The sequence below is a fragment of the Hyphomonas sp. UBA4505 genome (assembly GCF_002388685.1).
Classification (GTDB): domain Bacteria; phylum Pseudomonadota; class Alphaproteobacteria; order Caulobacterales; family Hyphomonadaceae; genus Hyphomonas.
On record NZ_DGMZ01000012.1, the window covers coordinates 834735 to 949012 of the forward strand.

116 protein-coding genes, 2 tRNA genes and 1 pseudogene (2 of these 119 cut by a window edge) are annotated in these 114278 nt (G+C 56.4%); 51 read left to right on the top strand and 68 right to left on the bottom strand.

From position 1 onward, the window contains the following. From B3527_RS13110 to B3527_RS13125, 4 genes are all read right to left on the bottom strand, one after another. Positions 1-179: the start of a cob(I)yrinic acid a,c-diamide adenosyltransferase gene (locus B3527_RS13110; RefSeq protein WP_206991574.1), read on the bottom strand. The gene continues 394 nt to the left of window position 1, outside the view; only the first 179 of its 573 coding nucleotides appear in the window; its start codon is at positions 177-179; the stop codon falls past the left edge of the window. 10 nt (positions 180-189) lie between these two features. After that, entirely contained in the window at positions 190-402 is a 213-nt protein-coding gene (locus B3527_RS13115; RefSeq protein WP_034814710.1) for a twin transmembrane helix small protein, read from the bottom strand. A gap of 79 nt (positions 403-481) precedes the next feature. After that, positions 482-790: a cell division protein ZapA gene (locus B3527_RS13120; protein ID WP_034814708.1), complete on the bottom strand. Its 309-nt coding sequence runs from the start codon at positions 788-790 to the stop codon at positions 482-484. Beyond that, on the bottom strand, positions 783-1064 hold the full coding sequence (locus B3527_RS13125; RefSeq protein WP_034814705.1) for a DUF4164 family protein: 282 nt from the start codon (positions 1062-1064) through the stop codon (positions 783-785). The genes B3527_RS13120 and B3527_RS13125 overlap by 8 nt, the downstream gene beginning before the upstream one ends. A gap of 101 nt (positions 1065-1165) precedes the next feature. On the opposite strand from B3527_RS13125, the gene tkt reads away from it, so the two are divergent. Next, positions 1166-3142, top strand: coding sequence for a transketolase (gene tkt / locus B3527_RS13130; RefSeq protein ID WP_290480165.1), 1977 nt, complete (start codon positions 1166-1168; stop codon positions 3140-3142). Here tkt and B3527_RS13135 read toward each other — a convergent pair. Both B3527_RS13135 and B3527_RS13140 read right to left on the bottom strand, forming a co-directional pair. After that, on the bottom strand, positions 3139-3576 hold the full coding sequence (locus tag B3527_RS13135) for a hypothetical protein (protein WP_290480166.1): 438 nt from the start codon (positions 3574-3576) through the stop codon (positions 3139-3141). The two genes, tkt and B3527_RS13135, sit on opposite strands and share 4 nt — an antisense overlap. A gap of 5 nt (positions 3577-3581) precedes the next feature. Beyond that, the gene (locus B3527_RS13140; protein WP_290480167.1) at positions 3582-4055 is read right to left on the bottom strand and encodes an MmcB family DNA repair protein; all 474 of its coding nucleotides are present in this window, start codon (positions 4053-4055) and stop codon (positions 3582-3584) included. Positions 4056-4256: 201 nt separating this feature from the next. Here B3527_RS13140 and B3527_RS13145 point away from each other — a divergent pair, with 201 nt between their 5' ends. Then, entirely contained in the window at positions 4257-5144 is an 888-nt protein-coding gene (locus B3527_RS13145; protein ID WP_034814695.1) for an RNA polymerase factor sigma-32, read from the top strand. On the opposite strand, the gene B3527_RS13150 is transcribed toward B3527_RS13145, so the two are convergent. Then, positions 5141-5908, bottom strand: coding sequence for a thermonuclease family protein (locus tag B3527_RS13150; protein WP_290480168.1), 768 nt, complete (start codon positions 5906-5908; stop codon positions 5141-5143). The two genes, B3527_RS13145 and B3527_RS13150, sit on opposite strands and share 4 nt — an antisense overlap. A gap of 93 nt (positions 5909-6001) precedes the next feature. On the opposite strand from B3527_RS13150, the gene B3527_RS13155 reads away from it, so the two are divergent. Both B3527_RS13155 and B3527_RS13160 read left to right on the top strand, forming a co-directional pair. Further along, a tRNA-Arg gene (locus B3527_RS13155) sits at positions 6002-6078 on the top strand. Between the two features lie 267 nt (positions 6079-6345). Next, positions 6346-7419, top strand: coding sequence for a GGDEF domain-containing protein (locus tag B3527_RS13160; protein ID WP_206991591.1), 1074 nt, complete (start codon positions 6346-6348; stop codon positions 7417-7419). Positions 7420-7442: 23 nt separating this feature from the next. On the opposite strand, the gene B3527_RS13165 is transcribed toward B3527_RS13160, so the two are convergent. The 8 genes from B3527_RS13165 to B3527_RS13200 are packed head-to-tail and all read right to left on the bottom strand — an operon-like array spanning position 7443 to position 13046. Next, the gene (locus tag B3527_RS13165; protein ID WP_206991592.1) at positions 7443-7778 is read right to left on the bottom strand and encodes a hypothetical protein; all 336 of its coding nucleotides are present in this window, start codon (positions 7776-7778) and stop codon (positions 7443-7445) included. Beyond that, positions 7775-8860 carry an EscU/YscU/HrcU family type III secretion system export apparatus switch protein gene (locus B3527_RS13170; protein WP_206991593.1) on the bottom strand — a complete coding sequence of 362 codons (1086 nt, stop codon included), beginning with the start codon at positions 8858-8860 and terminating at the stop codon, positions 7775-7777. The genes B3527_RS13165 and B3527_RS13170 overlap by 4 nt, the downstream gene beginning before the upstream one ends. Before the next feature lie 8 nt (positions 8861-8868). Next, entirely contained in the window at positions 8869-9570 is a 702-nt protein-coding gene (locus B3527_RS13175; protein ID WP_290480169.1) for a flagellar biosynthetic protein FliR, read from the bottom strand. Positions 9571-9623: 53 nt separating this feature from the next. Further along, positions 9624-11702, bottom strand: coding sequence for a flagellar biosynthesis protein FlhA (locus B3527_RS13180; protein ID WP_290480170.1), 2079 nt, complete (start codon positions 11700-11702; stop codon positions 9624-9626). Between the two features lie 7 nt (positions 11703-11709). Beyond that, positions 11710-11973, bottom strand: coding sequence for a flagellar biosynthetic protein FliQ (locus tag B3527_RS13185; protein ID WP_034814684.1), 264 nt, complete (start codon positions 11971-11973; stop codon positions 11710-11712). A gap of 15 nt (positions 11974-11988) precedes the next feature. Next, positions 11989-12285 carry a flagellar hook-basal body complex protein FliE gene (locus B3527_RS13190; protein WP_206991595.1) on the bottom strand — a complete coding sequence of 99 codons (297 nt, stop codon included), beginning with the start codon at positions 12283-12285 and terminating at the stop codon, positions 11989-11991. An 11-nt stretch (positions 12286-12296) separates the two neighbouring features. Beyond that, entirely contained in the window at positions 12297-12680 is a 384-nt protein-coding gene (locus B3527_RS13195; RefSeq protein ID WP_206991596.1) for a flagellar basal body rod C-terminal domain-containing protein, read from the bottom strand. A 3-nt stretch (positions 12681-12683) separates the two neighbouring features. Continuing rightward, a complete protein-coding gene (locus B3527_RS13200) occupies positions 12684-13046 on the bottom strand; it encodes a flagellar biosynthesis protein FlgB (protein ID WP_242517420.1) in 363 nt (120 codons plus the stop codon). An 82-nt stretch (positions 13047-13128) separates the two neighbouring features. Between B3527_RS13200 and B3527_RS13205 the strand changes: the two genes are divergently transcribed. After that, a complete protein-coding gene (locus B3527_RS13205) occupies positions 13129-14451 on the top strand; it encodes a FliI/YscN family ATPase (RefSeq protein WP_290480171.1) in 1323 nt (440 codons plus the stop codon). Here the strand turns inward: B3527_RS13205 and B3527_RS13210 are convergent. The 6 genes from B3527_RS13210 to B3527_RS13235 form a co-directional block, all read right to left on the bottom strand. Continuing rightward, entirely contained in the window at positions 14448-15290 is an 843-nt protein-coding gene (locus B3527_RS13210) for a DUF1217 domain-containing protein (protein ID WP_290480172.1), read from the bottom strand. The genes B3527_RS13205 and B3527_RS13210 overlap by 4 nt on opposite strands. A 1-nt stretch (position 15291) precedes the next feature. Further along, positions 15292-15726 (bottom strand): flagellar biosynthesis repressor FlbT, encoded by a 435-nt coding sequence (locus B3527_RS13215; RefSeq protein WP_290480173.1) that lies wholly within the window; start codon positions 15724-15726, stop codon positions 15292-15294. Continuing rightward, the gene (locus B3527_RS13220) at positions 15726-16115 is read right to left on the bottom strand and encodes a flagellar biosynthesis regulator FlaF (protein WP_290480174.1); all 390 of its coding nucleotides are present in this window, start codon (positions 16113-16115) and stop codon (positions 15726-15728) included. Before B3527_RS13220 ends, B3527_RS13215 begins: the two co-directional genes overlap by 1 nt. A gap of 63 nt (positions 16116-16178) precedes the next feature. Then, on the bottom strand, positions 16179-17426 hold the full coding sequence (locus tag B3527_RS13225) for a flagellin (protein WP_290480175.1): 1248 nt from the start codon (positions 17424-17426) through the stop codon (positions 16179-16181). Between the two features lie 145 nt (positions 17427-17571). Beyond that, entirely contained in the window at positions 17572-17955 is a 384-nt protein-coding gene (locus B3527_RS13230) for a hypothetical protein (RefSeq protein ID WP_290480176.1), read from the bottom strand. Next, entirely contained in the window at positions 17948-18268 is a 321-nt protein-coding gene (locus tag B3527_RS13235) for a hypothetical protein (RefSeq protein WP_290480177.1), read from the bottom strand. Before B3527_RS13235 ends, B3527_RS13230 begins: the two co-directional genes overlap by 8 nt. A gap of 111 nt (positions 18269-18379) precedes the next feature. Here B3527_RS13235 and B3527_RS13240 point away from each other — a divergent pair, with 111 nt between their 5' ends. Together B3527_RS13240 and B3527_RS13245 are read left to right on the top strand one after the other, a co-directional pair. After that, positions 18380-19837, top strand: coding sequence for a flagellar hook-length control protein FliK (locus B3527_RS13240; RefSeq protein WP_290488694.1), 1458 nt, complete (start codon positions 18380-18382; stop codon positions 19835-19837). Positions 19838-19849: 12 nt separating this feature from the next. Beyond that, positions 19850-20518: a flagellar hook assembly protein FlgD gene (locus B3527_RS13245; protein ID WP_290480179.1), complete on the top strand. Its 669-nt coding sequence runs from the start codon at positions 19850-19852 to the stop codon at positions 20516-20518. Positions 20519-20562: 44 nt separating this feature from the next. Here B3527_RS13245 and B3527_RS13250 read toward each other — a convergent pair whose 3' ends face one another. The 8 genes from B3527_RS13250 to B3527_RS13285 are packed head-to-tail and all read right to left on the bottom strand — an operon-like array spanning position 20563 to position 27340. Next, positions 20563-21114, bottom strand: a complete 552-nt coding sequence (locus tag B3527_RS13250) for a flagellar basal body-associated FliL family protein (protein ID WP_290480180.1) — start codon at positions 21112-21114, stop codon at positions 20563-20565. A 9-nt stretch (positions 21115-21123) separates the two neighbouring features. Next, positions 21124-21834, bottom strand: coding sequence for a flagellar basal body L-ring protein FlgH (locus B3527_RS13255; RefSeq protein WP_034814660.1), 711 nt, complete (start codon positions 21832-21834; stop codon positions 21124-21126). Next, positions 21831-22238: a flagellar basal body P-ring formation chaperone FlgA gene (gene flgA, locus B3527_RS13260; RefSeq protein WP_051607784.1), complete on the bottom strand. Its 408-nt coding sequence runs from the start codon at positions 22236-22238 to the stop codon at positions 21831-21833. Before flgA ends, B3527_RS13255 begins: the two co-directional genes overlap by 4 nt. Positions 22239-22242: 4 nt before the next feature. Next, a complete protein-coding gene (gene flgG, locus B3527_RS13265; protein WP_034814657.1) occupies positions 22243-23028 on the bottom strand; it encodes a flagellar basal-body rod protein FlgG in 786 nt (261 codons plus the stop codon). A gap of 28 nt (positions 23029-23056) precedes the next feature. Continuing rightward, on the bottom strand, positions 23057-23770 hold the full coding sequence (locus tag B3527_RS13270) for a flagellar hook-basal body complex protein (RefSeq protein ID WP_290480181.1): 714 nt from the start codon (positions 23768-23770) through the stop codon (positions 23057-23059). Continuing rightward, positions 23770-25515 (bottom strand): hypothetical protein, encoded by a 1746-nt coding sequence (locus B3527_RS13275; protein ID WP_206991606.1) that lies wholly within the window; start codon positions 25513-25515, stop codon positions 23770-23772. The genes B3527_RS13270 and B3527_RS13275 overlap by 1 nt, the downstream gene beginning before the upstream one ends. Then, positions 25515-26381, bottom strand: a complete 867-nt coding sequence (gene motA / locus B3527_RS13280; protein ID WP_206991607.1) for a flagellar motor stator protein MotA — start codon at positions 26379-26381, stop codon at positions 25515-25517. The genes B3527_RS13275 and motA overlap by 1 nt, the downstream gene beginning before the upstream one ends. Before the next feature lie 41 nt (positions 26382-26422). After that, positions 26423-27340, bottom strand: coding sequence for a FliM/FliN family flagellar motor switch protein (locus B3527_RS13285; protein WP_290480182.1), 918 nt, complete (start codon positions 27338-27340; stop codon positions 26423-26425). Between the two features lie 168 nt (positions 27341-27508). Here B3527_RS13285 and B3527_RS13290 point away from each other — a divergent pair, with 168 nt between their 5' ends. The 5 genes from B3527_RS13290 to B3527_RS13310 are packed head-to-tail and all read left to right on the top strand — an operon-like array spanning position 27509 to position 33293. Then, positions 27509-28363 carry a flagellar motor protein MotB gene (locus tag B3527_RS13290; protein WP_206991609.1) on the top strand — a complete coding sequence of 285 codons (855 nt, stop codon included), beginning with the start codon at positions 27509-27511 and terminating at the stop codon, positions 28361-28363. 45 nt (positions 28364-28408) lie between these two features. Then, on the top strand, positions 28409-29719 hold the full coding sequence (locus B3527_RS13295; protein ID WP_034814647.1) for a flagellar hook protein FlgE: 1311 nt from the start codon (positions 28409-28411) through the stop codon (positions 29717-29719). 28 nt (positions 29720-29747) lie between these two features. Beyond that, on the top strand, positions 29748-31196 hold the full coding sequence (gene flgK, locus B3527_RS13300) for a flagellar hook-associated protein FlgK (protein ID WP_290480183.1): 1449 nt from the start codon (positions 29748-29750) through the stop codon (positions 31194-31196). 1 nt (position 31197) lies between these two features. Continuing rightward, the gene (locus tag B3527_RS13305) at positions 31198-32178 is read left to right on the top strand and encodes a flagellin (RefSeq protein WP_290480184.1); all 981 of its coding nucleotides are present in this window, start codon (positions 31198-31200) and stop codon (positions 32176-32178) included. 2 nt (positions 32179-32180) lie between these two features. Then, a complete protein-coding gene (locus B3527_RS13310; RefSeq protein WP_242517422.1) occupies positions 32181-33293 on the top strand; it encodes a flagellar basal body P-ring protein FlgI in 1113 nt (370 codons plus the stop codon). A 42-nt stretch (positions 33294-33335) separates the two neighbouring features. Here the strand turns inward: B3527_RS13310 and B3527_RS13315 are convergent, their stop codons facing one another. Genes B3527_RS13315 through fliF form a run of 5 tightly spaced genes read right to left on the bottom strand, consistent with a single transcriptional unit; the run spans position 33336 to position 37616 of the window. Further along, entirely contained in the window at positions 33336-34454 is a 1119-nt protein-coding gene (locus tag B3527_RS13315; protein ID WP_206991612.1) for a FliG C-terminal domain-containing protein, read from the bottom strand. Continuing rightward, positions 34451-35233, bottom strand: coding sequence for a flagellar type III secretion system pore protein FliP (gene fliP / locus B3527_RS13320; RefSeq protein ID WP_206991613.1), 783 nt, complete (start codon positions 35231-35233; stop codon positions 34451-34453). The genes B3527_RS13315 and fliP overlap by 4 nt, the downstream gene beginning before the upstream one ends. Continuing rightward, a complete protein-coding gene (locus B3527_RS13325) occupies positions 35217-35540 on the bottom strand; it encodes a FliM/FliN family flagellar motor switch protein (protein ID WP_206991614.1) in 324 nt (107 codons plus the stop codon). The genes fliP and B3527_RS13325 overlap by 17 nt, the downstream gene beginning before the upstream one ends. Beyond that, positions 35540-36103 (bottom strand): hypothetical protein, encoded by a 564-nt coding sequence (locus tag B3527_RS13330; RefSeq protein ID WP_206991615.1) that lies wholly within the window; start codon positions 36101-36103, stop codon positions 35540-35542. Before B3527_RS13330 ends, B3527_RS13325 begins: the two co-directional genes overlap by 1 nt. Then, positions 36096-37616: a flagellar basal-body MS-ring/collar protein FliF gene (gene fliF / locus B3527_RS13335; protein WP_206991616.1), complete on the bottom strand. Its 1521-nt coding sequence runs from the start codon at positions 37614-37616 to the stop codon at positions 36096-36098. The genes B3527_RS13330 and fliF overlap by 8 nt, the downstream gene beginning before the upstream one ends. Positions 37617-37731: 115 nt before the next feature. Here fliF and B3527_RS13340 point away from each other — a divergent pair, with 115 nt between their 5' ends. The 3 genes from B3527_RS13340 to B3527_RS13350 are packed head-to-tail and all read left to right on the top strand — an operon-like array spanning position 37732 to position 39353. Next, complete coding sequence (locus tag B3527_RS13340) at positions 37732-38244, top strand: flagellar basal body-associated FliL family protein (protein ID WP_206991617.1); 513 nt, start codon at positions 37732-37734, stop codon at positions 38242-38244. 1 nt (position 38245) lies between these two features. Beyond that, positions 38246-38764: a hypothetical protein gene (locus B3527_RS13345; RefSeq protein ID WP_290480185.1), complete on the top strand. Its 519-nt coding sequence runs from the start codon at positions 38246-38248 to the stop codon at positions 38762-38764. Then, positions 38748-39353 carry a MotE family protein gene (locus B3527_RS13350; protein WP_051607780.1) on the top strand — a complete coding sequence of 202 codons (606 nt, stop codon included), beginning with the start codon at positions 38748-38750 and terminating at the stop codon, positions 39351-39353. Before B3527_RS13345 ends, B3527_RS13350 begins: the two co-directional genes overlap by 17 nt. A 25-nt stretch (positions 39354-39378) precedes the next feature. Here the strand turns inward: B3527_RS13350 and B3527_RS13355 are convergent, their stop codons facing one another. Beyond that, on the bottom strand, positions 39379-40149 hold the full coding sequence (locus B3527_RS13355; RefSeq protein WP_290480186.1) for a response regulator: 771 nt from the start codon (positions 40147-40149) through the stop codon (positions 39379-39381). A 512-nt stretch (positions 40150-40661) separates the two neighbouring features. On the opposite strand from B3527_RS13355, the gene B3527_RS13360 reads away from it, so the two are divergent. The 3 genes from B3527_RS13360 to B3527_RS13370 all read left to right on the top strand — a co-directional run bounded on the left by B3527_RS13360 (position 40662) and on the right by B3527_RS13370 (position 48560). Next, positions 40662-43787 (top strand): PAS domain S-box protein, encoded by a 3126-nt coding sequence (locus B3527_RS13360; RefSeq protein WP_290480187.1) that lies wholly within the window; start codon positions 40662-40664, stop codon positions 43785-43787. A gap of 222 nt (positions 43788-44009) precedes the next feature. Beyond that, the gene (locus tag B3527_RS13365) at positions 44010-46787 is read left to right on the top strand and encodes a TonB-dependent receptor (protein WP_290480188.1); all 2778 of its coding nucleotides are present in this window, start codon (positions 44010-44012) and stop codon (positions 46785-46787) included. 150 nt (positions 46788-46937) lie between these two features. Beyond that, positions 46938-48560, top strand: a complete 1623-nt coding sequence (locus B3527_RS13370) for a family 43 glycosylhydrolase (RefSeq protein WP_290480189.1) — start codon at positions 46938-46940, stop codon at positions 48558-48560. Here the strand turns inward: B3527_RS13370 and B3527_RS13375 are convergent. Then, entirely contained in the window at positions 48557-49366 is an 810-nt protein-coding gene (locus B3527_RS13375; protein WP_206991623.1) for a 2-keto-4-pentenoate hydratase, read from the bottom strand. The genes B3527_RS13370 and B3527_RS13375 overlap by 4 nt on opposite strands. Positions 49367-49514: 148 nt before the next feature. Here B3527_RS13375 and B3527_RS13380 point away from each other — a divergent pair, with 148 nt between their 5' ends. The 10 genes from B3527_RS13380 (at position 49515) to B3527_RS13425 (ending at position 59734) form a co-directional block, all read left to right on the top strand. Further along, on the top strand, positions 49515-50900 hold the full coding sequence (locus B3527_RS13380; protein WP_290480190.1) for a pectate lyase family protein: 1386 nt from the start codon (positions 49515-49517) through the stop codon (positions 50898-50900). A 50-nt stretch (positions 50901-50950) separates the two neighbouring features. After that, positions 50951-52000 carry a LacI family DNA-binding transcriptional regulator gene (locus B3527_RS13385; RefSeq protein WP_290480191.1) on the top strand — a complete coding sequence of 350 codons (1050 nt, stop codon included), beginning with the start codon at positions 50951-50953 and terminating at the stop codon, positions 51998-52000. Between the two features lie 188 nt (positions 52001-52188). Then, positions 52189-52830 (top strand): RpiB/LacA/LacB family sugar-phosphate isomerase, encoded by a 642-nt coding sequence (locus tag B3527_RS13390; protein WP_206991625.1) that lies wholly within the window; start codon positions 52189-52191, stop codon positions 52828-52830. Positions 52831-52877: 47 nt separating this feature from the next. Beyond that, a complete protein-coding gene (gene kduD, locus B3527_RS13395; protein ID WP_206991626.1) occupies positions 52878-53639 on the top strand; it encodes a 2-dehydro-3-deoxy-D-gluconate 5-dehydrogenase KduD in 762 nt (253 codons plus the stop codon). A 23-nt stretch (positions 53640-53662) separates the two neighbouring features. Further along, the gene (locus tag B3527_RS13400; protein WP_290480192.1) at positions 53663-54661 is read left to right on the top strand and encodes a sugar kinase; all 999 of its coding nucleotides are present in this window, start codon (positions 53663-53665) and stop codon (positions 54659-54661) included. Between the two features lie 33 nt (positions 54662-54694). Next, complete coding sequence (locus B3527_RS13405; RefSeq protein WP_290480193.1) at positions 54695-56278, top strand: carboxylesterase/lipase family protein; 1584 nt, start codon at positions 54695-54697, stop codon at positions 56276-56278. 3 nt (positions 56279-56281) lie between these two features. Then, the gene (locus tag B3527_RS13410; RefSeq protein WP_290480194.1) at positions 56282-56794 is read left to right on the top strand and encodes a hypothetical protein; all 513 of its coding nucleotides are present in this window, start codon (positions 56282-56284) and stop codon (positions 56792-56794) included. A gap of 161 nt (positions 56795-56955) precedes the next feature. Continuing rightward, the gene (locus B3527_RS13415; RefSeq protein WP_414651599.1) at positions 56956-57960 is read left to right on the top strand and encodes a TRAP transporter substrate-binding protein; all 1005 of its coding nucleotides are present in this window, start codon (positions 56956-56958) and stop codon (positions 57958-57960) included. Further along, positions 57957-58466, top strand: coding sequence for a TRAP transporter small permease (locus B3527_RS13420; RefSeq protein WP_290480196.1), 510 nt, complete (start codon positions 57957-57959; stop codon positions 58464-58466). Before B3527_RS13415 ends, B3527_RS13420 begins: the two co-directional genes overlap by 4 nt. Then, entirely contained in the window at positions 58457-59734 is a 1278-nt protein-coding gene (locus B3527_RS13425; RefSeq protein ID WP_290480197.1) for a TRAP transporter large permease, read from the top strand. Before B3527_RS13420 ends, B3527_RS13425 begins: the two co-directional genes overlap by 10 nt. A gap of 156 nt (positions 59735-59890) precedes the next feature. Here B3527_RS13425 and B3527_RS13430 read toward each other — a convergent pair whose 3' ends face one another. Next, positions 59891-60892 carry a LacI family DNA-binding transcriptional regulator gene (locus tag B3527_RS13430; RefSeq protein ID WP_290480198.1) on the bottom strand — a complete coding sequence of 334 codons (1002 nt, stop codon included), beginning with the start codon at positions 60890-60892 and terminating at the stop codon, positions 59891-59893. Positions 60893-61137: 245 nt separating this feature from the next. On the opposite strand from B3527_RS13430, the gene B3527_RS13435 reads away from it, so the two are divergent. Together B3527_RS13435 and B3527_RS13440 are read left to right on the top strand one after the other, a co-directional pair. Then, positions 61138-63093 carry a sodium:solute symporter family protein gene (locus tag B3527_RS13435; RefSeq protein WP_290480199.1) on the top strand — a complete coding sequence of 652 codons (1956 nt, stop codon included), beginning with the start codon at positions 61138-61140 and terminating at the stop codon, positions 63091-63093. Continuing rightward, positions 63090-65498: a glycoside hydrolase family 3 protein gene (locus tag B3527_RS13440; RefSeq protein ID WP_290480200.1), complete on the top strand. Its 2409-nt coding sequence runs from the start codon at positions 63090-63092 to the stop codon at positions 65496-65498. Before B3527_RS13435 ends, B3527_RS13440 begins: the two co-directional genes overlap by 4 nt. 7 nt (positions 65499-65505) lie before the next feature. Here the strand turns inward: B3527_RS13440 and B3527_RS13445 are convergent, their stop codons facing one another. Both B3527_RS13445 and B3527_RS13450 read right to left on the bottom strand, forming a co-directional pair. Then, positions 65506-66660: an AI-2E family transporter gene (locus B3527_RS13445; protein ID WP_290480201.1), complete on the bottom strand. Its 1155-nt coding sequence runs from the start codon at positions 66658-66660 to the stop codon at positions 65506-65508. 138 nt (positions 66661-66798) lie between these two features. Continuing rightward, complete coding sequence (locus B3527_RS13450; protein WP_034814608.1) at positions 66799-66972, bottom strand: DUF1328 domain-containing protein; 174 nt, start codon at positions 66970-66972, stop codon at positions 66799-66801. A gap of 163 nt (positions 66973-67135) precedes the next feature. Between B3527_RS13450 and B3527_RS13455 the strand changes: the two genes are divergently transcribed. Next, complete coding sequence (locus B3527_RS13455) at positions 67136-67297, top strand: entericidin A/B family lipoprotein (RefSeq protein WP_290480202.1); 162 nt, start codon at positions 67136-67138, stop codon at positions 67295-67297. A gap of 434 nt (positions 67298-67731) precedes the next feature. Here B3527_RS13455 and B3527_RS13460 read toward each other — a convergent pair whose 3' ends face one another. The 3 genes from B3527_RS13460 to B3527_RS13470 are packed head-to-tail and all read right to left on the bottom strand — an operon-like array spanning position 67732 to position 70232. Beyond that, positions 67732-69363: a sensor histidine kinase gene (locus tag B3527_RS13460; protein WP_290488453.1), complete on the bottom strand. Its 1632-nt coding sequence runs from the start codon at positions 69361-69363 to the stop codon at positions 67732-67734. Positions 69364-69412: 49 nt separating this feature from the next. Next, the gene (locus B3527_RS13465; RefSeq protein WP_206991638.1) at positions 69413-70009 is read right to left on the bottom strand and encodes a sigma-70 family RNA polymerase sigma factor; all 597 of its coding nucleotides are present in this window, start codon (positions 70007-70009) and stop codon (positions 69413-69415) included. Positions 70010-70019: 10 nt separating this feature from the next. Next, positions 70020-70232, bottom strand: coding sequence for a NepR family anti-sigma factor (locus B3527_RS13470; protein ID WP_290480204.1), 213 nt, complete (start codon positions 70230-70232; stop codon positions 70020-70022). 142 nt (positions 70233-70374) lie between these two features. Here B3527_RS13470 and B3527_RS13475 point away from each other — a divergent pair, with 142 nt between their 5' ends. Then, on the top strand, positions 70375-71169 hold the full coding sequence (locus tag B3527_RS13475) for a response regulator (RefSeq protein WP_206993295.1): 795 nt from the start codon (positions 70375-70377) through the stop codon (positions 71167-71169). Between the two features lie 79 nt (positions 71170-71248). Here the strand turns inward: B3527_RS13475 and B3527_RS13480 are convergent, their stop codons facing one another. Next, a complete protein-coding gene (locus B3527_RS13480; RefSeq protein ID WP_290480206.1) occupies positions 71249-71413 on the bottom strand; it encodes a hypothetical protein in 165 nt (54 codons plus the stop codon). Positions 71414-71450: 37 nt separating this feature from the next. Further along, on the bottom strand, positions 71451-72266 hold the full coding sequence (locus tag B3527_RS13485) for a Crp/Fnr family transcriptional regulator (protein WP_290480427.1): 816 nt from the start codon (positions 72264-72266) through the stop codon (positions 71451-71453). A gap of 116 nt (positions 72267-72382) precedes the next feature. On the opposite strand from B3527_RS13485, the gene B3527_RS13490 reads away from it, so the two are divergent. From B3527_RS13490 to B3527_RS13500, 3 genes are read left to right on the top strand one after another with little or no spacing between them, the layout of a single operon-like run. Further along, a complete protein-coding gene (locus B3527_RS13490; protein ID WP_290480207.1) occupies positions 72383-72682 on the top strand; it encodes a DUF883 family protein in 300 nt (99 codons plus the stop codon). A 3-nt stretch (positions 72683-72685) separates the two neighbouring features. Further along, a complete protein-coding gene (locus B3527_RS13495; RefSeq protein WP_290480208.1) occupies positions 72686-73084 on the top strand; it encodes a hypothetical protein in 399 nt (132 codons plus the stop codon). Between the two features lie 47 nt (positions 73085-73131). Then, positions 73132-73779 carry a hypothetical protein gene (locus B3527_RS13500; protein WP_290480209.1) on the top strand — a complete coding sequence of 216 codons (648 nt, stop codon included), beginning with the start codon at positions 73132-73134 and terminating at the stop codon, positions 73777-73779. A gap of 6 nt (positions 73780-73785) precedes the next feature. On the opposite strand, the gene B3527_RS13505 is transcribed toward B3527_RS13500, so the two are convergent. The 6 genes from B3527_RS13505 to B3527_RS13525 all read right to left on the bottom strand — a co-directional run bounded on the left by B3527_RS13505 (position 73786) and on the right by B3527_RS13525 (position 78323). Further along, complete coding sequence (locus B3527_RS13505) at positions 73786-74391, bottom strand: RNA polymerase sigma factor (RefSeq protein WP_206991644.1); 606 nt, start codon at positions 74389-74391, stop codon at positions 73786-73788. Positions 74392-74404: 13 nt separating this feature from the next. Further along, positions 74405-74599: a NepR family anti-sigma factor gene (locus tag B3527_RS16945; RefSeq protein ID WP_366008685.1), complete on the bottom strand. Its 195-nt coding sequence runs from the start codon at positions 74597-74599 to the stop codon at positions 74405-74407. Positions 74600-74802: 203 nt separating this feature from the next. Next, positions 74803-75681, bottom strand: coding sequence for a 3-hydroxybutyryl-CoA dehydrogenase (locus B3527_RS13510; RefSeq protein ID WP_290480210.1), 879 nt, complete (start codon positions 75679-75681; stop codon positions 74803-74805). A gap of 170 nt (positions 75682-75851) precedes the next feature. Further along, on the bottom strand, positions 75852-76553 hold the full coding sequence (locus B3527_RS13515) for an SDR family oxidoreductase (protein WP_290480211.1): 702 nt from the start codon (positions 76551-76553) through the stop codon (positions 75852-75854). A 94-nt stretch (positions 76554-76647) separates the two neighbouring features. Further along, positions 76648-77577, bottom strand: a complete 930-nt coding sequence (locus tag B3527_RS13520; protein WP_290480212.1) for an electron transfer flavoprotein subunit alpha/FixB family protein — start codon at positions 77575-77577, stop codon at positions 76648-76650. Continuing rightward, complete coding sequence (locus tag B3527_RS13525) at positions 77577-78323, bottom strand: electron transfer flavoprotein subunit beta/FixA family protein (protein WP_034814577.1); 747 nt, start codon at positions 78321-78323, stop codon at positions 77577-77579. Before B3527_RS13525 ends, B3527_RS13520 begins: the two co-directional genes overlap by 1 nt. A gap of 253 nt (positions 78324-78576) precedes the next feature. Here B3527_RS13525 and B3527_RS13530 point away from each other — a divergent pair, with 253 nt between their 5' ends. The 3 genes from B3527_RS13530 to B3527_RS13540 all read left to right on the top strand — a co-directional run bounded on the left by B3527_RS13530 (position 78577) and on the right by B3527_RS13540 (position 80381). Continuing rightward, complete coding sequence (locus tag B3527_RS13530; RefSeq protein ID WP_290480213.1) at positions 78577-79335, top strand: YebC/PmpR family DNA-binding transcriptional regulator; 759 nt, start codon at positions 78577-78579, stop codon at positions 79333-79335. Positions 79336-79443: 108 nt separating this feature from the next. Then, on the top strand, positions 79444-80064 hold the full coding sequence (locus B3527_RS13535; protein ID WP_290480214.1) for a hypothetical protein: 621 nt from the start codon (positions 79444-79446) through the stop codon (positions 80062-80064). 5 nt (positions 80065-80069) lie between these two features. Beyond that, complete coding sequence (locus tag B3527_RS13540) at positions 80070-80381, top strand: winged helix-turn-helix domain-containing protein (RefSeq protein WP_206991651.1); 312 nt, start codon at positions 80070-80072, stop codon at positions 80379-80381. Between the two features lie 3 nt (positions 80382-80384). Here B3527_RS13540 and B3527_RS13545 read toward each other — a convergent pair whose 3' ends face one another. The 15 genes and pseudogenes from B3527_RS13545 to aroA all read right to left on the bottom strand — a co-directional run bounded on the left by B3527_RS13545 (position 80385) and on the right by aroA (position 94842). Continuing rightward, the gene (locus B3527_RS13545; RefSeq protein WP_290481403.1) at positions 80385-80852 is read right to left on the bottom strand and encodes a GNAT family N-acetyltransferase; all 468 of its coding nucleotides are present in this window, start codon (positions 80850-80852) and stop codon (positions 80385-80387) included. A 50-nt stretch (positions 80853-80902) separates the two neighbouring features. Next, a complete protein-coding gene (gene lpdA, locus B3527_RS13550; protein ID WP_290480215.1) occupies positions 80903-82309 on the bottom strand; it encodes a dihydrolipoyl dehydrogenase in 1407 nt (468 codons plus the stop codon). Between the two features lie 97 nt (positions 82310-82406). Beyond that, entirely contained in the window at positions 82407-82775 is a 369-nt protein-coding gene (locus B3527_RS13555; RefSeq protein WP_290480216.1) for a hypothetical protein, read from the bottom strand. Between the two features lie 78 nt (positions 82776-82853). Continuing rightward, positions 82854-83480 (bottom strand): hypothetical protein, encoded by a 627-nt coding sequence (locus B3527_RS13560; protein WP_290480217.1) that lies wholly within the window; start codon positions 83478-83480, stop codon positions 82854-82856. A 59-nt stretch (positions 83481-83539) separates the two neighbouring features. Beyond that, entirely contained in the window at positions 83540-85207 is a 1668-nt protein-coding gene (locus tag B3527_RS13565; protein WP_290480218.1) for a serine protease, read from the bottom strand. 73 nt (positions 85208-85280) lie between these two features. Then, positions 85281-86096 (bottom strand): ferredoxin--NADP reductase, encoded by an 816-nt coding sequence (locus tag B3527_RS13570; RefSeq protein ID WP_206991657.1) that lies wholly within the window; start codon positions 86094-86096, stop codon positions 85281-85283. Positions 86097-86212: 116 nt separating this feature from the next. After that, positions 86213-86731 (bottom strand): rhodanese-like domain-containing protein, encoded by a 519-nt coding sequence (locus tag B3527_RS13575; protein ID WP_206991658.1) that lies wholly within the window; start codon positions 86729-86731, stop codon positions 86213-86215. A gap of 98 nt (positions 86732-86829) precedes the next feature. Further along, positions 86830-87732 carry a tyrosine recombinase XerC gene (locus B3527_RS13580; RefSeq protein WP_290480219.1) on the bottom strand — a complete coding sequence of 301 codons (903 nt, stop codon included), beginning with the start codon at positions 87730-87732 and terminating at the stop codon, positions 86830-86832. Between the two features lie 56 nt (positions 87733-87788). Beyond that, positions 87789-88499 carry an SDR family NAD(P)-dependent oxidoreductase gene (locus tag B3527_RS13585; protein ID WP_290480220.1) on the bottom strand — a complete coding sequence of 237 codons (711 nt, stop codon included), beginning with the start codon at positions 88497-88499 and terminating at the stop codon, positions 87789-87791. Between the two features lie 144 nt (positions 88500-88643). Further along, a complete protein-coding gene (gene mscL / locus B3527_RS13590; RefSeq protein ID WP_290480221.1) occupies positions 88644-89051 on the bottom strand; it encodes a large conductance mechanosensitive channel protein MscL in 408 nt (135 codons plus the stop codon). A gap of 104 nt (positions 89052-89155) precedes the next feature. Next, complete coding sequence (gene ihfB / locus B3527_RS13595) at positions 89156-89455, bottom strand: integration host factor subunit beta (protein ID WP_034814550.1); 300 nt, start codon at positions 89453-89455, stop codon at positions 89156-89158. A 420-nt stretch (positions 89456-89875) separates the two neighbouring features. Next, positions 89876-91555 (bottom strand): annotated as a pseudogene (gene rpsA, locus B3527_RS13600) (30S ribosomal protein S1); the annotation flags it as partial. A 146-nt stretch (positions 91556-91701) separates the two neighbouring features. Further along, the gene (gene cmk, locus B3527_RS13605; RefSeq protein WP_290480222.1) at positions 91702-92340 is read right to left on the bottom strand and encodes a (d)CMP kinase; all 639 of its coding nucleotides are present in this window, start codon (positions 92338-92340) and stop codon (positions 91702-91704) included. Between the two features lie 33 nt (positions 92341-92373). Beyond that, positions 92374-93468 (bottom strand): NADH:flavin oxidoreductase, encoded by a 1095-nt coding sequence (locus tag B3527_RS13610; protein WP_290480223.1) that lies wholly within the window; start codon positions 93466-93468, stop codon positions 92374-92376. A 51-nt stretch (positions 93469-93519) separates the two neighbouring features. After that, a complete protein-coding gene (gene aroA, locus B3527_RS13615; RefSeq protein ID WP_290480224.1) occupies positions 93520-94842 on the bottom strand; it encodes a 3-phosphoshikimate 1-carboxyvinyltransferase in 1323 nt (440 codons plus the stop codon). Between the two features lie 118 nt (positions 94843-94960). On the opposite strand from aroA, the gene B3527_RS13620 reads away from it, so the two are divergent. The 7 genes from B3527_RS13620 (at position 94961) to B3527_RS13650 (ending at position 100700) form a co-directional block, all read left to right on the top strand. Then, positions 94961-95476: a TIGR02300 family protein gene (locus B3527_RS13620; RefSeq protein WP_290480225.1), complete on the top strand. Its 516-nt coding sequence runs from the start codon at positions 94961-94963 to the stop codon at positions 95474-95476. 46 nt (positions 95477-95522) lie between these two features. After that, positions 95523-95598, top strand: a tRNA-Ala gene (locus B3527_RS13625). A gap of 224 nt (positions 95599-95822) precedes the next feature. Then, positions 95823-96062, top strand: coding sequence for a DUF1150 family protein (locus B3527_RS13630; RefSeq protein WP_206991666.1), 240 nt, complete (start codon positions 95823-95825; stop codon positions 96060-96062). 78 nt (positions 96063-96140) lie between these two features. After that, positions 96141-97379 carry a parallel beta-helix domain-containing protein gene (locus B3527_RS13635; RefSeq protein WP_290480226.1) on the top strand — a complete coding sequence of 413 codons (1239 nt, stop codon included), beginning with the start codon at positions 96141-96143 and terminating at the stop codon, positions 97377-97379. Positions 97380-97390: 11 nt separating this feature from the next. Continuing rightward, a complete protein-coding gene (locus B3527_RS13640; RefSeq protein ID WP_290480227.1) occupies positions 97391-98440 on the top strand; it encodes an SO2930 family diheme c-type cytochrome in 1050 nt (349 codons plus the stop codon). 70 nt (positions 98441-98510) lie between these two features. Continuing rightward, entirely contained in the window at positions 98511-99737 is a 1227-nt protein-coding gene (locus tag B3527_RS13645; protein ID WP_290480228.1) for a threonine ammonia-lyase, read from the top strand. A gap of 81 nt (positions 99738-99818) precedes the next feature. After that, positions 99819-100700 (top strand): FKBP-type peptidyl-prolyl cis-trans isomerase, encoded by an 882-nt coding sequence (locus tag B3527_RS13650; protein WP_290480229.1) that lies wholly within the window; start codon positions 99819-99821, stop codon positions 100698-100700. Here B3527_RS13650 and B3527_RS13655 read toward each other — a convergent pair. Next, entirely contained in the window at positions 100697-102316 is a 1620-nt protein-coding gene (locus B3527_RS13655) for a caspase family protein (RefSeq protein WP_290480230.1), read from the bottom strand. The genes B3527_RS13650 and B3527_RS13655 overlap by 4 nt on opposite strands. Positions 102317-102449: 133 nt before the next feature. Here B3527_RS13655 and cysQ point away from each other — a divergent pair, with 133 nt between their 5' ends. The 3 genes from cysQ (at position 102450) to B3527_RS13670 (ending at position 105662) form a co-directional block, all read left to right on the top strand. Then, the gene (gene cysQ / locus B3527_RS13660; protein WP_414651600.1) at positions 102450-103241 is read left to right on the top strand and encodes a 3'(2'),5'-bisphosphate nucleotidase CysQ; all 792 of its coding nucleotides are present in this window, start codon (positions 102450-102452) and stop codon (positions 103239-103241) included. A gap of 59 nt (positions 103242-103300) precedes the next feature. Continuing rightward, entirely contained in the window at positions 103301-104641 is a 1341-nt protein-coding gene (glmM, locus tag B3527_RS13665) for a phosphoglucosamine mutase (RefSeq protein ID WP_290480232.1), read from the top strand. Between the two features lie 115 nt (positions 104642-104756). Further along, complete coding sequence (locus B3527_RS13670) at positions 104757-105662, top strand: hypothetical protein (protein WP_290480233.1); 906 nt, start codon at positions 104757-104759, stop codon at positions 105660-105662. Here the strand turns inward: B3527_RS13670 and B3527_RS13675 are convergent. Further along, on the bottom strand, positions 105631-106308 hold the full coding sequence (locus B3527_RS13675) for a 2-hydroxychromene-2-carboxylate isomerase (protein WP_290480234.1): 678 nt from the start codon (positions 106306-106308) through the stop codon (positions 105631-105633). The two genes, B3527_RS13670 and B3527_RS13675, sit on opposite strands and share 32 nt — an antisense overlap. Before the next feature lie 64 nt (positions 106309-106372). Between B3527_RS13675 and B3527_RS13680 the strand changes: the two genes are divergently transcribed. Further along, entirely contained in the window at positions 106373-107329 is a 957-nt protein-coding gene (locus B3527_RS13680) for an alpha/beta hydrolase (RefSeq protein ID WP_290480235.1), read from the top strand. Positions 107330-107390: 61 nt separating this feature from the next. On the opposite strand, the gene B3527_RS13685 is transcribed toward B3527_RS13680, so the two are convergent. After that, positions 107391-110276, bottom strand: coding sequence for a TonB-dependent receptor domain-containing protein (locus tag B3527_RS13685; RefSeq protein WP_290480236.1), 2886 nt, complete (start codon positions 110274-110276; stop codon positions 107391-107393). A 381-nt stretch (positions 110277-110657) separates the two neighbouring features. Between B3527_RS13685 and B3527_RS13690 the strand changes: the two genes are divergently transcribed. After that, positions 110658-112994, top strand: coding sequence for a TonB-dependent receptor (locus tag B3527_RS13690; RefSeq protein ID WP_290480237.1), 2337 nt, complete (start codon positions 110658-110660; stop codon positions 112992-112994). Between the two features lie 79 nt (positions 112995-113073). Then, positions 113074-114278, top strand: partial view of a protein adenylyltransferase SelO family protein gene (locus tag B3527_RS13695; protein WP_290480238.1) — the 5' portion only. 199 nt of this gene lie beyond the right edge of the window; only the first 1205 of its 1404 coding nucleotides appear in the window; its start codon is at positions 113074-113076; its stop codon lies off the right edge, out of view.

Genomic DNA, 114278 nt, shown 5'->3' on the forward strand with positions numbered 1-114278 from the left:
ATGGCGGCAAGCATATCACCCTCGGCCTTGAGCGCGGCCACACCGAGGGCGGCATTGGTCTCGTCCACCGTGCCATAGGCCACAACACGCGGGTGCCATTTATCAACAGGCTCACCCGTCGAAAGGCGTGTCTTTCCCTTGTCTCCGGAGCGCGTGTATATCTTGTCGAGCTTGACCATGTTGCTACCCTCAGAATCCTATCTTGATGGCACCAACCACCATGCCGAGACCGACGAGCAGCGCGATCACGATAGCCTGTACCAGAACCCGCAGGCGCATAAGCTTGTTGGAACGGCTTGCCTGATTGTCATCGGTCCGCGCCAGATTGGCGATGCCGAGCCCCAGCACGATTACCAGCGCCGCAAGCGCGATGTAGAAGCCTGTCATCAGAATGGTTTGCATGAGGCAGCCTTTCAATCAGCATGAAGGTGAGAGCATAGAGCGCGACAGACGGTTTGCCACGCGCAAAGCGTCGCGGGGATCAGCTGCCGCTTTCCATGCGTTCCGCCAGAGACGTAATCCGGCTTGCTGCCTTGACCAGGGCTTCGGCGGCCCTGGCTTCGCTGGTGGCGCTGCCGGGCGCTGAGCGGCGCGCTGAATCCAGTTCGTCCAGCAAGGCCAGCGCCGTGATCAGCAGAAGGCGCTCATCGCCAATATCACCCACCGCGCCTGCGATCTGGGTAACTCGCGCGTCGAGTTGTTTCGACAGGGCCTCGATACGGCTTTCCTGTCCGGGCGCGCAGGCAATGGAATAGGACCGGCCGCGCAACTGGATATCCGCTTTAGCCATCCTGCTGCCCTTCCCGGCCGATCGCCGCGCGGACTTCTTCAATGGCTGAGCCAAGTGCTTCGCTCGCCTCGTCGGCAAGCGCCTGCAATTGCTGCTCACGCGCCAGCGACGCATCAAGCTGCTGGGCAAGGTCAGAACGGTCAGAAACGAGAGCGGCAAGCTCAGCTTTGATCACGTCCGGATTGCCGGCGCGGGCCATCAGACTGTCGAGCGCGCCTTCCAGTCGTGACAACGCCTCGTCGAGCTGGCGGATGGCAGGATCGATTTCACTCATATACACAATGAAGTAACGGTATTATCCCAATCCGCCAAGCGACTTGACGCAACGGCCTTAGTCTGGCCTACGACTTCCGCAAACCAAAGGAGACCAGCAGAATGGCTGTCACGAACCGCGACATGGCTAATGCCGTCCGCGCCCTATCCATGGACGCCGTCGAGGCGGCCAAATCAGGTCATGTTGGCCTGCCGCTCGGCATGGCAGATGCTGCAACCGTACTGTTCCGGAAATTCCTGAAATTTGACCCTACCCAGCCTGACTGGCCGGACCGAGACCGGTTCATTCTGTCGGCGGGCCACGGCTCGATGTTGATCTATTCGCTGTTGCACCTCACTGGGTACAAATCTGTCAGCCGGGACGACATCCGCAATTTCCGTCAGCTGGGCGCCAATACGCCGGGCCACCCGGAAAACTTCGTCACCAAAGGCGTTGAGACGACCACAGGCCCGCTTGGCCAGGGCATCGCCACCGCCGTCGGCATGGCGATGGCAGAGCGCCATCTGAATGCGCGCTTCGGCGACGACCTCGTTGACCACAAGACGTATGTGATTGTTGGCGATGGCTGCCTGATGGAAGGCGTCAGCCAGGAAGCGATCACGCTCGCGGGCCACATGAAGCTCGACCGCCTGATCGTCCTCTGGGACGACAATTCGGTCACCATCGACGGCAACATCGATGTCGCAGATTCCACCGACCAGTGCGCACGGCTTGAAGCCTCCGGCTGGATCACCCGCAAAGTGGACGGCCATGACGAGAAAGACGTCGAGGCGGCCCTGAAATGGGCCCAGAAACAGAAGCAGCCTGTTTTCCTCGCGATCAAGACCATCATCGGGTATGGCGCGCCGAAGCTGGCCGGTACCGGCAAGGCTCATGGCGGTCCTTACGGCCCCGACGAGATCGCCGGTATCCGTAAGAACATCGGCTGGCCTCACGCGCCATTCGAAATTCCAGACGCCATCGAAAAAGCCTGGAAGAAAGTCGGCGAGCGTGGCGTTGAGGCTCGCAAGGCCTGGAAAGAGCGTCAGATGGCCTCCCCGCACAAGGGTGAGTTCAATGCGGCCATGGCCGGTCGCCTGCCGAAAAATCTCTCAAAGGCGATCATCAAACACAAGAAGGCTGTGGTTGAAGGCGGCGAGAAGAAAGCCACCCGTCAATGGAGCGGCGCGGCACTGGAAGTCATCACCAATCTCGTGCCCGAAACGGTTGGTGGTTCAGCTGACTTGACGGGGTCCAACAATACTCGGACCTCTTCAACCACGGCAATGACACCGTCTGACTGGGCCGGTCGTTATGTCCATTATGGTGTTCGCGAACACGGTATGGCTGCGGCGATGAACGGTATGGCGTTGCATGGCGGCATCATCCCCTACTCCGGCACATTCCTGGTTTTTGCAGACTATAGCCGCGCCGCGATCCGCCTCGGCGCCCTGATGGGCGCACGCGTGGTACATGTCATGACCCATGATTCCATTGGTCTTGGCGAAGACGGCCCGACCCACCAGCCGGTTGAGCAAGTCGCCTCGCTCCGCGCTATGCCGAATATGCGGGTCTTTCGCCCTGCAGATGGCGTTGAAACGGCCGAATGCTGGGAAGTGGCGCTCAGCAATGCCGAAGGCCCCGCCACAATGGCACTGACCCGGCAAGGCTTGGCCCCGTCGCGCAAGGAGCATACGGACGAAAACCTCAGCGCGCTCGGTGGCTATGTGATCTCGCCATCAGGTGTGAAGTCGCGCGAATCTGCCGTGCTGATCGCGACCGGTTCGGAAGTGGAGATCGCCCTTCAGGCCCAGGCCGACCTTGCCAAAGAGAAGATCCATGTCCGCGTTGTGTCGATGCCATGCATGGAATTGTTTGCCGAGCAGGACGAGAAATACCAGCGCGACACACTCGGGGGTGACCTGCCAAAAGTGGCTGTTGAAGCCGGCGTGCGCTTTGGCTGGGACCGCTGGCTTGGACCTAAAGGTGCCTTTGTCGGCATGGACGGTTTTGGAGCGAGCGCGCCTTACCAGAAACTGTATGAACACTTCGGCATCACCGCAGACAAGGTGGCCGAGGCAGTAAAGAATCTGATCTAACTGGTCTTGAATAGGTCCATCTGGCGAGGATCAATGTAGCGTTTACGGCGTGGTTTGGTCCGGCCAGACCGGAAATAGAGATCATCGGTATGATCTTCCACCGGCGGCTGTTCAGCCGCCGGTTTTTTCTTGGATGCCTTTGGCAAAGGCATGATCCCCGCCTGATCGTCCAGCCTCCACCAGGTCACAGCCAGGACAGGGTTGCCCTCATTGTCTTCGTATTTTTGGAGATGCCCGTGTGGGCCATTTTCACCTGCATGCGATGACAAGTAGGCCTCGGCCTCTTCTTCGGTGACATCTATCCAATCGGTCGCGAGCGAGTCGATCTTGTGCTCTGGCACCAAGGCTTCGGCCTCTGCGCGTGTACGCGCCACCTTCACGCCCGGCTTCAGGGCGTCTTCTACACGTGTCGCAATGGGAAAGGCATGACTCATGAGGGTCAGGTAAGCAAGCCCGGTGCCGCCGTCCAGCCAGTATCTGCCGACTGGGTCAATCGCATGGCCGCCAGACGTGCCAGTCGCAGGGTGACGGCCTTGCGCCGAGCTGCCGACAATTTGTCTTCTGGCGCCGCCCGAACTACCGCCCCGCCAAATGCGTCGGCCACGATCAAGCCGGTTTCATCCGGGATCAGATCGTGCGGAAAATCGTTGGCGACCGCGAAATAGAGTTGGTCGCAATAAGGCAAATATTCCGGCCATTTAGAATCCGCGCGGAAATCGGCAATTGAGGATTTCACCTCTACGATCCATATCTCACCGGACAGGCCAATCACCGCGATGTCCGCTCGGCGATTGTTGGCTAGGCTCATTTCCGTCACGCCAAAAAAGCCGAGCCCGCCGAGCAAGCGCCGGGTTCCTCGGACGATTTCGCCCGCCCGCGTGTTCGGAACACCAAGATCTGCCAGATCCGTCATGAGTCCTTCAATTTTGTTCGCCCAATGTTCCGAAAACCGTAAGGTCGATGCCACCTACAGGTCAAGCCCACGCTGCGTCGGTGATCGCGCTCTCCATAAAGTGATTAAAATCGGGAACGAATCTGATCCAGCGCGCGCTCTTGCCCGTAGAGACTGTGTTAGTTTGGCAACAAGCCACCTCGCAGAAGGAGATGACCCGTCATGGCAAACGCCTATAGCTCCAATGGCCCGGCGGATCGATCATACGTCAAGAAGGCCATGAAGACCCCCATGCTGGAAGCCGAGCATGAACTGGAACTGGCCCGGCGCTGGCGCGAGGAAGAAGATGAACGCGCACTTCATGAGTTAACTCGCGCCTATCTCCGCCTTGTCATCGCAATGGCCTCGAAATTCCGCCATTACGGCCTTCCCATGCCGGACCTCGTCTCCGAAGGGAATGTCGGCCTGATGATGGCCGCGGCCCGCTTTGAGCCCGATCGCAAGGTGCGCTTCTCAACCTATGCGAGCTGGTGGATTCGTTCTTCCATTCAGGATTTTGTGCTTCGCAACTGGTCTATCGTACGAACAGGTACGACCTCTTCACAGAAATCTCTCTTCTTCAACTTGCGTCGCCTGCGCGCCCGAATCGATGATACTGGCGACGGTGTGATGACCAAGGAAAACCGAACCTGGATCGCCGAACATCTCGGCGTGCCGGAACGGGATGTCGAAAACATGGCGTCGCGCCTATCTGCGTCTGACCGATCCCTGAACGCACCCATGGCCGTTGATGGCGACGGTGAATGGCAAGACTTGCTGCCTGATGCCGCGCCGATTCCGGAGCAACAGGTGATGGAATCGCGCGACTCGACACGCCGGAAGGAGTGGATCGCCAATGCGCTGAAAGCACTTAACCCCCGTGAGACGCACATCATCATGCAGCGACGCCTGTGCGAAGACTCCGTCACGCTGGAAACGCTAGGCCACGAACTTGGAATCTCCAAAGAACGTGTACGGCAGATCGAACATCAGGCACTTGGCAAACTGCGTCGCGCGCTCGAACGTATTGTGGGAGACCCGGACGAATCCGGCCTGCTGCCCGGCACCTAATTGGTTGGAGCTTCCACCAATTCAAAATTGAGCGGGTGGGATATTTCCATCTCGTCCCCTCGCACATAGCCGCGCGCCAATACACCCAGCCCCAGCGCCTCCTGGCACAAAGATGCCGCGGCCGTCTGGATCTGCAGCCGGAGTGCCGAGTTCTGCAGCGACAAGTCACAGACTGCACCAAACCCTTCAGCTCCCCGCATACCGGATACCTGTCCGCGCACGAGCTGGAAGCCTTCATAGGCCTTCGGTAAATCGCTGGCATAGGGAATGCGGTATTCCACAGCACGCCACAGGCCGATCTCCTCGCGACGCGCATCACGCTCAAACTTCAGCAAGGGCGCATTTGCCGCCGCAGTGTCCGGGTAAACACGCACGCGGGCCCCGCCCCTCTTCACCATCTCGGCGTTAAGCCAGAACGTCGGCCCAAGCGCGTCAACAGTCTGGGCATGAGCCAGTGCCCGGTCGTAGCGGTCACGCGTCAGGCCCCCATAGTGGAGCTGGACTTCCCGGCCGAGCACCATGTCTTCCATCATGCGCTTGGACTCGGTATGATAAGGTTGTGGTGCGCGATCCCGGTAACCTCCCGAAGGCGCCTCGATCCCGACTAGCCGCACGCTTTGCCCGGTATCGAGTACGATCGTGTCACCATCAACAACGCGCACAACCCGGCCGCGCTCTCCCGGCTCCAGACTGTCCAGCGGACCCGGCGCACCGCACGCAACAAGGGTCATGCAGACCACCAACCCCACCTTCAATCGCGCCATACCACTCGCCCATCCTCAGCGTCGCAGCGTAGAGCCGCCAATTGGCGACTTCAATCCTTCCGGTTATTCCCGTATAGCCGACCCTACTCAAGCGGTCCCGTAGCTCAGCAGGATAGAGCAACAGATTCCTAATCTGTAGGTCGTGCGTTCGAATCGCGCCGGGATCGCCAGACGGAGTTTCATATGTGAGCGGAAACATCGCACAGCACCACTTCAGAAGATGGTGAAGTCCGTCGCAACAATGCCAGCATGCGTCCAAGTGAACAAGCATCCGACTTCTACTGCAATCTCAACACAACAGCCGAAAGCTGGAGATAAATCTGGTTCATAGTTCGCGCAAAACCGCGAAATAAAAGTTCACATTTAACGATATTTGAAGGTCGCATACGCAAGGTAAACTTCGACGTTAAATGAATTGCCGATGGGGACGGGTTCAGATGAGCGAATCCAAGACGCCAGTATTTGTGTGTCCTGAGGACCAGCAAGCCTTTGCCAAGGTGTATGAGCATGCTGATACTGCCAGCCAGTTGATTGCAGAACATGGCACGCCGCCATTCCCCAACACATTCGCGCTGATGTATGCGTATGCAGCAAAGTCCGACAACAAGGTTGTGGTTGCGGTCGACGAAATGCTGGAGCGGGGCGCGCTTTGCCAATATGAAATCGACGAAGTCTACAACATGCATTTGCGCCCTACCGACGATCACGCCAAACGCGAGAACATCGGACGGGAAGTTGAACAGCAACTCTCAAGCATCCTGGACCTTGTGGGTACCAGTATGGAAAACAGCGACCAGTTCGAAGTTGCGTTGACGCAGATTGAACGCGGCCTGTCTGATTCAAGCTCGTCAGCTGCTCTCTCCTCTGCCGTTGCGCGCCTGATGTCGGAAAGTCGTCGGATGACCGATCAGAGTCGTCGCCTCAGCGATGGTCTAATGGCCTCAATGAAGCAGATCGAACGCCTGCAACATGAGCTCGAGGCGGTTCGCAATGAAAGCATGCGCGACCCGCTCACCTCCATCTACAATCGACGCGCCTTCGACCTACGCCTCGCCGCTGAAGTTGAGGCGGCAAACAAACAGGGTTCGAGCCTCTGTCTGGCAATGGCAGACCTTGATCATTTCAAACGCGTGAACGACAATTTCGGTCACCGGGTAGGAGACGAAATTCTGAAGATTTTTGCTTCAATCGTCACCAACAACATCAAGGGCAAGGATCTCGTAGCGCGCTATGGGGGCGAAGAGTTCGCAATTATCTTACCTGCAACAGGCCTGCAACAGGCCACCCGGTTGATTGATCGCATCCGTGAACAGATGTCTGAAAGGAAGCTCGTCCTGAAGGGAACCAAGACACCCATCGGCGCCATCACGGCCTCGTTCGGCATTGCCCAGCACCAGCCGGGTTTGACCGTTAGCGGCCTGATTGAGCAGGCTGACCAGCGATTGTACCTGGCCAAGAGCAATGGCCGTAATCGTGTTCAGTCAGACGATCTGGCCTCCAACGCTGCTTGATTTGCACGCCAGCATGATCGACTTCATGATCCCGCACCCATCTGAATAAGCTGGTCTTCGGAATTCAGTATCCGTTTGAGCTCCTCTCGCGCAGCGTTGAACCTTTGTTGCGCGTCCGCAATTTCCGACCGCTTGCGATCCATATCATGCAGAACCCGTCTGGAATGACCGTATCGGCTTGAAAGCATCATCGCGTGCACATCTCCGCCCGCCTGGTCAGCACTGGCGAACTCCTCCTGCAATGCATCCAGTTGCTTCCCAAGATCGCGCAGCTCGGTTTGTACAATTGCAAGAGATTGCTCCGCTTTCTGTCGCTTCAGCGCGACGAGCTTGAGCAATTTCGGGCGAGAACCTGTCATTGGGCGCCCCCGGTCTGCTTGCGAATGCGATCGACGAAACTGATTGCAGCTGCAACGGCTGCGAAATGGTCAGGATGGATTTCCTCATCAATATCTACCAACCGGTAGATGGACCGAGTTGACGGTGGATCCCGGTAGATTGGGATATCATTGGCCGTGGCAGTTTCGCGAATCTTGGCAGCCAGATGGTCGACACCCTTGGCGACACAGACGGGTGCACGGCCCCCCTCCGGATCCCATTTCAAGGCCACGGCATAGTGTTCCGGGTTGACCATGACGACGGTCGCTGTTTTGACATTCTGCATCATCTGGTTCCGACTCATGCTGGACGCCTTCTCGCGCCGCTTCTGCTTGAGCTGAGGATCGCCTTCGCTTTGCTTCTGCTCCTTTTTAATGTCCTCTCTGCTCATCTTGAGCTTGTTGGAATGCAGCTGCCGCTGCAGCGGCAGGTCAATCGCAGCGAGGACGAACTGAAACACACCGAAGATAAGGAACAGCGTCAGCACCTGGCCAAAGGTGAAATTGAAGAAATCGCTGAGCTCCACCGCACTACTCGCATAGTAATGCTGTGCAAACCCATACAGGAACACAGCCGCGAGCCCGCCAGCAAAGAACATTTTTGCCATATCCTTCAGGAAGTCCAGCAGACCCTTTGTGCCGTACTTCTTCTTCAGGTTTTCGGTTGGCGAAATCTTGTTGAACTCGGGTTTGATCTTCTTCGCCGAGAAGGCAATCGATTGCTGGATAACCAGCGTGGCGAGTACAAGGGCCGCCATGATCGCAAACAAGGGTATCACCTTGACCAATGTGCGCGCCAGCCAAGCTTTCGTTGCTCCGCCACCGTCGTTGAAAACGTCCGCCGCATAGCTGTCAGCGTGATACATCAATGCGGAAAATTCGCTGAACATGGCCCCCGCCACAACGGCACTGAACATGATGGCAGCGATGATAACGCCAGCGAACAGGGCAAACGTATTGGCTTCCTTGGACTGGGCGACATTCCCTTCGCGACGCGCCTCACGTCGCTTTTGTTCGGTGGCCTCGAACTCCTTCTCGCCACCACCTGATTGATCCTCGGCCATTGCCTACCTCACCACCAGCCGATCGAACCGGAGACCCGATCCATCCAGACTATCAGAATAGTTGACACCGAAATGGCCAGAAGCACAAACCCCGCTCCGATCATAAAGGGGGCGCCCACAAATGCCACCATCAGCGATGGCAGCGCCTTATTAATAAAGCCGAGCGAGATGTTGTAGAGCAGGTTGATCGCCACAAAGGGCCAAGCGATCAGCACGGCAAACTTTATGGCGTTGAACATGCCCTCAATGACAAAGGACTGATCGAACTGCGTGAGCCCCCCAACCGGAATTTCGATGTATATTTCAGCGAGTCTAACAAATACGCTGACATGGTAGTCTGCCGACAAGAGTAGGACGGCACCCGCCATGGCCAACATGTTCGAGACCACCGTCTGCGCCTCAGCATCCAGCGCAATGCCGAGCATTTGCGAAAGCCCGATCGTTTGGGCGATCAGTGATCCGGCCATGTTCAGAATCCAGATGGATGTGCGCAGCAATACACCCAAGCCCAGCCCGATTATGGTTTCCGCCCCCAGGAGACCGACAAAGTTCGCAATTGAGATATCAACAGGTGCCGTGACGATGCCGGACATGGCAAACAGGGTGGCCACGCCCAGTAACAGCGACATGCGCACACGCATCGGCACGGTCTGGTCGCCAATCCCCGGCATCAGGAATACGACAAAGGTCAACCTGGCGACGATCAGCATGAAAAGGATAATCCAGGCCGAAAGTTGTGGCCCGATTGGAAGTCCTTCCAGCATCAGACGACGCCGACGATGTACGGCTTGCTCTTGGAACCGATTTCCTCATACGCCAGAACGGAGTTGCGCACGCCCTTGCTCGCCAGAACAGTTTGCAGGAAACGTCTCCGACGGGACGAGGTTGCCACGGAGGCAACAACACCTTTCTGAGCCATTTCGTTCAACTTGGCCTGCACCGCTGTCGTCAGTTCTCCAAACATTTCTGGAGGCAGGGCAATATCCGATCCGCCATCCTCGCGGGAGATTTCGTGCTCGTTGAACTTTTGTTCCCAATTGGTGGAGAGCTGGAGCAGCGGAAGGCGGCCTTGACCGTCCTGAAGGCGATCGACAATCTGGAATCCGAGCCGCTGGCGAACGAGTTCCACAATGCGCGACGGCGCGCTTGACTGGGCTTTGACCTCGGCAATTGTTTCAACAATCAGGAACAGATTACGAATCGACACGCGCTCCTCGAGCAGCAGGCGCAGCACTGATAGCAGAAGTTCAGGACTAACCTTCCCGGGAATGTATTCATCAAGGAACCGCCTGTTGGACGCAGCACGTTCGCTGTCGCTGATATGAGTCAAGGCATCCAGCGTGTCCAGCATAACCATGCGTGTAAAGACGAGTGTGAAGTTTGCCTGAATGACTTCAAGCATGTGAGTCGCGAGAACTTCCGTCGGCTCGACCGCTGGGATACCAGCAGCAGACAGCTCTTGCTTCTTTGTACTTGGCAACCAGCGGGCGGCTGCCTTGTAAACGGGTTCTTTGACCTTCTCACCCTGTAGGTGTGGCAGTTGCCCATCTTCCATCAACGCCAACAGCGAGCCCGGGCGCACAAGACCTGTATCTACCCGCACACCTTGAATTCGAATGCGGTATTCGTTCTTCCCGAGCGTTGGGTTGTCCGTCATCCTGATGGACGGCAGAACGAAGCCATATTCTTCTGCAATATACCTTCGAATCTTGTCGATTCGACTTTCAAAGCCACCTGCCCCCTGCAGCACCATGCCCACCAGATCTGGGGCAACCTCCAGGTGGATCTCGTCGGAGTGAATAGAGTCACCAATGACGAGGCTGGTTTTCGGCTCTTCAATTTCGCCAGCTTCCGCTTTCGCGGCTAGGTCGCGCTCCCGCCGGCGAATATAGAAAGATGCCGCCGCGAACGCCGCTGCAGCCAGCATGAAAGGAAGAAACGGCAGACCCGGAAACAGCGCGAAAATTGCGAGAATCCCCGACACGATCATCAGGGATGTGGCATTCGCGCCCAGTTGCGCGCCGAGCGCCAGATCGATTGCACCGTCCTCACGGCCTTTCGCCAGAAGCATTGCCGCCGACACTGATACGATAACGGAAGGGATTTGGGAGACGAGACCGTCCCCTACGGTCAAAATGGAGTAATTGTTCAGCGCCTGAGTGAAGCTGAGCCCGTGTGCGGCAAGGCCAAAGCCGACGCCCGCAACGAGGTTCAAGGCGGTGATGAGCAAGCCAGCGATCGCATCGCCCTTCACGAATTTTGACGCACCGTCCAGGGAACCCAGGAAGGAAGCTTCTTCCTGCTCCTTCTGACGACGGTTGCGCGCCTCTTCATGACTGATAGCGCCGACAGCCAAATCGGCATCAATGGCCATCTGTTTGCCCGGCATCGCGTCCAAAGCAAACCGCGCACCAACCTCCGCCATTCGGCCGGCGCCTTTGGTGATGACCATGAAGTTCACAATGACCAGCACCGCGAACACAACCAGACCCACAAACAGGTTTCCGCCCATGATGAACATGGCGAAGCCTTCGATGACGTTGCCGGCAGCGTCGGTACCCGTATGGCCCTGGCTGATGATCAGTTTGGTCGAGGATACGTTCAGCGCCAAGCGCAGCATCAGCGATGCCAGAAGCACGCTCGGGAATGACGAAAAGTCCAGGGGCTTTTCGATGAAGATACTGGTCGTGAAAATCAGAATGGCAAACGCGAAGGACGCCGTGAGACCGATGTCCATAACCCAAGCCGGGACGGGCAATACCATGATGAGAATAATCGCCATCAAGCCGATCGCGAGGATGGCGGTCGGCTTTGACAAATCGAAGAAGCGTGAGGTCGGCATGGCGGCCCTAATTCGAAATCATGGGGAGAACGGTATTATTAAAGAAATCAAGGCAAATGCGCGTCATGTACCCAAGCGACAGGAAGAACACGACGACGACGGCCAAAATCTTTGGCACGAAGGTAAGCGTCATTTCCTGAATGGAGGTGAGCGCCTGTAGCAAGCCTATTACAAACCCAAGCACCAGCGTGACAGCAAGAATGGGCAGCGCCATCATGGCCGCCGCCCAGAGCGCACCGCGCAACACTTCAAAGATGGCGAGTTCGGTCATGTGTGGCCGCCCTGATCAGACCGGCATCCGAAGCAATTCCTGATAGGCTTCAACGACCTTGTCCCGAACAGTCACGGCGGCATCAAGGACCAACTCGGCCTGAGCTAGCGCTTCGACCATGGCATGGGGATCCGCGCCGGACACAGCGGTCTGCATGGCTGTCTGCTCAGCCTCCTGCAGAGCAGCCTTGAAGGTCGAGAACCCCTCTGCCACCCCCGACTTTTCAGCCGGGTTTGTTGCTGGTTTGTCAGAAACCTGGGCCGGCTTGATCGAACCGAGCGCTGCGTATGCACTGAAGCTTACATTGGACATTCTGCCCCCCTTTAACGCCTGAGAATATCGAGAAGTGACTGGTACATGCTTCGCGCCTGCCGGAACGAGTTCAGGTTGGCCTCGTATCCGCGATTCGCTTCGCGCATATCAGCCATTTCAGTGACCAGCGACACGTTGGACGCTGTCACATATCCTTCTGCATCCGCCAGCGGACTGGCGGGATCATAACTGCGCTCGCCTTCGGTTTGATCGAGCTCGATGCGTGTCGCAATGAAGGCGTCCGCAGCAGTCGGTGCCTGCTCGACGGACAGAATCTTGCGGCGGTAACCGGGCGTGTCGGCATTCGAAACATTCTGGGACGAGATATCGATTCGTTTCGACTGGAGCTGCATACCGGAAACAGCCTGCATCATCGTGGCTTTGAGTGAGTCCATGAATTACCCTTTCCGACCAATGGCTGTGCGAAGGAGGTCAAGCGACTTTGTGTAGACTGAGACCGCCATTTCGTGCTGACCCTGCGCGTCGGTTGCGCGGAACATTTCGAGCTCGAGGTTTACAGAGTTCCCGTTCGGCGAGTTTGCGAAATCCGTCTCGAACGTCTTGAAAGCTGGGTCGCCGGCATCGACGGCTCCGCTTGATGCAGCTCGCGCGAGAAAGTCCTGAAAGGCTTCGACGTGTTGCGCCTTGTAATCAGGATCGTTGGCATGGGCGATATTTGTCGCCGATACTTTCTGACTCTCAGCAGCATGGCGCGCCATGGCGCTGTAAACATTCAGGACATCCAGATTGAGAATCGCCACAGAATCGCTCCTAGTTAATACTTTGGAAGAATTGCCGGGGTAATTTGAAGAAAGAGTTAACGAATAGGCGAGATCTGTTTACTTGTTGCATCCGACCCCCAATTTTCCTGATCGCCTGTACCGAATCTGGGGAACCGTCACGGAGGTATCACCGGGACTGATTCTGATTGGCGGGATCAGCCAGTTCGCCCGTCTGGGAAATGAAATTCGGGTTCGCACGCGTCAGGGTGAGGTGTTCGGAGAAGTGCTCGCCGTCTCCGGCGGTCATGTGAAAGCAATGCTTTACGGTGAATCTGATGCGATCCTAATTGGCGATCGAGCTGTGTTGGAACAGGAAGCCTATGTCGAGCCCGGTGATCATTGGCTCGGCAAGATCGTGGACTACCGAGGCACGATTTCCGGCGAGAGCGCTATAGCACCAGCCGCCAACACCACTCGCCGCCCGCTGAGAGCATCTCCCCCGGCGAACACAACCCGCAAAAGCCTAGGCCAGCGCCTTTCCACCGGGTGGATGATCACTGACACGATCCTACCGATCTGTCAGGGTCAGAGAATGGGCCTGTTTGCCGGGTCTGGTGTCGGTAAATCTACCTTCCTTGGTTCGCTCGCTGCTGGCGTGAAAGCGGACCGCGTCGTCATTGCCTTGATCGGCGAACGCAGCCGGGAAGTGAATGAGTTCGTCCACAAGACTCTGCCCAAAGACGTCCTGTCTCGAACGGTCATTGTAGCTGCGACTGCCAATGACCCACCTGGAGCCAAGAAACGCGCCGCGCTCTGCGCGATCGCGACTGCGGAACATTTTCGGGATGAGGGGCACCAGGTCCTTTTCCTGTTTGATTCCATCACACGTTTTGCCGAAGCACATCGTGAAGTATCTCTCTCAGCTGGAGAGACTCCCGCCCTCAACGCCTTTCCACCGTCAACCGTACGCGCCATTGCCGAAGTCGCGGAACGGACCGGCCCTGGTGCGCAAGGCCAAGGCGATATTACCGCAATCTTTTCCGTCCTGGTGGCTGGATCGGATATGGAAGAGCCCGTAGCAGACATGGTCCGTGGGGTTCTGGATGGTCATATCATCCTGTCGCGGGAGATATCCGAACGCGGACGGTATCCCGCTATTGATGTTTTGCGCAGTGTCTCGAGATGTCTACCAGATGCGGCCAAACCAGATGAAAACAGAATCATCAAGGATTACCGACGGACGATTGCACTCTATGAAGAAATCGCGCCGATGCTGCGCGCCAATCTGTATGAGCGAGGACATGACGCAGCCGGAGATCGATCCATCGAACGCTTCCCGCAGCTGGACAATTTCGTTTCAGAGCCGAATACCGGACATATTCCACAAGCCTTCCAGCACCTTCAGGGCTTGTTGGACCCTGTTGAGGCCGCCGAAAAATCCTAGCTCGACACGATGCTGAGAAACAGGTTCTGGCTGGCGGTCGATCCGAAGCCCGCCGCGTTGTTGAGCAGCGTCAAAGCCACAGATCCGGAAGAAAGCGAGGACTGACCATTGGCGATCGAGTCCATCGTGTGAAAGCGCTGGAGTACCTTGTCCATGACGTCCTCATTGGCCAAGTCCGTAATCTTACTGATAGAAAACACGCTCAATACGCGCTCTTTCAGAATATCTGCCTGCTGGTCGACGTCCAACTGCTGCCAAGAAGTGGGCAAGTTCAGCGCCGTTTCCAAGACAGTCCGGGTCGGAACGTCTCCCAAAAGGCGGTAGAGATTTGCCTCATCGCTGGACCCCTCGCGGACAAGATCCCCGACCTTGGCCTCATAGTTCAGGCTGAGCTTCATATTATTGTCGACATTGCCGACAGCCGAACGAAAGGCTGCGCGCTCAAAGTCATCCGCAAGCGACGCGATTGTATCCTGTGACAGGGAGATTTTGCCATCGGTGACCGTAAATGTGGTGGCAAATGCAGTATAGGCCGGACTGTTAAGGCGCTTGAGAAAGCTACTGTCAGGATCGGCCTGCTCTTCCATCATGTGACGGAGGAAGCCGACTTTCCACTCTTCCCCGCCTAGATCAAAAGATGTCAATGAGATACGCAGCAGGCGCCGATCAGAAAGAAAGTCTTCTATCGCGACCGGAGACGACATCTTCTCCTGAAAATATTCACGATCATTCCGAACACTGGCGGAATCTGTGAAACCTTCAAACTGCTTGTCAAAGGTGGATTCCAGGAATTTCCACCCGCCATATCCTGTGATCGGGATGACCGGCTGATAGACCATGTCAGGCGACCTGTGCCTGCTCAGTAAACTGTGTTTTCAAACTAGCGACTTTTAGGAGTTCAGCTTCGATCGCAATGATGTTGCGCAGGTGGCAAAGTGCCGAATAGAAGTTTCCGCGATCTAGCATGGAGCGCAAAACGCTCAGCAGTTTGCGATCGATGGATTCAAATACGTCCTCCAGGCGCTCACACTCGTCAAGAATGGCTGGAAGAACGTCATCTTCTTGTAGATCGCCGGTTATGATGAGCTGAATTGCGTAGTAGACACGCTTTGTAGGCGTATCGACATCCTGTGGCTTAAGGGCATCGCGGCACCGGAGAATACGGGCATTGTCATCCACAACGCGCACTGTCGACGGTTTGTCGCCATTTTCAAGCATTGCTCCGTTTACGACAAAACGTTCGCCTGCGGCCAGTTTGAGGACTAGTCCGGACACTATTTGGCTGCCATGATTGCTGGATTTGGAACATGGCCTGCAAGGCCTTGCATAATGATTTCATTGATCTCGACCAGTTCGGAAATTTCCGCTTCGCGGGAGAACACATGATAGCTGATCCGGCGCACAGATTCGGCAAGCGCGATCAGATTTTTCTTGAGAGTGGGCTCGAGCTCGTTCGCGTCACTCATCAGGTCTATGGACAAAATCTGCCAAAGCTTCAGGTTCCGGTCGATAGCCTCCGCCCATACAGTAGGCTGCGGTATTTCCTGCGCATCGACGGCCTTCAAGGCCTGTGTAACTTCTTCAAAGATTGCGTATTCAATCTGTCCGCTGTTCGCGGTCCGGCTTGTTACTTCACCATACGCTTTGTAAGCCAGTTGTTGCATACGCTCTCACTCTTATTCAAAACGGGTGACCCGGGCGCCACTAGGCGCCCGGGCCGGTTAGAATTATCTGAACAGCGACAGCAGAGACTGCGGTGCAGAGTTCGCGATGGACAGCGCCTGGACGCCGAGCTGTTGCTGAACCTGCAGGGCTTGCAGTTTCGCCGAAGCAGCTTCGATGTCGGAGTCCGTCAGACCACCGATACCGGAGGTCATGGTGTCGGTCAGGGTTGCAACGAACTCGGATTGGTCAGCAATCCGGGTCTGGGACGAACCGAAAGCAGCTGCGGCATCGATTGCCGTGCTCAGCATGGACTCAACGGCAGTCAAGGCAGAAGTAGCGCCAGCAGAAGTAGACACGTCAATCGTGGCAAGATTACCAAGGCCGCCTGTCGTTGTCCCTGCAGTACCGCCCGTTGCAGAAGCTGCCGTCACAGTCAGAGTACCGCCTGACCCGTTAGCAAGGTTGATAACGGCGCCATCGCGGGAAACCGTATAGTTGCTATCGCCAGTCGCATCCAGGAACGTAGAGACCTGATTAGCGAGATTGGCAGCAACAGATGCCGTGCTGTCATTGGCGTTGGCAACGTATTCAAAGGTGCGCTGGCCGATGCTGTTGGCTGTAGCAGAATCATCAAGCACAATGCGGTAGGAATACCCATCGGCAACACTGGCAATCGTGATGTCCTGGTTGGCCCCATCCGCCAGCGTGTCAGCCGTCCCGGCGTTCACGCTGTCGTTATTGATGATCGTAGTGTTGGCTACAGCTGTGGAACCGAACGTTGCGGCCGTAGCGGTATTGGAAATCGACAGGTCCAGGCGTTCAACGTCAATATATGATGCGCTGACAGTGCCGCCGGACGAGCGGTCAAGCGATGCAAGAATCTGCACGTCAGCGGTGCTGGAACCATTAATAAGGTTCAGGCCGTTGAATTGGGCTGCGCCGACAATCGTAGTTATCTGAGCGACCTTCGCATCAATGTCGGTCTGGATTTTCGTCCGGTCAACGTTTTCTTCCTGAGCGGAAACAACAAGACTTTTGACATCCTGAACAAGGCTGGTGACCTGCTCGGCAGCCTGACGTGCCACACCGACCGTAGACGAACCAAGGTTCAGAGAGTCAGATATCTGCTTGAAGCTTTCAACATCTGTGGACATGGTTGTCGAAATCGCCCAAATCGCGGCGTTATCTTTCGCATTGGCAACTTTTTTGCCGGTCGAAATCTCCGACTGGACAGATTCGAGATTGCTGTTGATGTTGCGCAGGGTCTGCAGCGCAACCATCGCACTATTGTTAGTCAGAATACTGGACATTTTGAATGTACCCCATGTTCGTCAGGCGAGCGGCTATGTCGCTGCCTAGGTTCGATCTCACGTCGTCCTGACGTCGGGAATTCCCGCAACCCATCTTGGTTCGCCGTCACTGAGTATACAGGACCCGTGTACAATCAGTTAACCGTCATGCCTTCTTAAGATAATTCCCGGTGGCGTTTGAAAATGGCGTTTGCAATCCATTGGACTGATAAGCTCCCACATAGGAGTCCTGAGACACGCGGCCGAGCCTAGTTACCATGTTCTGAAGGCCATTTTGAACGGCGCGGAAGTGAATGGAGTTCTCACTTGCTGCCTGTACAATACCCCTGAGCCGAGCCTGAATGGTTTCCGCTCGCAGCATCTGACCGGCTTCTTGAAGCAAGGACTCGAAAGCCGTCATGGCCTGGACCTTCTCTTCAGACAATTCCACGACACGGTGAACCTGGCCTGAGAGCAGAAGATGCTTCTCGGCTGACAGGACGCTTTCGACCTGAGACATGATTTGTTGGGCGCGCGCGGCGTCAGTCATCGATAACAATTCCTATTTGTTCGTTGCCCTCGCTTGAGGCTGGTATGCCGGTCGCGTTCAGCCCCAAGGGGTGCTTTTCGGCGAGATCTTCGGCAATTGCCTCAATGATCATTCGCGAAAACGCCGAAGCCGCCTCCCCTCCTGACTGGGTGAAGGCCTCTTCGAGTCCAGTGTGACTCAGCATTTCAGACCAGAGCAGTTGTTCGAACCTCACACCGATTTCTTCGATGGCAGTCTTGCCTGCGCCGTTTCCGGCGGGCGAGGTGCCAGACAGAGGCGCTGTTCCCATGCCTGCGCCTGAAATATCTGTCATACCTCTCACTCCTCACGTCTGGCGGCAGCGAAATGAACCGCGTTTGCTTAAAACTTATTTTACCAGTGTTGGGCCAAACAGGGTTAAGAGAAACCTAATCTGGATTAACCTATGACGCCTTTTCTGAGCTTCGATGGAATGTCCGCAGTCGATTCATCTGGCGGTGCGCCAAATGCATCTCCGTTAGCGGATGGAGAACTAGGCAAGGCTTTTCAGAAGCATTTAGCAGAACAAGATACTATTGAAGGTGAAGCGCCAGATCAGGTCATGATGGCGAGCGTAAACACTGATACCGCAAATGCGTCGCCGATCGCCTTTCTGAATCTGGAATCTGAAAACGTCATAGATGTAGAGCTTGATCCAGCCGACCTTGAGGCAACCGACTTCGCAAAACTTGAGGAAGCCCCGGAAGTTTCAGCGCCACTGGTCACATCAAATGTCGATCCGGACACTGTCAAAGGCACAGATTCTGACGTGACTATTCCGGTCCCGCATGCCGCGGAAATAATAGAGGCGTCGGCTTCGTCCGAGCCGCGCGCACCCGACGCCAAGACCATGGTTGATCCGGATCTTGCAGACACCAAAACCACTACTGTGCCGGGTCTAGCAGACGCCGAACCTGAACGCGCCGATGCGTCCATTGAGGACTTGCCAGCAACGGTCGCCGTTGATGACCCGCTCCAGTTTCAGGCACCCCCAGCCGAGCCTCGAGAGGCCTCTGACATCGAACCGGATGCGGTGATCGAATCGGATGCTCTGATCGAATCGGCTATTGTTCCGAAAGCCACTGAGATGGGTGCGCTAGCTGACGCGGCTGGCGAATCCGAGTTGGAGCCCTCCCCCGCCCCCCAGAAGACCGCCTTCAACACCGCTGGAACTCCACAGCCCGCTCCATCTGGCGACACCGCTCAGGACGGCACGCCGCAAGACCGGAAATCACCTGCCCCTCTGCCAGGATCACTCAATACCTCAGGGTCTATGGAGCCGGTCCAAGGATTTGCAACCGGAATGGCAACAGAGTTTGCCAGCCCGGCATCTGACACCGGGCAACCATCTACATTGGGCCTGTCAGCCGTAACGAGCACGACGCCGACGATCTCCACCCCCTCGATGCAAGCCGTAGTCGCCCCCGCGCAACCTCAAGCGAATTATGTTGCTGTACCCGCCGATATTCCGAGCATCATTTCTCGGGAATTGTCATCAGACACGCAGTCGAACCGCGTGCGAATTCAGCTCGATCCGCCAGAACTCGGACGGGTCTCTCTTGAATTCAAGTTTGACTCGCAAGGCTTGCAACACGTGCTGGTCACGGCAGATTCAGCCGAAGCGATTCGCCGAATACGGGCCTTTCACCCGGACCTGGTCTCGGTCCTCGACGAGCACGGCTTGTCTAGCCAGGATATGACCTTTCGCGAGCAACCCTCTGATCAGAACCCGGCTCAAAGCTGGTCGAACACTGACGCCGACGCCCTGGACAGCGACCCAGATAGTTTGGCCGTCGCTGCATCCCCCCTTCAACAAGCCACCCCCTCCAGCACCGTCACCAACGGCCTGGATATACGGGTATAGGAGTTCGAATTCATGAGCACGATCGAATCGACCACCGCCGCGCAAACGCAGACGACTGCCTCTTCGGCAGCTACCCAACAATTTGGTGAGGAGTTCAATAACTTCATCAAACTGCTCACTGCACAGGTTCAGAATCAAGACCCACTCTCCCCAATGGATTCGACACAGTTTGTTGACCAGCTCGCGACGTTTTCCTCGCTTGAACAGCAGGTTCAAACAAACTCTGCGCTGGGTGGAATTTCGTCATTGATCGGAGAACTCCACACAATGTTCGCCAGTGAATGGCTGGGCGAGACCGTAACGGTTGAGTCATCATGGGTGCCATACACAGGCTCCGAAATCCGCTATCTGGCCAACACGCCTACCGACGCTGACGACGCATACCTGACCGTGCGGGACTCGGAGGGAGAGCTTGTCTGGTCTGAAAAGCTGGACATGGAAGACGGAGTCCACACATGGAATGGTCAGACCAATTCCGGTGACACCATTACGAACGATGAGATTTTCGAGTTCAACATCGACTATTACCGAGGTGAAGAATACATCGGATTGGGAGCGCCTCAGGTCATTACCACCATCACCGATGTCTCAACCGAGAATGGCGGGCTCCGCTTCGGAACCTCATCTCATCTATCAGCCGACCTGACGAGCGTGAACAAATATTCCGGGGCTATGAGCTAACTAAAAAAGCCCGCAGATCCTAGCTATGTCAGGCAAATGGCAGATCACAGATCCTGACGGGCCATATCCAGTATCAGCACGTTATGAATGCCGTTCGGAATCTCGTTCTGGAGGTTCGTAAGGATCATGGCGCGCAACGTCTCATAATTGTCGACATCGGTGATAGAGTTAAGCGTCCGCCCCCCACTACTCAGTTTCACCAAAGTGGTCATGATGTTGTCGCGCAGGACGGGCTCTTTGGAAAACAACTCTTGCGAAATACTTGTGTCGACTTCGAGGTTGAGGTTCAGGATCACAAGGCTTTGCACCCGATCATCCTCAATCATGGGGACGACGAACTCCCGCGTGAACTTGTAATATGTCACTTCGCCACTGTCAGCAGCGCCGTGCTTGTCACTTTTTCCGTGGGAGTCTTTTTCCTTCTTGGCCTTTTTTTCCTTCTTGGGCGCCGCGTGTTCATCACTCTCCTGGCCATCACTCTCGTGCTCAGCCGCTGGCACCGGCGAAGGCGAGGAACCGGACTTCAGAAAATAGGCACCGCCACCGCCAGCAGAAATTGCGAGCAAGGCTACAATAGAAGGAACGATTTGCTTCATTTCAGGATCCTAGAACGGTACGACCTTGTCGATAATTTTCTGGCCAATCCGCTGTTGCGGAACCGATGTCGCATCACCGCTGTTGAGGTATGAAATCTGCGCATCTGCGATCTTCTCATAGGTTACCGTATTGGTCCGGGTGATATCTTGTGATCGAATTACGCCGCTTACCGTCAGCATGCGAACCTCGTTGCTTACGCGCGTTTGCTGGTAGCCCTGAATGACCAGGTTGCCATTCGGCTCCATCGCAACTACGCGTGCCGCAAGCGTAAAGGCGATCTTCTCGGCCCGATTCATCGCACCACTTCCGTCCATTGACGAGCCACGATTATAGTCGACGCCAGGTGACAATGACGCCCCGCCAGGCAGCACACCGTTTGCCCACTCCGGCAAACCGAACAGCGCATCGACATTCACGTCAGCACTGCTATTGCGATTCCGGGACAGAGAGCTTTGCAGGCTTGCCTGATCGTCCATCTCAACAACGACAGTCAGCAGGTCGCCGATAGCCTTTGCTCGGCGCATGCTGAGCAGAGCATTAGGAGCGGTAGTCCAAAGCGACGCATCGCTTGTACCTTCGGGCTCAACATAGGCCTGCTGCATCACCGCCGGCATGGTGGTCGCAGGTGCAGTCATGTCGAATGTTGCATCTGCCGAAGGCACAGAGCCGCAGGCTGTGAGGCCAAGGAATGCTGCGGTGAATGTAAGATAGTGTTTCATTGCACAAGCACCCATCCGTCTTTCTGAACAATACCGTTTACGATCTTCTTCGAATTCAAATTCAGGATCGCGACTGCTTCATCTTCAGTCGCCTCCCCCATCGCTCGGCCAGTCGTCGTGATTTCCAATGCTCCGCTGACGAATTTTACCGTCACGAGTTGGTTGCGGCGCACAAGGCGCGCGGGGCGCGTATCATCCATCGACAATTCTTGCCCGACATACACCGTGCGGCGAACTTCTCGGCCGAGCAGAGGGTTATCGGTGTCGACCAAAGCACCCGTCTCCGTCGATATGTTGGCGGCCGTAACCGTGTCGCCGGCGCGAATAACTTCCTTGACCACGAGCGACGAGCCACCAAGCATTTGCGCCGCCAGCCCTAATCCCAAAGCAATAGCTGGTATCATTCTGTTACCTCACTCGTGTTGTGGCAGCCAACATCTCGTCGGCTGCGGTAATAACCTTTGAGTTAAGCTCATAGCCTCGCTGGGCTTCGATCAATTCCGAAATTTCCTGAACCACGTCGACGCTGGATTCCTCGAGGAAGCCCTGGCGAAGAAGCCCCATCCCCTCAGTCCCCGGCACGAGTTGGTTAGCCGGACCGGAGGCTTCGGTTTCTCGGAACATGTTGTCGCCCATGGCCTCGAGGCCTTTTTCGTTGATGAAGCGGACAAGCGAGATGTTCCCAATGGCCTGACCGTCAGATCCATCGTCGAAATAGGCCACCACCTCGCCATCTCGGCTGATGGCAACGCTTCGCGCATTCTCCGGAATGACCAAGCCATCTGCCAGCGGGAATCCATCCATTGTGACGATCTCACCCTCGGCGCTTCGGTTCAGCTTGCCATCCCGCGTATAGGCAGACTCTCCAGACGGCAGCGTGATCTCAAGAAAGCCCGTTCCGTCAATCGCAAGGTCAAGCTCAGCGCCCGTTTGGCGGAGGCTTCCCTGAGTGATTTCCATGGACACCGATGAAGGCTTTACGCCGGTACCCAGCTGGATACCCGCCGGAACGACGGTACCAACCTGCGACGTGATCGTGCCTGGCGTCAGGTGTTGCTGGTACATAAGGTCCGAGAACTCGGCGGTGCGCGGGCGATAGGCCGCCGTGCTCATATTGGCGATATTGTTCGAAATGACTTCGACGCGCATCTGTTGAGCGGCCATTCCTGTCGCGGCGATCTGCAATGACTTCATTTCATTCCCCTACGGTTCTAAGCCAGCTTCACAGCTGGCGTATCGTCTTGATCAATTGATTGATCCGATCGTCTTCTTTCTCGATCAGTGTCTGACCAGCCTCATAAGCGCGCTGCACCTCAATCAAGCGAGATACTTCGAGGATTGAGGATACATTGGATTGTTCCAGCGTGCCCTGGATCACTGAGGGCTCTTCGATTGGCTGATGACCATTCGGAGCTGCAAACATGGTGCCGCCCTCTTGATTGAGTTCGCCATCGGGCATGACGACCGCAACCTGCCCCAATATTTCTTCGCCAGACGAAATGGTACCATCGGGAGCAATTGAAACTCTGGTAACTTCCTGCGGGATCGCGATCGCTCCGCCGCCGGCCCCTTGGACCTGGTGGCCAAAGGCGTCAACAAGGTTGCCCTCTGCTGACAGTTGGAAAGCCCCAGAGCGGGTGAGACGTTCGCCGGCCGGCGTATCAAGAACAAAGAATCCGTCTCCATGAATGGCGAGATCGAATTGACCGCCCGTATGCTTCATTCCGCCTTGGGAAAGGTCGAAGTTATGCCCGGCAAGGCTGCCCATGGACAGGCTCTCAGACTGGTCGCCTACGGCAGCAATGTGCTCCGCAAAAATGGCATGGTTGGACTTGAACCCAGTTGTGCTGGAGTTCGCCATATTATTGGCAATTACCTGCATCTCTCGAAGCAGACCATCTTGTCGGGTCAGAGCCGCATAGATCGCATTAGACATCAGGGCATCTCCTGAAAATTCGAATTTAGCGCCGCGTTGATTTGACTGAGATGTTCCGGAATCTCACTCAACTTGATACGCTGGAGCCTCGGTTCGGCCTTGCCAAACTTCAAAGCGAGAACGGCATCAATACGCGGCCGATAGTCTTCCTGAGTAATCCGCTCTGCAGCTGAATAGACTGCCGCCGGTAGGATCCAATTGCCGGAAGCGGCATCTGTTTCAATGAGGTCGACCACGGTTGGCGTGTCCAACACAACTCTCGAGGCAACTTTGGCGAGCCAGGCCCGGTCGTTGGTCAGCACAGCAGCCATGGCAGCAAGACGCATAACATCGGGATTGTCAGATCGGGTTTGTGTGAGATCTCGCAAACTCGCGAAATCCTGCATGCGGAAGGCCAGGGCTGCCCGTTCCGATGTGAGGCCTTCGCTGTCAGGAATGTCTTCCGACAAGGCTGTCATGACGCTCAAAAGGCCAATATTTCCTGCGAATCGGGCGGCAGACTCGACGATCTGATCGTGACCAGAATTGCCAGAAAGTATGTCTTCATTCTCCCCCACGGCGCTCATCGCCGCCAGGCTGGCAAGACGATCGGCACCTTCAAAATCCTTCTGGAGACGGGCGGCCAGCTGATTCCCCAAGAGTTTGCGTGTTTCAGGGTCCTGCATGGCAGGAAGCTCAGCAAGTTCGGAGATCATTTCGTAATCAGAAATTTCTCCAGGACCTTTCAGCATCGTCTCCAGACTAGCGCGAACATCTGATCCTCGCGGCAGTTGCTGGACATTCTTCAGGAGATCACCAACAAGTTCGTCCTGCAAGCTCGCCTCAACCGGCAAGCCATGCCGCATGAGGACGGCTGCTGTCTCGGAGCGCAATTCTGGAACATTGAGGAATTCTCGAAGCTGGCGCTCTCGCTCGATGCCGCCCTGGTTCATGTCAATCATCGCTCGGGTAAACGCCAGGCGCTGCGACCGTCTGATTTCTTCTGCCGAAAAATCCGCCATCAGTTTCTCTGAAAGGAGGGTTTTTCCCATGCGATCAAGAGAAGGGATTGCCAATGAGGCCGTGCGTACCTTGAGCCGGTACGGCAACCGCCGATAGCTCATGAGATTGAGGTCCAGAAGATCCACGCCTTTCTCGTCGAGCAGCGACAGGCGCGCAAGCGACAACCAGATGTCACCATACATGTTGCAGGCCGCGACCTGCTCGAACAGCTCGATGTCAGGCACCGAACCGTCCTCGAGCAGGCGAGACAGATTGCGGATGTAGCGACTATCAGTGTCTTCCATCCCCGACACCTGAAGGCGCCCCTCAGCATAAAGACCTATCGATACATACGCCATGGCCACGTCTGCTGGCGTCAGGCTAATGCCCGTGGCAACCTGCTCAGCACGCCAATTCAGGAAATGTTCGTAGGTCGAGAACTCCTCAAAAGCCTGAAGGTCGAGGACGGCGTCGCTGATGCAGGCTGAATCGACTTCTACCGGCGCAGCAGCGTCGGTCGGCGACAACCGGCCGCGAAACAATTGCGTAGGCTCCGAGGGCGCGGACGCGGAGACCGGCGCCTGATCTGCCGGCGTCAACAATCCCTCCCCTATCGCCTCATCAACGAACTCTCGAAAATTCACGGAAAGCTCATCTGCTTCGGTCGCGCGCCCGGCATCTTCCGCTGTTTCGGGCGCTTCAGCAAACGCCGAAAAGCCCGCCATCAAGGCGAGCCCGGCTAGCAAGGAGAGGCGACTCGTCATCACGCGGCCTGCTTTAACCCCCGGATCGCTTCTTCCACTTCATTGAACGATGGGCGTACCCGCGTCGGTGCGTGGCGACGGGCCACTTCGACACAGATATTGACCGGGTTTTTGTGGAGGTTCGACACAAGGACCTCACCAATCATTGAATAGAAATTATGTTCTTCCAGCCGAATATGTTTCACACGTGTCGCGAATGGTCCGACGATGCCATAGGCGAGAAAAACGCCCAAGAAGGTACCAACAAGCGCGCCGCCAATCATGCCGCCCAGAACTTCCGGTGGCTTGTCGATGGATGCCATCGTCTTGATAACGCCGAGAACTGCCGCAACAATCCCCAGGGCAGGCAAGGCATCGGCCATGTTCTGCAGGGCGTGCGATCCGTGCAATTTCTCTTCGATCAGGCTGTCCAGCTGCTTCTCCAGAAGCTCTTCTACCTGATGTACATTGTCGAAGTTCATGATCATGGAACGGATGGTGTCGCAGATCATCTCGATCGCGCGCTTATCCTTCAGAATCTTGGGGTATTTGGCAAAAATATCAGAGTCCTGCGGAGCTTCGATATGCGTCTCGATATCCACTGGATTCTTCTTCAAGACATTAAGAAGTTCGTGCATCAGACACAGCAGGTCCTGATAGTCCGACTTCTTCCATTTGGGTCCTGCAAATGCGGCGACCATGTCCCCACCAGCATGCTTGATCGTGGTCATGTCATTGCCGGCAAGAAAGGCACCTGTGGCTGCTCCACCGATCATCATCATCTCGAACGGAAGCGAATGCATGATGATATCCAGATGTCCGCCAGCAAGCATATACCCGCCGAAGACCATCACCACCGTGACAACCAGACCTGCTATTGCGTTCACCTACAAACTCCTTCGATTCCTCCGCTGACACGGGGACTGATTCAAATTTCCGCAATTTCTCTGATGACGTCTTCCGGAACCGGCGAACGCAACTTGAGCGCTCTGAAACCTTTCCAAGCACCTAATTCGCCCTGACTAATGGGCAAAGAGCCGCTGACCGTGTCCGCGCTCAGAACCAATTTGTCCATCTTGGCATTTGGTAGCGTGATCACCTGCCCCACTTCCAGTTGTGAACATTCGCCAATCGTCATCGGCATGGATTCCAGCACAGCATCGAGCACGACCGTCGTGCTCCGCACCCGCTCCCGCAGGACATCCCGACCAGTCTCATCAGGAGCGGTCTTGGGCTCCACACGTTCCTGAAGTGTGCGGACAAGCTTTTTTACGTCATCCATCTTCAAGACCAGCTGAATCTCTGGCGCATCGTCACCGCCTTCCATCAACCAGCTGTCTTCACCACCATCACCGCCAAGCGTATAGACGACGCTCAAGTACGTGATGTCTTGACTGAATGTGTCACCGGAGGCGGAGAAATCGGCGAGATGAGGTGGGCTGGCGGTCGCTTGCTGCGTCGCCGAAGCGACGACTCGGGACCATAATCCGCGCGCAGCATGTTCGGACATAAGCCGCAGAAACAGGTCCGGGGCGCTCTTCAGAGTACTTGCATCCTGACGCAACCGCGTTGCCGCATACTTGCGGGCACCCATAGAGTTGATTGCGACGGCCACAACCGGACCGACAGCCTCCGAAACAGAGACAAACGCATATGACCCCTCAAAAGATTGGGCAGGTTGGCTACCCGTTAGGACTTTCTGACTAGAAATGGATGGAATGATGGTTAAGCCGTAAACATCCTTGGCCCAGTGGCCGATCGCAGAAGATAACGTTGCCCAGAGCGCGTCGCACAGCCGGACAGCGGGAGGTAAGCCTCCCGCAGCTTCTATCTTTTTCTGCAGCACAGAAGACACAAGACACCCGCAAATATGAATACCAGTTCCGTTGGTAGGAATTCAGTAATTTGGTTGCTGAATAGTTACCAAGACCGCATCAAACGGCCGTCCGGGATTATCCGTAATTTGATTTCGCCCTGTTACTACGGACATTCTTGAACACAGGGCGGACACCAAATGGTCGATCCTAAATCGACAAATACGCAACCTATCATCATCAAGCGCAAGAAGGTGGTCAAAGGTGACGGTCACCATGGTGGCGCCTGGAAGGTTGCCTATGCTGACTTTGTCACCGCGATGATGGCGTTCTTTCTGCTAATGTGGCTGCTAAACGCAACCACGGAAGATCAGCGAAAAGGTATTGCCGACTATTTCAACCCGACTATCCCGATCAGCCGGATCTCAGGCGGTGGATCTGATGGACTGAACGGTTCTTCCATGTTCACCGAAGACACTTACGCCAAGATGGGCACGGGCGGCACGCGCCAACAAACTGTCGACTCACCTAGAAAAGAAGCCCAGTCCGGCGCCAGCAAGGAAGAAGTCGCAGAGAATCTCCATAACCTCAGACAAGAACTGGGCGAAAAGTCCAAACAGCTTTCCGAGCACTTGATGATCAAGATGTCTCCTGAAGGCATGGTGCTCGAAGTGATTGACTCGGATAGTTCCCCCCTGTTCGCCGTTGGCAACAGCAACCCCACTCCCCTGCTTAAGGAATTGCTGGCGTCGATTTCCGGTTCGCTTGACGCGTTTCGTAATGATATCAAGATTGTTGGCCATACCGACAGCTTGCAATACCGTCTGGATGCGAACTACGACAATTGGAACCTGTCCACCGACAGGGCCAACGTCATCCGCAAGCTTCTGCTCGAAAAAGGCATGATGCCATCACGGTTACGCGAGGTCTCCGGCCGGGCCGATACTGATCCACTCGCTCCGGAAAATCCTTCGGCGTCCCAAAACCGAAGGATATCGATCATCATCCTGACGGACGGCCAGTCCAAAGATGAATCAAGGTTATCTGCTTATTAACAAATCCGCTCCAGTGATAGAGTACATCTGTCGTAGGAGTCGACCATGAGCATTTCTTCATCCCTGAATGCGGGCGTGATGGGGCTGAACTCAAATTCAAGCCGTCTTTCCGCCATTTCTGACAATATCGCGAACTCATCAACTTACGGCTACAAGCGAAGCCAAGTTGATTTTTCAAGCATGGTTCTGCAACAGCAGTCCTCTGCTTACGCCGCAGGCGGCGTCCGGGTTACGGCCTTTAAGGACATTGCCGCAACGGGATCGCTCATCTCTACGGGCAACGCAACCGACCTTGCGGTCTCGGGCCGCGGTTTAGTTCCGGTTACAGACAATACAGGCGTGAATTCGCTGTCGTCGGAGCGCAGCCTGATGATGCTTCCAACGGGCTCATTCTACGCAGACGAAAGCGGAAACCTCCGGACTCAGAGCGGGCTCTTCCTGCTTGGTTGGCCTGCGAACTCCGACGGTGAAATCGGCAATGTCAGCCGCAACAGTGGTACCGACCTTGAGCCTGTCAACATTGCGGCATCCCAGTATACTGCCTCCCCAACATCGCGCATCGAACTCGGCATCAACCTTCCGGCCGATGCTACTACAGCTGGTGGAACGGGTGAGAGCTACACTCTGCCGATAGAGTACTTCGACAATCTGGGCCGGGCCCAAACATTGTCTTTGGAATTCAGCCCGAACGTTCCCGCATCAGGCTCAAGCAATGCCTGGTCGGTGGAGATATTCGATAGCGCAGGCGACCCGGCCGTTTCGATTGGCGATCTGGCCGTCAACTTCTCCGACAGCGCTGTAAATGGCGGCCGTATCGACACCGGTGGTGTCACCGCGTCCAACGGTGCGACCTATGATGATACGACCGGCACCGTAACGCTGAATCTGCCCCACGGTGATGTCGAGGTATTCATCGGCCGACCGAATGACAGCGCGGGTATCACTCAGCTCTCCGCCAACTTCTCACCAACTTCGGTTAGCAAGGACGGGGCACCCATCGGGGACCTTCAGTCTGTTGAAATTGACGAGAATGGCTATCTGCAAGCCATCTACAATACCGGCTTCCGCCGGACCCTCTACCAGATTCCGGTTGGTGATGTTCCGAACATGAACGGACTGAAGGCATTGGACGGTCAGGCCTTTCGTGTTTCTGCTGAAAGCGGAAACTTGTACCTCTGGGACGCTGGGACCGGGCCGGTGGGCAGCATCGAGGGCTACGCCCTTATGGAATCCACAACCGATATCGCTGCGGAGCTTACAGACCTGATTGAAACACAGCGCGCCTACTCTTCCAGCGCGAAGATCGTGCAGACGGTCGACGAGATGCTACAAGAGACAACCAATCTGAAGCGCTGATCCGCAACTCTGACAGGCGAACTCTGCTTTGAGTATTTCCCACGCCATCAACGCAGCACAATCCGGCCTGAAGGTATCTGGCCTTCGGGCCGACATTGTCGCCACGAACGTCGCAAACGCATCAACGCCGGGCTATGTCCGGCGGTCTGTGCTGGTGGGCGAAACTTTGCTTGGCGGCCGCACCAGCGGCGTGGCCGCTTCAGGCATTTCGCGCTCTGCCGATTCTGCGCTCTCTGCAGAGCGCCGGAGCCTTTCCAGTGATGTTGCACAGTCCAGCCTGATGTCCAGCACATGGCAAGTGCTCTCATCCCGCATAGGGGATGACGCTGAAGGCACCGGGCTTTTCAGCAAGTTTTCCAAGTTTGAGGCGGCCCTGTCTGCCTCGGTCACTTCTCCGGAGTCCAGCACCCAGCTTGCCGCTTTGCTGGACTCGGCCAATGCTGTTGTGACGGAGTTGAACAATCTCTCGCAACTGGTCAGCCAGCAACGCTCGGAAGCTGATCGCGAGATCGCAGACGGCGTGAACGTCGTAAATGCCGCGCTGAAGCAGGTCGAAGAACTCAACGGTTTGCTGGCGGGCATGGACCGCTCGACATCCCAGGCAGCCGCACTGATGGATGACCGCGACAGAACACTTGATACAATCGCAGAATATCTGCCAATCGAAGCGATTCCGCGCGATGGTGGCGTTGTGGATGTCATAACTGTCGAAGGTGTCTACCTCGTTGCGGGAACTGCCAAGCAATTGGAATTCTCGCCCGCCAATTCATTTGGCGCGGATATGACACTGGACAATGGTGCACTTTCGGGCCTCTCGGTGAATGGGCAGGAACTGACGCCCGGTGCGTCCAGTTACGCCGCTATATCGAGTGGTATGTTCGGCGCGCTCTTCACCTTGCGCGACACAGACCTTCCAAATTTTGGAGCCCAACTCGATACGATCGCCAACGACCTTGTGACCCGCTTGTCGGATGACTCGATCGATCCGACAAAAGTACCCGGCGAGTTCGGCATGTTTGTCGACACAGGCACGCCGGGCGATCCGGGTCTCGCTGGTCGCATCGACCTGAACGCCCAAGTTGACCCGGCACAAGGCGGTAGCCTTTGGCGGTTGAGGGATGGCATCGGCGCCGCAGTTGAGGGCCCGCCCGGAGACAACTCCATTCTTTCTGCTATGTCCAACGCCTTCACCAAAATACAATCGATGAATTCGAACGGTATCCAGGGCGGCTTCTCTGCAACCGAATTGGTTGCACATGTTGCGTCACTCACCGGGCAAACCCGTATCTCTCACGAATCAGTGCTTTCTTCGGCATCCACGCAGCACGACCTTCTGATTGAGGCCGAATTGTCTGAGACCGGAGTCGATATCGATAGTCAGATGCAGGACTTGCTAGCAATCGAACAGGCTTATGCAGCAAACGCCCGGGTCATCGAGATTGCGAACCAGATGATGCAGAAGCTGATGGAGATCTGATATGGACCGCTTCTCTATTTCCTCCGGCCTGATGACTGCCAGCCTCGGTCAGCACATTTCTGAATTGCGGACCCAGATCGGCAAAACATCGACAGAGGCCACGACGGGTCGATATGAGGACCTTACGCTTCATCTATCCGGCCGGATCGGTAAGGCCATGCTTGGTCAGAAGGCGCTGGCAGACATCTCAACTGATCGCGAAGTCCTCAACCTGCGCGCGAGCCGACTGTCGCTGATCCAAACAAGCCTGGGCACGGTTCAAGAGAGTTCAAGTGGCATCGCCGCAAACATGCTGAGCGCTATCGGCGGCGAGCATGAAACAGATGTGGGTATTGCAGCACGGGACGCAAAGGCCGCCCTGTCCGCGTCGCTCTCGTCTCTGAATGCGCGATATGGAGACCGCTTCCTCTTCGCAGGAGACGCTACATCCACGCTTCCCTTTTCCGATCAGTCCGCACTTTTGGCTGACATCGAGCTGATTGCGGATAGCGCAACCGACAGTGCCGACTTCGCGACTCAGCTGGATGACTATTTTACCTCGCCAACAGGCGGTTGGTTGCAGAATATCTACCAAGGCAGCACGACCGCGTCCGACCCGGAGAGCGTCACCGCAGATAATGACGCAATCAAGTCGCTCATCAGAGATTTGGCCGTATTGGCAATCTCGGGTCCGGATGGCCCACTCGCCTCTTTGGACGGTTACAAAACGCTTGTTCAGGAGACATCTCTGAGCCTGTCGTCGAGCGAAACGCAAATCACCAATCTACGGGCAGATCTCGGCGTATATGAAGAGCGGAATGCGATCGAACAAAAAACGCTCGACACGGAAGAAACAGTACTGACTGCGTCATTCAACGATCTGACTGCGCGAGACCAGTATGAAGCCGCAACGGAGCTGCAATCGCTGCAGACGACGTTGGAAGCATCTTATCTGATTACTGCCCGCCTGTCCCAACTGTCACTCCTGAATTATCTGGGCTAAGAATGATGCTTCGGAAAACACTCCTCATCGCCGCGCTCTGCTTTGGTCTCTTCGGGGGTTCCGCCCCTGCCGATGCGCAAACCCGCCTTCGGGATATCGTCGATGTTGAAGGCGTGCGGCAAAACGATCTTATCGGATATGGTATCGTGGTCGGCCTCAATGGCACGGGCGATTCAGTTCGAAACTCACCGTTCACAGAAGACTCGCTGACATACATGCTTGAGCGCCTTGGCGTGAATGTCCAAGGTGAGGATATCAAGCCCAACAATGCCGCAGCTGTTCTTGTGACAGCCACGCTACCCTCCTTTGCACGTAATGGATCGACCATAGACATATCGGTCGCCTCGATCGGAGACGCCAAGAGCCTTGAGGGCGGCACCCTGATCCTCACGCCCCTGAAGGGCGCAGACAATGAAGTTTATGCAGTCGCTCAAGGTAGCATCATCGTCTCCGGTATTGATGTTCAAGCCGCCGCCGCACGCGAAACGCGTGGTACGCCGACAGCAGGCGCCATCCCGAATGGGGCCCGCATCGAGCGTGAAATCGGCTATGACTTCAATGACCGCGAGAGCCTGACACTCGCCCTGCGCGATCCGGATTTCACGACAGCCGCCCGCATCGAAGACGTCATCAACTCGGCCTATGGTGCCCAGATCGCCTATACTCGTGATCCTGGCACGATTGATCTGGACCTTCGCGGGATCAATGGGACGCCCTCCCGTATCCTCGCAGATATCGAAAACTTGCCCGTCAGCGTGTCTGTGCCGGCGCGAATAGTGATTGATGAGAAATCCGGTACGATCGTACTTGGCGAGGATGTCACCATTTCCAAAGTTGCGATTGCTCAGGGCAACATCTCTATCAAGGTGGTGGAAAGCCCCGTTGTGTCCCAGCCGAATCCGTTTGCGCGAGGCGAGTCCATCGCCCTGCCCCGCTCACGCATCACAATCGGCCAGACCGGCAGTAAGAATATTGCGATGCTGAACCCAAACGTGTCACTCTCAGAGTTGATATCTGGGCTGAATGCGCTAGGGGTTACGCCTCAGGAAACTGCCGATATCATTCGCACAATGAAAGCAGCGGGCGCCCTTCACGCAGACCTGATCATCCGTTGAACTGGTAAGACAAGTTGGACAGGAACTTATTCGTGTCAGGCCCTACTCGGCCTCGTCTTCTTCAGGCTTGCCGACCTTGATCGCCCCTTCCCGCTTGAGGGTCATCAGGGACATCAGGAACTGACGTTGGAGCTTCTCGCCCTTCTCAGCAGATATTTTTCCCACGTCTTCGAGCTGTAGGCGATACTGGTCCGCCAAGCGCGACGAGATGTTGCTGAGCAAATAATCTGAAACTTCCGATCCACCCTCGCGGAGACTCGCAAGGAGTTGGACCATTGTCTCTTCGCCAAGTTCCCGGAATACAATTGCAACAGCTTCTCGGGGCAAAATTTCTGGCAGGCTGCTGATGGTAAACATGACCCGCTCGATGCTTTTCATCTTGCCTTCATGCTCGCTACTGAGGAAGGCCATGATCCGATCACGCTTGTCACTCGGGACAAGGCTGAGCATTTCACCAATGGATTCCAAGTGAGCCGTATCTTCGGTTGCGCCCGGACCAGCTTCAGTATTGTTCAGCAATTCAATCTCGACCATGTGGGCAAGCACGGAATAGATTTCCGGGTCTGGCGCCTCATCCTCGACCAAATGACCGACCACCGGGTCCAGTTGCTCCTCACCCAGAAAGCCGACAATTTCCGATGCCGCAGCGACATCCAATCGGCGCAGGATTAGAGCGATGATATTGGGGGTCAGTGTCAGAAAATAGGTTGCGACCTGTTGCGCATCATAATTCTCAAGCCGCTCCCAGGTGTCGCCAACCTCTTCCACCACGACTTCCTGTTGTGGCTCGCCAGTACCGTATATCTGATCATAGCGTTTCTGATCGAGGATGTTCGCGATGACTTCACGAGCCTTGTCCTGTCCTCCGGAGAACGAACCGCTCGCGGCGCGCAATTCTTTCAGGAAGTCGATTGCAATCTCAACAAGCTGCTCCCGAGGAAGTTTGGAAACTGTTTCCAACGCAGCAGCAACCTGGGCCATGGTCTGGTCATCAAGACGCTCAACGATGGGACGTGCCTCGGCTTCACCAAGCATGGCAATGACCACAGCAGCCTTCTGTGCACGCGTCAGACCCGCAATGCGCGAGGAGCCAGTCTGTGGCCCTGTTCTGGCTACAGCCTGCCTTTGTGTCGGTTGTTTCAACTCTACGACCGAACTCATCCGGCATATCCTCGCAAAAGTGCTTCCGTTATCTTCAACCAGCCATCCGCGAGAACTATGAATCCAACCTTAAAAGGAAGCGAAACCACGGTCGGCGGCACCATCATCATGCCGACTGCCATCAGAACAGATGAGACGACCAGATCAATAACAAGGAATGGCAGGAAAATTACGAAGCCGATCTGAAATGCGTGCTTGATCTCGGACAACATGAATGCCGTCGAAAGCAGAGCGAATGTTGGCTCCTCCCCTTCCACCACAGGGCGGTTCACCGCATCGGCAAGAACAGGGATGGTTTCTGGATCGACACGGGCCGTCATGAATTCACGGAAAGGCGTTGTCGCGGCCGTCCAGGCCTGTCCCTCGTCAATTGTACCCTCCATGTATGGAGAGATGCCTGAAGACCATGCTTCCATGAAGGTTGGCTCCATGACGAAGAAGGTGAGGAACATGGCAAGCGCCATAATGAGCATGTTTGGAGGCGCTTGCTGTACGCCGATGGCCTGACGCAGAAATGAAAAGACAATAATCATGAATGGCAGACAGGTCGCCATCATGGCGATGCCTGGCGCCAGACTGAGCACTGTCACCAAAACAAGCAGTAGTACGACAGAGCCGCTGAGTCCGCCCTCGCCGCCATTCCCAAGGAATCCATCCGGAATGGTTATCTGAGCTGGATCAACGGATTGCGCGTAAGCTGCGCCGGAAAGCGCATACAGGAGAATTAGTATGAACAAGCCGCCAGCAAAACGCGGCAGGTGTTCAAGTCCCCTTAGCATCGGGATCCTCCGCGATCTCCGTGATTTTTACGCCTAAACCACCCTCCTCCGTCTCAATCAACTCGCCTCGCGCGATGAGCCGGTTGTCTACCGAAAGAGATACAGGGTCTTCTATGCGCGCCGCGAGCGCGATCACGGAATCCGGTTTCAAATCCAGTATTTCAGAAACGGTCAGACGCTTCTGGCCGATGGAGACGATCACATTGACCGGGACGTTATAGATGGATCGATAGACTTTGCCGCCCGGCAAGGCCTCATCCTGCTCAATCATGTTTTCGTCCGAAGGCGTCATTTCGGGAATAGCCATCACAATGTTTCCTTCTGATTCGTTTGCATAGACTGCAGTCGGCCAAGGCAGGCCTCCAGCAACCCGTCGAATTCCAACGACAATCCGCCCGTCACCCAGGACACTTCCACACCCTGGCGCTCGGATGCAGGCGTCGGAGAAACGAGGCACCGGTTGGCAAGTTTATTTGAGCGCTGAACAACACCCTGAATGTCATTTGCAAGAAGCTCGGGAGCCGTGATTTCCACTCGATTTGCCGATTCCGGTAACAGGCTTGGCAATTGTCGACCAATCTCTTCTGCCAAGAACATTTTTGAAAGTTCCGGGAACAACTTTTCCGCTATCGCGGTAACCCAGTTCGTTGTTTGAACAAGCAGAAGATCATTCGTACGCTCAATCTCTTCCGACAATCGCGTCAAGAGAACTTCCACATTCGGATCGAGCGCCGGCACAATCTCGGCTGGCGCCTCGGGCTCATGAAAATCTACAGCGGTTACAGTATCCGCCATTGTACTGGCGGTGCCAGCCGTATCGTCAGTAGTCTGGTCAAATCTCGGCAGGTTGGCGAAAGGCGACTCACTCATTGACCAGCGCCTTCCGGTCTTCGTTCAGCCACTCCTGAAGCAGGCTTGCTGTTTCATCCTGGCGCTCCCGAGTATAGTCTTTAAGATAATCCAAGGGGTCGACTGGATCGTTCGTAAGCGCCGGGGTCGTGCCTGCGATTGCACCTGCGTCAGTGCCCAGATCAGATTTCGCTCCCTGAGCCAGTAAGGGCCGGACAACGCCGAAGCCCAGAACAATCACAACCAAACCTAGCAGAATGGCTTGCAAGGCAGACCAGAAATAGCGCTCCGTAAGGGTCTCGACGAGACCGGGAGCGGGTGTGAGCTCTTCGACCTCCAGTTCCTGAAACGGCATCAAGTCTACGGTCAGAGAGTCCCCCCGATCAGCGTTAAGGCCGGCACCAGAAAGGATCAATTGTTCAAAATCGGCCACCAAGCTGCGCATCAAGGGAGCAGAATCTTCGGCGTTGGCATCAAAACCGAGGACTTGTTCGTTTAGCAGTACAGCAACAGAAATACGTTCGATTTCACCCGGTAATGTTTCGGTTTCACGGCGTGTCTCATTGATGTCGTAGACAACACTCTCGGTCGAGTTTTTCACCGTGCTGTTGCCGCCGCCCTGGCTTCCGGCTCCTTGCGGCAGATTACTGGACACGGTGACACCTCCGCCCCCACCACCGCTGGCTTCGCTGGTGTCATTGCTGGTGCGATTGCGAATTACGCGTGAATTCGGGTCAAACACCACTTCGGACACGCGCTGGCGTTGGCGATTGACATCAACCGTCACGGACACGCGCGCATTGCCCGGACCGACACGGGCCTCCAGCAAGCGCAGAATCTTTTGTTCCAGAGTGCTCGACTGGCCCTCGGCGACGATTCCCGGTTCTTCCATGCGGTCGATATTGGGCCCCGCCAGCATACCTCGCTTCGGATCGATCACGGCCACATCGGCCGGATCGAGTCCGGACACAGCGAGGGCGACGAGGTACTGGATAGCCTCAGCCTGGCTCGCACTGATCCGGTTGCTGGAAACCAAGGTCACGGATGCAGTTTGTGATGGGCCGGATCGGGAAAAACCCGATCGAAGGCTGGCGCCGATATGCACTCGGGCGGATGATACACCCGGAATGGCCAGCACGGTGCGGGTCAGTTCGCCTTCCTTCGCTCGCCAGTAAGTCGCATTGTACATTTCCGACGTGATCGAGAAGCCATTCACATCATCAAGCAGCTCATAACCGCTGACAGACTGCTGTGGCAGCCCGTCCTTGGCCAGCGCAAAACGAACCGAGTCGCGATCGGAGTTCGGAACAAAGATCGCCTCGCCGCGGATCTCATATTCGACGCCGCGCTTTTCGAGCTCTGCGATCACTTCACCGGTGTGCATCGGGTCCAGTCCGGCATACAGCAGGCCCATGGGCTGCTTGACCGCACCTTGAACGAGCAACGACATGGCGAAGACCACACCCGCAACTGCACCCACAAGTGCGAGTTTCTGCGCCGTTGATAGCGCCTTCAGTGTGTCTAAAAGTTTCATAGGCCAGAAAACCCCGATCCCAACGCCATCATTCCATTGGTTAATATTTTCCGCGAAATCATTAACGCTTCCTTTACCCAGAAATTAATAAGCCTTTGTCAGCAGCAATTTTTTATTGGGTAACGTTTTGGCCTCTGACGCGAACACAGAACTTCCTGAAGAAAAGTCTTCCGGTGGTGGGTTGATCCCGCTTGTGGTGTTGGCTGTCGTCAGCATGGCTGGCGCATTCGGGATCGTCTATTTCCTGTCGCCCAATGCCCCTGCGGCAGCACTTGCATGTGCGCCAGGCGAAGGTGGCAAGCCGGCTCATACGCCGCTCGCGCTGGAAGATCACGTCTATGTAGAGTTGCAAGAAATCCTTGTCACGATAGGTAATGAGCCGGCCACTCGCTATGTTAAGATCAAGACTTCTGTCATCTCAGACAACAGTCATGTCAGCGCGGTAAAGAAAGCCGAACCCATGCTGGTCGATGCTTTCGTCGGTTACCTCCGTGCACTTCAGCTCTCTGATTTCGAGTCAGCTGACTTCTACCCGAAGATGAGGGAGCAACTCGCAATGCGATCCGAAATTGTGCTCGGTGCGGATGCTTCGCACGGCGTGCTCGTAACCGAATTCCTGCTACGGTAAGATGATGCCTCTAGATCCCTCCGACATAGCGCTCTTTCTCGTTTCGTTTGCGGCTTGCCTCTACTGTGCCCTGCTCAGCCGCAGGCTCAAGGCCCTGCAAAATACCAAGGATGGCTTGGGCGCATCCATTCGCGCCATGTCCGAATCAGTCGCCGCAGTTTCATCAGCGCGACACGAAGCGAAGGCTCAATCTGGAGAAATAGCAGTTCGACTTACCGCAATCCTCACTGAGGCGCATGACGCTGGCAAGAAGCTGACGGAGTTGAAAGATGCACTCGAAATGAAGGATCGGGAGATCTCCCGCAAGATTCAGGCAGCTGATGCCGAGATTCGCATAACTGTACGCGACGCACTTGCTCAGTCATCAGATAGGGTCGCGGAGATCACGCGGCTGACCAAGCGCCTTGAAGCCGTCGCTAACCAGGCAGCCTCCAGTCTGGACAGTTCCGACTATCTTTTCGAAGACGATGATACGATCAAGACCAAAAGGGTATATGAGAGCTATGGGCATAAAGAGTAGCGGACGCACTCATGTTCTTCTGACGATCGGTGCCTTGTTCACGATCGCAGGCGGGACCCGGTGGTTGCCCCAGGCGTTTGCAACGACAGGTGCGGAATCACTCAGCAGCCGTCCATCTGACGTGCTGCCCAAGAGCTATGTCGACGATTCCGATACTGTGCGGAAGGTTTGCCTTACAGGCGACCTCGTCGAAGCGATGGAGCAAGACCAGAAGACTATCGAGCAACGCATTTCTGACCTGCGGGCGGAAGAAATTCAGTTTCAGAATCGGAAGATGGAACTGGACCAGCAGGCGGAAGACCTCAAATCGATCCAGATCCAGTTGGATGATAGATGGCAACGCATGGCAGAGGCGGCCAATGAGGACATCCAGCACCTTGCCCAGATGTACGGCGCAATGAAACCAGATCAGGCCGCAGGGATCTTCAACCAAATGGACGCCGGCTTCGCGGCAGGCTTCTTGCGGCTCATCCCGAGCGACCAAGCCGGCCTGATCCTTGCCAATATGGAAAACGAAAAGGCATATGTTGTCAGCGTCAAAATCGCGTCGACCAACAGTGACCTACGCGACGACGCGGTCCTGCCTTAGGCGAACCCCTTCGAACTCAGCCACATTAGGCAAAAATGGATGCGTTCAAGTGCACGGCGTTGTTCACAGCTTCCCGTACGCGCCAGATGTCGAACGGCTTTGGTACCACCCCATCCCGATTCTCACACCCGTCTTCCTCCAACCGCTCGGGGTGCGCCGTAATGAAAATAGTCGGCACCCTATAGCCGAGTGTTTCGCGAATCTTGTGAACGACTGTCCAGCCACAGACGTCGTTACCCAAATCTATATCCGAGAGGATTAATCCAATGTCCCGCTTTTCTGCAAAGGTCATGGCTTCGTCGCGCGTATAAGCAATTCCAGCGACCCAATGACCAGTTTGCTCCACCAGCACGGAAAGCAGCTCCGCCATATAGGGCTCATCTTCAATGATCAGCACGCCGGTACGTGAGGCAGCTGCAACAACTGGCTCAACACGAGCAATAATGTGGGTGACCTCATCAACATGTAAACCGGTGATCCGCGCCAAATCCTCCGTCCCAAATCCGCCGATTATGGACAATAACAGCACTCGCCGGTCCACGACCTCCAATCCATGTAGAATGGGATGGACACGGTCACTCACCGAATGGGCTTGGGCGATCTGATGCAGCCTGTGGTCAAGTTGACGAAACAGGCACGCCCGATCCACGCCCGTTGAGCCTGCGGCCTGGACTGATCCGATCAAGTCTCCCAAAACATCGCAGACTACCTGGTCGCCGGCATCAATCGATCCCAGCAACAATTGCGCATAGGATCTCAAGGATTTGAGTTCTGAAGAAACGATATCCGAAAACATCTTAGCCCCTTGGTCCCTTGCCTCAATCAAGAGAGTAATTCAGCCGTGTACTCAAAGCATTGTACCACAGAATTTCTCCCACTGCGGGAAAACCGATGATCTAAACTCAATTGAAACAAGTTTCCATCCAAATCAGCAGCTCATCTATTTACCGAGTTAGGGGACACACGATGGGGATACAGGTACCAATTTGTCAGATCAGTTATGGCGATCGCCCACCCTGTGATCTTTCTGAAGAGATCAGTACTGCTGAACCAAAGGCGATTTCCGGGTATTTGCACAGGCACAGCTGTGAGCGCCGTGTTGCGTTGGCTACATTCTGATTGAAAATGTCTCCATGCCGGGCAGCTTCCGCATGAATTCGCCTGCGGCAGAGCACGGGCAATCACACAATCCGTCTGCATGCGGACTGCAAGACGGCAACACAAACACGGATCTGATCCATGCCAAGCGCAGCTCCTAACACCTCATCAGCCACTAGAAAAACCAGTCGCGCCACCAGCCGCCTCGGCATGTTGGCTAGAAGCCTAGGTGTCGGAATCGTCATTTTCGTCGTTGCCGTTGCGATGATCGAGTTAACGCGCGGCGCTGGGCGTGTGGCCGCCGTCTGGCCAGCGAATGCGATCCTGATCGTCTTGCTTCTGAAGAACCCGCGCAGGAACTGGATTCCCCTTCTCACGGCGATGATGACCGCGCTGGTGCTCGCAAACATCTATTCAGGAGACCCGGTTCTCCGGGCGTTCATTCTGGCTCTGGCGAACGTAGCAGAAGTCTGCTGCGTCGCCTTTATTTTCATGTACCAGCGCAAAATACGGTTCATCAGCCTGGCGGGAATTTCTACTTTGATCATGGGCGGATTCGTCGGCAGCCTCTTGTCATCCCTTATGGCTGCAACAGGATTGTTCACGAGTGGAGAGACCCTCGTACTCTCTGAAGCCCTCGTATGGTTCTCAGCAGACTTTCTAGGCATAGTTCTGTTCACTCCGATAATCTGGTCTTTGGCGGATCGCTCGAAAAAATTCGTCAGCACGTCGCCTGACCTTCAATACATTCTGAAGCTGGGGCTATTGTGTGCGACGACTTTCTTCGTTTTCGCCCAGAGCGACTATCCATTCCTCTTCCTCGTACCCCCCGCGCTCGTATTCCTCGCCTTTGGGGGAGGCGTAAAAGCGGCCGCCATTGGACTACTCACGATCACGGCAATCGCTTTGCCGTTCACGTTGGCTGGCACTGGCCCAGTACACCTGATGTCAGCCGAATTCACTTCCAAGATTCTGGCACTTCAACTATTCTTGGCGACAAACTCCATTCTCGGGCTCGCTGTCGGAGCAGCCTCTTCGGACCGCCGTCGACTGATCAATCATATCAGACGGTCTCGAGAACGCTTGTCGAGCAAGTCACGCGAACAACAGGAGATGCTGACAAAGGCCCACTTGGCCGAGCGTATGGCGGGCGTAGGTCACTGGACTCTGAACCCATCCACTCAGGAAGTGGACTGGTCGCCGGAAGTTTATGCAATTCACGGCGTCACAAAAGAAGAATTCAACCCGATGTATGGCGACGCGATAATGTTCTACGCAGAGGAAGACCGCGATCGTGTGCGGGCTCTGGTCGAGCGCGCTGTCAACAACGCCGTAGGCTGGGAATTTCAAGCCACGATTGTTCGAAAGTCGGATGGCAAGAGGCGGCGCGTGCGCTCTATCGGAGATTTTCTTGTGGACAAGACCGGAAAGGTCGAGCGAGTGTTCGGCGTGTTCAAGGATGTCACAGACGAGCAGGTTGTACTTGAAGCACTTGCGAATAGCGAATCCAAGTACCGGACCCTCGCGGAGAACTCTACAGACATCATTGTAAAGTTCGGTTTGGATGGAATCATCACCTATGCGTCGCCCGCATGCGAGATTTTGGGTGTTTCGCCAGAAGATGCAATTGGCTTGTCAACATTGGACTTCGCGATTCCGGAAGACCGCGGACGTGCGTCAGAAATCACCCAATCACTATTCCAGAATGACGCCATTGATCCATCTGTGCAAAGAGAATTTCGAGTGAAGAACAAGCACGGCAATGTGATCTGGCTGGAGGGCAATCCGAAGCTCATTCAGGGTGAGGATGGTCGCCCCCGCGAGGTAATATCGACCTTCCGGGACATCACGGATCGCAAGGAAAGGGAGCAGGCCTTGGCCGAAGCCCGCGCTGAAGCCGAAGCTGCTGGCAAGGCAAAAGCGGAGTTCCTCTCGAATATGAGCCACGAAATTCGTACGCCCCTGAATGGTATTCTTGGCTTCACGCAATTGTTGGAGCAGACGGATCTGAATGAAGAGCAAAGGCTGTTCACTACCCGCACGATGAAGGCCGGGCGCCTATTGAAAGATATAGTCAACGATATTCTGGATTACTCCAAGATCGAGGCAGAAAGCATCCAGTTGGAAGAGCGTGCTGTCGACATTGCTCAACTTGTTCAGGATACGATCGACCTTGTTCACGCTGCAAGGGATTCTCGGTCGGTGCCGTTGACATCCGTCGTGGAGAGCAAAGGCGCCCTCATTGACGAAGTTCGGCTGAAACAGATACTGACCAATCTGATCGGAAATGCCGCAAAATTCACAACCGAAGGATCAGTCCGAGTCAGCGCCTCCCAGGAGGGAGACTTGCTGAAGTTTGAAGTGGCAGATACCGGGCCTGGTATCCCCGATGACAAACTGGAAAGCGTCTTTGAAGGGTTCAAGCAGGCTGACAATAGCGTCACTCGAAAGTTTGGCGGCACAGGCTTGGGGCTTTCCATAAGTCGATCTCTTGCCCGGCTAATGGGGGGAGAATTGCACCTGGAAAGCGAACTTGGACGGGGTACGGTTGCGAAACTGGTATTGCCGTTCAAACCTGCGGAAGTGCCGATGTCCGACTTCCGCTCGACTGGCATAACCCCACAACTCGGAAAGCTCAAGATCATGGCCGTTGACGATGTCGCCATGAATTTGGAACTGATTGAATTGGGGCTCGAAAAGTTCGGTCACTCGGTTCAGGGCTTTCTGTCGGCGCATGGTGCGCTCTCGTCCCTTCGTAAGGGCGACACGTATGATATCATCCTGATGGATGTCCAGATGCCGGAATTCGATGGCATTGCTGCGACACGCGAGATTCGGGCTCTGTCTGCGCCAGCCAGTCAAATTCCGATTGTAGCACTGACCGCAAATGTCCTGCCCGAACAGATCGCCGAGTGTATGAAAGCTGGCATGACGGATCATGCCCCCAAGCCGATTGATATCGTTCAACTAAATGCGCTTGTTTCAGCCCTCACCACACAGCAGGCTGGTCAGGCCGATTCCACCCATCAGCAACAACCGGTCAACGATCCGATGGAGCAACTCAAGCTCAAATATCGGGACTACCTCACCACAGTACCTGCAGAGTTCGCGGCCATCTTGGACAAAGAGGACCGCAAAGTGGTGCTGGAAGAGATCCGTCAATTGTCTCACTCTATTGCCGGCAGCGCCGGTAGCTTCGGTTACACAGAAGTCTCAACCGCCGCATTTTCTCTGGAATCGGTCGCGCGGGACATGAGCGAGAGCGGCAAACTCACAGTAGAACTGGCTGAGAGCTTGAGCGAATTTATTCGGGTCACAGAGCAACTTGTTGCCTGACCTGGGCCCACGGCGCGTGGCGATTCCCAGTTGAATATGGAATCCGATACCCATGAAACAGAGAGCCGTCGGCACCCCCGATGAGCAGAATTACGCCAAGCAAGCCCAACCTCGGATCACGAATCGAAACGAGACAGACTTGAACAGCGGGGTGAAATAGGATAACCATTCCTGACACCGGTGTCATTCGGTGATAAAATAAATATCGGGAGGAAAATTAGAATGCGGGTATCCACCAGAGTCAGAATCCTTGCGGGCGTGTCCCTGGCCAGCCTAATGCTGTCAGGTTCCATAGCGTATGCGCAGGAAACCATAGATGAACCATCGGCAGATGAGGCAGACCAAGTACTCGACAGTGTCGTGGTAACCGGTTTCCGTGATTCACTTGCTGAAGCACTTGATCTCAAGAAACAATCGACCGGAGTGGTCGATGCCATCGTCGCTGAAGACATTGCCGCTTTTCCAGACCTGAACCTCGCTGAATCGCTTCAGCGCATTCCCGGCATCGCGATTGATCGTCAGGCTGGCGAAGGTCGGCGCATCACGGTGCGAGGCCTCTCGGGCGACTTCACGCGTGTGCGCATCAACGGTATGGACGCCTTGTCCACCGGTGGTGGATCAGACGCCTCTGGTGGTACAAACCGCAGCCGCTCGTTCGATTTCAATACATTTGCGTCCGAGTTGTTCAGCCAACTGGTTGTTCGAAAGTCACAGTCCTCGTCCATTGAGGAAGGATCGCTTGGTGCAGTTGTCGAACTTCAGACGGCGCGTCCTCTGGACTATGACGATGGGTGGACCTTCTCGGCATCCGCACAGGCCCTCTACAATGATCTCGTAGAAGACACGTCGCCTCGCCTTGCCGGCCTAGCTTCCTACAAGAACGACACTGGCACGTTTGGCGCGCTGGTTTCTGCAGCATTTCAAGACCGCACAATCCGCGAAGAAGGCTTTTCTTCTGTCCGATTTGATGATCAAGGCACATTCCGTTCTGTGAACGGCGCAGGCTGTATTGGCGCGGACCCGATGCCAGCTGCCTGTGAGGAAGTCCGCAACTCCTATTATGCGCGCATCCCGCGCTATGGTCGCCTCACTTATGATCAGGAACGCACCGGTCTAACCGGCGCACTACAATTCCGTCCAACTGACCGGACCACAATCACGGTGGAAGGACTCTACTCTGAGCTGGATGCACAGCGCGACGAAGAGTTCCTGCAAGTCTTCGTACGATCGAATACCGACAATATTGCGGTAACGGACTACAACGTGAATAGCGATGGCGTTCTGGACTATCTGCAAGGCGATGTCCTCGCCGATACGAGCAATGGCATCATCCCGATGCGCAGCGAACATCGCCGGGACTACTACACGACCGAGTTCACGCAGCTGACACTCGAAGTCGAACACGACTTCTCCGACACGCTGCGGGGTTCTTTCTTTGCAGGTCAGTCCTCATCCAGCTTCGATAACCCGGTTCAGGCGACAGTTTTCTTTGACGCTGCCAACCCGGTCGAAGGTTATAGCTATGATTTTCGGAACGATTTGAATCTCCCGGCCATCAGCTATGGCAACACGGATGTAACGGATCCGTCCCAATTCCTGTTCACGCAGTTCCGGAATCGCCCTCAGGGGTCTGACAATGATTTCGAGACCGTCCGGGCCGATCTGTATTATGACTTCTCCCCAACCATGACATTGTCGGGTGGACTGAGTTTCAAGAAATATGACTTCTCGACACGCGAAATACGTATCGACGGCAATGTCGCAGATCTCGACGGCTTCACCGAGCCGCCAGTCGTCAGTGGTGACTTGGTTGGACTGGTAAGCGGTTATGGAAACGGACTGGACTACGGCTCCAACGATACGTCGTGGGTTAGCGCCAATTGGGACGCCGCCATCGACTTGAGCGGCATCCTGGATATCACAGGGGACATCGGCTCAAGGCCTCAAAGCAACCGTTCGGTCGAAGAAGAAGACTTGGGCGGCTACGTCCAGCTCGACTTCGAAACCGACCTGTCAGGCATGAATCTCCGTGGAGATATCGGTGCGCGGTATGTTGAAACGACTACCACTGCTTCGGGTTATGTGCCTGGCAGTGGCGGACTTGCGCTCCGCACGGTGGAAAACTCCTATACAGATTTCCTTCCGGCGCTGAACCTTGTTCTGGAAGCCTCCGACCAAATTCAGTTCCGCGCTGGCGTCGCCAAAGTCATGGCCCGACCATCGCTCGGAAATCTGACACCGGGCGGTAGCCTCGATACGTTCAGCGGCGAGCCATATACATTCAGCATCGGAAATCCTGAGCTCGATCCCTACCGGGCCACAGCTTTTGACCTCAGCGCCGAATGGTATTTTGCAGAGGAGAGCCTTCTGGCTGTGTCGTTCTTCTACAAGGACGTGGAATCCTTCTTCCTGACCCCTGCCAGCAACGAAGTGGCTTTCAGTTCACTCGGTCTGCCGGCCAGCGTGGCCTCTTCGACCAGCCCACTGGGAGAAGATCTGGCGAACGGGCTTGATCCGATCGTCGCGGTCAGCCAGGTGGCAAATGGTGGAGAAGCCTCGATCCAGGGTCTGGAACTTGTGTACCAGCAACCCTTCTTCTTCCTGCCGGGTCTTCTACAGAATGCCGGATTTGTAGGGAACCTAACCTATGTCGATTCCGACGAAATCAGAAACTTCTCGGAAATCTCGCACAACATGACTCTGTACTATGAGACAGACCGGTTCTCGGCACGCGTATCCGGTGCGTATCGGGATGAATACCAAACCCGAGCTCCAAATAGTTCGGGACGCACCGAAGGTCGCGAGGAGCGGGGTGTCGCATCGACCTACAACGTGGATCTGTCGATGTCATACGCGCTGACAGATCAGCTCGACCTGACCTTTGAGGGCATCAATCTGACGGATGAGTTCGAGCATCAGACATTTGACCAGCTCAATCTCCCGACCCTCTACCATCATACCGGCCGGAACTTCCTGTTCGGCGCCCGGTATACATTCTAGGGAACTTTCGGGGTACGGACCGGCGACACAATCTGAAGCCGCCGGTCCAGATCATTCGATATAGTTTTGAAAATTGCGATCCTCCCAAGGCGCATTTTCTGAGTGGCCCCGGCGAGATCCTCGCAGGGGCCACTTTTTAAGGTGCAACATATGAAGAACTCTCTGACCCGACGCCAAAGCCTGCTTCTCCTGGGGACGACACTCGCCACGAAGGCTTGCACGACGCCCGCTTCAGAAGCTGCCGTCAGAAGCGAATCCCCCGCTCCGAATCGTCCGGACTGGGGAAGAGGATACGAGAATCAAAGAATCGCTGACCGCAAGGATGGGACATTCCTGAACCCGATTTTCTCGGGCGACAGGCCGGACCCCTCAATTATCAGAGACTGCGATACCTACTATCTCACATTCTCAAGCTTTGACGCTTACCCTGGTCTGTTCATCTGGCAGTCGACCGATTTGGTGAATTGGCAACCTGTGGGTCCGGCGCTAACCCATCCCATCGGCTCGGTATGGGCACCCGATCTCATAAAGCATGGGGATCGTTTTTACATTTACATTCCTGCACGGAGCAAGAACAGAAAATCCATCTATGTCATTTACGCCAATCAAATAGACGGGCCATGGAGCAAACCCGTCGATCTGGACCTCCCGGATCATATTGATCCCGCCCACGCGGTTGGCGAAGACGGCAAGAGATACCTTTTCCTGTCAAACGGCGATCTGGTTGAACTCTCAGACGACGGCCTTTCGACCGTTGGGGATGTGGAACACATCTACGACCCCTGGCGATATCCTGAAGACTGGGATGTCGAATGTTTTTGTCCGGAAGGACCCAAAATCCTCCGAAAGGATAACTGGTTCTATATGCTGACAGCCGTGGGTGGCACTGCCGGTCCCCCTACCGGGCACATGGTCATTGCGGCGCGCGCCCGATCCGTCAAAGGACCGTGGCAACATGCACCGAACAATCCTCAAGTCCGCACCACCGACCGCTCCGAATCCTGGTGGTCGAGAGGACATGCCACCCTCATTGAAGGACCGGCGGGCGATTGGTGGATGATTTCACACGGTTATGAGAACGGGTTCTGGACGCTTGGAAGGCAATGCCTCTTGGAGCCAATCCGTTGGAGAGAAGACGGCTGGTTTGAATCGTTGGGCGGAGACCTGTCAACCCCCTTCCCCAAACCCTTACCCAGCCAGCATCAGCCTCATGGTCTTCCGCTTTCTGATGATTTCTCGACCTCGTCACTGGGTCCGCAATGGGTGTTCTATGATCCTTCGCCTGTTGAACATGATCGCATTGACCTTGATGGTGATGGATTGCGCATGACCGCGAAGGGTGAGACCCCGGCCGACACATCGCCTCTTTGTGTGATCCCCGGAGATCGCGCCTATGAAGTGACGGCACGGATGGAATTGGACCCGGGGTCACGTGCAGGACTTCTCCTGTTTTACAATTCAGGATTATTCTGCGGTTTGAGCTACGGACCGGAGGGCCTCGTCATGCATCGCTATGGTCAGGAGCGTTCACGTCCGAACGATTTGGATGCTGGCCTCACACACCTTGAAATCAAGGTTCGCAACGACAATCACGTCGTCACATTCTTTACCCGTCTGCCGGGCGAAAGATGGAAGAAATTCGATGTTCAGATGGAAGTGTCTGGCTATCACCACAATACGGCATATGACTTCCTCAGCCTCCGCCCAGGATTGATGGCGGCCGGGAAGGGTCATGTTCGTTTCAGTCAGTTCCGGTACAAAGCACTTTCCTAAGCGGCGGTACCGACAAATTTTCCGACGGAGGACAGCCGCAGATCGATATCCCGGGCCCCTCGGGTTCGAATCACGGCTTTCTGACCTACACTTGCGGCGTGAACACCTGTCACCGCTCCGGTCGAGATTGCCATCCCCTTCTTCAACGGCATTCCGCGACGCGCGGCATTTTCTAGCATGAAGCGCAAGGATTCAATCGGACCTCCGGGAATCCCGCTCGCATCTCCTGTGCCGACAGTAAGTCCATCAATCGTGGTTTCAAACGGCCAACGGTTAAATTCCAGAGACCGCCATTCAGGCAATTCATCGCCAATGATCAGACCATGATTGTTGCCGAAATCAGATATTGTCACCAGCGGCCCGTGATCATTGATTTCGGAAAAAGGGCTGCTGGCGATTTCTACACCCGCATGAATCGAGCCGACCAAGGCGATCGCGTCCTCTGTGGAATACTCGGTCTTCGAAGGTTCTGCATCGGACGAGACAATCAGTACACACTCCCCTTCAACCGCCGAAAATCCTTCTGCATAAACGGGGGTTTCCATGACTCCGACAGTCTGATTGTGGATTTGCGATTTGAAAATCGGGCCCGCCAAGCGATCCGTTCCATAACGATCAATATCTGCCCCATTAATGCGGCCAACTTTCCAACCAGCTAGCTCGTCGGGCCACATATCGATGGCGGCATCCTGTATGGAATAGGCCTCGGAAATGGATTGGGGCACAGTGCCCGGATACTCAGCCAGACTGCCGGCGGCAAGTCGCGCCTGAACGAATTTTTTTGCTATATTTTCAACTACGCTCACGCTTTTTCCTCAGCCTGCCTATCTTGGGGTAGACACTATAGGAAACCGGTGTCATTTTCAAACCTCCATAGTGATAAAAAGTGATCCGGAACGAGCGAATACTTGAAATCGGTCGGCAAATCCGGGGACAAGAAGTGAGGAAACACCCATGGCGAGACCGAATTATGCTCCCTTCCCAAGAATGATTGCTGCGTCAGCGCTGTTAGTCCTGTCCGGCTGCGCCACCGCACAGCCGCTAGGTGTCGCTCCAGCGGAGACTGAAACAACAGCCTCTGTACCAGTTGCCCCGTGGATGGGTCCGCTCGGGCCAGCAGCAATGACGGCGGGAGGGCGCGGCGGAGAAATCGTCAGAGTGACAAGCTTGGAATCCGATGGACCTGGTACACTCAGAGCAGCGCTGGAGGCCGATGGTCCCAAAATCATCGTATTTGAAGTGGGCGGCGTCATTGACCTTGATGGCAACAATTTGCGAGTTAGCTCGTCCAACACAACAATTGCGGGCCAGACCGCGCCGTCACCTGGCATTACCCTTATACGTGGTGGCATGGTTATCACCGGCGACGACATTATCGTTCAGCACATGCGTATTCGCCCGGGCGATCTGGGTGAAGGCTTACGAAGCGGCCGAGACATAGATGCGATCACGACGATCGCAGCTCACAATGTTATTGTCGACCACTGTTCGCTTAGCTGGGCGACGGATGAAAACCTGTCCGCTTCCGGCCCACGTTTCACCGGCGAAACTCCCAAAGACTGGCGCGAAGGCACATCACACACAATCGCCTATACCAACAACATCATCGCTGAAGGTCTGTCCCATTCGACACATGCGAAGGGAGAGCACTCAAAGGGATCGCTCATACATGACAATGTCAGCGATATCCTGATCTACGGAAATCTATACGCTCACAATTTCGAGCGCAGCCCACTTTTCAAGGGCGGCGTACAAGGCGCGATCGTGAACAATTTCATCTATAATCCCGGACAGCGCGGCGTTCACTATAATCTGCAAGGACTGGAATGGGGCGACGTGCCTGCGGAGACGGGCCGAATGGACCTGATCGGCAACGTGATGCGCGCGGGCCCCTCGACCAGCGAACGGTTACCGCTACTCATGATTGGGGGCGATGGCGACCTGGACCTCCACATATCTGGCAACATCTCCATAGATCACTGGGGTCATGAATTGCCGGAGCTTGGGCGCTACACATCATCTTCCACTCAGATTGCAGAACAGTCTGAACCTTCTGACATTGTTGCAGGGTTGCCAATTTTGGCTGCGAATCAGGTTGAGCGCTACGTCCTGAAGAACGCTGGCGCGCGCCCTTGGGACAGGGACTCAGTGGACGTTCGCATTTTGGCCGACACGGCGGAGGGGCGCGGTGAAATCATCGACAGTCAAAATCAAGTCGGCGGATATCCGACCGCGAGTCCGACCCACCGCGCCTTTGATCCGGCCCTGTGGGATTTGGAGACGATGCAACCTGCCGCTCCAGAAGCGCTGGACTCCGGCTTGAAAGCCAAGGGGACTTGAAGCCACCCCAAATCACGTCAAAAAGAGACGATGCATAGCAAGGCTTTCCCATGAGCGACGATGAACACGAGGCCAAACCGGTCCGAGACCGGTCTCAGGTAACAATTATAGACATTGCCCGCATGGCGGAGGTGTCCAAGAAAACCGTGTCTCGTGTCATCAATGAGTCACCGCTTGTTCGTGAGGAAACGCGCAAGAAGGTGAAGCGAATCATCGCTGAGACGGGCTTCACACCAAACCCTCAGGCACGCGCACTGGCTTTCCGGAAATCATTCTTGATCGGCCTCGTCTATGACAATCCAAGTCCGCAATATGTCGTCAATATGCAGCGCGGGATACTCGACACCCTGGGGGACACCGCCTTCCAGCTGGTCCTACGGCCCTGTGATCGTGGGGAAGAAGGCTATCGCGAACGCGTCCGATCTTTCATCCTACAACACAAACCACATGGCATAATCCTGACTCCATCCGTATCTGAAGATGAGGAACTTGCCGAGATTTTAAGAGAGGAGCAATGCGATTACGTTCGCATCGCCTCACTAGAACTGGACATTCCGTCGCGCAGCATTCGGACCCACGATGCTCAGGGGGCAGAAATGGCCGCCGCGCATTTGGCACAACTCGGCCACAAGCGTATCGGGCACATTCACGGACCAAAAACATTCCGCTCGGCCCACGAACGCCTGTCAGGGTTCAAACGCGGCCTTGAGGGTTATGGCCTTGAACTTGCTCCGGAATTGACGGTTGAAGGCGCCTACACATTTGATTCCGGTGTGACCAGTGCCACGCGGCTTCTCAACCGCCATGACCGACCCACAGCTATCTTTGCCGGTAATGATGAAATGGCCGTTGGCGTCTATGTCGCCGCTCGAAAGGCTGGCTTGAGAATTCCCGAAGACCTCTCGATTGTCGGTTTTGACGATACACCAATATCCGCAAGGATCTGGCCGCCGCTTACCACAGTTCGGTCTCCTATCCGCGAAGTTGGGCGCGCCGCCGCTGATCTCTTGGTGAAGCGTGGAGCAGGCTCCAGCGGCAACCAGGAACTACAATCTTTTCAGTTGGAGCTTGTGGTGCGAGAATCGACCCGCACAATCTAATTCTCGCCCGATCAACCGGTTGTCAGTCTGAAACACAAATGTTATGACACCGGTTACCAAACACGCCACACCGAAGATCACCGGGGTGATGACAGTCCTGGTCCAGATTCGGAACCTGATCACGGACGCGCCCTATCCCAGCTACGCTTTTCGAGGCGAAGTACTCAAGCAACAAAAGGAATACCCCCATGAAGATTGCGCTCATTATTGAAAATAGCCAGGCTGCGAAGAGCAGCATTGTCCATGACGCGCTTACTTCAGTTGCAGAGCCACTCGGCCATTCCGTTGCCCATTGCGGAATGTCCGGCCCGGACGACGAGGCACATCTGACTTATCCAATGATCGGCATCATGGCTGGCATTCTGATCAACTCAAACGCAGCAGATTTCATTGTTACAGGTTGCGGCACAGGCATGGGTTCCAACCTCGCATGCAATGCAATGCCCGGCGTATTCTGTGGCCTTGTCATCGATCCAACAGACGCCTTCCTGTTCGCCCAGATCAATGACGGCAACGCGATTTCCATGCCGTACGCGAAGGGCTTCGGCTGGGCTGCTGAACTCAATCTCCAGGACTGTTATCGTAAGCTTTTCGAGGGTGAGCCGGGCCTGGGCTATCCGAGAGAACGCGCCGCTGTCATGGCTGAGAATCGCGGGATTCTCACTAAGCTCAAGGAAGCCTCCTGCAAGGACATGCTTACCGTCCTCAAGTCAGTCGATCAGGATCTCTTGAAGGCTGCAGTCTCTGGTGAGAAATTCCAGGAGTTCTTCTTCGCAAACAGCCAGGATGCGGCCCTCACCGACTATGTAAAGCAGGTACTCGCCTCCTAGGCCTCGAGCGGACAACAATCGCAACAAGACGACATTCGGAGCGACCCATGAAGACCAATCCCTTCAGGCTTGAAGGCAAGAGCGCCATTGTCACCGGAGCCAACACAGGCCTCGGCCAGGGCATGGCTGTTGCGCTGGCGGAAGCGGGAGCAGACATTTGCCTTGTCGGCCGAAGTGCACCGTCAGAGACCTTGGACATGCTGGCTGGGACCGGCTGCAAAACGCACTCGATCCTCGCAGACCTCGGCTCGGCAGACAGTGTAGAGACTATCGTCACAGAAGCCAAATCAGCTCTCGGCGCCGTGGACATACTCATCAACAATGCCGGTATCATCAAACGCAACGATTCGATCGACTTCACCTTTGACGAGTGGGATTCGGTCATGAATGTGAATCTTCGTACGTTGTTCTTCCTGAGTCAGGCGGTCGCACGTGAAATGATTGCCGCCAGCAAGGGTGGCAAAATCGTCAACATCGCATCGATGCTCTCGTTCCAAGGTGGCATTCGCGTGCCGTCCTATACTGCCTCCAAGAGCGGCGTAGCCGGACTTACCAAGATCCTCGCCAATGAATGGGCCAAGCACGGCATTAATGTGAATGCGATTGCCCCCGGCTACTTCGCGACAAACAATACAGCGGCCTTGCAAGCCGATGAAACGCGCAACACCGAAATCCTCGGCCGTATTCCAGCAGGTCGCTGGGGTAAGCCGTCCGATCTCGGTGGCGCGGCGGTCTTCTTGTCATCGAGCGCATCTGATTACGTGCAGGGCATTACGCTGCCTGTCGATGGCGGCTGGCTGGCCCGCTGAGCCGGGAGAAAGGTTGACCAGACATGGCGGCCACAATCGTCTGCTTCGGAGAACTCCTGCTCCGCATGAGTGCGTCCGACAATCAACGTCTGATGCAATTGCCATCATTGAACGTGCATGTCGGCGGCGCCGAGGCGAATGTCGCCATCTCACTCGCCCAGTTCGGGCACACGTCCCGCATGGTCAGTTCTTTGCCTGAAAACCCGCTTGCTGACGCGGTGATCAGGGATTTGAGGTCGCATGACGTTCAGACCAATTCGATCCAGAGGCGCGAAGGTCGGGTCGGGCTCTACTTTCTCGAAACCGGGGCAGTCCAAAGACCATCTCGTATTACGTATGACCGGGCTGGAAGCAGCTTCGTTGAGACTCCCGCCGCGACGTATGACTGGCTGACATTGCTTGAAGATGCGGACTGGTTACACATTTCCGGCATCACGCCAGCCACGGGCCCCGATGCGGCTGGTGCGGCATTGGCTGCAGCGCGCACTGCTGTCGCGCAGGGTGTAAACGTCTCATTCGACGGTAACTATCGCGAACAGCTCTGGAAAAGCTGGTCCGGAAATGGTCCGGAGATTCTGGCCCAATTGCTAGAACACGCCACCCTCGCCTTTATCAATGAATTGGACGTACAGCTCGTTTTTGGAGAAAAATATCCTGGGCGTGAGGATGCGGAGAAGACTGCTTTCGCGCGGTTCCCCCGATTGAAATATGTCGCATCGACATTACGCGAGCAGGTCGGCGCAAGTCACCACCGCCTCACAGGCCGTCTGGCAACACGCGATGGCACCTGGCATTCGCCGGTAATGGACTTGCCCGGCATAGTAGATCGAATCGGTGGGGGCGATGCGTATGCAGCCGGCATCCTGCACGGCCTGATCTCACGTGACACGCCGCAGAAAACTGTAAACTTCGCAACGGCAGCAGCTGCGATCAAGCATTCCGTGGCCGGAGATTACAACAGAACGAGTGTTGGGGAGGTGGAAATCCTTTTGACGCAAACGGATCTGGACGTGCGCCGCTAGACCAGTGAAGCAGGGAGGGCTTGAAACTTGACGATGAACCGACGGGCCTTTACTCGCGGCACCGCCGCGCTTGCACTCAGTTCTCCGCTCATGGGGCTCGCTGGCAAGCCATCCGAACATCCTGTCGCCACCACCACACACGGAAAGGTTCGCGGCTATCGCCGCAAGGCAGTCAATATCTTCAAGGGCGTCCGCTATGGTGCGGATACGGCGCCAACGCGTTTTGCCAAGCCACGCCCCCCTGTCCCTTGGGCGGATACGCGGGACGCGACCGAGTATGGGGCGACTGCTCCGCAATTGGGAAATGTGGAGAATGTCAGCGAAGATTGCCTGTTCCTGAATATCTGGACGCCAGGTCTGGCCGATGGTGGCAATCGTCCGATCATGGTCTATTTCCATGGTGGAGCCTATGCCAGCGGTTCCGGATCTTCACCGCTCTATGATGGGACGAACCTGGCGACCAAGGGTGACGTGGTCGTAATCACGGTGAACCATCGGCTGAATGCGTTTGGGTACTTGTCGCTTAGTCGACTCAATAAGGATTTTCCTCACTCCGGCAATGCCGGCATGTGGGATCTTGTGCTTGCACTTGAATGGGTACGCGACAATGCGGCCGCCTTCGGAGGCGATCCGTCGCGAGTCTTCGTCTTTGGTCAGTCCGGTGGGGGGGCAAAGATTGCCACCCTGATGGCCGCGCCGTCCGCCCGAGGCCTGTTTCATTCCGCAGCCACAATGAGCGGTCAACAAGTCACCGCCTGTGGTCCCTTGAACGGCCAGCTTCGCGCACAAGCCTATCTCGACACCCTCGGCATCGCACCAGAAGACACAACTGCGTTGCGAGCAGCTCCGGTGGAAACCCTCATCGACGCACTCGCAACGCGTGATCCGGTCAATCCGGAGCACGGCCTATATTTTGGTCCTGTCCTGGATGGACGTTTTCTCAACCGCCATCCCTTTTGGCCTGGCGCTCCGGGACAGTCCTCATCGATCCCCATGATCCTCGGGAACACGAAGGACGAGACTCGAAACCTGATTGGCGCAAAGCATCCAGACACATTCCACCTCGATTGGTCGGACGTTCGAACACTTCTAGCAGATCATATGCGGTGCGACATCGACCCAGACGATGTCGTAATGGAGTATCGTGCCCTCTACCCGTCCTATTCGCCGAGTGATGTATTTTTTGCAGCCACTACGGCCGGGCGGTCGTGGCGCGGACAGGTGGAAGAGGCAGATATGCGCGCGGCTGAGAACGGCCCGACCTGGGTTTACCAGTTCAACCTCGGCTCGCCAGAAGAGGGTGGAAAATGGGGCGCACCGCACACGATGGACATCGCCTTTGCCTTCGACAATTTGGACCAATCCGGCACGTATGGCGGCACAAAGGTTCCCTCAACAGGCGAGTATGCACGCGTCGCAGACGAACTGTCTCGCGCCTTCATCTCCATGGCCAGGGAAGGCCAGCCCAATCATCCCGGGTTGCCGGACTGGTCTCGACATACGCTGCCAAACCGGGAGACACTGGTATTCGGCACCACGACCCGGCTCGAGAATGACCCGCGCAAAGGCGAAAGGGAACTCTTCGCCAAAGTACCTTTCACTCAATGGGGGACCTGATCCATGAAATCTGCCACTCACATCATCGTCGCTGCCGGCATTCTGTCGGCCTGCTCACCAACTCAAGTGCCCGAACCTCAAAGCCAAGGCGACATTGTTACCGAAGTGGCGCCCACAGACCTGCCCGGACCGGTGCAATCTGCCGTCTCCGAGGCCATGCCCGACATGACGGTACTGGAAGTGCTTCGAAAGGAACGCGGCCAGCGCGTCTATTTCGATGTCGAAGGTGAACGCGCCGACGGATCCGAAATCGAACTTGATGTCCTGTACGCCGACGGCGTTGCAGAAGTTGTTGAAATTCAGCGGGACCTGCCCTGGACCGCCGTACCTGCAGACGTTCAAGCCGCCGCCACGGCAGCAGGCGCGGCTGAGCCGGTCCGGATCATCGAGAGTACGCAAACCGATGGCAGCATCATCTATGAATTGTTCGCCGACGGCATGCCAAAAAACCCGGCCATGGAAGTACAGTCGAAAGACGGGCAAGTGGAAGTGCTGGCTGAACGTTGGCCGCATTAAAGTTGGCCAGGCACCTTGCAGAATAAATGACACCGGTTACCATGGGTGGTGACCGCACGAGCCGCCTCTCTAAAAGAGGCCTTTGAAATGGCCGTACTGGGGAGGAGAGATATGAGGCGGGATCAGTTCCTTTACACGACTGTACGTGCGGTGCGCCCATGATGCGTGGCATACCAGTTATCTCACGTCGGCAAGCCCTGATCAGCATGGCAGCCGCCACAAGTTTGGCTGCGTGCAATCAGAGTTCGGGCCGGGATTTGCTGAGTGCAGACTCTCATCCGGAAGAATATCCGACCGTTCAGGCCGTCAAGGAAATGGGGCGCCTTTTGAACGAGCGCAGCGGGGGCAGGCTTCGTATCAAGATGTACGCGGGCGGACAGCTCGGCTCGGAGCGCGACACGCTAGAAATCACCTCGTTCGGGGGTCTTGACCTGAACCGGGTAAACCTCGCACCGCTTAACTCGATCGAACCCCTGACGACCATCCCTGCGCTTCCGTTCTTGTTTTCCTCAACTTCCCATATGCGGACGGCACTCGACGGACCTGCAGGCGACCGAATTCTCGACTCGCTCGCGCCGCACGATCTCATCGGCCTGTGCTTCTACGATTCTGGCGAACGCAGCTTCTACAATACGCGCAAGCCAATACTGTCACCAGACGATATGGCTGGCATGAAAATACGCGTGCCGAATTCCGACCTCTACGTCGCCATGATCAAGGCACTCGGCGCCGACGCAACGCCTATGTCGCTCGGTGAAGTCTATCAGGCACTGGTCCAGGGCGTGATTGATGGTGCAGAGAACAATTGGCCATCCTTCGAAAGTGGCCGCCATTTCGAAGCTGCGCCCTTCTATAGTCTTACTCGGCACATCATCGCGCCTGAAGTCCTGGTCATGTCGGCCAGCCGTTGGCGAAAGCTTTCTGATGGCGACAAGACGCTGGTCCAACAGTCGGCTCGTGATTCCGTACCCTTCATGCGCAAACTCTGGGATGAGCGCGTCGCCGAGTCCCGTGAAAAGATCATCGCTGCGGGTGTGTCGGTGAATGAAGTGGCAGATTTAGGTGCCTTTCAGCAGAAAATGCGTCCGGTCTGGGACCGTTTCGTCAGAACCGACACCCAGAAAGAGATTGTTGCAGAAATCGAAGCGCTAAGGCCTGACGCATGATACGCCTCCTGACTAATATCACGCATTTCACTGCAGACTGGCTGGTGCGAGTTGCAGCAGTCGGACTGGTCCTGATGACGCTGATCATTGGGTGGCAAGTCTTCGGCCGATATGTCTTGAATTCCAGCCCTTCCTGGTCTGAACAAGCCTCGCTCGCCCTGATGATCTGGTATGTGTCTCTCGCGGCCGCTGCAGGCGTCCGGGAAGGTTTCCACATCAGAATCGTAGCGCTTGAAAATGCAGTTGGTCCAAAGACGCGACTCTGGATGCGGATCATTTCAAACATCATCGTCGGCGGGTGTGGGCTGGCTATGCTGGTCTGGGGCGGCCAATTGGTTGCCAAGACTTGGAGTCATGTCATTCCCTCGCTCGGACTGCCTCGGGGATTGGCCTATCTCGGCTTACCTATTGCGGGCGCCTTGATGGCGGTGTTCTCGCTCGAACGCATATTCGAAGAACTTTCGGGCGAAAAAATTACAGATGAGGAGGACCCAAGATGGAGTTGATCATTCTGGTCAGTGTTCTGGTCGTTCTGCTCGCGCTTGGCGTGCCGGTCGCATATTCTCTACTCGGGTCGGCCATGGCGACGTTCCTTGCCCTCGACATCCCGATGGTCGTGGTTTTCCAACGCATGGCGGCCGGCGTCAGTGTCTTTACGCTGATGGCGATTCCCTTCTTCATCTTCGCTGGGGACCTCATGTACAGGTCAGGCATCGCAAAGCGATTGGTCGAAGTTGCCGAAGGCGCTTTCGGGCGCACACGAGGCGGACTCGGCCTCGTAAATGTTGGGGCGTCCACCATGTTTGGCGCTGTCTCCGGCTCCGCGATTGCCAGCGCTTCGGCTATGGGATCCACGCTGATGCCCTTGATGCGTGAGCGTGGATATGATGGCGATTATACCGTCAATGTCACCGTTACCGCCGCCATTGTCGGCCTACTCATTCCGCCCTCACACAACATGATTATATATTCCGCCGCCAGCGGAATCGGCGTGTCGATCGGAGATTTGTTCCTGGCTGGTATCGTGCCCGGCGTGATGACCGCAGCCTTGCTTATGTTCGTCGCCTGGCGCGTCGCTGTCCTGCGTGGCTATGCCAGCGGTGCCTTTCCTGGCTGGCGTAGCTTTACGCGCGCGCTCCTGTTCGCCATCCCCGGCCTGATGACAGCGATCATCATCATGGGCGGCATTCTGTCAGGTATCTTCACCGCCACGGAATCTTCTGCCATTGCGGTCATCTACACGATCGCTATCGGAGCTCTGGTCTATCGAACGCTGGGATGGAAGCGCTTTTTTGAAGCCGCCATGCAATCGGTAAAGATCACGGCGATGGTGCTGCTTATCATCGGTGCAGCGACTGCATTCGGCTACGCGCTCGCCATCCTTGAAGCACCAGCGAAGCTGGCTGACATGATTACGTCCGCCACCAGCAATCCGATACTTGTCCTTCTCATCGTGAATGTCATCCTGCTTGTGCTCGGCACATTCATGGACATGTCGCCTCTCATCATCATCACAACTCCGATCTTGTTGCCGGTAGTCATGGAAGTGGGCGTCGATCCAGTTCACTTTGGCATTGTCATGATGCTGAATTTAGGGATCGGGCTTGTGACGCCGCCAGTGGGATCGGTGCTATTTGTTGGGTCTGCGGTCGGAAAAGTTCCGGTGGAACAGGCTGTGAAGACGATCTGGCCCTTCTATGGCGCGCTTCTGCTCGCGCTCATGATCATTACATTCGTGCCCGCGCTGTCTCTCACACTACCGAGCCTGTTTTGATTGGCACCAACCTGCGCCTCCATCTCCTCATTCTTGGCTTGGGCCTTTCGCTGACGACATGCGCGATGGGCCGATCATCTTCTGTTCCTAAATAGGTATCTGGACTGACCTCGTTCCCCACTGGGACCGCGCGCACGACATTTTCAATCCACCCGGTTAGCCAACCTCTCGAACACTCGCTCTGGCCACCAATTCGGTTGCAAGCATTTCGTGTATCCCCGTCACAGCGTGGCCTCTGAGAATGTCACACATAAGGGTCATGGCTACTTCTCCTATTTTTTCCGCAGGCTGCATCACAGTGGTCAGGGGCGGCGTACAGTATTTTCCGAATTCAATGTTGTCGAAGCCGGAGATCGACAGGTCGTTCGGCAGGTTGAAACCAAGATCATACGCCGCGCGGATTGCGCCAATCGCGATCTCATCACTCATACAGAATAGCGCCGACACATTCGGCTTGCGTGATAATAGGCGCATGGCCGAACTCTCCCCACCCGCCATCGAGTAGGGCCCATATGCCACCATGGTCTCGTCGAGCAGTAGTTCCCGTGCAGCCAACGCATCGCGAATACCCGTCAGCCGCTCTCGCGTTACCAGTCGGTCTTTCAGGCCTGCCAACACTCCGATCCGACGATGGCCTGACGCCATAAGGTGTTCCGCCATCATTGCCGCGGCGCTGCGATCATCGATACCGACGGTCGGATACCGACCGCGCGGATCGGCGCTGATCGCCTGCACGAAGGGAATCGCGCAGTGTTCACCCTCATGATGCAACTGGTCGAGCGGCCGCTCGCCCAGCTGGATCACGCCATCGGCGCGATAGGTTTCCACCATCTCCACACCAACGGACTCGATGGCCGCATCGTCTCCGGTGTCAGACACGATCAAATTGAACTTGTTCTCTACCGCGACACGCTCAATGCCCGAGACAACTCTCGCGAACAGGACATTTGCAATGTCCGGGACCATGACAAGCACTGTATTGGTCCGCTTCTCACGGAACAATTGAGCCAATGAGCTCGGCTTGTATTTGAGTTCTTCGGCGGCGGCCAGGACGCGTTCGAGCGTCGTTGTGGACAGTTTACTCGGATCTGAAAATGCCCGCGACACTGTCGCGGGGGAGACAGCAGCCAGTTTTGCAACATCCCTGATCTGAGCCATTGAAATTCTCCTACGAGCCATTTCGCTTTTTTAAGGCTCCGCGTCGGGGTAACTCGCCCGAATGATGGAACGATCTGGTCATCAAACACCATGACCGCTTGCAATGAAACCGGTTGTATTGAATGTTCTCATGGTCAGGCACGCAGAGAACGTTGGCGACCGCGGCCCATTTGGCTGCAAGGAGGAATTCGGCGCACCGCCGCCCGCCCGGGGGAACCGCGTGCACAAACGAGGAGTTGGGGACCTTGAGTCTGCATCCAATTGATATGGCCGTGATCGCGGCATACATCGGCTTGACGCTATTTATCGGCTTCTGGATTTCCACCCGGGCCAATAAGGGCATGCGGAGCTACTTTCTGGGTGGCAATCGGCTGCCTTGGTATGCGCTGGGCCTGTCGAACGCCTCTGGCATGTTCGATGTGGCTGGCACGATGTGGCTCGTATCCATCCTGTTCGTTTATGGTTTGAAAAGCATCTGGATCCCATGGCTCTGGCCCGTCTTCAACCAGATATTTCTCATGGTCTTCCTCTCCATCTGGTTGCGCCGATCGGGCGCGATGACCGGGGCAGAGTGGATCACCTTCCGGTTCGGCGATGGCCCAGCCGCGCGATTAAGCCATTTGATTGTTGTGTTGTTCGCGTTGATCCTGGTGCTTGCCTACATGGCCTACGGCTTCCTCGGTATCGGCAAGCTCGCCGTCCAGTTCATCCCGCTAGACCTGGCGGGCCTTCTTCAGCTCGACGTTTTCCTGCCTACCGCGCTGAAGGCGCCCAATCTCGCCGGTGACCTTCTGGCCCAGAGAGAAGCCGCCATGATCTCACTCAATGAGAAGGTTTTCGGCGTTATCCTGATCTTTCTTACGTCGCTCTATGTCATCAAGGGCGGCATGTATTCGGTAGTATTTACCGAAGTCATACAATTCCTCGTCATCACGGTTGCCAGTGTTGGTATTGCCGTGATCGCCATGATGCATGTGGCGCCGGATACGCTGGCTGCGGCAGTCCCCGAAGGCTGGGACAATCCCTTTTTTGGATGGAGGCTTGGTCTCGATTGGTCCAATCTGCTGCCCTCCGCAGATACCAAGATAGCGAGTGAGGGCTACTCGCTGTTCTCAATATTTTTCATGCTTGTCTTGCTGAAGGGCATCTTCACATCACTTGCCGGGCCGGCCCCAAACTATGATATGCAGCGCATCCTTTCAGCCCGCACCCCGATCGAAGCCGCCAAGATGAGCGCGCTGGTCAGCGTTGTGCTGAATGTCCCGCGTTATTTGCTGATCACCGGCCTGACGATTCTCGCTCTGGTCTATTTCAGCCCATATTTGCGGGACATGGGGACAGATGCGGACTTTGAGGCCGTACTGCCATTTGCACTACGTGAATTCATTCCAGTCGGGCTGCTCGGCCTCACACTCGCCGGATTGCTGGCTGCCTTCATGTCCAGCTTCGCCGCCCCCCTTAACGCCGCCCCCGCATATGTTGTAAATGACATCTATCGTAAATACATTAAACCGAACGCGTCTGAGAAGACGTATCTCAGGATCAGCTACCTCGTGTCCACGGTCTTCGTGATCATTGGCACGCTCATCGGAGTGTTCCTGACCAGCATCGACAATGTCATCAACTGGATCACGGCAGGGCTTTATGGCGGATACACAGCCGCCAATGTCGTGAAATGGTACTGGTGGCGCATGAATGGTTACGGTTACTTCTGGGGCATGCTGACGGGTATCGTGTTTGCGCTTGGGTTAGGCATGCCACAGGTGGACATCAATCCGTTGCAGGCTTTCCCATTCTTCTTCGTAGCGTGCCTTTTCGCCGTGGTGATCGGATCTCTGGTGACCAAGCCGACCAATATGGAAACATTGCAGCGATTCTACTTGAAGACGCGCCCATGGGGCCTTTGGGGGCCTGTCGCCGACTCACTCGCGGCCGCCGGCCGAACTGTCTCCCCCAATACGAACTTGAAGCGTGACTTGATTAACGTAGCCGTGGGAATTGTCTGGCAGACTGCCCTGGTCTGCGTCCCTATTTTCCTTGTGATTCAAGACTGGCCCAAAATGCTTGCAGCTCTTTCAGTTGTGCTCATCACCAGCGTATTCCTGAAGCTTAACTGGTATGACCAGATGAGAGATTACCCCGAAGACTACTCTCCCGACGAGGAACGAACACATAAATCCGATGTCGGACTTAATTTGTGACTGACTGGTCTATTTCCACGCTTGCTCTGTCCGATTGGCCGAAGGCGCAAACGCCACGCCTGCAATCCGAGAAAACAGAGGCCCTGATTGAGCGAATTCTGGAGTGGCTGACACCCGCGCAAAAGGTAGGGCAAATCATTCAGGCCGATATTGCTTCAGTGACGCCTGAGGATGTCGCCGCCTATCATCTCGGTTCAGTGCTGAATGGCGGCAATTCTGCACCAAACGGAAATCAACGTGCCAGCCTCGCCGATTGGCTGGAACTCGCCGATGCATTTTGGGCGGCATCCATGCGTGCAGATGGCCCCCGCATTCCGATACTGTGGGGCACCGATGCTGTTCACGGCCACAACAATCTGATCGGGGCAACAGTCTTCCCACATAATGTCGGACTGGGTGCCACGCGGGATGCAGAACTGGTGGAACGCATAGGCGCCGCTACCGCACGTGAAGTACGTGCATCAGGTATGGATTGGGCATTCTCTCCGACCGTCGCCGTCGCACGCGACAGCCGGTGGGGCCGGGCCTATGAGTCCTATTCGGAATCCCCCCAATTAGTCGCCGAGCTAAGCGCCGCCCTGGTCCGAGGCCTACAAGGCATTTCGGGCAACGAGAATTTCCTCGGTGACACCAAGATACTCGCCTGCGCGAAACACTTCATTGGTGATGGTGGCACTCATGGTGGGCGGGACCAGGGCGAAACGATCGCCACAGAAGCCGAGTTACGCGAGGTCCACGCCGCCGGCTACTACGCCACTCTCGAAGCTGGAGTGCAGACTGTGATGGCCTCTTTTTCGAGTTGGGGCGGTCGTAAAATGCACGGACACAAAGCCTTTCTCACCGACCTTCTAAAAGCCCATTGGGGCTTCGATGGTGTGGTTGTGGGAGATTGGGACGGGCACGGGCAAATAGAGGGCGCCACCCCAACTGATTGCCCGGACGCGTTGATGGCGGGCCTCGATATGTATATGGCCCCCGACAGTTGGAAGGGCCTGCATGCGTCCCTATTGCGCCACCTTGAGTCCGGACGAATTTCCCAGGAGCGTCTGGACGATGCGGTTCGCCGGGTTCTCCGGCTAAAAATGCGTGCAGGCCTGTGTACTCAACCCACTCCCAGCGAACGAGCCCTAGCTGTGAGGGGAAATATTGTTGGGTGCACGGCCCATACGGAACTTGCCGCTGTCGCCGTCCAGAAGTCTGCCGTTTTGCTGAAGAATGCGAACAATGTTTTGCCTTTGCAGTCGAACCAAAGAATCCTGGTGACGGGTCCCGCGGCGGATGATCTCGGCATGATGTGCGGAGGGTGGTCGCTCTCCTGGCAGGGCGGTAATCTCAATCCGACCGACTATCCGCATGCCGAAACCTTTCTGGCGGGAATTCGACGGGTGGGCCAAGAGCATGGCGGGACAATTATCTATTCACCCGACGGGCGCATCAAAGACTCTCCGGACATTGCCATTCACGTGTTTGGAGAGCCCCCCTATGCCGAGTTTCGCGGAGACCTGTCGACGCTGGATTTTCAGCCCCGAGACAAGAAAGATGCCGACACGCTCAAACGGTTGCGCAAGGCCGGCATCCCCACCATCTGCATCTTCCTCTCTGGGCGACCGCTTTGGGTCAATCCATCATTGAATGCGTCCGACGCCTTCATCGCAGCATTTCTTCCCGGCACTCAGGCAGGCGCACTCGCTGATGTGCTGTTCGCAACGAATGGTCTCGACTTCTCCGGCAAACTATCTTTTTCCTGGCCCCAATATGCGGATCAATACGCGCTCAATATGGGTTCGCAGCCCTATGACCCCCTGTTTCCATTCGGGTTCGGACTATCCATGAAGGACTGTGGGAACCTGCGGATACTGCATGAAGATGGCGTCGTCACCCAGCCCGACCATGGCACAATTTTTGAGTTAGGCCGAACCGCAGGAAGTTGGACGGTGCACCTTGAGAATAGTGAAATTGGGAAACCTTGGCATGGCGGCGAAGCCATCTCTGCTGCGGGAGCGATAATGCTCAAGTCAGCTGACTTGGGGCAACAAGAAAATGCCATCGAGATCGTTTGGAAGGGTGACTCCTTTGCGCCTGTCCTTTTCTCACACGAGAGACTGGACCTGACTCGGGAGGTCAACGCTGGTTTCTGTTTCACCTTGACTTTGGACGTTTCTCAGCAGGATGCAGGTAACATTGTTCTAGCTGTACTTTCCGAGTCCGGCCGGCATGAGATAGGCAACTTGTCCGAACTTGAACGGGACGTCGGAGAGAAGGGAACATCGATTTTCCAAATTCCACTCCGAGAAGTATCTGAATCAGGTGCGGTTATGTCCTTGATTGAGGGTATCGAGTTCTCGGCCCGAAGGCCGGCACGTATTGTCTTGTCGCACTTGGCCATGGTGATGCCCGACGGCTGAAGGGAACTCACCCTTCTTCCGAAAGTGGAGTATCTTTTTGGCGGAACACGAACTTCATCAATCGTGAATCCGAACCGGACAGGTCGTCCCGATCACCCAGGAATTTTCCGAAGCTCTCCAATCCATTCACATTGTCGGACACGACTTTTGCCATTAGCAGGATCGGCGTCGACAACAACATTCCCATAAATGACCAAACCCAGGCCCACAACGCAAATGAAATGAATACGACGACCGCGTTCAGCTTGAGGCGGCGCCCCACCAGCACGGGCGTTAAAAACTGTCCTTCTATGGTGTTTATCAGCCAATAAAGCAGCGCGGGCAGTAGCGCCTGGAGAGTGTTGTCAAAGGTCACCAAACCAGTCACGAGCGAAACCGTGATTCCTCCGATGGAACCAATGTACGGAATATAATTGAGCAAGAATGCGCCCAACCCGAACAGCAGCGGATTGGGCATCCCGATCGCCCACATAACCGAACCGATGACCATGCCGAGCACTGCATTGATCGCTGTAATGGTGAAGAGATAAGTTGAAAGCTGGTTTTCTATAGTGCGCGCAGCTGCCAACGCTCGTCGCTTGTCCTTGAGCTTGGGCATGACCTGCACAAGCTTCTCATAGAACATGTCACCCGATGCGATAAGGAAGAAGCTCAACGTCAACGTCACGATCAATTGGCTGACCACAGCCGGCGTGGCTTGGGTCATTACACTGACGAAACCTGGCTCTCGTATCGCGACTGTTTGCTGTTTACCCTGACTTGTAAGCGCATCAATCTGATCGCCAGCCTTCAATACCGGCTCAATTGTACCAAAAAGACCACTCAATTCGCGGCGAACTTCAGCAGCGAAAGTCGGCGCGTCACTCATATACTGCTGTAGAGCTTCAGATATGAAGTAGAACAGGACTCCGAACACAACGAGAAGACTGACCATGATTATGCCGGCTGCGGCACCCGCAGGAATTCCGATCCGGCCAAGTGCGCGCCTCACAGGACTGAAAGTCAGCGCAAGAACAAATGCGGAGATAATTGGAACAAATACACCTTGGGCAAGACTCAGTGTCCCAAGCGCGAGGATCCAGAATATTCCGGTGATGGCCCAATTGCGCACCACATCCCGCTTGTTGTCTGGAGCATCCGGGGAAGCCATGTATTCTTTCACAGCCTATACCTCCTCCCGGTGACGCCTTAATTTACCTACGCCGCTGCAGGAAAATAGTTCCATTGCGGTCTTTATAGAAAGCAAGCAAAAAAAGGGCGCTGCAGTCGCAACGCCCTTTTCAAAAAGATGCAAACCTCACTAGGTCACATTTCGTCCACGGACGGCCCGTGCCACGAAGGACAAGACCAACAGAACGAGGAAAACGAAGAACAGGATTTTGGCGATACCTGCCGAAGCACCAGCGATGCCACCAAAGCCGAGGACTGCGGCGATCAACGCCAATACGAAAAATGCGATTGCCCAACCGAGCATGACAATAACTCCTTCTATCAAACAAATCGACGCGTCGTGGTCGATACGATGACAGTACAACCCGGTCGCAGGCATCCGAGTTCCCGATTATTTTTTGATCGACCATTGGAACCAAGGGGCACGGGTAACGTTTGTTTACTGCTTAAAGCGGAAAGGAATTATCATGAAAAATACCGTGAAGATCGCAACACTCGGTGCCTTGGGCGCTCTGGCCACCCTGCTGGCTGCCTGCAACACTGTTGACGGCGTTGGCAAGGATGTCGAAGCCGGTGGCGAAGTTATCCAGGATACCGCACAAGACGTTGAAGAAGACATCAACGACTAAGCGGGCCGCAAACCAAGCCTGAAAAGACACGCTCAAATCGAGCGTGTCTTTTTTTTAGCTCGTATGTTGGAAGTGAGCGGTACTCACAGGGCAGCAAGAACTACCTATTGTGTGGAATGAACCGCTTGGCCGGAATAGGAGATCAGCAAAACTCGTGTTCGCTTGCTGGTGCGCATCAGCTCTGTGTGTTTGCGCAAACAGGTCCAGATCTGCCCAAGTCCAATAATCAGCACAGACAGCATCGCGCCAACGCGACGCGGGCCGTTCAAACGACGAAAAATTTCAAGGTGAGAGCTCAAACTACGGGATTGGCGTTGAATGTCTATCCGGGGGTGTACTGCGTTGACCATAAACAACCTACGCATCCAAGCGATGCGAGTTCCGCGCTGTTCTGCATGCTAACACGCGGGGCGGACTAAATGCTGCTCTTCTACCTAAATATCCATGACAAGCTTATGCGAGCAGCCCAGTCCTGGTCGCGCTTCGGTCGTGAATTCCGCAGACAATTGTCGTGCAAAAGCGACCATGAGCTTGGAACCCAGTCCGGAGTCCTCATCCGCTGAGTCATAGCCGAGACCTGTGTCCCTGATCTCAAGAATGACCTTCTCGGCCGCCAACGAAAGGTGCACTGCAACTTCGCCGCCGTCTTCTTCAAAAGCATACTTCATCGCGTTGGTGACTGCCTCGACGATGAACAACGCCATCGGAATGGCATCGTCGGCATCCCGCTGAATCTCGGCATAAGACTGGACGAGGTTTATGCCCGCCTCTGACATGCCCAATGCATCCGAAAGGTGATTGAGAAGTCCGGTAAGGAAGGGTCGCATATCGACGGTTTCCAGACGCTCATTCTGGTACAATGTCTGGTGTACAATCGCCAACGCATCGATACGGTGGCGCGTCGCCGCAATTGCATCCCGGGCCTGTGGGTCTTTTAATTGTCGACCCTGCAAGTTCAGGAAGCTTGTAACAATCTGGAGATTGTTCTTCACGCGATGGTGAATCTCTTTCACGGCCGCATCGCGCGTGGAGATAGCCTCTTTGAGATCCTGGTCTCGGTGGTCGATATCTTTCGCCATGACCTCCATCGCGGTCGCCAGATTGCGAATCTCCGAGGGGGCATCGACAAAAGAATTACCCGCTTTGAATTGATACCGCCCCGCGCCATAGATACGAACTGTGCGGGTCAAGCGAGAGATCCACCTCAGCACCAATCCATCAATCGCCATCCAAGCCGCCAGCAGTGTTACTGCGAACGCAAGTAAGGGTAGCCCGAACGAAGTCGCGGGCCGCAAAAAGAAATCATTCCACAAACCGTAGGAGGGCCGCGCGATCACTGCGAATATGTTGGAATCGCCGACAGGTCGCAGCACAACATCAGTGGAACCGCCACCGCTCTGCTCTGCCCGGAACAATTGGGCGGCACGAGTTTCCTTCACCTGCTCAATCCATTCGGACGGGATCGGCCCAATAATGGGATCTCCAAACACCCTGCCCGTCTCATCCGCGATGGAAAGGGAAACGTAATCGGGCAGATAGCCGGCCTGAACAAGATTGGCGAGCTCAATTGCACTCAATGCAAATGTGTGGATGCCCACAAAATTTCCGGCTTCGTCCTCGACGCGTTTATTGAGCGCAAAGAGCCACTCGTCACTTGCGGATCCAAAGAATGCGTCACTCCGAGCAAAGGAGTCTCCTCCGGCCCGTAATCTGTCATGCAGAACCTGATTGTCACGACTGAGTGTGGGTGTACCTACACTGGCGCAGACAACTTCACTGTCCTTGTCAAACGCCACGACATTGGTGAGCGACGGCAGATATTCAGACAATTCGTTGTAGACACCGCTACACTCGCCCGCCGTCAATCGCGGTTCATATAGCGAGAGCAATAGCTCTGCTTGCTGTAGCGACTGGTTCACACCATCAATGGCTGCGCCCGCAACGACGACAAGGTTTTGAGCTTGGCTTTCCCGAATATCTCGGGCGTCGATATAGGCCTTGAACGCAGACAGCAGGAGAACTGGTGTCAGCGCAGCTGCCAGCGTCAAAACGAGCTTATTACGCAAAGGCGCCGCGTTTGCGCCCTTGCTCTCCCCCTGGTCTAGCCCACCTTGGTTACCCGACACCGGCAATATCATCTGCCTGCCGCATGATGTCATTGAAGGCGTCTTCCGCCCTCATTTCGGAGTCGTCGCTGAATCCCGCCCCATTTGATTCCAGAATCTCGACGACGGCTTTCCTGGCACGAGACACCCGGCTTTTGATCGTTCCGACAGCCACTCCGCAAATCTCCGCAGCTTCCTCATAGGGCAAGCCGCCCGCACCCACCAGAATGAGGGCCTCACGTTGATCAATTGGCAACCTGCCGAGGGCATTGCGCATGGCGAGCAGGTCGAGCGTGTCGGATGGGTTACTGTTAGACACCAGCGTTGCTTCGGCAACTTCAGGATCAAGTGGGGTGCGGCGCCAAGACCGGCGTTTTTCTGAATAGAAAACATTTCGGAGAATCGTGAAGGCCCACGCCTTCATATTCGTGCCGGCCTGAAAGGATTGTCGCGCATTCCACGCTTTCAGCATTGCATCCTGTGCAAGGTCGTCTGCAAGCGTTGCATCTCCGCACAAGCTGCGCGCGAAAGCCCGCAAATGTGGGATTAGCGCAGCAAGTTCGCGTTTGAATTCAGGATCGCTGAGTTTTTCCGTATTGTCTGTCATGGAAGCCCCCTCAGGATTTGTCTGAGGTGGAAGATGGCCGAGCCCTATCGGCCTCTTCGAGAAGCCGCAGGAACTCATCGGGCACATCTTCTTGCGCTACTTCGTCATACACGCGGCGCAATTGTTCACCAATGCGCTGCGTCCGCCTCTTACTGCCGAGGTCGGATTTGACGGAGTTTTTGCGTCCGTTCTTTTCCATTCCGTCCAAACTATCCTGATTCACGATCTGATACCTAACTATATGAGTCTGATAGTTAAACAATCCGGCACCATATAAGTTCCACACTAATGCAGTATTTTGCACTAGTGTGGAACCGAAGCAGCTTTCACGAATTGTTAATGCGGTCCCAGAAGAGAGGTTCCCAATGAGTTTGGTACAATCGTTTGCCCCCCATCTGCCATTCTTGCGCCGGTACGCCCGGGCGCTAACAGGCAGTCAAGACAGCGGAGACGCGTATATTCGCGCGTCACTTCAAGCGCTCGTCGAAAATCCTGAAGTTGTCGACAATGTGGAGGATTCTCGTCTTTCGCTTTACCGCTTTTTCCACGTCATCTGGGGCACGACAGGCGCCCAGCTTGAAGGAAAAGATAGCAACAAAGGCGATCCTGCAGACAAGCGACTGCAGTCACTTGCACCCATCCAGCGGCAAGCTTTCCTGCTGACAGCCCTTGAGGGATTTTCTGCTTCGGACGCAGCTTACATCCTCGGAATTTCTGAAAAAGAGCAGCGTGTTCTCGAACAAGATGCTCAAAGAGAAATTGAAGGCGAGCTCGCTACGAAAGTTCTCATAATTGAGGATGAGCCTATTATTGCTGCAGATCTTGAAAGTCTGGTCGAAGACCTCGGCCATACAGTCACCGGTATCGCAACCACGCATCGCGAAGCGCTCTCTCTCTTCGGCGCGAATCCGCCAGGACTGGTTCTCTGTGACATCCAACTTGCAGATGGCTCGTCCGGCATTGATGCCGCCCACGACATTTTGGCCGATCATGACGTGCCGATCATTTTCATCACGGCCTTCCCCGAACGCCTGCTGACTGGTGAGCGCCCGGAGCCGACCTACCTGATTCCAAAGCCCTTCCAGGAAAATACTGTGAAGGCAGCGATCGGCCAGGCGTTGTTCTTCCATCCCGCCAACGAAAAGCGGGTGGACGCCTAAACTTCTGATGTCGCGGATTCAAAAGGCCGCCCGTACATAATGATGTACGGGCGGCCTTTGTTCTTGAATTCGAGATATGTCAGACGCTGGCAGGCGCGAACATGCCGGTAAATGCCAGCACCAACAACATGCCGACAAGAGCGACGACGATACCTATCCCCAAAACGCTCAACAAGCCCGTCCGGCGACGACCCTGACGTGCCTCAGTTGTAGAAAACTCTTCTTGATGGGTTGTGTCTGGCATAAGTTATTCCAATCCTGTTTGAGTGTTATCCCCTGAATCAATTGTCATTGCGGGGAATGCGATGGTGATTTGTGTGAGACGAGATAGCGCCGTTTGACAAAGGCGAATGCGAACTACCGTTCAGGTTGGCTCGCGCTACGAAATCGAGTTTACGAACATGGAGATAGTCAGTGTCGAATTGGGACAAACTCTCCATACGCCTTCTATCGAGAATGGTGACCTGGCCGCGGGACTCATCGATAAGGCCCGATCGGCGTAAAGCTGACATCGTCCTCGACACATGAACCGGGGTCAGGCCGAGCGCATCTGCCAGATCCGTGCGTGTCAAAGGCATGGGTAGGTGATCTTCTGCTCCACCGACCGCAGCTCTCAATCTTCTTTGAAGCTCAAGTAATAGGTGTGCGATACGCTCCTTGGCAGACCTGCGACCGACGCGGACAATCTGTTCACGCAGGATAGATTCTTCCTGCACCGCTGCCCACCAGAATGCTGCGGCGACATCGGCATCGCTGCGCAACACATTCATGAATTGATCCGCTGCAACCGTCGCCACGACAGTGCGCGTTATGGCGGTCACTGAGTGGTCTGCCTTCACACCCGCAATGACTTGCATATCGAACACATCACCAGGCAACATGAAGTTGACGATCTGGCGACGACCATCATCAAGAGAACGGTGTCGAATTGCCCAGCCTTCTTTCACGATAAACATCTTTGCGGGGGTTTCCCCCACACGGATGATGTCATCGCCGGATTGAAATGCGCGGGTTTGAAAATCGATTTGATCGAATTTGGACCACGCATCATCTCTTAGTGAGGCATATTGGGAAATTCTGTTTCTAAATACGTCCATGCGGTTCAAACGAATGTACTTGTGCAAGGTTCCATCGCAGAAAACTGCTGGCACCCGATGGAACGAAAGTTTCGATCGATCGTTGTATTGGCGCACACGAAATCAGGAGATTTAACGTGAACACCAAGACAGCCACCACACTCAAAGCTGAAACCGAGGGCGATTACGCTGCGCTCAAGGATGACATTGCCATGCTTCGCGGCGACCTGAAAAGCGTAATGGAAGACGTCCGGGGCCTTGCGAAGGTAAAGGCGCAAGCCGGAGTCGAAAAAGGCAAGGAAATGGCCGAGAAAGCTTCCGGCCAGTTCAAGGAAACCCGCGACGATGTTGAAACGGAAATTCGCAAGAATCCGCTAGCCGCTGTCGGAATCGCGTTCGGGGCCGGACTCATTCTCGCGATGATGAGGGGCAAATAATTCATGGACGCGACAAAGCTTAGGCTGTTCGCGGCTGTCGCCGGAATCGTATGTGGTTTCGGCGGCATGTTTGCTTTGTCTGTAGCCGGAATATTGGCGCTGGCATCTGTCATCGGATTGACGGCGGCCTGCTTCACAGTGGCCGCCATCCTTGTGGCAATTGCTGCCCTTATGCTGTATATATTCTTGCTACCCTATCGGAAATCATCAGAAGAGATCGATGATTTGGAAGAGTCCACGGCCAATGCATTGGCAGACCTTCCGTTCGACACCCTGAAATCCCTGGTCCAGAAATATCCGGTCTCTGTAACCGCGGGCGCGATGTTGCTCGGATACACGCTTGTACGTGACCCCAAGACGGCGACACGTAACGCCCAGAGGCTTCTACTCGGTTTGCTTTAGCGGCGCCAATTACAGACAAATCATGCCTGAACACCTATATTGTTAGCATGAGATCGTTTCTGCTTGTTGCCTCAGCGGTTGGTGCCGGATTGGCTTTTGGCCGCAGATACCTCGAACGCGGGGTTTCTGCCCAGAAGAACAAGGTGATCGAGACAGCAGCCGTGGAAACACGTCGTCAGATCAAGCGCCATGCAGATGATTTTCTCAAAAAGAGCTTTCGGTCATTCGCAATCGCGACGACTATCAAACTGCTTATCCTCGCGACGCTTTGGGGACTTTTCCATGGCGGTGTTATTGAGCGGCCTTACTTTATCTGGGGTGTGACAGGGATTCTCGCCGCGTTTCTTGTTCGTGATATCTGGGTAACGTGGCCCTTTGTTCGGCTTGGGATAGTAGAACTTTCTCGCTATGGCTGGCACCCCAAGCGCGCGCTCGGTGAGGTCGTCGCCGGGCATGTATTTCAGCAAGTCCTGACGGAAGCCCAATCTGCTCCGTCCACTCGCTCTTCGAAAGTCATGCTGGTGCTTGCGGGTCAATCCCGCGAAGGGATCGAACATGATATTGCAACCTCTGTCGCCGCCATCGCTCGAGATACGTCCTGGTCTGATCTGCGACCATTTCTTGTGTCCGCTGCCATCAAGACGGCCGCATTGATGATCATTTATTCGGTGAGCGTTTTCCTGCTCATGGCCTGATACCAATCAGGCAGCCTCGGCCATAAGCTCTTCGGCATGTATCACCAACTGATGTAATGTGGACTGCTCAGCAAACCCGGGCGTGTCATTGGAAATTGCCGGAACAATTCCATTCAGCTCATCCATCAGAACTGCGCGCGCCCGACTTACCCGGCTTTTGATTGTTCCAGGCGAGCAGTCCATGATCGCACCCGCTTCCTCATAAGTGAGGCCGGCCGCCAGAACCAGAATGACTGCATCCCTTTGTTTGATCGGCAGGGAGTAGATTGCCTGGACAGCCTGCGACGCTTCGCTCAGCATTTCAGCTGACGTGTTATCAATAAGAGCCTCTTCGAGAAATCCGCTTTCAACATCAACATTGCGCCAAGCGCGACGGCTGTGCTGGAGATATTCATTTCGAACAATACGCAGGATCCACGGTCTCATCTTTGCGGTTCGATCGAAAGATTCCGCCGCCGCCCAAGCTTTCAGGCATGCAGACTGAACGATGTCGTCGGCCAGCGTCGCATCATGGCAAAGGCTACGCGCGAATGCGCGCATTTGAGGTAACAATGCCTCCAGCTCATCGACAAAGGACCAGTCTGGGCTGGGATTTTCTCCGGTATCGGTCATGCCGTCACGTATCCTATCGCTTTAGCGAGGTCTCCACCTCTCTCATGGCGCCAAGAAGTTCTCGAAATCGGTAGGGAAGAGGCTCTGTCACCACGGCCGCGTACTCGGCCCGTAGGTGAGCTTCGAACCGCCGGCTCCCTCCCATCGCCTTGGCCGTGAAAGCGAATATTCTTCTGCGTTCGGGACGACGGGCGCTCATGCGCACCATTTATCCGTTCGCCAAAATAACAAATCATGAATTCGTTCCCACCATACGATCTGTCTTGACTTCATACAGAAGTAAATCAGTGGTGGGTTAACGAATCTAAAATTACTATTGGTTGAAATACAGTCAATTGCCCGCCACCTCTGCGGAACGGCACGCTTCAGACGACAGCCCCTTTCTATAGAAAGAGATGCGGGGGAATGATTCTATCTCGTTGGAACAGGCTCGGGCCCGGAATAGTCGTAGAATCCCTTGCCGGCTTTCTTCCCAACCCAGCCTGCTTCAACATATTTCACGAGCAATGGACACGGTCTGTATTTGGTGTCGGCAAGACCATCATGCAAAACTTGCATGATCGACAGACATGTATCGAGCCCGATGAAGTCGGCAAGCGTCAAAGGCCCCATCGGATGATTTGCGCCCAGGCGCATCGCCGTATCAATGCTTTCAACCGTGCCAACACCCTCGTAAAGAGCGTAGACGGCCTCATTGATCATAGGCACAAGGATCCGGTTGACGATAAAGGCCGGGTAGTCCTCGGCATTCGTGGTCGTCTTCTCTAGGCGCCCTGCAAACTCGATGGCGGTTTCATAGGTTTCCTGATCCGTTGCGAGTCCACGGATCACTTCAACCAGCTTCATCAGCGGAACGGGATTCATGAAGTGCAGCCCGATAAACCGTTCGGGACGGTCGGTGACGGATGCAAGCCGTGTGATCGAAATGGACGACGTATTCGTCGCCAGAAATGTGCTCGTAGGCACGATTTCGCAGAGTGAACGAAAGATCTGTTCCTTGATTTCCCGGCGCTCTGTGGCGGCCTCAATAACAAGGTTGGCGGCCTCATGGTCCTTCAAGACAGTTGTCGGCTTAATGCGCCCGAGCGCAGTATCCATATCGCCCTGATTGTATTGTCCCCGCCCAACCTGGCGGGCCATATTACGTTCAATCGCTTTCATGCCTTTGGCGAGAGACTCTTCGGAAATATCGCTGAGAACGACGTCGTATCCGGCTAGCGCGCTGACATGGGCGATACCATTCCCCATCTGGCCCGCGCCAATCACGCCAATTGTCTTCAGGTCTGCCATAAGTCTCGTCCAGATCGTCGTAAAAGAGAGATGTCATATCCTGTTTGTGCAGTGCGTCAAACACAAGTCTGGGATGCAGTCGCCGCGGGTATATCCGCAATCCTGCAAGATGGTCCCGCCCGCAGACGGTCCGACAACACCGAAGCGGGAAACTCAGGATCGATCCCGCGCTACGCGGTGTAAATCATCCTGCGCCTCATGCCGCCGTCCACTGTCAGCACCTGCCCCGTCACAAAGCCGGCACCAGACAGGTAGACCACCGCATCCACGATATCTTCGACTTCCCCCGCTCGACCGACTGGATGCTGCGCGTGTGCCTCACCAGACAGCACGTCACCAGTTGAATTGATCCAGCCGGGCGCAATTGCGTTGGCCCTGACATCCGGCCCGAGACCGATGGCCAGCGCATGCGTCAGGCCAATGATTCCGCCCTTAGCCGCCGCATACCCATAGGTGTCCGGCTCCGACTGATAGGCTCGGGTCGATGTCATATTGACGATACTGCCCTTGGCAGCGCGCAAATAAGGCATGCATTCTCGCGCCATCAGGAAACTGCCGTTCAGGTGCGGTGCGATCCAGCTATTCCAGTCATTGAGACTCATCTCCTCCAGAGGACCGGCGACCGGGTCGGCTGGCCCGCCATTGTTCACGAGCAGGTCAAGCTGTTCGAACCCTGCTTCTGCGACCGCGGCGCGAATACTCTCTTCGGATGACAGGTCACACCAAATCGGCTGAATCCCGACTTTCGGGAGCGAGGCAAGACCATCATGATCGATATCCAGCGCAGCGACGCGCCAATCTTCATTGGCAAAATGCACGGCAATTGCACGGCCGATACCCGACGCTGCACCTGTTACGATGGCTGTTCGCATGAAATCTCCTGATCATGGCTTAGCTCGCTCTATACAAAACAACCCGCAACTCCCCTAAGGAGTTGCGGGTTGAATTCAGTCAGGGCTGAAAAGCTTACAGCGCCTCGGTCAGTTCCGGGACGGCATTGAAGAGGTCTGCAACCAGGCCATAATCGGCGACCTGGAAAATCGGAGCCTCTTCGTCCTTGTTGATCGCGACAATGATCTTGGAGTCCTTCATACCAGCAAGGTGCTGGATGGCCCCGGAGATGCCGACAGCAACATACAGTTCAGGCGCAACGATTTTGCCGGTCTGGCCCACCTGATAATCATTCGGGGCGTAGCCCGCATCGACAGCGGCGCGCGAAGCGCCAACAGCTGCTTCCAGCTTGTCAGCCAGCGGCACGATTAGGCGATCGAATTCTTCTTTCGAGCCCAGCGCGCGGCCACCAGACACGACGCGTTTCGCGCCAGCCAGTTCCGGACGGTCGGATTTGACCATCTGCTCCGACACGAATTCGGATTTGAATGGTCCTGCAGGTGCATCAGCTGCTTCGACCGAAGCCGAACCATCTTCACCAGCAGCTTCGAACGCTGTGCCACGAACCGTGATGACTTTCTTCGCATCGGAAGACTTCACCGTCAGGATGGCGTTACCGGCATAGATCGGACGCTCGAACGTGTCGGTGTCGATGACATCCGTGATATCCGACAGCTGCATGACGTCCAGCTTGGCCGCGATACGCGGAGCCATGTTCTTGCCCGTCGTCGTAGCCGGGATGAAAACGGCGTCATAGCCGGACATCATTGGAACAACGAGGGCTTCCATGGCTTCCGCCAGTTGCTTGGCAACCGAGGCGCCATCCACGTGAACGACCTTGCGGACACCGGAAACCTTGGCTGCAGCAGCTGCCACGTCGCCTGCGCCTTCGCCAGCCACCAGGATGTCTACGTCGCCGCCAAACTTTGCAGCTGCGGTAACAACTTTGTGGGTCGCGTCGTTCAGGGACGCATTGTCGTGTTCAGCAATAACCAGAACAGCCATTAGATCGCTCCTGCTGATTTGAGTTTCGAAACAAGCGTCGCAACGTCTTCGACCTTTTCACCCGCCTCGCGCACAGGCGGCTCAGTCACTTTCACAACTGACAGGCGCGGCGAGATGTCGACGCCATAATCGCCGGGAGCTTTCTCATCGATTGGCTTCTTCTTCGCCTTCATGATGTTTGGCAGAGACGCGTAGCGCGGCTCGTTAAGGCGCAAATCGACGGTGACAATTGCCGGTGTGGCCAGTTTCACGGTCTGCAGGCCGCCATCGACTTCGCGGGTCACGGTCAGGGCGTCGCCGTCCTTCTCGATCTTGTAAGCGAATGTGCCTTGTGGCCAGTCCAGCAACGCTGCCAGCATCTGGCCGGTCTGGTTGGAATCATCGTCAATTGCCTGCTTACCGAGGAGCACCAGGTCCGGGCTCTCTTCTGCAACAACTTTTGCAAGGATTTTCGCAACAGCCAGCGGTTCGACGGTTTCGTCCGTATTGATCAAGATGCCGCGGTCGCCGCCCATGGCCAGCGCCGTGCGAATGGTTTCCTGAGCCTGTTTCGGACCGATGGACACGATCACAACTTCGGTCGCCGTGCCGGCTTCCTTCATGCGAACTGCTTCTTCGACAGAAATCTCGTCAAATGGGTTCATCGACATTTTGACGTTTGCGAGATCGACACCCGTCTGATCGGGCTTCACCCGAACTTTGACGTTATAGTCGATGACGCGTTTGACCGGTACCAGGACCTTCATACAACCGCTCCAGACATAGTTGGAATTAAACTCGTGTGGGGTGTGCCTAACGCCCGCGCAGAAAAGACGCAAGGTTGACGTTGACGTAAGTGTCAATTTGGCGCGGAAAATTTTGCAAAGCTCGCGCCGGTGTGCTGCAGAAATGCAATTCCCTGCCCCAGATAGCCCGTAGCACACGGGGAGCTTGGCCGTTTTGCAAACCTGCGCTAAACGCCTCCCTTCTCCTGATCAGACCAAATTCGAAGAGGGCGCCATGGCAGGCCATAGTAAATGGGCAAATATCCAGCACCGCAAAGGCGCACAGGACAAGAAGCGCGCCGTACTCTTCGCGCGCCTGTCCAAAGAAATCACGATTGCATCCAAGATGGGCGGGCCAGATCCGGATGGAAATCCGCGCCTACGACTCGCTATCCAGAACGCGAAGGGCCAGTCCGTCCCCAAGGACAATATCCAGCGCGCCATCGACAAGGGCCAGGGAGGCGGCGGCGAAGACTATGTGGACATCCGCTATGAAGGCTTCGGGCCCGGCGGTGTTGGCGTAATCGTCGAGGCGTCAACGGACAACAAGAACCGTACGGCGACCGATGTGCGCACAGCCTTTTCGAAGAATGGCGGCAATCTCGGCGAAACGGGCTCTGTCTCGTTCAGTTTCGATCAGGTTGGCGAGATCGAGTATCCTGCGAGCGTGGGCACCGAAGACGAAGTCATGGAAGCGGCGATCCTTGCGGGCGCTCAGGACGTGGAGTCAGACGACGAAAGCCACTGGATCTACACGGCTCGCGAAGACCTCCAGACCGTAGCCGACGCGCTGACTGAACATTTCGGCGCTGATGTCGAAGCCAAATCGACAAAATTGATCTGGAAGCCGCAGAACAACATCCCGGTCGACGGCGACGCCGCCGACACGTTGATGAAGCTGCTGGACGTGCTCGACGAACTGGATGACGTGCAGAATGTCTACGACAATTCCGAACTGTCCGACGCCGAAATGGCGCGCCTCGCCGAGGGCTGAGTCAACCTTCTGACCAAATTCAAAGTTCCGTTTGGCAGCCAGTTGGATTGCTTGACATTTTCCGATATGAATATACTTTGTTTTTCAAAGTTATTTGTGGAGACGAAAATGAGCCCTCAATCCCTCACCGATGATCTTGCCTATGTGCGCGATCTGGCAGAAGCCGGACAGAAGGCGCCGCTCCTCGGCGGACGCTTCCTGATCTTGTGGGGCGCGCTGACCACACTGGCCTATCTCGGTCACTACGCCATCGCGACGGGCATGTGGGGTCTTTCGCCCATGGCGTTCGCGTTCCTCTGGATCGGCTATGTCGTCCTCGGCATGGGCGGCATGTTCATCATGCAGGCAGGCTTCTCTGCCCACAAGCCGGGCGCCGCCTCAGTGGGAAATCAGGTTTCTCGCATCGTTTGGCAGGCGGCAGGCTATTTTCTTGGCGCCTACTTCATGGGAGCCTTCATTTCGGCCCTGTTGGGCCAAGGTACCGCCGCCTTCATGTGGTCAGTCCCAATGGTGATCGGGCTCTATGGCCTGGCCCAATACGTATCCGGCGTGATGGCACAAAACCGCATCCTCTCTCTTAGCGGCAGTGCCGCCATGGCCAGCACATTGCCAGCGGTGCTCCTCATGCAGACGCCTTACATCGTGCTTCTCGGATCAGCCGTAGCGGCGCTCTGTGTCCTGTTACCCGGCCTTCTATTGATGCGGAACGAACCCTCGGAAACAGTGTAACGCCAATGCCCGAGAAAAACCCCTTCGATCACAACGACATCGACGATGTCATCCATGGGCGTCTCCGCCTCGGCATCATGGCTTACCTTTCCAGTGTCAGTCCCGCCATTTTCGGAGAGCTGCGCGACAAGGTCGGGGCGACAGATGGAAACCTGTCCACGCATTTGCGTAAACTGGAAGAGGCCGGATATGTCGAACTGGAAAAGCGCTTCGTTGGCCGCCGGCCCCAGACACGTATCCACTTGACTGAGCCGGGCCGAAAAGCCTGGATGGTCTGGCTGGACCGGATGCAGTCGCTGATGCGGGCAGCAGAATAAGGGTCAGGGTCCGATCAGGCGAATCTGTTCATTGCCGGCTTCGCCGGTCCGGGCAAAATCCTTCCAGCCCAGCGCCTCATAGGCCTTCCGCGCCGGCGAATTTTGCGCATCGACATCAAGCAGTAGCGGCTCTCCCATCACGTCTCGCCCGACATGCAACAGGCCGCGACCAACGCCGCACAGGCGCCAATCAGGCGCCACAAAGAGATGATCTACATAGCCGGAATCGGGACGCAGCGTCAGGAAGCCGACCACGCCCGCCTGCGGCTCCTCTGCGACCCAGGCCCGCGCCGTCGGCAGGGAGTTGAACAATTGCCTCAGATAGGGTGCCGCCGGACCGCGCCACGGAAACTCTCTCAGGCAATCACGAAACAATTGATAGCACGGGCGATAGTCCCGGCGTTCAAAGTCACGGATATGCCAGCCTGCTCCGGTATGTGTGTACATGTGAAAAGAGTGGGCCCGATGCATGATCAGGTCCACTCTTTATCTCAGACGCATTTCGGCAAATTGCCGAATGCCTACATTTGCATCGTCCAGCCTTCGATACCCATCGCCGCCTGACGGACCGCTTCTGACAGGGTGGGGTGAGCATGACAGGTACGGGCAATATCTTCCGAGGCCGCACCGAATTCCATGGCGACGCAGATCTCGGCAATAAGTTCGCCAACGCCCACACCAACCATATGAACCCCGAGGATTCTGTCGGTCTTCTTGTCGGCCAGCATTTTTACGAACCCGTCTGTTTCGTGGTTTGTGCGGGCGCGCGAATTGGCCATGAAGGGGAATTTGCTTTTCACATATTCCACGCCGGCTTCTTTCAGCTGCTCTTCCGTTTGACCGACCCATGCCATTTCCGGCTTGGTGTAGACCACGCTTGGCACGAGGTCGTAATTCACATGACCTGCCTTGCCAGCGATCAATTCAGCAACAGCCGTGCCGTCGTCCTCAGCCTTGTGCGCCAGCATCGGCCCGTGAATGCAATCGCCCACAGCCCAGACGCCGTCAGCGACCTTGAAGTGACCATCGGTCACTTGCACGACGCCGCGCTTGTCTGTCTTGCCGCCAACCGCTTCGAGGCCAAGGCCTTCCGTATACGGCTTGCGACCAATCGCAACGATTACGACATCGGCGTCAAGCACTTCAGTTTCACCGCCCGCAGCCGGCTCCATGCTCAGCTTCAGTTTGGATTTGAGTTTCTCGACGCCGGTCACTTTCATGCCGAGACGGAAATTCAGTCCCTGCTTCTTGAAGATCTTCTGGGCTTCCTTGGCGACATCCGCATCGGCGCCCGGCATGACGCGATCAAGATACTCCACCACAGTCACTTCCGAGCCGAGACGTGCCCAGACCGATCCCATTTCGAGACCGATCACACCGGCCCCGATCAGGACGAGACGTTTTGGAATCGAGGTCAGCGACAGCGCACCGACATTTGTCACGACGCGTTCTTCATCGATCTCAATGCCTGGAAGGTTGGCTGGCTCAGAGCCCGTCGCGATCACGATGTTCTTCGTGTTCAGGGTCTGGGTCTTGCCATCGAGTCCTTTGACTTCGACTTTCCCTTTGCCAAGGATCTTGCCGCGGCCCTTGATGTAATCGACCTTGTTCTTCTTGAAGAGAAATTCGATACCCTTGGTCAGACCGTCAACCGCTTCGGTTTTCTGAGCCATCATCTGGTCGAGATCAATTTCCAGCTTGCCGGTCTTGATGCCCATGCCTTCAAATTCGTTCTGCGCTGTTGCGTAGAGTTCCGAAGCATGCAGAAGCGCCTTGGAGGGGATACACCCGACGTTCAGGCAAGTGCCGCCCAGCACACCGCGATCTTCGATACACACGGTCTTCAGGCCGAGCTGTCCGGCACGAATTGCGCAATTGTAGCCGCCGGGGCCGCCACCGATAATGACGACGTCGTATGTCTCAGCCATGGGGAAATCTGCCTTGCTTAGAGGGCCCAATAGGATTGAGCCGCCAAACTAGGCATTTTGCTTCTGAAATCAATGCGGCAGGGTCTGCTAGTTTGGATTAGCTGCGTTTCGTTACGACAAGGCCTGCGAAAAGCACCCAAAACACACCGGTGATAACGACTTCATCCGTCCAGAGGATCGGATCAGCGCCTGACAATACCATCAGACCCGCTAGCAGCGTGAATACGAGGATTCCTCCCAGTGCGACCCAGCGTCCAAAACCTTTTCCAGCCATGATAGCGAGCCCGCCGAGCAGAATGAGCCCAGTTGCGACCAGTCGCACCAAGCTTGTAGGCGGTTGCATAAGCGCGTCCGACAGGCCACTGCCCCGATTAACCAGCATGTTGACGGTTGCTGCGCCGCCCCAGAACAGCCATCCCCCCAGCAGCGCCAGAACTAGTCCAATGATACGCCTTCCGCTCATCATGTTTGATCCTCATCCCTTTTATTGGAGAAGGTACGGGCATGACGGCACGACAGCAAATGCTATCTGGCTTTGGAACGCTCAGACGGCGCGGCGACGACGCGCATTCATCTTGCGGCCATGGGCGGCAAAGCTCGCGCGCTGACGAGCAATCGCAGCAGGCACAATGGCCGGCCGGACCGGCTTTGCCGGAACCGACCGCTTGCGCTGATCCGGCAAGGGCTCACTGACAAGCACCGGCTGGGAAAGGACCAATGGAGCCACTTGCTCAGCGGATTCCGCCTTGCGCTGTGTCCGCAATCGCAATTCCCACACGGCGAGCATCAGAAGCACCGCACCAGCGCATGCTCCCGCAATGGCGCCTTCGGCTGCGCTGGGATCATTCCACCAACCGGGCTCGAACGTCACGAGATAAAGACACGGGATTCCCGCGACGACGCCCATAAAATACCACAGCACACCGCCCGGGCGACGCGCGGCAATCATTGCAGCCGAGCAATAGAAACACAGCGCCGCGAGCAGATAAGGCCCACCATGAGCAATGCCGAGCTGGCGCCAGTCCACGCTCTCCAAACCGGACGCGATATCATCCTGCACCACCCAGCTGAGCGCCATCATGATTGAGGGCCACCGCACAGCCGTCAGCGCGCCGAAAGCAAAGGCGATCGCATATACTGTCAGCAGGATGGCAATGAGGCGGCGGAGCATCCCTCTCGCGTAACACGGCTACGGTAACTACCCGCTGAACGCGATGTTGCGAATTTGATCTATCTCGGGTCGTCGGACGGCTCGTCATTTCCTGTCCCGCAGATCCGCGAGTCGATGCAATAGTTCAGCACGCCCATGGCCAGCTTCGGTTCCGGCGGGGCCGTCTCGGAGCGTACCTCGGGCTCAGCTTCGGCCACTTCGCCCGCCTCCGCAGCAGCAATGCGGAACAGCCCACGCACCGTTTGCTGTTGGCGCAATGCAGTCCGCACCAGACGGGTAATGTAATCGACCGGAGCATCAATCTGTTGAAAGCCCTGCTGGGGTGAAACCGGCAAGCGCGCATCTTCCGGCACGACCATGGCGATCATGGATTGAGGGCCCAGCGGCGGCCCGGCCTGCAGGCCCGGTTCGCCAAAGATATCCTTTGCCAGGAATACGGTTTCGCCCGCCTCACGCACTGGCCAGCGTCCCGCTGCTTCAACCGGGTTCGGATAGAGCTGTGTCAGCACTTCATCGGCATTGTAATCGAACAGGACCAGCTTTCCCCGGACGGGCAAGGTCACTTTCAGGTCGACCATTTGGCCGTTCTCGACGACCGACACTTGCTGGCCTGCCGCATTCACCAACGTGACCGGCATATCTTTGACGATCGTATCGAAATCCTGCTGCACGCTCGAAACAAGGTCAGGTACGCCGCGCGTGGGCGGTGGAACCTGTGCATACTGAACGAAATTCGCATCCGGCACATAGGTGCGAATCCAATCCGCATACGCAGATACCCGCGTATAAGCGCCGGGGCTCTCCTGCCGTCCGCACCCGACACCCCAGCTGACAACGCCGATCTGGTAGGGACAACCATTCTTGTCGTATTTCACCAGTGGACCGCCACTGTCGCCCTGACAGGCATCTTGGCCGCCTTGCTCCAGCCCGGCGCAGACGAGCGTCTTATCCACGATCAGCGACTGGTAATCCGCCGGATAGCCTTCCAGCATGGAGGCCTTGCGAAGACGCGCCTGACACACCGATGCTGCCACGGTTGGGGCCGAAGTTTCCTGCAAGACGAGGCTCGGCGCTGCGAGTGCAAAATTGCGCGCATTCTGCCATTTGGTGCGTTGGCCCGGCTCCAGTTCCAACAGATTACCAAACCCGGCCACCCAAGCCTCCTCACCCGCCTTGGACAATCTGTCCGTCGTCGCATCTGTCGACAGGGTCGCAAGTGGTCCCTCCCATGGCGTGTCGAGTTTCATGAGCGCGATGTCCGCACCCTTGTAGATGTCTTCGGCGCCCGCATAAGCCGGGTGCGTGACAACCTTCGTTACGAATGCAGCTTGTGACCCTTCCGGGGTGCGCCCGAGATCGCCGGTGCCAAGCTGGACCCGAATGGCTGCGATCTTCCGCTCCGGCCCACCATCTCCTGCATCCTCGAAGGCGAAAACGCGTCCGCTCTGTTCCGAAACCCTGAAGCCTTCGACGCAATGTGCGGCGGTCAGGATCCATTCTTTCGAAATCGCTGCCGCGCCACAGACATGAAAGGCGCCCCGTTGCGTGTTCAGCTGGATCGACGCGATACCAGGCCAGTTGGCAAGATGTGCGTTGACGCCGCCAACGACTTTGGCACCGGTGGGCGTATCCTCCACGCGACAGGCGCGATCCTGTGCAGACGCGCTGAAACCGGAAGAAATGGCGGCGGCCAAAAGGCCCACAGTCAATGTTGAAACTCTACGCATGTTGCTACGTCCTCCCATACAGGAAGATTAACCATGCCAGCGCAAAAGCGCCAATATACTTGTCGGGTCAGGCTTAGCCCGCAAAGGCCTTTTCGATGACGAATTCTGCTGGCGACGCGTTCGAACCCTCGGTCAAGCCCGCCTTGATCATCAAATCCTTCACATCCTGGATCATCTCCATGGAGCCACAAATCATGACGCGGTCGGTTTCCGGGTTCAGGGGCGGTACGCCAAGGTCCTCGAACAGTTTCCCACTGTCGATCAGATCAGTAATACGGCCCTTGTACTCATAGTCCTCGCGCGTGCAGCTTCCATAGCGACGCAGTTTGCCCTGAGCCAGTTCGCCAAGGAATTCATGATTCAGCGTCTCTTCCACGATTTCCTTGGAATAATCGAGTTCCGCGGCTTCACGGCAGGTATGGGTGACGATGACTTCGTCGAATTTCTCATACGTCTCCGGATCGCGCACGACACTGGCAAACGGCGCAAAGCCCGTGCCGGTGGAGAAACAATAAAGCCGCTTGCCCGGCACCAATGCATCATGCACCAGCGTACCGGTCGGCTTCTTGCCGAGCAGAACCTTGTCGCCCGGCTGAATCGCTTGCAAGCGAGACGTCAACGGGCCGTCAGCGACCTTGATCGAATAGAATTCGAGCTCCTCATCCCAGCTTGGGCTGGCAATGGAATATGCGCGAAGCAATGGACGGCCGTCATCTTTATAGAGCCCGATCATCACGAACTCGCCTGACCGGAATCGGAAAGTCGACGGCCGGGTCAAACGGAACCGGAACAGCCGGTCCGTATAGTGTTTCACCTCGAGGACGGTTTCCTCAGTCGGCGCGTTCGGGTTGACCTTCTTGGCGGCAACAGGCGTCGCATCTGCAGTCATATCAGGGCATCTCGCTCTTGCATTGTCTCGCGGCGTCACATGACGTCAGGCCGCACTGAATGCAATGCGTCAGATGAACAGTTGAGTTTTACTGAAGAGTTGGCGCTCTGGAAAGCCTAGAGCGGAGAGACCTCTCCTACCCAATGAATGGCGGGCTCCGCCAACGGGTAGGCTCCATCCAGTTCATATATATTCTCGTAGCCATAGCCGTAGAGATTGATGAAGGTCGGAACGTTCAACGCCAGCTCGATCCGCTTGACCGGAACAGGCGCAACATTGTCCGTGAAATTGTTGTTGCAATAAATCAGGATGCGCGTGTCTTTTGACGGGATCAGTTGTGCGAGCTTGTCATCGGTGAAGTCGGAGAAGTTCAGATGAGCAGCACCATCGATGTGTCCCAAGCGATAAGCTTCAGCGCTGCGCGTATCCAGGATAATCGTATCGCTATCGGCTTTCATTTCGTTGAACGTGTCGAGATCGACCAAACGCGAAGACCGGTAATCTGAGATTTCAGCTGAAAGGTCCACAAAGCCATCATAATCGACCTGGCTTTCCTGCGCCTGAGCCATTAGTCCGCATCCGATAAAAGCGGCCAGCGTGATGAGCCCGAGAATTGCGTTTCCTTTGACACCCATGGCGTCAATCCTTTCTGCGTACTTCTCCACAGTATCGCAGTAAGATTACCTTCAATTGAGGCGGGAATGGGTAATTTGAAAGAGTTTCCTAAGGCTATTCAGGCTCTTGGATGCGCGGCGGCATACACATCGCGCAAGCGCTCGGCGTCCACGCCTGTATAGACTTGAGTGGTGGAAAGCGACGCGTGGCCCAGCAAAGTCTGGATCGCACGGAGGTCTGCGCCAGCTGCCAGAAGGTGCGTCGCAAAGGCGTGGCGAAGCGCATGTGGCGTCGCAGTATCCGGCAAGCCGAGCACCGCGCGGAGCTTCTGCACCAACCCTTGAATCAGGCGTGGATTGAGCGCCCCGCCCTTCGCCCCCCGGAACAACGCATCGTTGCGACCCAGATTGTAGGGACAAAGACTTGCATAGGTATCAACGGCCTTCCGTACTACCGGAATCAGGGGCACGATCCTCACCTTGCCGCCTTTTCCGGCAATTCTCAGTCGCTCCGGCGCCGGAAGATCTCCGCCGGTCAGACTGAGGGCTTCAGAGATCCGCAGGCCCGCACCATAGAGCAGTGACAGTACCGCCGCGTCGCGTGCATTTATCCAGGCCTCGGAATCAGGGTCTGTCCCGGCTTCTTCAATCAGATCCTTCGCGGCCTCAATTGATACCGGCCGCGGCAGGCGCTGTGGACGCTTCGGACCCTGCAAATAGGCGATCTCCGCGTTTTCAATGTCATATGTGCGGCCCAGCCAGCGATACAGCGCCTTGATGGAGGAAAGAAGCCGCGCAATTGAGGCATCCGACAATCCGTCCCGGCGGCGCTGGGCGAGGAAGCTTCGCACGTCGCGAGCCTTGAGTTTGTCTAATCGGTGCGGCGTCGGGGCTTCGCCAAGATGTGTATTCAGGAACCCAAAAAAGCCGGCAAGATCGCTCTGATAAGCCTCAACCGTCTTGTCCGCCATACGGCGTTCGTCAGTCAGGTAGGCAGTAAAGGCGGCCAGGGTTTCCATCATGCCAGTCTGGCAGGTCGGTCTTAACTTTGCCTTGCCTCAGCGAATGTCGAAAACAATCAGGGCTGGATGAGTTTTCCCGCCCAATCGAACAGCTTGCCGGAATCATCTGGGGTCAGCGCGTCTACGACATCGAGCAAATGTCCGGCTGATTGCGCCGGTGAGAACAATTGCCCATCCGGCACATTGGCCTGGAACGGTTCAGACAAACCAGTCTCAACCGTGCCGGGATGGAGCCCGATACAAATCGACTCCTTGTTTGTCCGCCCACATTCGATGGCATAGTTTCGAACCAGCATGTTGAGCGCTGCTTTCGATGCGCGGTAGGCGTGCCAGCCGCCGAGATGGTTGTCGCCGATAGAACCGACCCGGGCTGACAGCGGCGCAAACACCCACCGACCGGACCGAGGCATGCGACCGAGCATGTGTTTGGCAATCAATGCTGGCGCAATCGTGTTGGCAGCGAAAATGCGTTCGAAACCATCCCGGCTCTGATGGCGATAGGATTTTTCAGGTTGGAGGCTCTTGCCCTCATGTAGGCGCCCGATGGCAACCATGCAGAGCCTGACGTCTCCTGCTGAAGCCACCTCTTGTGCGGCTGCTTCGACTGCGGATTCATCCAATGCGTCGGCTTTCAGACGCGTTGCCCCCGCAGGGGCATCGCCGGAGCGGGAAACCCCAAAAACAGTTCGATAGACCCCACGCGTCAACAGGGCGTCCACCAGGGCGCGGCCTACACCGCCCGACGATCCAAATATGACTGCATTCATGCCAATCGATCTAGGACGAAGTGATGTGCGGGCAAAAAAGAAGGGCGGCCAAACAGGCCGCCCCTCAATACTCTACCAGTTACTCTACTATCCATGAAGGTACACGAACTGTGCTTAACCCTTCATGAATATGTTGACGCACGCCTAGCTTTGCTTGGCCAGCAGGTTGCGAATTTCTTCCAGCAGCACTTCCTGGCGCGGCGGCGCAGCGGGCGCAGCTTCTTCCTTTTTCTTCATGTTGTTCATGCCCTTGATGATCATGAACATGACAAATGCCACGATGATGAAGGAGATGATCGCGGCGATGAAATTGCCCAGTTCGACGACTGCGGCTTCCTTCACCACTTCACCAGCGGCATTCATTTCAGCTGGCGTAACCGTGTAAGCGATGGAGGCGAGGTCGATGCCGCCCATGATCGGTGCGAGCAGGGGCAGGAACACGCCCTGGATGAAAGCGGTTACAACGGTTGCGAACGCCCCGCCCATTACGAAGCCGACAGCCATGTCGACCAGATTGCCCTTCAAGGCGAACTCTTTGAATTCCTTCAGCATCCCTTTGCCCCTTTTTGCTAGGATATTCCAATAACAGCGCGAATTAGGCCGCAGATTTGCCAATAGCGTCAAGTCGTCACACTCAGTGGAATAACAGTCGCTGCCTAGCGGGCTTCAGGGTCTTCGCCGCCATTCACACGCGCGCGCAGCTCCTTGCCAGCCTTGAAGAAAGGCACTGATTTCGCCGGAACTTCAACAGATTCCCCAGTGCGCGGGTTTCGACCTTTGCGCGCATCCCGGTGGCGAACAGAGAACGCCCCAAATCCGCGCAACTCAACACGATCACCACGCGAGAGAGCAGATCCGATCTCTTCCAGAATGACATTGACCACACGCTCCAAGTCTTCCTGGCGCAGGTGACTGTATTCAACAGCGAGTTTTGCAATCAATTCGGACTTCAGCATGTCTTTGATATTACACGCATTTGCGGCGGGAGCGCTAGGCCCCCGCCGCAAACATTTCATCAATTTTAGAATACTGATCCGGAGACCGGATCAGCCGCCTCAGGCGTTGGCCAGTTCTTCCGACTGGGCCTTCCACTCAGCGCCTTTGCCGGACGTACCAACTTCCTCTTCGAGGGTAGCCAGTTGAGCATCCGTCAGCGCAGCAATCTGCCAGAAGTGGTAGATACCAGCTTCGTTCAGCTTCTTCTCGAACGCCGGACCGACGCCCTTGATCTGCTTCAGATCGTCAGCATCGCCCTGAGGACCGGACAGGCGGCCGCTCTCGTCCAGCGCAGACGCGTCAGCCGTGGCCACGCCGTCCGTGCTCGGCGGGGTCGGGGTGACCTTTTCCGAGGTTTCCTTGGACGTTCCGGACGAAGCCAGCGCTGCACCGAGGATATCGCCGAGCGACGCACCGGCATCTGCCGATCCGTACTGTGCAACGGCTTCTGCCTCTTCGGCGATTTCGAGGGCCTTGATGGACAGGGAAACACGGCGGGACGAACGGTCCACCGACATCACTTTTGCGTCGATCTTGTCGCCAACAGCAAAGCGTTCAGGACGCTGGTCTGCACGATCACGAGACAGATCGGAGCGACGGATGAAGGATTTCATCGCCGGGGAGCCGAACTCGATTTCGATACCGCCCGAGGTGATCTCGGTGACAGTACAGGTGACAATCGTGCCGCGCTTCACGCCGGAACCGCCATCTGCAGGTGCTTCGATCGGATCGCCGGACAGTTGTTTGATGCCGAGCGAGATGCGCTCTTTATCAACATCAACGTCCAGGACTTTCGCCTTGACCATGTCACCCTTGTTGAAGGCTTCAATGGCTTGCTCGCCGGACTTGTCCCAGGCAATGTCGTTGATGTGCACCATACCGTCGAGGTCCGGGCCGAGGCCAACGAACAGACCGAATTCCGTGATGCCACGAACTTCGCCTTCGATTTCCGTACCGATCGGATGCTCTGCGAGGAATGCGGTCCATGGGTTGTCCATGGTCTGCTTCAGGCCGAGCGAGATGCGGCGCTTCTCGGAATCGACGTCCAGAACTTCCACGTCGACTTCCTGAGAGGTCGAGAGGATTTTGCCCGGATGGACGTTTTTCTTTGTCCAGCTCATTTCGGAGACGTGGATCAGGCCTTCGACACCATCTTCCAGCTCCACGAAGGCGCCGTAATCGGTGATGTTGGTAACCTGGCCCTTGAGGCGTGCACCAACCGGATAACGGATGTCGATGCCATCCCACGGGTCGGAACCAAGCTGCTTCATGCCGAGCGAGATACGCTGGGTGTCAGGGTTGATCTTGATGATCTGGATTTCGACTTCCTGACCAACTTCCACAACCTGCGACGGATGATTGATCCGCTTCCAGCTCATGTCGGTGACGTGCAGGAGGCCGTCGATACCACCCAGGTCAACGAACGCACCATAATCGGTGATGTTCTTGACGATACCCTTGCGGACGTCGCCCTCTGCCATGTCGGAAACGATCTCTGCGCGCTGTTCGGCACGGCTCTCTTCGAGGATTGCGCGACGCGAGACAACAATGTTGCCGCGAGCACGGTCCAGCTTGAGGATCTGGAATGGCTGGATTTCGCCCATCAGTGGGCCAACGTCGCGAACCGGGCGGATGTCCACCTGGCTACCAGGAAGGAAGGCGTTCACACCGCCAAGGTCGACCGTGAAGCCACCTTTGACGCGGCCGGAAATAGCACCTTTGACGGGCTCTTCGGCGTTGAAGCATTTTTCCAGTTTGATCCAGCGCTCTTCGCGGCGGGCCTTGTCACGGGACAGGACAGCGTCGCCAAGGGCGTTTTCGATGCGATCAAGGTAGACATCAACGATGTCGCCAGCTTCCGGCTCCTTGTCTTCCATCGAGAATTCTTTGACCGGGATGCGGCCTTCGGTCTTCAGACCGATATCAACCAGCACGGCGTCATTGTCGATACGAATGACGGTGGCCGGAATGACCTGGCCTTCCTGCATTGCGCTGGCGGCCGTGGACGATTCAAACATTGCTGCGAAATCGTCGGTCGAGGGATTGAAGTTATCTGACATTTGGGTTCCTTCGGGCGGGTCGAACAGCTCAAGGCAGGCGTGCACTATTGCAGCCTGCTCAGAACGACCCGAGAGCGTGGTCTCTTGCATTTGAAGTGGTGCGGCCTGTTTGGATTTGAGGTCTCTCAAATATGAGAGCAGCCCCTTCAGGCGCGGTTTCCACGGGCCATCGCCGCCTCAACAGCCGCAATCGCCTTTTCCACTGCGGCTTCTATAGTCAGGTCGGTCGTATCTATCAAGACAGCATCTGCCGCCATTTCCGCCGGAGCGTCTTTGCGAGACTGGTCCCGTTGGTCGCGAACGCGCAATTGCTCGATCACCGTTTCAAGGGCGATGTCGCTTCCCTGCCCGCAAAGTTCCCTCCAGCGTCGCGCAGCGCGCACTTCCACACTGGCGTCTACCCAGAGCTTCGCATCCGCTTCCGGCGCGATAATCGTCCCGATATCCCGGCCATCGAGCAGGGCACCGAGCGGCTGGGTTGCAAAAGCCCTCTGCAGTTCGAAGAGCGCCTGGCGAACTTCCGGAATCGCCGCCACCACGCTTGCCGCCTTGCCGGCCTCAGCTGTGCGAAGGTCGGCCTCGTCGAAATCGGTAAGATCCAGGCTGCGGGCAACCGCTGCGACGCCATCCGCATCATCCAGCGAAACCCCGGCACGCATCGCGGCAATACCGGTCGCGCGGTATAGTCGCCCCGTATCCATATGCGGCAGGCCGTAATGGGCCGATAGCCGCTTCGCGATCGTGCCTTTGCCCGACGCCGTAGTTCCATCAATGGCGATAATCATGGGGGCGGGAAGTGAGCGATCCCAAGGGTCAAGTCAAGCCGGGGCTGCCGTCGCCTCCACAAACCCTTTCCAGCCGCTCATATAGTCGATGAAGCTCTCGCCCAGCCCCTCCTGGCGCAGATGCGCGCGCGAAACTGGCAGCGCAGTCGGCTCGAAATCCGGATTGGCGGATACCTGTTTTGGGAAATCATGGTGCAAGATCGCCCCCCGACCGACCACAACGAAATCAAGACCAGCCTCAACCGCTTCACGGCATTTCGCGCCTGTGGTCAGCTTTCCAGCCGCGCCCAACCGAACCTCGCCCCGCTCCAAATCGGTGAACCAGTCGACGAGCCGGCGGTCCTGATAAGCTTCATCAACAGGCGTCTTGAATACATCCCATAGTGAAAGATCCAGATAGTCGATCTGACCCTCGGCCATGACCCGCCGTGCAACTTCACGAACCTCGATCAGGTCCATGCCGAACCTTTCCGGCGAAAGACGCAGGCCAACCGAAAAATCGTCCCCGCAGGCTGCACGGATGCCGTCGATTATCTCGAAGGTCAGACGGGCCCGGTTTTCCAGATTGCCCCCGTAGCGATCATCGCGCTTGTTAATTTCGGCGCTGAGGAATTGGCAGAGCAGGTATCCATGCGCCCCATGAACTTCGACGCCATGAAACCCTGCCGCTTCGCACCGGACCGCCGCTGCAATGAAATCGTCGCGCGCCTGCTCCACTTCAGCAAGCGTCATCGCCCGCGCGCCGAATTCCTCATGATCAGACGGACAGACTGGTTGCTGCCCCTCGATCAACTCATGCGGCGTGCGCATGCCTGCATGATGCAACTGCACCACTGAGTGGCTGCCTGCGGCATTGATATTCGCGGCAAGCTCGCGAAGTCCCGGCAAATGGGCATCATCATAACAACCCAATTGGCCTGGAAAACCGATACCATGGGGATCAATCTGCGCCGCCGCCGTCATGGTCAGACCAAAGCCGCCCTCGGCACGCATCGAAAGCCAACGGATCTCGTCGGCGCTTAGCAGGCCATCCGCATGGCTCTGTTGATTGGTGAGAGGGGCCAGCATGAACCGGTTTTTCAGGGCTGGGCCGTGCGCAAGAGTCAGGGGAGAGTTGAGGTCTGTCATACGACCAAGATGCCCGCTTATCGGGTCTGGTCAATTTTGACCCTGCGGAAATCAGCCTTCCGATATTTCCGCGCCCAACTCCGCCATATGGCTCAGGAAGTCCGGATAGCTCGTCGCGATCATCGTGATGTCGTCAACGTGCACGGGCTTCTGGGACGCCGTTCCCATGACCAGCGCACTCATCGCGATGCGGTGGTCATGACGGGTCTCGACCAGACCACCTCCCGGAGGCGGGCCGCCGCAGCCCTGCACCGCGAACCCGTCCGGGCGTTCCTCGGCCTCAACACCGTTGGCACGCAGCATGGCAACAACGGCACCGATCCGGTCCGACTCCTTGACGCGAAGTTCTTCGGCGCCGATTACAATTGTCTCGCCGTCCGCAAAGGCCGCCATGACACCCAGAATCGGGAATTCATCGATCATCGAAGGCACAAGGCGTTCCGGCACCGCCTTGCCGGAGAGATGCGCCGACCCCGCATGAATGTTGATCAAACGTTCACCAGCCGCATCACCCATTTCCTCCGCGCCCAGATGCGCGCCCATCAGATTTGCAACATCATAGAAGCCGGAACGTGTGAGGTTGGACATAACACCCTCAACCATCACATCGCCCTGCGGCGAGAGGATACCGGCCGCGACCAGGAAGGCGGCGGAAGATGGATCGCCCGGAATGGCCGCATCAATGGCCGACAACATCTGTCCACCCGCCAGTGAAACGCGGACACCCTCGGTTCCAATCCGCTCAGTGCCAACCTCAACACCGAAGCCGCGCAGCATGCGTTCGGTATGGTCGCGCGTCTGGCGCGCTTCTTCGACAATGGTGGTGCCTTCTGCGTTCAGTCCCGCCAGCATTACGGCCGACTTCACTTGAGCCGACGCAATAGGCGGCACATAAGTGATCGCCTTGAGACTTTCGGTCCCGACAATCGCGAAGGGCAACTGGCCGTCCGGCCCGGCCGTGTCGAGGCCCCGCATCAGGCGCAAGGGTTTCAGGATACGATTCATGGGGCGTGAGCGCAGGCTCTCATCCCCGGTCATCTCCACATTGATCGGATAGCCGGACACCAACCCCATCATCAAACGTGAACCTGTTCCGGAATTGCCAAAGTCCAGTACTTTGGTCGGCTGGGTCAGTCCTTTTTCGCCAACACCGGTAACTTCCCAGGCACCCGGCCCCGTTTGTTTTACCGTTGCACCCAGGGCCTCCATTGCCCAGCCCGTGCGGAGCACATCTTCGCCGTCCAAAAGCCCGGTAAACCGGCTCTTTCCTGCCGCGAGCCCCCCGAAGATAAGTGCCCTGTGAGAGCAGGATTTATCACCCGGCGCACGTATAACGCCCTTGAGACTTTTTACGGGTCGGCTGGTCCAGACCATTTCAGGTACATTCCGTGGTTGATTGACGACGTGAAATGGGGCTTTGACAGCGTGAGGCGTTCATGGCAAGCGCCCGGCCATATCAAATTCAGAGATGACTTAAAGGAGGCTGTCTCCCATGTCGAAAGACAAACTTGGAACCAAACAGGTCTGCCCGTCCTGCGAGGCACGCTTCTACGACCTCAACAAACGTCCGTGCGTCTGCCCAAAGTGCGGCGAGGAGTTTGACCCGGAAGACGAAGTCATCCGCACCACGATCACGAAAGTGAAGGCCAAGGCTGCCAAGGCCGCGGTCAAGACCGAAGATGATGACGAGGATGATGACGACGAGGACGACTCCGCCGCCCGCACCAATGACGATGATGAGGACGAGGATGATGAAGTCGACGAGGAAGTCGCCAAAGAGCTTGGTGGCGACGAAGAAGAAGTGATCCTGGAAGGCGCATCCGAAGACGACGAGGACGGCGACACGCCCGCCAAGGTTCCTGCCGGCTTCAACGAGGAAGGTGTCGACGATGATGACGATGACGTCCTGCTGGATGACGACGACGATACCGATTTCGAAATCGACGCAGATGTCGACGATGATGACGACGACGATCTGCCGCTCGATGATGAGGATAATGAAAAATAAACTTGAATCACGGGAGCGGCGGATGTAACTGCGTCGCTTCCGGTTCGGGGCCATAGCTCAGTTGGGAGAGCGCTTGCATGGCATGCAAGAGGTCGTCGGTTCGATTCCGTCTGGCTCCACCATTTCCTTCCTCGCCCGAACCGGGCTCGCGCGGGAAGCCCGTTTTCTGAACCTCGCATGAATATTACGGATGCACAGCAGCACATCATCGTGATGCGATGCCTTCAAGATGCCCCAATGCCGGCCTTGAACGGGAACCTTTATCCCCCACCTTTATTATGAACACTGGAACAGATCGTTCCGACGTTCGGCATGTCTGTCTCTTGCGACGGAAAGGATTGGAGCGATGACAACAGAACTGAAAACGAACCCGTTTGAAAACGATGCCTTCGTATATATCCGCCATCTTGATGCCGGAGAGCTTTCGGGGATTCTTCCCGCGAACGCCATCGACCAGATCGACGAACCTGAAGATTTGTTCGTTGTGGCATCTGCCGACGGAGTCCACTTGGCCGTAGTCCAGGGGCGTGAAGCCGCCTTTGCTGCCGCCCGGTCGCACGACCTCAAACCCCTGAGCGTGCACTAGGATACGATTTCAAACTAATACTTGCCTTTCCCTCCCCTTGGATTGAAATTCGATTCAAACCAAGGGGAGGGTTGAACTTTGAAACGCATTATTCTGGGCTCTGTGTGTTTGAGTATTGCCGCACTGGCCTCATGCGGCGATTCCGCACCAAAAGATGATGCCGCCCCTGCAGCTGGCATAGTTTCGGCCGAAGGAGATTTTGCCACAAATTTGCAGACAGCCCTCATCGAGGCTGTTTCCGGCAGCACCGTCGAGCTTCCTGTAGGCCACTTCCAACTTGAAACCGGCCTTTCCCTCGACGTGAACGGCATCACGCTTATTGGCGCGGGATCAGACAAGACCATACTCGATTTCTCCGGCCAAACCGGTGCCGGCGAGGGCCTTCTGGTTACATCAGACGATGTCACGCTGGCTGAATTCTCCATTCGCGACACCAAGGGCGACGGCATCAAATCCAAAGGAGCGGACCGGATCACCTATCGTGACCTGATCGTGGAATGGTCTGGCGATCCCGATGAAAGCAATGGCGCATACGGCGTATACCCGGTCGAATCACGAGACGTGCTCATCGAGCGCGTTGTCGTACGCGGTGCATCCGATGCGGGTATCTATGTCGGCCAGTCCAAAAACATCATCGTTCGCAATTCGGTCGCCGAGTACAATGTTGCCGGCATCGAGATAGAAAATTCGATGAATGCGGACGTTTACGGAAACATTGCCCAGCACAATACTGGCGGCATTCTTGTTTTCGATCTGCCTGATCTGCCGCAAACGGGCGGACACTCGACGCGAATCTTCGACAATCAGATCATCGACAACAACACCCGCAATTTCGCCCCTGCCGGCAATATCGTGGCGGGCGTACCATCCGGAACGGGCGTCATCATCATGGCCAACCGTAACGTGCATGTGTTTTCGAACAATTTTTCAAACAATCGCTCGGCGCACATTCTGATGACAGCCTATCCCGAACCCTTCAGTGACGAAACATACAACCCCGTGCCTCGCAATGTCGTCCTCGTTGGCAATTCCTATTCTGGCGGCGGCGACGACCCCCAAGGCATGCTGCAACCCATCGCCGAAGCCATGGGAGGCATCCTGCCGGAAATCGTCAGCGATGGCGTGGTGGCATGGGAAGGCGGCAGTGTTCCGACAACCAACATCTCCATTCAGGAGGATGAGTCTGTTGGCTTCATCGATCTGGGCATTGGCAAGTATCCTGCCGATCCAACCAGCATCGCCCCATCCAACCAGCGTCCCGACGCTGCGCCAGCGGAGCAACCATCGGCGGTCGTACTGCCACAGGATGAAAACTAGCGGTCGACACGATGATTGCGCGCCTTTTTCTGATTGCCTGCCTGCTGGTAACGGCCTGCGGCGGTTATGATCATACGGCCGCGCCATCCCTCGAAACAATCCTGAGCGACAGACCCGCCCAAACGCTATCAGAATACGGATTGTTTACAGACCGCACCGCCGAAACGCCCGCAAGCCGGGTTCTGGCATATGACCTGGTAAACCCCCTCTTTTCCGACCACGCCGTGAAGCATCGCTTCGTTTTCGTGCCCGGCGGCGAACAGGCAATCTACTCGGATACGGATGTCTTCAGCTTTCCTGTCGGTACCGTGCTGGTAAAAACCTTTTCCTTCGCGCCGGACATGCGCACGCCCAAGACAGACCGGTACAAGGTGGAGACAAGGCTCCTGATTCACAAGAAAGATGGTTGGGCCGCGTTTCCTTATATCTGGAACGCGTCTGGCACCGAGGCGACCTACGCGCCTGCGGGCAAGCAAATCAATATCGACATGATCGATCCTTCCGGAACGCCTTTGGGCATTCGTTACGCCATACCGAACAAGAACCAGTGCAAGACCTGCCACCAAAGCGGAGATTCGGTTCTACCGATCGGGCCAAAAGCGCGAAACCTGAATCATGACGGGCCGACAGGTTTCAGCCAACTCTCCAACTGGCAGGCCCGCGGCATAATCGATGGTGTCCCGACTCATCCACCCGTGGTCCCTCCTGTCTGGGATACGAGCCTTCCGGTCGAGTCCCGCGCCCGCGCTTATCTGGATATAAACTGCGCCCATTGCCACAAGGCCGATGGATCAGCCTCCAACTCCGGCCTCTGGCTCGGCTGGACCGAAACCGAGCCCGTAAAGATAGGTCTCGGCAAACATCCGACGGCCGCCGGGCGCGGCTCAGGCGGGCGGAGCATGGTCGTAGAACCGGGTCAGCCCGACCAGTCGATCCTGGTCTTTCGCATGGCCTCTGACGAAGCGGGCATCGCGATGCCGGAACTCGGCCGCAGCGTGATCGACGAAGACGGCCTCTTGCTGGTTCGGGAGTGGATCGAAAGCCTTGACGGGCGGGAGTAGTTCCAGCCTTGCCCTTGCCGGACCGCGAGCATAGGGTGCGCGCGTTTTGCACCCTCAAGAATGGCTCATCATGCCCGACACCCAGACAACAGACCTTCCCGTGACCCTGTCCGATATCGAAGCGGCCGCCAGCCTGCTCGAAGGCCAGATCGTTCACACACCGCTGAACCTGTCTCGGACCCTGTCTCATATTACCGGCGCAGAAGTGTGGGTGAAGTTCGAGAACCAGCAATTCACCGCCGCCTTCAAGGAGCGCGGCGCGCTCAACAAGCTGTCGAAACTGACCGACGACCAGAAGCAACGCGGCGTGATCGCGGCGTCTGCGGGCAACCATTCTCAGGGTGTGGCTTATCACGCGCGACGCCTGGGCATCCCGGCCACCATCGTGATGGCCAAGACGACCCCATTCAGCAAGGTCGAGCATACGCGGAGCCACGGGGCACGCGTTCTGCTGGAGGGGCTGATCTTCGACGAAGCCAAACAGTACGCAATGGAGGTTTGCGAGCGCGACAATCTTACCTTCCTGCACCCTTTTGACGATCCAGACATCATCGCGGGCCAGGGCACGATCGCACTGGAAATGCTGGCAGCCCAACCAGACCTCGACACGCTGGTCGTTCCGATCGGCGGCGGCGGACTGATCAGCGGCATCGCCATTGCGGCAAAGGCCCTGAAACCGGACATCCAGATCATCGGCGTCGAGGCGGCGATGTATCCTTGTATGCACGCCGCGCTTCGTGGCGAAACGCCAAAAACCGGCGGCGCCACGATCGCGGAAGGCATCGCCGTGAAGGAAGCAGGTGAATTGACCCGTCAGATCTGCGCCGAACTGGTCGATGACATCGTTCTCGTTGAAGAAGAACATCTCGAGCGCGCCATCACGCTCTACGCGGAAGTCGAGAAGACCATCGCGGAAGGCGCAGGCGCAGCGGGCCTCGCAGCCCTGATCGCTCATCCCGCCCGCTTTCAAGGCCGCAAAGTAGGTCTCGTGCTCTGCGGCGGCAACATCGACACGCGCCTCCTGTCGTCCGTGCTGACACGCGCCCTGGTTCGTGAACACCGCCTGACCTCCATCCGGATCATCGGCGACGATCGGCCCGGCCTGCTCGCACTCGTCTCAAAGATCATTGGCGACCAGGGTGCCAACATCATGGAAGTTGCGCACAACCGGATCGCGCTGGATGTGCCCGCCAAGGGAGCCGAATTCGATATCCTGATCGAGACGCGCGACGCGCAGCATACGCAGGAAGTGATCGATGCATTGGCGCAGGCAGGCTATCCTCCGCGTTCACTTTGATCGATATGTCAGCCGCCAAGGTGACTTGGCGGCGAGACCTGACTAAACCCGAATGAACATCCCAGCCAACTGGAGAGTCAAATGATCCGGACCATAATCGCCGCCTTTGCGGCCATTCTGCTTGTTGCTTGCGGCGGCACTCCCGACACCACTGACCTGGATGCAACGTTTGAAACCTATCTACCTTGGGGCGCCGAGCGCTCTGACGTGGAAACCGGCATGGGCGGTCTGGAATACATCGTATTGAAAGAAGGCCCTGATGGCGGTGCCAGTCCTGTGCCGTCAGACATGGTGCGCGTGCACTATGAAGGCCGCACCGCAGGTGGAGACAAATTCGATTCCTCCTATGATCGCGGCTCGCCCTCCATGTTCCGCCTGAATCAGGTCATCCCGGGCTGGACGCAGGGCCTGCAACAGATGACCGAAGGCGACGTCTACCTGTTCTACATTCCGAACGCGCTGGCCTATGGCAATCGCAATCGCGGCGACATCATCAAGGCTGGCGACGATCTCGTCTTCCAGGTTGAACTGGTCGAAGTGATGGAGCCTAAATCCGCCGACGCCGAAGCGTGGGAAAAGTACACACCGTGGAATCCAGAACTGCCGGAAGTTCAGAAAACGGAGTCGGGCCTGCAATACGTCGTGCTGGAGCGCGGAGATGCCGCTGGCGAGAGCCCGGTAAATGGCGAAATGGTCGCTGTCTATTATGAAGGCCGCCTTGTGGAGACCGGCGAGATGTTCGACAGCGCCTTTCAACGCGGGCAACCGGAAACATTCCCCTCCAATCGCCTGATCCCCGGCTGGGTAGAGGCGCTCGCCATGATGAAGCCGGGTGATCGCTGGTTGATGTATATCCCGTCAGATATCGCCTATGGCGCGCAAGGCACACCGGGCGGTCCAATCCCGCCAAATGCCGACCTGATGTTCGAAGTCGAACTGCTGGACGTCATCAAGAGCAATTAAGGGTACGGGTCGGACGGCGGAGCATACGTGTCCTCCGGCCCCATCTGTGTGGTCTCGTCCTCTGGACGGATATCCGCCCGAAAAAAGATCGGCAGGTCGAGAGACGTCTGGAACCAGGGCCGCTCCGCTCCGTCCGTGCGCGCTTGAACATCCAATGCGACGCGGCGCATGACTGTTTCAATATCAATTCGGTCCTCGGACTGGATTATCCGGGAGAAGGAGCCCGCAAATTCCGAATCCGTCTGCGGGTTCAATCGATGTGTGCCCGGCGCAACCGCATAAGCGACGACCACATTGTCCCGACCAAAGTCTTCGTTGAAGCCGGGATCACCCCCCCGGTGACCCATTCCGTTAAATGGACGCCCGCAATCCGCCAAAACCATAATCGCCTGGGCGGATGAACTTTCCAGACGCGAAACCAGGTCACCAAGTCGAACCGATGATTGTACCGCCTCGAAATTATTACGCGGCAGTTCGCCTTCCATCATGAGGTAATTGTCCCCCGAAATATCGGTGCCGTAGCCCGCAAAATAGACAAGCCCCACGGCAGCTGGCCCGGCAACTCTCAAGCGATCAATGAAAGCATCCACATGACTGAAAAAGTCCGAATACTCAGTGTCGGGAGCATATATCGTACTATATCCGCTGGCTTCCAGCGCCGCGCGGACTTTCTCGCCGTCCGCATGTGTACCAGACAGAGAGAAGGCCTGTGATTCTGAATACGAGTTCGCAATCACCAGGGCTTGCCGGAGCGGCCAGCGGGCTCCACCCGGCGTCATCTCGACCCGGTCCAACTCCCACGAGCCAATCTTGATATCAGACGACCGCCGTTGCAGCCGCGAAAGATTCATGGGCTCCTGACGCTGAAAAGTCTTTTCCAACACGTCGAGACGCACCTGTTCGAACATGTCCCGAACGGTGGTTGCCGGTTTGCTCAGGCGGGTGCTGAGCGCGCTGGCATAAGGCCCATTCCCGTCATCTGCGCGACCATCGCTGGCCGTTTCGCCTTCCCAGGTTGCAAAGGACAGGAACATGTTGCGCTCCCCCGCCCCGCCGGCAGTGCGGCGTAATCCTCGGAACGATTCGCCGCCGCCAAGCGAGCGCTGCGCCTCCGGAAGCTGCAGCACATTTCGACAGGCATCAATCGCCACGACGCTTGGGGCGTCCAGCGCATCCAGTTTCTGCATCAACCAGTCGAGCGACACCGAATCATCCCACAGCGCATCATCAAGCACATCCGCCTCTTCCACCGGGATCAGGTAGTTTCCCTCGTTCTCTCTGGCCGCGCCATGGCCGGAATAATAGAAAAAGCCCATCGCATCCGGACCCGCTTCTTTCAGCACGTCCACATAGTCCCGGATCGCAGCCATCATGTTTGAGCGGTTCGCATCGCGGACAATGTCACCTGACACGAGTCGAAAGCCGCAATTTGCAATTCCCTGCGCCACCAGCTCCGCATCATTGACCGGGTTTGCCAATGTGCCAATGCCACTGGAATAGGCCGCATTCCCCATGATCAGGGCAATCCGAGGCTTTGCGGGCGTTTCCTGGGTTTGCCCCGGCCACGGCATGGCAGCAGCGCCTCCAAGAAGCATCATGTGGCGACGTGAGATCATCTTCACCCTCTTTGACGACCGAGCATCAAGTCTGCCGATGCGGACCTGCTGCGTCAACGCCGCGGGCATTTTTGGGTTGCTTCAACCCGGAGCGGCTGACAGGAAGGGCCGGAATTTGATCAGGGGACCCTACATAGTGACGATTACTGCGGACCAACTCGGCCGGATTGCCCTCGATGCCGGCAAGCTCATAATGGATATATATGCGAGCGACTTCGGCGTGGAACACAAAGGCGATGCGTCACCAGTAACCGAAGCCGACCAGCGCGCGGAAGAATTGATCCTGAAAGGTCTCGCTGAGGCAGAACCTGATCTCGCCGTGGTGGCGGAGGAATCCTTCAGTGAAGGCAAGGTGCCCGAACATGGTTATCGGTTTGCGCTGGTCGACCCGCTCGATGGCACCAAGGAATTCGTGAACAAGAATGGCGAATTCACGGTCAATGTGGCGATCATAGAACATGGCCGCCCGGTCATGGGTGTTGTGTATGCGCCAGCCAAGAACCGGCTGTTTATTGCGGAAAGCCACAATTCCGCCTGGCAAGCCACGGCTGAACCCGGCGGCGAGCTTCCAACGGTCCGCAAAGCGCTGAAGATTCGGCCTGCGCCCGAAGCTGGCCTGACCGCTGTGGCGTCCAAATCCCACCGCTCACCTGAAACGAATGAATGGCTCAGCAAGTTCAATGTGGCCGAGACGGTGGGTGCAGGCTCTTCCCTGAAGTTCTGCCTGATAGCAGCAGGAGAAGCTGACCTCTATCCCCGCATGGGTCGCACCATGGAATGGGACACCGCAGCCGGCCATGCTGTTGTGGAAGCTGCGGGTGGCCGCGTCCTGACGGAAGAAGGCACACCCTTGCTCTATGGCAAGACCGGTCGAGGGTACGATAATCCGCATTTCATCGTATATGGCGACGTCACCCCCGCCTGAGGACCGATCTCGATTTTTCTCGTCAGACCTGCCAGAATCGCGGGCGAAGGATTTGGATCATGGCACGACAGTATTTTGGAACCGATGGCATACGCGGGCGCGTGAACACACCGCCCATGACCGCAGAATCCGCTTTGCGGCTTGCGATTGCTGCAGCCCGCACTTTTGCCCCGAATGGCGGTCGTGAAGTCGTCATTGGTCGTGACACACGCCGCTCAGGCCAGATGATTGAAGCAGCCTTGATTGCAGGCCTGACCAGTATGGGGCTCAAACCCGTCCTGCTGGGCATTGTCCCCACTCCTACCGTCGCCTTGATGACACGCGAGACCGGGGCGGCCCTCGGTCTGATGGTCTCGGCCTCACATAACAAATCAGACGACAACGGTATCAAACTCTTCAGTCCCGCAGGGATCAAGCTTACGGACGCCGAAGAAGAGGCTCTGGAAGCCGCCATGGCATCAGCCTTTGAAGGCGACTTCGCCCCGCCACCCGCCATTTCAACGCCGCACCACATGAAGGGCGCAACCACTCTCTACCTGGAACGCTGCCTTGAAACGGTGGGCACGGACATTGATTTCTCTGGCCTGAAGATCGTCCTGGATTGCGCGCATGGCGCGGCTTACGAGGTTGGCCCGGCCGCACTGCGCCAACTGGGCGCCGACGTAACAATCATTGGCGACACACCCGATGGGCTGAACATAAATGCAGGAGTCGGATCCACAGCCACCGGCCTGCTGAAATCCACCGTCACTGAGACCGGCGCGGACATTGGCATCGCCTTCGATGGCGATGCCGACCGCGTTATCGTGATTGATGAGCTGGGTGAAGAAGTGGATGGCGATCAGGTCATGGCGCTCATCGCGGGCGAACTTCATCGCGCCGGCCGTCTCAAGGGCGGTGGCATGGTCGCCACGATCATGTCGAACATGGGGCTTGCCGAATATCTCAAGGGGCTGGATCTCACCCTCGCCCGTACCAAAGTGGGCGATCGCTATGTCGGCGAACATATGCGCCAACATGGTTTCAATCTGGGCGGCGAACAGTCCGGCCATATCATTCTGTCCGACGTCTCGACCACAGGCGACGGCCTGCTAGCGGCACTCCAGGTGCTGAAAACGCTCGCCTCCAGTGATCGGCCCGCTTCCAGTATCATGCGGGTGTTTGAGCCTGCACCCCAGGAATTGGTCAACATCCCCTTCAATGGCTCCAATCCCCTTGAAAGCTCAGGCGTGGGCGATGCCCTGACGCAAGCGGACGAGCTGTTGGGCGAACGCGGCCGTATGGTTGTACGCAAATCTGGCACAGAACCCCTGATCCGAGTCATGGCTGAGGCCCTGGATGAAGAACTGATGCACCGTGCGCTTTCGCTAGTGGTCGCTGCAGTTCAGGCCGAGGCCTGAAGTATATTTGACGCGACCCGCGCGCGAAGTCTCTGAAGCAAAACGGTTTTTCTGTCCCGATAAGTCTTTGTCAGTATTTTCCCCATATAACCTATATTGTATCGGGGGACGTATAATGACGTTTGACGCGCGAGGCGGGGAAAAATCAGCAGGCGGAAACACGCTTGTTTTCGGAGCGATCACCCTGGCCGTTGTAGCAGGCGCATTCTTCGCTGTGCTCAACTTGCCTCAATCCGCAAACCACGCTGCGCCGGGAAGCGCTCACACGCTTGCTCGGATGCAAGACGCCGCCACCACCACAAAGATGGAATATCCGGAGTTCTCTGGAAAATCGGCCAGGTCATTCCTGTCCGCCCTCAGCCGCGTCGATCCCGCGGCACGCGCAAATCTTGATCGGCGGCTCGCCAAAGCCGACGCATACGATCATACGAAAATTGCCATCGAAGAGGCTGGCCAGGTATTGGCTCGGCACAAGTCGGACTTGGCAAAGGCTGATATGCGCCATGTCGATGACTGGCTGGATATGACCCGTTCACAGCTCAAGAGCGCATCGCGTTCCGGGCATCGCTGGTGTGCCGGCAGCCGATATCAGGACTTCAACACAGCGTCAGGCCTGTCGGGTCAGATGGCCGCTGCGTCCGACCTCGCAGATCTTGGCTCCGAACTGACTGACTATTCGTTTGCGTCAATCAGTATAGCGCTCTTGGCCATTGAAGACGCCCAAACGCGTCCCGTGAAGCACGGCAACTTGACATCTCGCGATGAAGCGGCACTTCAAGGCGTCGCGATGTCCCTGATGTCGGATCCACAAATCATGCCACTCCTAATGGCCTCCGGACCGGAAGGTCCGTCGAAGTCAGCGCTGGCTTCTCTCGATATGTGCCAATTGGGCGCGACTGCCGTAACCGCGCTGAAAACCCTGCCCCAGGGGACCAAGGGCCGCGCATTTGCTGAGATGGTTCGCTCTGCGGATTTCAGCGGTGGAGACCTCAGCCAGTTAAAGAGCTTGTCGAGCTTTTGAATGACCGGCGCTGCACGCCAGACTGTTCCAGTCGCCACTCCAGAACATCCAGCCGGTCCTGGCCGAAGAAGGCCTCCCCTTCGAACACCATCAGCGGCACACCCCAATGATGCGGATCCTGAGCAGCCTGGTTCTCGGCAATCAAGCCTTCGAGCCGGTCCTTCTCTGCTTCCTGCCGAGAGTCCAGATCGGCGAGGTCAAACCCTGCACGCGCGGCAGCTTCAACCAGAGCAGTCCCTTCGGTCCAAGCCCCTCCTGACCAGATCAGGCTGGAGACCTCATCCATGAAGGCCCAGCCCTCGGCGTCGCCGATCTCACAAGCAAGAATCCCCATTCGGGTCAGCCGACCAATATGCGGCTGGTCCGGTGAAATCTCGCGGGTCATCATGTTCATGACGACAGGATCCGGATTGAGCGCTCCGAGCGGTAGCCCCAGATATTGCGACAGACGGACAATATCCCTCATCAGATAGGGCACCCATTGCGGCCGTATTTCGGAGAAGAATTCCGGCGTTCGAATGGCAATCGGATAGACTGGTCGCGGACGCACCCGTACATCCCAGGCATTGCTCATGCTGCGAAGGCGCTTGGTCGCAAGATAGGAATAGGGCGAACGAAACGACCAGAAGACGTCTATGGTTTTCATATCGTCATCTTGGCGGCGTATTGCCGTCTTCACAAGGCCGGAATTTACCCCCATTTAGCCTGTCATGGGCTTCGATGATACCTTCCGCCAATTCATGGACAAATTCCAGATGCCGGACTTTTCCGCTGTAGACTGGAAAGGTTCGGTCGATCGTCTGCGCCAGCAATTCTATGTCGCCAGTCGCGCGATCGAGCGTGATGCGCCGGAGATGGCAAATATCTCGCTGATCACCATCCCCGGCCCCGGCGGGCCGATGAAGGCACGTATCTACACCCCCCTCGGCGCAGGCATTCCGCCCGGTCCGGGAATCATTTTCTTCCATGGCGGCGGCTTTGTGCTCGGCGACCTGGACAGTCATGACATGATCTGCAAGCGGCTGGCTGAAGGCGCACGCTCCAGGGTGATCGCGATCGACTACCGGCTCGCGCCGGAGCACAAATTTCCCGCGGCCCATGAAGATGCCCTCGCCGCATGGAGCTGGATCACCACCCATGCCGAAGCGTGCGGGGTTGATCCGGACCGGTTGGCGGTCAGCGGCGACAGTGCTGGCGGAAACCTGTCTGCCTTTCTGGCTCAGGAATTGTTGCGGACGGGCCAAAAGGGCCCTGCCTTCCAGCTATTGCTCTATCCGCTTGTACAATTTGTGGACATCCGCACAAAGAAAATGAGTTTCCAGGAAGGCGGCTTCTTCATATCAGCCAATCTGTTCGAGTATTTCCGCGATGCCTATATCGGGAATGATGCCGAACGAATGGATCCTCGCGTCTCGCCCCTCTTCGCAGAACCGAATGCCTTCAAGGGCCTGCCGCCAGCGCACTTCGTACTGTGCGGATGGGACCCGCTCAAGGATGAAGGCCTCGCCTATGCCGACAAGATGGCGAGTTTTGGCGTGCGCGTCAGCGTGCGCGAACATCCGGGCATGGTACATGGCTTCATGAACATGACCGCCCTGTCAGATGCCGTGCGCGTTGCTATCCGCGATGCCGGCGTTGAAGCTGGCCGGGCACTTGGCGCCTTCTGACATCCCGGCATAAAAAAGGGGACGACCCGAAGGCCGTCCCCAGTGCTGCATTCGATGGCAATCAGTTGCTGCCGCCGAAACGCTTGGTCACACTTATCTTGAATGTACGGCCAAACGGATTGTGTGTGTAGGGATCATAATTCAGATCGAACTGTGCAAATGGTGGATCTTCATCCGTCACGTTCACCACAGACAGACCGAGGTCGAGGTCCCAAGCGGTCGACTGCCAAGTGTAGAACAGGTCGAACGTGGTCTGGCTATCGATCTCCGTCGTGTTGTTGCCAGTCAGGTCGCCACGCTCATCATCATATGCATCCATGTAGCGCATCACAGCGCGGAAGTTGTGATCACCGAGCTCATAGTTCCCAAAGATATTGGCTTTGAGCTGCGGCAGCGAGCGGGAGAAATTCGACCGGTTGAACTGGCCGACCCGATCACCGCCGGCAATCATCACGCCTTCGATGTCGAAATCGTCCACATCATACTCTATGATATAACTGGCTTCGCCGCCGAGGGTGAAGCTTGAGGTGTTCATGTCCCAGACCTGTTCGGCACGGACGTCCACGCCGGACGTCTGAATGTCCGGGCCGTTCACGACATTTGTCCTGATACGGGCAATTTCATCGGCTGTATTGATGCCGTCACCATTGTTGTCGGTGAAGGTGATCCGCGACAGGATCGGGTTCTCCAGGTCCCCAGCCGCCAGGGCCGCAACGGCGGCACCCACGATCGACGACTGGTCTTCGACAATGATCGGATCCGAGAAGTCGAAATTGTAGTAGTCGATCGACGCGGTGAATCCGTTCTGGTTGTCATACAGGGCGCCGACATTGAAGCTGAAAGCCGATTCCGGGCTCAGGGCCGCATCGCCGAACTGGTCGACCGCCTTGAACGCCGAGGCTGCACCAACGAACTGCAGGGTCGTGACCTGGCCGGACAGCTGGTTCAGGGTTGGCCCGCGGAACGAGGTCTGGGCCGAACCTCGCAGGGCGAGGTTGTCATTGGCCTGCCACTTGATCGCAACCTTTGGGTCGAAGGTCGAGCCAACATCGCCACCATAATCTTCGTAGCGCATGGCCACCTGCATATCTATGTCCTCATAGAGCGGCACCTGCAGTTCACCGAAGACGGCATAGATGGTCTGGTCCTCATCCACTGGCGTCGTACCGGCCAAGAAGGAGAATGGTCCCGTGCCGCCCGGGCCCGGATTGAGGGTCAGGTTCGTCACGTCGTTTGGAACGACTTCATAACCTTCCCGACGCACCTGCATGCCGACGCCCCAGCCCACTTCGCCACCAGCGGCCTGGATGCCGCTCATGCCGGACATGGAGGCATCAAATACCAGAAGGTCTGTGGTCACCGTGGTGCCGACACCGTCCGTCAGCCAGTCGGCCAGCGTTTCGGTGTTTTCCAAGCCTGGTACATAGCTCGGGTTCGCGACACCGGTAATTCCGTTGGCAGCAATCGCGTTCGAGAACGGGTTGTAATATTCACACCCGCCGGCACCGGCCGTCAGCGATCCGGCATAGCCGGCCGCATAGGGCTGGGTTCCGGTCGCCGGGTCGTTCCCCGTGATCGGGTCCGTACAGACACCAAATCCGTTCAGAGCGGCGGTGAAGCCAGCGATATAGGTGTCATTCGTCACCCGCTCGCCTTCCGTGGTCGACCAGCTCAGCGCGGCATCCCAATTGATGCCATTGTCGAACTGCCCGGCCAGGTCACTGGCCACGCGATAACTCTCATAGGTACGGAAGCCTTCCTGCGGTCCGCCATCCGATCCGGGGTAACCGCCCCAACCAAACGAACGGCCGATAAACAGCGCCGCCAGCGTGCCGGCCGGGAACTGACCAGGATTGTCGGCCATGTATTGCTGGAAGCCAGGATGCGAGGCCAGAACGACTTGGGTCGCAAGCTCCTGCGGCGGATAAGACGGAGACGTCTTCCAAGACGGCACGTCGCTGTAGCCATAAAGGCCCTCGATGTGGAAATCGATGCCATTGCCGAAGGTCCGGTTGTACTCGGAGAAGACCTGGTAGCGCTCCTCTTCCTCGACCAGGTTGTCATACTGGGTGAAGTTGAAGTTGCACAGGCCGCTAGCCGGATTGACGAAGCCGCCCGTATCAACACAGCCGAGGTCGCCGGTCGGACCCTGGATTGCTCCGACCTGGCCGCCAATAAGTCCCAGTGGCACATAATAGCCGGGATTGGACAGGGTGGACCAGCCGCCGACCGGATTATCGGCATAAGGCAGGATCGCCCAGTCCTTCTCCAGCAGTGGCACTTCCGGACGGAAATTGTAGCCTACCGAAGTGACCCAGTTCCAGTTGCCGCCCTGCATGCCGTAGGAGGCATTGATGTTGTACTCGCCGTCGGTGCCGTCGAATTGCTGGAAGTCAGCGCTGATTTCGAACCCTTCCAGGTCTGACCGTGTTATGAAGTTCACGACGCCGGCAATGGCGTCCGAACCATAGATCGCGGCCGCGCCATCCTTCAGCACCTCGATCCGGCCGACTGCGGCACTCGGGATCATGTTCGTGTCAATGAACAGCTGCGCCTGCTCGCCAATCGCATAAGGGTGATAGGTCTGGCGGCGTCCATTGATCAGGACCAGTGTCCTGGCTGGGCCAAGCCCGCGTAGGTTGACGTTGGACGTACCCTCCAGTCCGTTCGAGGCGAACTGATTGGTTTGTCCATCAACCCCCGACGATACGCCGAGATTCCGGATCAGTTCCGTTATTGATGGCGAACCCTCAAGTTTCAATTCAGCGGCGGTCAGCACGTCGACTGGCAGCGCGGCATCTTCCGGTGTACCCGCGATCAGCGAGCCAGTAACCGTAACGGTCGACTGGCGCAGCTCGCTCCCGTCTTCCTCCTGTGCGACGGCCGGCATACCGACCGCCAGCGCAGCGCAAGACGCACTTATCCACATTTTCATTTGGTGTTTCATATACTTCCTCCCGTGGTGTGAGCGGCCGAATCTAGTGTTCGGCTCATGTCTCACTCACAGGCAGCATATGCTCGCTTCCGGACGGAAACAGGGTAATTTTGTTGTGCGGCGCAACAAATTGCCGCAGCTTCCTTACGGGACGCCATCATTACAACGTTGTCGTATCTAGAAGCTTGATCCGGACCTGCACAATTTCTGAACATATCTGGTCGGAAACGGCCCGATTGTGGCGCAAATGTTACAGTAAAAAACAATCCCCGACAGACTCGTTATTTGAGGCTGAATCTAGCGAAATAGCGATTATTTTTAATCGTACCCGCCGCCAAGAGCGGGCTCCGAAATACCCTCCCGGAACTATAATATTACAATCAGGAAACTGCTATGCATCTCAAACAATCGTTGTTTGCGACGGCTTCCGCCGTCCTTCTAATTGCGACCAATGCCCAGGCACAGGAAGCTGAAACCGAACGTGAATCTGCAATCGATCGCGTACTTGGAACGGTCACTGTGACCGCCACAAAGAAAAAGGACGTCGAGAATGTTCAGGATGTGCCCGTCGCGGTTACGGCCTTCAACTCCGACACGCTCGACGCGCTGAACGTCACGACACTGGAAAGCCTGTCCTACTCGTCCCCAAACGTTTCGCTGGATGATGTCGGCACGTCACGCGGCACTGCGAACTTCGCCATTCGTGGTCTGGGCGTGAACTCGTCCATCCCATCGATCGATCCGGCCGTCGGCGTCTTCATCGACGGTGTCTACCTGGGCGTGAACAGCGGCGTGGTCATCGACCTGTTCGACGTGGACAGCATCGAAATTCTGCGTGGCCCTCAAGGCCTCCTGTTTGGTCGCAACACCACTGGCGGCGCTGTGGTCGTGAACACGGGCAATCCGTCGGATGAATTCACCTACAAGATCGGTGCGAAAGTTGACGGCCCGGTTGACGAGGACCGTGGTGGCAACAGCGCTACTGTCCAAGGCTACGTCTCCGGCCCGCTGATCGAAGGCGTGCTGAACGGAAAGATCGGCGCCTCCTACACAACCGACGCCGGCTATTTCGAAAACCAGTACAATGGCGACAATCACGGTGAACTCCAGACCGCAACCTATCGCGGCGCGCTGGAATTCACGCCCACCGAGCGTCTCACCTTCCTCGGCAAGGTCGAGTATACCGACAGCCGCGGTGATGGCCCATCCGGCTCCAACGCTGGCTATTTCGACCGCGACTCGTTCGATTTCTCAATTGACGAGCCAGGCTTGGCAGAATCCGAAACTGTCTTCGGCTCTCTGCGTACCGATTATGACGTTGATTTCGGCAACGGCCGTATCACCAACATCTTCGGCTATCGTGATTATACGGGCGACTCGATCGGCGACATTGATGCTTCGCCAATCACCTTCTTTCATTCCGGTGCTGAGCTCTCGCAGGAACAGTTCTCCAACGAGCTGCGCTATGCTGGCACGTTCGGAAAAGCGGACGTGACGACTGGCGTGTACTATTTCGAGCAAGAAATCGCCTACACTGAAACGCGCAACCTGCCGACCACCCGCCCAGCCACGCTTCCAGCGACAATTCCGTGGGGCTTCTATGGTGGTGGCCGTCAGGACCATACCGTCTGGGGCGCCTTCGCCAACGTCGACTATTCCCTCACGGACAAGCTGGTCGGTACGCTCGGCCTGCGTTATTCCAATGAAGAAAAAGAAGCCGACGTTATCTATCTCCGTCCACGCAATGAGTGTTCGGTTGTTGGCGGCACCTGTTCGCCAGACGGCACCAACGCTCTGATCTCGCTGATCACAGGTGGTTTGGCACAGGAGCCTAATGGTTTCAGTGATGGCAATGAGTGGTCCAACTGGACGCCGAAAGTTGGCCTGCAATACTTCTGGAACGACAATTTGCAGACCTATGGTCACTACACCAAAGGCTTCCGCTCCGGTGGCTACAATTTCCGCATCACCGATATTCCGATCTTCTTCGACTTCGTGAACCAAACCGGCGATTTCGGATTTGATGAAGAAGAAGTCGACGCCTTCGAAGTTGGATTCAAGACCAGCAGTGAAGACGGTCGTATCCAGGTCAATGGTGCTGTGTTCCACACCGAAATCCAGAACATGCAGCGTGAGGTCAACACCGCTGGTTCATCGGGCGTTGTTCAGAACATCATCAACACCGCCGATGCGACCATCACGGGCGTCGAAGTGGATGGTCGGGTCGCCTTCGCAGACTCCTGGCTAGCCACGTTCAATGTCGGCATGATCGATGCATCCTATGATGACGTGTTCTTCGATCTGGATGCGGACGGTGTCGTGGGTGACAGCGATCTCGCACTCGACCTCCCCCGCGTGCCACAAGCAACCTGGGGCGTCGGTCTCATCAAGGACATCGACCTCGGGAACTCCGGTGCCCTCGTCGGTCAGGTGAACTATCAATATCGTGACCGTATCGCATATACTGACAGCAACTTCGGTTGGATTCGTTCCGCCAACATGCTGAATGCGAACCTGACTTGGGAAACGCCAATAGACGGTCTCGCCGCGTCGATCTACGGCAAGAACCTGCTAGACGAAGTTCAGACGGGTAACGATACCCAGCTGCCTTTCCCGGCCCCTCGGTCGACCGGTACGCAGCTACCTTACCAGAATGACCCTGGTGGCAGCACGTTCGCTCCGCTCAAGAAAGGCCGTCTTGTTGGCCTCGAGCTGACCTACGAATACTAGGATCAGTTCCTGTCAATCTTTTCGGAAAGGGCGGCCCGGCGGGTCGCCCTTTCTTCATTCAGGCCCTATGTGAGAGCGCATGACCCAGACCCCCCCCATTCTCGCCATCGCCGATTTCATAAGCGACCCCGTCGATCCTGCAGACTTCCCGAAGCATACAATACGGTACTGGAACACGCGCTGGGCCGACGAGGTCGGTCTGGGCGATCTGGATACAGCGGATCAGGCGACCCATTTCGGCCGGTTCGCGCCCCTGCCCCAAAATCTGCAACAGCCCCTCGCCCTGCGCTATCATGGCCACCAGTTCGGCACCTACAATCCGCAACTGGGCGATGGACGCGGCTTCCTGTTTGCACAGGTCCGCGACACGGACTCACGCCTGCTCGATCTAGGTACGAAGGGCTCCGGTCAGACGCCATGGAGTCGCCAAGGCGATGGCCGCCTGACGCTCAAGGGTGGCGTGCGCGAGATTCTTGCCGCGAATTACCTCGAAGCCCTTGGCGTAAACACCTCCAAGCCGTTCGCCCTCATAGAGACCGGCGAACAGCTGGCCCGGAACGATGAACCCTCCCCGACTCGCTCTGCCGTACTCACTCGCCTGTCACACAGTCACATCCGCTTCGGCAGCTTCCAGCGCCTCGCCTATCTCGAACAGCCAGATGATCTGGCCCGGCTCGTCGACTATGTGGTCACAAACTTCCATCCTCTGGCGAAGGATGAGGATGTCAGTCGCAAGACGGTAAACATGCTCTCGGCCATAGCATCCGCGACCGGTCACATGATCGGGCAATGGATGACCGCTGGTTTCGTGCATGGCGTGATGAACACGGACAATTTCAATATTACCGGCGAGACATTCGATTTCGGTCCGTGGCGGTTCCTGCCGATTTCCGATCCGAACTTCACCGCCGCCTATTTCGACCAGCAGGGTCTATACCGTTTCGGGCGCCAACCCCTGCAGGGTGGATGGGCACTCCAACAACTCGCCTCCGCCCTCTTGCCCCTCGCTGGGGCGGAAGACCTCGCCACTGGTCTCAAGCCTTATGAACGCGCCTATCAGGAAAGCTTCGTTTCTCACACTCATGCCATGCTCGGCATTGCACCATTCGGTGATCCTGATGCGGATACGGAGTTCCTGCAGGCATTCTACGCGTGGATGACCGAGACAGGTGCGAGCTGGCCGCAAACCTTCTTTGACTGGTTTGGCGGGCATGAAAGCACCTCGCGGGCCGACGCCTCACCCCAGGCTGCGCTCTATAAGGAAGACCGGTTTTCGCCTGTGCG

Bases quoted from the DNA above. Each gene is read 5' to 3' on its own strand.
- B3527_RS13305 (WP_290480184.1), top strand. From the start codon at position 31,198: ATGGACCGCTTCTCTATTTCCTCCGGCCTGATGACTGCCAGCCTCGGT.
- B3527_RS13180 (WP_290480170.1), bottom strand. From the start codon at position 11,702: ATGCCGACCTCACGCTTCTTCGATTTGTCAAAGCCGACCGCCATCCTC.
- B3527_RS13325 (WP_206991614.1), bottom strand. From the start codon at position 35,540: ATGGCTATTCCCGAAATGACGCCTTCGGACGAAAACATGATTGAGCAG.
- B3527_RS13225 (WP_290480175.1), bottom strand. From the start codon at position 17,426: ATGTCCAGTATTCTGACTAACAATAGTGCGATGGTTGCGCTGCAGACC.
- ihfB (WP_034814550.1), bottom strand. From the start codon at position 89,455: ATGCTGAAGTCCGAATTGATTGCAAAACTCGCTGTTGAATACAGTCAC.
- B3527_RS13580 (WP_290480219.1), bottom strand. From the start codon at position 87,732: ATGATGGAAACCCTGGCCGCCTTTACTGCCTACCTGACTGACGAACGC.
- fliF (WP_206991616.1), bottom strand. From the start codon at position 37,616: ATGAAACTTTTAGACACACTGAAGGCGCTATCAACGGCGCAGAAACTC.
- B3527_RS13555 (WP_290480216.1), bottom strand. From the start codon at position 82,775: ATGATGAGCGGAAGGCGTATCATTGGACTAGTTCTGGCGCTGCTGGGG.
- B3527_RS13175 (WP_290480169.1), bottom strand. From the start codon at position 9,570: ATGCTGATCGTCGCCAGGTTGACCTTTGTCGTATTCCTGATGCCGGGG.
- B3527_RS13255 (WP_034814660.1), bottom strand. From the start codon at position 21,834: ATGAAACACTATCTTACATTCACCGCAGCATTCCTTGGCCTCACAGCC.
- tkt (WP_290480165.1), top strand. From the start codon at position 1,166: ATGGCTGTCACGAACCGCGACATGGCTAATGCCGTCCGCGCCCTATCC.
- B3527_RS13330 (WP_206991615.1), bottom strand. From the start codon at position 36,103: ATGAGTGAGTCGCCTTTCGCCAACCTGCCGAGATTTGACCAGACTACT.
- B3527_RS13570 (WP_206991657.1), bottom strand. From the start codon at position 86,096: ATGACTGCAGATGCGACGCCTGTTGCCGCCAAGAAGGTCAACCCGAAC.
- B3527_RS13195 (WP_206991596.1), bottom strand. From the start codon at position 12,680: ATGGACTCACTCAAAGCCACGATGATGCAGGCTGTTTCCGGTATGCAG.
- B3527_RS13390 (WP_206991625.1), top strand. From the start codon at position 52,189: ATGAAGATTGCGCTCATTATTGAAAATAGCCAGGCTGCGAAGAGCAGC.
- B3527_RS13680 (WP_290480235.1), top strand. From the start codon at position 106,373: ATGGGCTTCGATGATACCTTCCGCCAATTCATGGACAAATTCCAGATG.
- B3527_RS13275 (WP_206991606.1), bottom strand. From the start codon at position 25,515: ATGACGAGTCGCCTCTCCTTGCTAGCCGGGCTCGCCTTGATGGCGGGC.
- B3527_RS13295 (WP_034814647.1), top strand. From the start codon at position 28,409: ATGAGCATTTCTTCATCCCTGAATGCGGGCGTGATGGGGCTGAACTCA.
- B3527_RS13315 (WP_206991612.1), bottom strand. From the start codon at position 34,454: ATGAGTTCGGTCGTAGAGTTGAAACAACCGACACAAAGGCAGGCTGTA.
- aroA (WP_290480224.1), bottom strand. From the start codon at position 94,842: ATGGTCTGGACCAGCCGACCCGTAAAAAGTCTCAAGGGCGTTATACGT.
- B3527_RS13235 (WP_290480177.1), bottom strand. From the start codon at position 18,268: ATGACAGATATTTCAGGCGCAGGCATGGGAACAGCGCCTCTGTCTGGC.
- B3527_RS13290 (WP_206991609.1), top strand. From the start codon at position 27,509: ATGGTCGATCCTAAATCGACAAATACGCAACCTATCATCATCAAGCGC.
- B3527_RS13145 (WP_034814695.1), top strand. From the start codon at position 4,257: ATGGCAAACGCCTATAGCTCCAATGGCCCGGCGGATCGATCATACGTC.
- B3527_RS13365 (WP_290480188.1), top strand. From the start codon at position 44,010: ATGCGGGTATCCACCAGAGTCAGAATCCTTGCGGGCGTGTCCCTGGCC.
- B3527_RS13475 (WP_206993295.1), top strand. From the start codon at position 70,375: ATGAGTTTGGTACAATCGTTTGCCCCCCATCTGCCATTCTTGCGCCGG.
- B3527_RS13415 (WP_414651599.1), top strand. From the start codon at position 56,956: ATGCGTGGCATACCAGTTATCTCACGTCGGCAAGCCCTGATCAGCATG.
- B3527_RS13370 (WP_290480189.1), top strand. From the start codon at position 46,938: ATGAAGAACTCTCTGACCCGACGCCAAAGCCTGCTTCTCCTGGGGACG.
- B3527_RS13525 (WP_034814577.1), bottom strand. From the start codon at position 78,323: ATGAAGGTCCTGGTACCGGTCAAACGCGTCATCGACTATAACGTCAAA.
- B3527_RS13465 (WP_206991638.1), bottom strand. From the start codon at position 70,009: ATGACAGACAATACGGAAAAACTCAGCGATCCTGAATTCAAACGCGAA.
- B3527_RS13560 (WP_290480217.1), bottom strand. From the start codon at position 83,480: ATGCTCCGCCGCCTCATTGCCATCCTGCTGACAGTATATGCGATCGCC.
- B3527_RS13400 (WP_290480192.1), top strand. From the start codon at position 53,663: ATGGCGGCCACAATCGTCTGCTTCGGAGAACTCCTGCTCCGCATGAGT.
- B3527_RS13425 (WP_290480197.1), top strand. From the start codon at position 58,457: ATGGAGTTGATCATTCTGGTCAGTGTTCTGGTCGTTCTGCTCGCGCTT.
- B3527_RS13585 (WP_290480220.1), bottom strand. From the start codon at position 88,499: ATGAATGCAGTCATATTTGGATCGTCGGGCGGTGTAGGCCGCGCCCTG.
- B3527_RS13645 (WP_290480228.1), top strand. From the start codon at position 98,511: ATGCCCGACACCCAGACAACAGACCTTCCCGTGACCCTGTCCGATATC.
- B3527_RS13150 (WP_290480168.1), bottom strand. From the start codon at position 5,908: ATGGCGCGATTGAAGGTGGGGTTGGTGGTCTGCATGACCCTTGTTGCG.
- B3527_RS13530 (WP_290480213.1), top strand. From the start codon at position 78,577: ATGGCAGGCCATAGTAAATGGGCAAATATCCAGCACCGCAAAGGCGCA.
- B3527_RS16945 (WP_366008685.1), bottom strand. From the start codon at position 74,599: ATGGTGCGCATGAGCGCCCGTCGTCCCGAACGCAGAAGAATATTCGCT.
- B3527_RS13115 (WP_034814710.1), bottom strand. From the start codon at position 402: ATGCAAACCATTCTGATGACAGGCTTCTACATCGCGCTTGCGGCGCTG.
- B3527_RS13380 (WP_290480190.1), top strand. From the start codon at position 49,515: ATGGCGAGACCGAATTATGCTCCCTTCCCAAGAATGATTGCTGCGTCA.
- B3527_RS13250 (WP_290480180.1), bottom strand. From the start codon at position 21,114: ATGAAGCAAATCGTTCCTTCTATTGTAGCCTTGCTCGCAATTTCTGCT.
- B3527_RS13405 (WP_290480193.1), top strand. From the start codon at position 54,695: ATGAACCGACGGGCCTTTACTCGCGGCACCGCCGCGCTTGCACTCAGT.
- B3527_RS13420 (WP_290480196.1), top strand. From the start codon at position 57,957: ATGATACGCCTCCTGACTAATATCACGCATTTCACTGCAGACTGGCTG.
- B3527_RS13345 (WP_290480185.1), top strand. From the start codon at position 38,246: ATGATGCCTCTAGATCCCTCCGACATAGCGCTCTTTCTCGTTTCGTTT.
- B3527_RS13430 (WP_290480198.1), bottom strand. From the start codon at position 60,892: ATGGCTCAGATCAGGGATGTTGCAAAACTGGCTGCTGTCTCCCCCGCG.
- B3527_RS13480 (WP_290480206.1), bottom strand. From the start codon at position 71,413: ATGCCAGACACAACCCATCAAGAAGAGTTTTCTACAACTGAGGCACGT.
- B3527_RS13515 (WP_290480211.1), bottom strand. From the start codon at position 76,553: ATGCGAACAGCCATCGTAACAGGTGCAGCGTCGGGTATCGGCCGTGCA.
- B3527_RS13230 (WP_290480176.1), bottom strand. From the start codon at position 17,955: ATGACTGACGCCGCGCGCGCCCAACAAATCATGTCTCAGGTCGAAAGC.
- B3527_RS13170 (WP_206991593.1), bottom strand. From the start codon at position 8,860: ATGGCCGAGGATCAATCAGGTGGTGGCGAGAAGGAGTTCGAGGCCACC.
- B3527_RS13220 (WP_290480174.1), bottom strand. From the start codon at position 16,115: ATGCAACAACTGGCTTACAAAGCGTATGGTGAAGTAACAAGCCGGACC.
- B3527_RS13500 (WP_290480209.1), top strand. From the start codon at position 73,132: ATGAGATCGTTTCTGCTTGTTGCCTCAGCGGTTGGTGCCGGATTGGCT.
- B3527_RS13270 (WP_290480181.1), bottom strand. From the start codon at position 23,770: ATGTCTAATGCGATCTATGCGGCTCTGACCCGACAAGATGGTCTGCTT.
- B3527_RS13575 (WP_206991658.1), bottom strand. From the start codon at position 86,731: ATGGGTGTCAAAGGAAACGCAATTCTCGGGCTCATCACGCTGGCCGCT.
- B3527_RS13120 (WP_034814708.1), bottom strand. From the start codon at position 790: ATGGCTAAAGCGGATATCCAGTTGCGCGGCCGGTCCTATTCCATTGCC.
- B3527_RS13505 (WP_206991644.1), bottom strand. From the start codon at position 74,391: ATGACCGATACCGGAGAAAATCCCAGCCCAGACTGGTCCTTTGTCGAT.
- B3527_RS13650 (WP_290480229.1), top strand. From the start codon at position 99,819: ATGATCCGGACCATAATCGCCGCCTTTGCGGCCATTCTGCTTGTTGCT.
- fliP (WP_206991613.1), bottom strand. From the start codon at position 35,233: ATGCTAAGGGGACTTGAACACCTGCCGCGTTTTGCTGGCGGCTTGTTC.
- B3527_RS13185 (WP_034814684.1), bottom strand. From the start codon at position 11,973: ATGACCGAACTCGCCATCTTTGAAGTGTTGCGCGGTGCGCTCTGGGCG.
- B3527_RS13675 (WP_290480234.1), bottom strand. From the start codon at position 106,308: ATGAAAACCATAGACGTCTTCTGGTCGTTTCGTTCGCCCTATTCCTAT.
- flgA (WP_051607784.1), bottom strand. From the start codon at position 22,238: ATGATACCAGCTATTGCTTTGGGATTAGGGCTGGCGGCGCAAATGCTT.
- B3527_RS13535 (WP_290480214.1), top strand. From the start codon at position 79,444: ATGAGCCCTCAATCCCTCACCGATGATCTTGCCTATGTGCGCGATCTG.
- B3527_RS13495 (WP_290480208.1), top strand. From the start codon at position 72,686: ATGGACGCGACAAAGCTTAGGCTGTTCGCGGCTGTCGCCGGAATCGTA.
- B3527_RS13455 (WP_290480202.1), top strand. From the start codon at position 67,136: ATGAAAAATACCGTGAAGATCGCAACACTCGGTGCCTTGGGCGCTCTG.
- B3527_RS13670 (WP_290480233.1), top strand. From the start codon at position 104,757: ATGACGTTTGACGCGCGAGGCGGGGAAAAATCAGCAGGCGGAAACACG.
- B3527_RS13140 (WP_290480167.1), bottom strand. From the start codon at position 4,055: ATGACGGATCTGGCAGATCTTGGTGTTCCGAACACGCGGGCGGGCGAA.
- B3527_RS13410 (WP_290480194.1), top strand. From the start codon at position 56,282: ATGAAATCTGCCACTCACATCATCGTCGCTGCCGGCATTCTGTCGGCC.
- B3527_RS13245 (WP_290480179.1), top strand. From the start codon at position 19,850: ATGAGCACGATCGAATCGACCACCGCCGCGCAAACGCAGACGACTGCC.
- flgG (WP_034814657.1), bottom strand. From the start codon at position 23,028: ATGAAGTCATTGCAGATCGCCGCGACAGGAATGGCCGCTCAACAGATG.
- B3527_RS13360 (WP_290480187.1), top strand. From the start codon at position 40,662: ATGTTGGCTAGAAGCCTAGGTGTCGGAATCGTCATTTTCGTCGTTGCC.
- lpdA (WP_290480215.1), bottom strand. From the start codon at position 82,309: ATGGCTGAGACATACGACGTCGTCATTATCGGTGGCGGCCCCGGCGGC.
- B3527_RS13640 (WP_290480227.1), top strand. From the start codon at position 97,391: ATGATTGCGCGCCTTTTTCTGATTGCCTGCCTGCTGGTAACGGCCTGC.
- mscL (WP_290480221.1), bottom strand. From the start codon at position 89,051: ATGCTGAAGGAATTCAAAGAGTTCGCCTTGAAGGGCAATCTGGTCGAC.
- B3527_RS13160 (WP_206991591.1), top strand. From the start codon at position 6,346: ATGAGCGAATCCAAGACGCCAGTATTTGTGTGTCCTGAGGACCAGCAA.
- B3527_RS13610 (WP_290480223.1), bottom strand. From the start codon at position 93,468: ATGACAGACCTCAACTCTCCCCTGACTCTTGCGCACGGCCCAGCCCTG.
- B3527_RS13545 (WP_290481403.1), bottom strand. From the start codon at position 80,852: ATGCATCGGGCCCACTCTTTTCACATGTACACACATACCGGAGCAGGC.
- B3527_RS13135 (WP_290480166.1), bottom strand. From the start codon at position 3,576: ATGAGTCATGCCTTTCCCATTGCGACACGTGTAGAAGACGCCCTGAAG.
- B3527_RS13630 (WP_206991666.1), top strand. From the start codon at position 95,823: ATGACAACAGAACTGAAAACGAACCCGTTTGAAAACGATGCCTTCGTA.
- B3527_RS13540 (WP_206991651.1), top strand. From the start codon at position 80,070: ATGCCCGAGAAAAACCCCTTCGATCACAACGACATCGACGATGTCATC.
- B3527_RS13690 (WP_290480237.1), top strand. From the start codon at position 110,658: ATGCATCTCAAACAATCGTTGTTTGCGACGGCTTCCGCCGTCCTTCTA.
- B3527_RS13485 (WP_290480427.1), bottom strand. From the start codon at position 72,266: ATGGACGTATTTAGAAACAGAATTTCCCAATATGCCTCACTAAGAGAT.
- B3527_RS13190 (WP_206991595.1), bottom strand. From the start codon at position 12,285: ATGTCCAATGTAAGCTTCAGTGCATACGCAGCGCTCGGTTCGATCAAG.
- B3527_RS13565 (WP_290480218.1), bottom strand. From the start codon at position 85,207: ATGCGTAGAGTTTCAACATTGACTGTGGGCCTTTTGGCCGCCGCCATT.
- B3527_RS13655 (WP_290480230.1), bottom strand. From the start codon at position 102,316: ATGATCTCACGTCGCCACATGATGCTTCTTGGAGGCGCTGCTGCCATG.
- B3527_RS13240 (WP_290488694.1), top strand. From the start codon at position 18,380: ATGACGCCTTTTCTGAGCTTCGATGGAATGTCCGCAGTCGATTCATCT.
- B3527_RS13210 (WP_290480172.1), bottom strand. From the start codon at position 15,290: ATGGTCTATCAGCCGGTCATCCCGATCACAGGATATGGCGGGTGGAAA.
- B3527_RS13355 (WP_290480186.1), bottom strand. From the start codon at position 40,149: ATGTTTTCGGATATCGTTTCTTCAGAACTCAAATCCTTGAGATCCTAT.
- kduD (WP_206991626.1), top strand. From the start codon at position 52,878: ATGAAGACCAATCCCTTCAGGCTTGAAGGCAAGAGCGCCATTGTCACC.
- B3527_RS13125 (WP_034814705.1), bottom strand. From the start codon at position 1,064: ATGAGTGAAATCGATCCTGCCATCCGCCAGCTCGACGAGGCGTTGTCA.
- B3527_RS13620 (WP_290480225.1), top strand. From the start codon at position 94,961: ATGTCGAAAGACAAACTTGGAACCAAACAGGTCTGCCCGTCCTGCGAG.
- B3527_RS13385 (WP_290480191.1), top strand. From the start codon at position 50,951: ATGAGCGACGATGAACACGAGGCCAAACCGGTCCGAGACCGGTCTCAG.
- B3527_RS13510 (WP_290480210.1), bottom strand. From the start codon at position 75,681: ATGGCAGACCTGAAGACAATTGGCGTGATTGGCGCGGGCCAGATGGGG.
- glmM (WP_290480232.1), top strand. From the start codon at position 103,301: ATGGCACGACAGTATTTTGGAACCGATGGCATACGCGGGCGCGTGAAC.
- B3527_RS13165 (WP_206991592.1), bottom strand. From the start codon at position 7,778: ATGACAGGTTCTCGCCCGAAATTGCTCAAGCTCGTCGCGCTGAAGCGA.
- B3527_RS13350 (WP_051607780.1), top strand. From the start codon at position 38,748: ATGGGCATAAAGAGTAGCGGACGCACTCATGTTCTTCTGACGATCGGT.
- B3527_RS13310 (WP_242517422.1), top strand. From the start codon at position 32,181: ATGATGCTTCGGAAAACACTCCTCATCGCCGCGCTCTGCTTTGGTCTC.
- B3527_RS13685 (WP_290480236.1), bottom strand. From the start codon at position 110,276: ATGAAACACCAAATGAAAATGTGGATAAGTGCGTCTTGCGCTGCGCTG.
- cmk (WP_290480222.1), bottom strand. From the start codon at position 92,340: ATGATTATCGCCATTGATGGAACTACGGCGTCGGGCAAAGGCACGATC.
- B3527_RS13520 (WP_290480212.1), bottom strand. From the start codon at position 77,577: ATGGCTGTTCTGGTTATTGCTGAACACGACAATGCGTCCCTGAACGAC.
- B3527_RS13450 (WP_034814608.1), bottom strand. From the start codon at position 66,972: ATGCTCGGTTGGGCAATCGCATTTTTCGTATTGGCGTTGATCGCCGCA.